94 protein-coding genes and 2 riboswitches are annotated in these 109,040 nt (G+C 68.9%); of the genes, 39 read left to right on the top strand and 55 right to left on the bottom strand.

Features of this window, described 5'->3' with window-relative positions:
- The 3 genes from BHQ18_RS16205 to BHQ18_RS16195 all read left to right on the top strand — a co-directional run.
- Positions 1 to 4,336 (top strand): beta strand repeat-containing protein (locus BHQ18_RS16205; protein ID WP_069414653.1); only part of this gene is annotated, 4,336 nt, incomplete at its 5' end.
- Positions 4,337 to 4,379: 43 nt separating this feature from the next.
- Positions 4,380 to 5,060, top strand: a complete 681-nt coding sequence (locus BHQ18_RS16200; RefSeq protein ID WP_069414652.1) for a TetR family transcriptional regulator — start codon at positions 4,380 to 4,382, stop codon at positions 5,058 to 5,060.
- Between the two features lie 25 nt (positions 5,061 to 5,085).
- On the top strand, positions 5,086 to 5,874 hold the full coding sequence (locus BHQ18_RS16195) for an enoyl-CoA hydratase/isomerase family protein (protein WP_069414651.1): 789 nt from the start codon (positions 5,086 to 5,088) through the stop codon (positions 5,872 to 5,874).
- On the opposite strand, the gene BHQ18_RS16190 is transcribed toward BHQ18_RS16195, so the two are convergent.
- Positions 5,840 to 6,610, bottom strand: a complete 771-nt coding sequence (locus BHQ18_RS16190; RefSeq protein ID WP_069414650.1) for an SDR family NAD(P)-dependent oxidoreductase — start codon at positions 6,608 to 6,610, stop codon at positions 5,840 to 5,842. The two genes, BHQ18_RS16195 and BHQ18_RS16190, sit on opposite strands and share 35 nt — an antisense overlap.
- 28 nt (positions 6,611 to 6,638) lie before the next feature.
- The gene (locus BHQ18_RS30140; protein ID WP_084294108.1) at positions 6,639 to 6,962 is read right to left on the bottom strand and encodes an RNA-binding protein; all 324 of its coding nucleotides are present in this window, start codon (positions 6,960 to 6,962) and stop codon (positions 6,639 to 6,641) included.
- A 553-nt stretch (positions 6,963 to 7,515) separates the two neighbouring features.
- On the opposite strand from BHQ18_RS30140, the gene BHQ18_RS16185 reads away from it, so the two are divergent.
- The 3 genes from BHQ18_RS16185 to BHQ18_RS16175 all read left to right on the top strand — a co-directional run bounded on the left by BHQ18_RS16185 (position 7,516) and on the right by BHQ18_RS16175 (position 15,109).
- Complete coding sequence (locus BHQ18_RS16185) at positions 7,516 to 9,480, top strand: glycoside hydrolase family 2 protein (RefSeq protein WP_084294107.1); 1,965 nt, start codon at positions 7,516 to 7,518, stop codon at positions 9,478 to 9,480.
- Positions 9,481 to 9,819: 339 nt separating this feature from the next.
- Complete coding sequence (locus tag BHQ18_RS16180) at positions 9,820 to 14,049, top strand: cadherin-like domain-containing protein (protein WP_131815697.1); 4,230 nt, start codon at positions 9,820 to 9,822, stop codon at positions 14,047 to 14,049.
- Between the two features lie 208 nt (positions 14,050 to 14,257).
- Positions 14,258 to 15,109, top strand: a complete 852-nt coding sequence (locus BHQ18_RS16175; protein ID WP_069414648.1) for a DUF8017 domain-containing protein — start codon at positions 14,258 to 14,260, stop codon at positions 15,107 to 15,109.
- 1 nt (position 15,110) lies between these two features.
- Here BHQ18_RS16175 and BHQ18_RS16170 read toward each other — a convergent pair whose 3' ends face one another.
- The 3 genes from BHQ18_RS16170 to BHQ18_RS16160 are packed head-to-tail and all read right to left on the bottom strand — an operon-like array spanning position 15,111 to position 19,183.
- A complete protein-coding gene (locus BHQ18_RS16170) occupies positions 15,111 to 15,974 on the bottom strand; it encodes a pseudouridine synthase (protein ID WP_069414647.1) in 864 nt (287 codons plus the stop codon).
- On the bottom strand, positions 15,971 to 17,710 hold the full coding sequence (locus BHQ18_RS16165) for a glycerol-3-phosphate dehydrogenase/oxidase (protein ID WP_069414646.1): 1,740 nt from the start codon (positions 17,708 to 17,710) through the stop codon (positions 15,971 to 15,973). The genes BHQ18_RS16170 and BHQ18_RS16165 overlap by 4 nt, the downstream gene beginning before the upstream one ends.
- Positions 17,711 to 17,767: 57 nt before the next feature.
- The gene (locus BHQ18_RS16160) at positions 17,768 to 19,183 is read right to left on the bottom strand and encodes an NAD(P)H-quinone dehydrogenase (RefSeq protein ID WP_069414645.1); all 1,416 of its coding nucleotides are present in this window, start codon (positions 19,181 to 19,183) and stop codon (positions 17,768 to 17,770) included.
- A 101-nt stretch (positions 19,184 to 19,284) separates the two neighbouring features.
- Here BHQ18_RS16160 and BHQ18_RS16155 point away from each other — a divergent pair, with 101 nt between their 5' ends.
- Positions 19,285 to 19,764, top strand: a complete 480-nt coding sequence (locus tag BHQ18_RS16155; protein ID WP_069414644.1) for a gamma-glutamylcyclotransferase family protein — start codon at positions 19,285 to 19,287, stop codon at positions 19,762 to 19,764.
- Positions 19,765 to 19,843: 79 nt separating this feature from the next.
- Here the strand turns inward: BHQ18_RS16155 and BHQ18_RS16150 are convergent, their stop codons facing one another.
- Entirely contained in the window at positions 19,844 to 21,016 is a 1,173-nt protein-coding gene (locus BHQ18_RS16150; protein WP_069414643.1) for an amidohydrolase, read from the bottom strand.
- Positions 21,013 to 22,194 carry a M20 family metallopeptidase gene (locus BHQ18_RS16145; RefSeq protein ID WP_069414642.1) on the bottom strand — a complete coding sequence of 394 codons (1,182 nt, stop codon included), beginning with the start codon at positions 22,192 to 22,194 and terminating at the stop codon, positions 21,013 to 21,015. Before BHQ18_RS16145 ends, BHQ18_RS16150 begins: the two co-directional genes overlap by 4 nt.
- Positions 22,195 to 22,250: 56 nt before the next feature.
- On the opposite strand from BHQ18_RS16145, the gene BHQ18_RS16140 reads away from it, so the two are divergent.
- Positions 22,251 to 23,039, top strand: a complete 789-nt coding sequence (locus tag BHQ18_RS16140; RefSeq protein ID WP_069414641.1) for a purine-nucleoside phosphorylase — start codon at positions 22,251 to 22,253, stop codon at positions 23,037 to 23,039.
- Here the strand turns inward: BHQ18_RS16140 and BHQ18_RS16135 are convergent.
- Positions 22,985 to 24,091 (bottom strand): AbrB family protein, encoded by a 1,107-nt coding sequence (locus tag BHQ18_RS16135; RefSeq protein ID WP_084294106.1) that lies wholly within the window; start codon positions 24,089 to 24,091, stop codon positions 22,985 to 22,987. The two genes, BHQ18_RS16140 and BHQ18_RS16135, sit on opposite strands and share 55 nt — an antisense overlap.
- A gap of 90 nt (positions 24,092 to 24,181) precedes the next feature.
- Between BHQ18_RS16135 and BHQ18_RS16130 the strand changes: the two genes are divergently transcribed.
- Together BHQ18_RS16130 and BHQ18_RS16125 are read left to right on the top strand one after the other, a co-directional pair.
- Positions 24,182 to 24,643, top strand: coding sequence for a MarR family winged helix-turn-helix transcriptional regulator (locus BHQ18_RS16130; protein ID WP_069414640.1), 462 nt, complete (start codon positions 24,182 to 24,184; stop codon positions 24,641 to 24,643).
- Entirely contained in the window at positions 24,640 to 26,265 is a 1,626-nt protein-coding gene (locus tag BHQ18_RS16125) for a phospho-sugar mutase (RefSeq protein ID WP_069414639.1), read from the top strand. The genes BHQ18_RS16130 and BHQ18_RS16125 overlap by 4 nt, the downstream gene beginning before the upstream one ends.
- 1 nt (position 26,266) lies before the next feature.
- Here BHQ18_RS16125 and upp read toward each other — a convergent pair whose 3' ends face one another.
- Positions 26,267 to 26,890: a uracil phosphoribosyltransferase gene (gene upp, locus BHQ18_RS16120; RefSeq protein ID WP_069414638.1), complete on the bottom strand. Its 624-nt coding sequence runs from the start codon at positions 26,888 to 26,890 to the stop codon at positions 26,267 to 26,269.
- Between the two features lie 23 nt (positions 26,891 to 26,913).
- Between upp and BHQ18_RS16115 the strand changes: the two genes are divergently transcribed.
- From BHQ18_RS16115 to satS, 3 genes are read left to right on the top strand one after another with little or no spacing between them, the layout of a single operon-like run.
- Positions 26,914 to 27,231 (top strand): type VII secretion target, encoded by a 318-nt coding sequence (locus BHQ18_RS16115; RefSeq protein ID WP_131815696.1) that lies wholly within the window; start codon positions 26,914 to 26,916, stop codon positions 27,229 to 27,231.
- Between the two features lie 2 nt (positions 27,232 to 27,233).
- Entirely contained in the window at positions 27,234 to 28,343 is a 1,110-nt protein-coding gene (locus tag BHQ18_RS16110; RefSeq protein WP_069414636.1) for a C40 family peptidase, read from the top strand.
- 56 nt (positions 28,344 to 28,399) lie between these two features.
- Positions 28,400 to 29,668 (top strand): protein export chaperone SatS, encoded by a 1,269-nt coding sequence (satS, locus tag BHQ18_RS16105; RefSeq protein ID WP_069414635.1) that lies wholly within the window; start codon positions 28,400 to 28,402, stop codon positions 29,666 to 29,668.
- A gap of 85 nt (positions 29,669 to 29,753) precedes the next feature.
- Here satS and BHQ18_RS16100 read toward each other — a convergent pair whose 3' ends face one another.
- From BHQ18_RS16100 to BHQ18_RS16090, 3 genes are read right to left on the bottom strand one after another with little or no spacing between them, the layout of a single operon-like run.
- Positions 29,754 to 30,842 (bottom strand): adenosine deaminase, encoded by a 1,089-nt coding sequence (locus BHQ18_RS16100; RefSeq protein WP_069414634.1) that lies wholly within the window; start codon positions 30,840 to 30,842, stop codon positions 29,754 to 29,756.
- A 16-nt stretch (positions 30,843 to 30,858) separates the two neighbouring features.
- Positions 30,859 to 32,160: a thymidine phosphorylase gene (locus tag BHQ18_RS16095; protein ID WP_069414633.1), complete on the bottom strand. Its 1,302-nt coding sequence runs from the start codon at positions 32,158 to 32,160 to the stop codon at positions 30,859 to 30,861.
- Positions 32,157 to 32,567 carry a cytidine deaminase gene (locus BHQ18_RS16090; protein WP_069414632.1) on the bottom strand — a complete coding sequence of 137 codons (411 nt, stop codon included), beginning with the start codon at positions 32,565 to 32,567 and terminating at the stop codon, positions 32,157 to 32,159. The genes BHQ18_RS16095 and BHQ18_RS16090 overlap by 4 nt, the downstream gene beginning before the upstream one ends.
- 261 nt (positions 32,568 to 32,828) lie before the next feature.
- Between BHQ18_RS16090 and sdhC the strand changes: the two genes are divergently transcribed.
- From sdhC to BHQ18_RS16070, 4 genes are all read left to right on the top strand, one after another.
- A complete protein-coding gene (sdhC, locus tag BHQ18_RS16085; protein WP_084294105.1) occupies positions 32,829 to 33,257 on the top strand; it encodes a succinate dehydrogenase, cytochrome b556 subunit in 429 nt (142 codons plus the stop codon).
- 68 nt (positions 33,258 to 33,325) lie between these two features.
- Positions 33,326 to 33,745 carry a succinate dehydrogenase hydrophobic membrane anchor subunit gene (locus BHQ18_RS16080; RefSeq protein WP_069414731.1) on the top strand — a complete coding sequence of 140 codons (420 nt, stop codon included), beginning with the start codon at positions 33,326 to 33,328 and terminating at the stop codon, positions 33,743 to 33,745.
- A 10-nt stretch (positions 33,746 to 33,755) separates the two neighbouring features.
- Positions 33,756 to 35,510 (top strand): succinate dehydrogenase flavoprotein subunit, encoded by a 1,755-nt coding sequence (gene sdhA / locus BHQ18_RS16075; protein ID WP_069414630.1) that lies wholly within the window; start codon positions 33,756 to 33,758, stop codon positions 35,508 to 35,510.
- Complete coding sequence (locus tag BHQ18_RS16070) at positions 35,510 to 36,289, top strand: succinate dehydrogenase iron-sulfur subunit (protein WP_069414629.1); 780 nt, start codon at positions 35,510 to 35,512, stop codon at positions 36,287 to 36,289. The genes sdhA and BHQ18_RS16070 overlap by 1 nt, the downstream gene beginning before the upstream one ends.
- A gap of 21 nt (positions 36,290 to 36,310) precedes the next feature.
- Here BHQ18_RS16070 and BHQ18_RS16065 read toward each other — a convergent pair whose 3' ends face one another.
- Genes BHQ18_RS16065 through BHQ18_RS16050 form a run of 4 tightly spaced genes read right to left on the bottom strand, consistent with a single transcriptional unit; the run spans position 36,311 to position 39,266 of the window.
- Positions 36,311 to 36,733, bottom strand: a complete 423-nt coding sequence (locus BHQ18_RS16065) for a PIN domain-containing protein (RefSeq protein WP_069414628.1) — start codon at positions 36,731 to 36,733, stop codon at positions 36,311 to 36,313.
- On the bottom strand, positions 36,724 to 36,930 hold the full coding sequence (locus BHQ18_RS16060; protein WP_069414627.1) for a hypothetical protein: 207 nt from the start codon (positions 36,928 to 36,930) through the stop codon (positions 36,724 to 36,726). Before BHQ18_RS16060 ends, BHQ18_RS16065 begins: the two co-directional genes overlap by 10 nt.
- Before the next feature lie 20 nt (positions 36,931 to 36,950).
- Complete coding sequence (locus BHQ18_RS30535; RefSeq protein ID WP_234794200.1) at positions 36,951 to 38,030, bottom strand: hypothetical protein; 1,080 nt, start codon at positions 38,028 to 38,030, stop codon at positions 36,951 to 36,953.
- Between the two features lie 27 nt (positions 38,031 to 38,057).
- Positions 38,058 to 39,266 (bottom strand): hypothetical protein, encoded by a 1,209-nt coding sequence (locus tag BHQ18_RS16050; protein WP_069414626.1) that lies wholly within the window; start codon positions 39,264 to 39,266, stop codon positions 38,058 to 38,060.
- Positions 39,267 to 39,771: 505 nt separating this feature from the next.
- Between BHQ18_RS16050 and BHQ18_RS16045 the strand changes: the two genes are divergently transcribed.
- A complete protein-coding gene (locus BHQ18_RS16045) occupies positions 39,772 to 40,368 on the top strand; it encodes a carboxymuconolactone decarboxylase family protein (RefSeq protein ID WP_069414625.1) in 597 nt (198 codons plus the stop codon).
- Here the strand turns inward: BHQ18_RS16045 and BHQ18_RS16040 are convergent.
- Genes BHQ18_RS16040 through BHQ18_RS16030 form a run of 3 tightly spaced genes read right to left on the bottom strand, consistent with a single transcriptional unit; the run spans position 40,349 to position 44,125 of the window.
- Complete coding sequence (locus BHQ18_RS16040) at positions 40,349 to 40,834, bottom strand: hypothetical protein (RefSeq protein WP_069414624.1); 486 nt, start codon at positions 40,832 to 40,834, stop codon at positions 40,349 to 40,351. The genes BHQ18_RS16045 and BHQ18_RS16040 overlap by 20 nt on opposite strands.
- 16 nt (positions 40,835 to 40,850) lie before the next feature.
- A complete protein-coding gene (locus tag BHQ18_RS16035) occupies positions 40,851 to 43,664 on the bottom strand; it encodes an MMPL/RND family transporter (RefSeq protein WP_205866122.1) in 2,814 nt (937 codons plus the stop codon).
- Positions 43,661 to 44,125: an MmpS family transport accessory protein gene (locus tag BHQ18_RS16030; RefSeq protein ID WP_069414622.1), complete on the bottom strand. Its 465-nt coding sequence runs from the start codon at positions 44,123 to 44,125 to the stop codon at positions 43,661 to 43,663. Before BHQ18_RS16030 ends, BHQ18_RS16035 begins: the two co-directional genes overlap by 4 nt.
- Before the next feature lie 180 nt (positions 44,126 to 44,305).
- Here BHQ18_RS16030 and BHQ18_RS16025 point away from each other — a divergent pair, with 180 nt between their 5' ends.
- Positions 44,306 to 44,794: a MarR family winged helix-turn-helix transcriptional regulator gene (locus BHQ18_RS16025; protein ID WP_069414621.1), complete on the top strand. Its 489-nt coding sequence runs from the start codon at positions 44,306 to 44,308 to the stop codon at positions 44,792 to 44,794.
- Here BHQ18_RS16025 and BHQ18_RS16020 read toward each other — a convergent pair.
- Both BHQ18_RS16020 and BHQ18_RS16015 read right to left on the bottom strand, forming a co-directional pair.
- Positions 44,757 to 45,671 carry a sigma-70 family RNA polymerase sigma factor gene (locus BHQ18_RS16020; RefSeq protein ID WP_069414620.1) on the bottom strand — a complete coding sequence of 305 codons (915 nt, stop codon included), beginning with the start codon at positions 45,669 to 45,671 and terminating at the stop codon, positions 44,757 to 44,759. The genes BHQ18_RS16025 and BHQ18_RS16020 overlap by 38 nt on opposite strands.
- 116 nt (positions 45,672 to 45,787) lie before the next feature.
- Entirely contained in the window at positions 45,788 to 47,284 is a 1,497-nt protein-coding gene (locus BHQ18_RS16015; RefSeq protein ID WP_069414619.1) for a gamma-aminobutyraldehyde dehydrogenase, read from the bottom strand.
- Between the two features lie 122 nt (positions 47,285 to 47,406).
- Between BHQ18_RS16015 and BHQ18_RS16010 the strand changes: the two genes are divergently transcribed.
- From BHQ18_RS16010 to BHQ18_RS15995, 4 genes are all read left to right on the top strand, one after another.
- Positions 47,407 to 47,931, top strand: coding sequence for an Lrp/AsnC family transcriptional regulator (locus BHQ18_RS16010; protein ID WP_069414618.1), 525 nt, complete (start codon positions 47,407 to 47,409; stop codon positions 47,929 to 47,931).
- Positions 47,928 to 49,313, top strand: a complete 1,386-nt coding sequence (locus BHQ18_RS16005) for an aspartate aminotransferase family protein (protein WP_069414617.1) — start codon at positions 47,928 to 47,930, stop codon at positions 49,311 to 49,313. The genes BHQ18_RS16010 and BHQ18_RS16005 overlap by 4 nt, the downstream gene beginning before the upstream one ends.
- A gap of 33 nt (positions 49,314 to 49,346) precedes the next feature.
- The gene (locus tag BHQ18_RS16000; protein WP_069414616.1) at positions 49,347 to 50,360 is read left to right on the top strand and encodes an SMP-30/gluconolactonase/LRE family protein; all 1,014 of its coding nucleotides are present in this window, start codon (positions 49,347 to 49,349) and stop codon (positions 50,358 to 50,360) included.
- 87 nt (positions 50,361 to 50,447) lie between these two features.
- Positions 50,448 to 51,671: a D-alanyl-D-alanine carboxypeptidase family protein gene (locus BHQ18_RS15995; protein ID WP_069414615.1), complete on the top strand. Its 1,224-nt coding sequence runs from the start codon at positions 50,448 to 50,450 to the stop codon at positions 51,669 to 51,671.
- On the opposite strand, the gene BHQ18_RS15990 is transcribed toward BHQ18_RS15995, so the two are convergent.
- Positions 51,668 to 52,621 carry an NAD(P)H-dependent flavin oxidoreductase gene (locus tag BHQ18_RS15990; protein ID WP_069414614.1) on the bottom strand — a complete coding sequence of 318 codons (954 nt, stop codon included), beginning with the start codon at positions 52,619 to 52,621 and terminating at the stop codon, positions 51,668 to 51,670. The two genes, BHQ18_RS15995 and BHQ18_RS15990, sit on opposite strands and share 4 nt — an antisense overlap.
- Positions 52,622 to 52,656: 35 nt before the next feature.
- A riboswitch (guanidine-III (ykkC-III) riboswitch) is annotated at positions 52,657 to 52,725 on the top strand.
- An 11-nt stretch (positions 52,726 to 52,736) separates the two neighbouring features.
- Here BHQ18_RS15990 and BHQ18_RS15985 point away from each other — a divergent pair.
- On the top strand, positions 52,737 to 53,051 hold the full coding sequence (locus BHQ18_RS15985; protein ID WP_069414613.1) for a DMT family transporter: 315 nt from the start codon (positions 52,737 to 52,739) through the stop codon (positions 53,049 to 53,051).
- On the opposite strand, the gene yhjD is transcribed toward BHQ18_RS15985, so the two are convergent.
- Genes yhjD through BHQ18_RS15970 form a run of 3 tightly spaced genes read right to left on the bottom strand, consistent with a single transcriptional unit; the run spans position 53,048 to position 56,009 of the window.
- The gene (gene yhjD / locus BHQ18_RS15980) at positions 53,048 to 54,076 is read right to left on the bottom strand and encodes an inner membrane protein YhjD (RefSeq protein WP_069414612.1); all 1,029 of its coding nucleotides are present in this window, start codon (positions 54,074 to 54,076) and stop codon (positions 53,048 to 53,050) included. The two genes, BHQ18_RS15985 and yhjD, sit on opposite strands and share 4 nt — an antisense overlap.
- 16 nt (positions 54,077 to 54,092) lie before the next feature.
- Complete coding sequence (gene trpS / locus BHQ18_RS15975) at positions 54,093 to 55,121, bottom strand: tryptophan--tRNA ligase (protein ID WP_069414611.1); 1,029 nt, start codon at positions 55,119 to 55,121, stop codon at positions 54,093 to 54,095.
- 15 nt (positions 55,122 to 55,136) lie between these two features.
- Entirely contained in the window at positions 55,137 to 56,009 is an 873-nt protein-coding gene (locus BHQ18_RS15970; RefSeq protein ID WP_084294112.1) for an exodeoxyribonuclease III, read from the bottom strand.
- Between BHQ18_RS15970 and BHQ18_RS15965 the strand changes: the two genes are divergently transcribed.
- Entirely contained in the window at positions 56,008 to 56,850 is an 843-nt protein-coding gene (locus BHQ18_RS15965) for an epoxide hydrolase EphH (protein WP_205866121.1), read from the top strand. The two genes, BHQ18_RS15970 and BHQ18_RS15965, sit on opposite strands and share 2 nt — an antisense overlap.
- Positions 56,851 to 56,860: 10 nt before the next feature.
- Here BHQ18_RS15965 and BHQ18_RS15960 read toward each other — a convergent pair whose 3' ends face one another.
- On the bottom strand, positions 56,861 to 59,116 hold the full coding sequence (locus BHQ18_RS15960; RefSeq protein ID WP_069414609.1) for an NADP-dependent isocitrate dehydrogenase: 2,256 nt from the start codon (positions 59,114 to 59,116) through the stop codon (positions 56,861 to 56,863).
- A 214-nt stretch (positions 59,117 to 59,330) separates the two neighbouring features.
- Positions 59,331 to 59,452: riboswitch (SAM riboswitch) on the top strand.
- Positions 59,453 to 59,497: 45 nt separating this feature from the next.
- Between BHQ18_RS15960 and BHQ18_RS15955 the strand changes: the two genes are divergently transcribed.
- The 4 genes from BHQ18_RS15955 to erm all read left to right on the top strand — a co-directional run bounded on the left by BHQ18_RS15955 (position 59,498) and on the right by erm (position 63,733).
- Entirely contained in the window at positions 59,498 to 60,844 is a 1,347-nt protein-coding gene (locus BHQ18_RS15955) for a bifunctional o-acetylhomoserine/o-acetylserine sulfhydrylase (protein WP_069414728.1), read from the top strand.
- On the top strand, positions 60,844 to 61,977 hold the full coding sequence (metX, locus tag BHQ18_RS15950) for a homoserine O-acetyltransferase MetX (RefSeq protein ID WP_069414608.1): 1,134 nt from the start codon (positions 60,844 to 60,846) through the stop codon (positions 61,975 to 61,977). Before BHQ18_RS15955 ends, metX begins: the two co-directional genes overlap by 1 nt.
- 7 nt (positions 61,978 to 61,984) lie before the next feature.
- Positions 61,985 to 62,716 carry a class I SAM-dependent methyltransferase gene (locus BHQ18_RS15945; protein WP_069414607.1) on the top strand — a complete coding sequence of 244 codons (732 nt, stop codon included), beginning with the start codon at positions 61,985 to 61,987 and terminating at the stop codon, positions 62,714 to 62,716.
- Positions 62,717 to 62,932: 216 nt separating this feature from the next.
- Positions 62,933 to 63,733, top strand: coding sequence for a 23S ribosomal RNA methyltransferase Erm (gene erm / locus BHQ18_RS15940; RefSeq protein WP_069414606.1), 801 nt, complete (start codon positions 62,933 to 62,935; stop codon positions 63,731 to 63,733).
- Here erm and BHQ18_RS15935 read toward each other — a convergent pair.
- The 3 genes from BHQ18_RS15935 to BHQ18_RS15925 form a co-directional block, all read right to left on the bottom strand.
- Positions 63,668 to 65,203 carry an MFS transporter gene (locus tag BHQ18_RS15935; RefSeq protein WP_069414727.1) on the bottom strand — a complete coding sequence of 512 codons (1,536 nt, stop codon included), beginning with the start codon at positions 65,201 to 65,203 and terminating at the stop codon, positions 63,668 to 63,670. The genes erm and BHQ18_RS15935 overlap by 66 nt on opposite strands.
- 120 nt (positions 65,204 to 65,323) lie before the next feature.
- On the bottom strand, positions 65,324 to 65,617 hold the full coding sequence (locus BHQ18_RS15930) for a DUF3017 domain-containing protein (RefSeq protein ID WP_069414605.1): 294 nt from the start codon (positions 65,615 to 65,617) through the stop codon (positions 65,324 to 65,326).
- Complete coding sequence (locus BHQ18_RS15925) at positions 65,614 to 66,471, bottom strand: bifunctional methylenetetrahydrofolate dehydrogenase/methenyltetrahydrofolate cyclohydrolase (RefSeq protein ID WP_205866120.1); 858 nt, start codon at positions 66,469 to 66,471, stop codon at positions 65,614 to 65,616. Before BHQ18_RS15925 ends, BHQ18_RS15930 begins: the two co-directional genes overlap by 4 nt.
- A gap of 27 nt (positions 66,472 to 66,498) precedes the next feature.
- On the opposite strand from BHQ18_RS15925, the gene BHQ18_RS15920 reads away from it, so the two are divergent.
- The gene (locus BHQ18_RS15920) at positions 66,499 to 67,749 is read left to right on the top strand and encodes an NADH:flavin oxidoreductase (protein WP_069414604.1); all 1,251 of its coding nucleotides are present in this window, start codon (positions 66,499 to 66,501) and stop codon (positions 67,747 to 67,749) included.
- Here the strand turns inward: BHQ18_RS15920 and BHQ18_RS15915 are convergent.
- Positions 67,722 to 68,135, bottom strand: coding sequence for a hypothetical protein (locus BHQ18_RS15915; RefSeq protein ID WP_131815695.1), 414 nt, complete (start codon positions 68,133 to 68,135; stop codon positions 67,722 to 67,724). The two genes, BHQ18_RS15920 and BHQ18_RS15915, sit on opposite strands and share 28 nt — an antisense overlap.
- A gap of 173 nt (positions 68,136 to 68,308) precedes the next feature.
- Between BHQ18_RS15915 and BHQ18_RS15910 the strand changes: the two genes are divergently transcribed.
- Positions 68,309 to 70,963 carry an FHA domain-containing protein gene (locus tag BHQ18_RS15910; protein ID WP_069414602.1) on the top strand — a complete coding sequence of 885 codons (2,655 nt, stop codon included), beginning with the start codon at positions 68,309 to 68,311 and terminating at the stop codon, positions 70,961 to 70,963.
- Positions 70,964 to 71,102: 139 nt separating this feature from the next.
- A complete protein-coding gene (locus BHQ18_RS15905) occupies positions 71,103 to 71,435 on the top strand; it encodes a hemophore-related protein (RefSeq protein WP_069414601.1) in 333 nt (110 codons plus the stop codon).
- Between the two features lie 56 nt (positions 71,436 to 71,491).
- On the opposite strand, the gene BHQ18_RS15900 is transcribed toward BHQ18_RS15905, so the two are convergent.
- From BHQ18_RS15900 to BHQ18_RS15865, 8 genes are all read right to left on the bottom strand, one after another.
- The gene (locus BHQ18_RS15900; RefSeq protein WP_069414600.1) at positions 71,492 to 72,718 is read right to left on the bottom strand and encodes a globin domain-containing protein; all 1,227 of its coding nucleotides are present in this window, start codon (positions 72,716 to 72,718) and stop codon (positions 71,492 to 71,494) included.
- On the bottom strand, positions 72,715 to 73,203 hold the full coding sequence (locus BHQ18_RS15895) for an RrF2 family transcriptional regulator (RefSeq protein WP_069414599.1): 489 nt from the start codon (positions 73,201 to 73,203) through the stop codon (positions 72,715 to 72,717). Before BHQ18_RS15895 ends, BHQ18_RS15900 begins: the two co-directional genes overlap by 4 nt.
- A 105-nt stretch (positions 73,204 to 73,308) precedes the next feature.
- Positions 73,309 to 73,872 (bottom strand): pentapeptide repeat-containing protein, encoded by a 564-nt coding sequence (locus BHQ18_RS15890; protein WP_069414598.1) that lies wholly within the window; start codon positions 73,870 to 73,872, stop codon positions 73,309 to 73,311.
- A gap of 4 nt (positions 73,873 to 73,876) precedes the next feature.
- The gene (locus tag BHQ18_RS15885; RefSeq protein WP_084294104.1) at positions 73,877 to 74,485 is read right to left on the bottom strand and encodes a GTP-binding protein; all 609 of its coding nucleotides are present in this window, start codon (positions 74,483 to 74,485) and stop codon (positions 73,877 to 73,879) included.
- Positions 74,466 to 74,873, bottom strand: coding sequence for a DUF742 domain-containing protein (locus BHQ18_RS15880; RefSeq protein ID WP_084294103.1), 408 nt, complete (start codon positions 74,871 to 74,873; stop codon positions 74,466 to 74,468). The genes BHQ18_RS15885 and BHQ18_RS15880 overlap by 20 nt, the downstream gene beginning before the upstream one ends.
- A 7-nt stretch (positions 74,874 to 74,880) precedes the next feature.
- Positions 74,881 to 75,324 carry a roadblock/LC7 domain-containing protein gene (locus BHQ18_RS15875; RefSeq protein WP_069414597.1) on the bottom strand — a complete coding sequence of 148 codons (444 nt, stop codon included), beginning with the start codon at positions 75,322 to 75,324 and terminating at the stop codon, positions 74,881 to 74,883.
- Positions 75,321 to 78,176 (bottom strand): HAMP domain-containing sensor histidine kinase, encoded by a 2,856-nt coding sequence (locus BHQ18_RS15870; RefSeq protein ID WP_069414596.1) that lies wholly within the window; start codon positions 78,174 to 78,176, stop codon positions 75,321 to 75,323. Before BHQ18_RS15870 ends, BHQ18_RS15875 begins: the two co-directional genes overlap by 4 nt.
- 265 nt (positions 78,177 to 78,441) lie before the next feature.
- On the bottom strand, positions 78,442 to 79,047 hold the full coding sequence (locus BHQ18_RS15865; RefSeq protein WP_069414595.1) for a class I SAM-dependent methyltransferase: 606 nt from the start codon (positions 79,045 to 79,047) through the stop codon (positions 78,442 to 78,444).
- A gap of 42 nt (positions 79,048 to 79,089) precedes the next feature.
- Here BHQ18_RS15865 and BHQ18_RS15860 point away from each other — a divergent pair, with 42 nt between their 5' ends.
- On the top strand, positions 79,090 to 79,554 hold the full coding sequence (locus BHQ18_RS15860) for a tRNA (cytidine(34)-2'-O)-methyltransferase (protein WP_069414723.1): 465 nt from the start codon (positions 79,090 to 79,092) through the stop codon (positions 79,552 to 79,554).
- Positions 79,555 to 79,557: 3 nt separating this feature from the next.
- Here BHQ18_RS15860 and BHQ18_RS15855 read toward each other — a convergent pair whose 3' ends face one another.
- Both BHQ18_RS15855 and BHQ18_RS15850 read right to left on the bottom strand, forming a co-directional pair.
- Positions 79,558 to 80,199, bottom strand: a complete 642-nt coding sequence (locus tag BHQ18_RS15855) for a nitroreductase family protein (protein WP_069414594.1) — start codon at positions 80,197 to 80,199, stop codon at positions 79,558 to 79,560.
- A complete protein-coding gene (locus tag BHQ18_RS15850; protein ID WP_069414593.1) occupies positions 80,196 to 81,359 on the bottom strand; it encodes an MFS transporter in 1,164 nt (387 codons plus the stop codon). Before BHQ18_RS15850 ends, BHQ18_RS15855 begins: the two co-directional genes overlap by 4 nt.
- A 637-nt stretch (positions 81,360 to 81,996) precedes the next feature.
- Here BHQ18_RS15850 and BHQ18_RS15845 point away from each other — a divergent pair.
- Positions 81,997 to 84,030, top strand: coding sequence for a cellulase family glycosylhydrolase (locus tag BHQ18_RS15845; RefSeq protein ID WP_084294102.1), 2,034 nt, complete (start codon positions 81,997 to 81,999; stop codon positions 84,028 to 84,030).
- On the opposite strand, the gene BHQ18_RS15840 is transcribed toward BHQ18_RS15845, so the two are convergent.
- From BHQ18_RS15840 to BHQ18_RS15830, 3 genes are all read right to left on the bottom strand, one after another.
- Positions 84,027 to 87,347 (bottom strand): error-prone DNA polymerase, encoded by a 3,321-nt coding sequence (locus BHQ18_RS15840; protein ID WP_069414591.1) that lies wholly within the window; start codon positions 87,345 to 87,347, stop codon positions 84,027 to 84,029. The two genes, BHQ18_RS15845 and BHQ18_RS15840, sit on opposite strands and share 4 nt — an antisense overlap.
- Before the next feature lie 223 nt (positions 87,348 to 87,570).
- A complete protein-coding gene (locus tag BHQ18_RS15835) occupies positions 87,571 to 88,458 on the bottom strand; it encodes a universal stress protein (protein WP_069414590.1) in 888 nt (295 codons plus the stop codon).
- A 57-nt stretch (positions 88,459 to 88,515) separates the two neighbouring features.
- Positions 88,516 to 89,385, bottom strand: coding sequence for a MaoC family dehydratase (locus BHQ18_RS15830; protein ID WP_069414589.1), 870 nt, complete (start codon positions 89,383 to 89,385; stop codon positions 88,516 to 88,518).
- A 67-nt stretch (positions 89,386 to 89,452) separates the two neighbouring features.
- Between BHQ18_RS15830 and BHQ18_RS15825 the strand changes: the two genes are divergently transcribed.
- The gene (locus BHQ18_RS15825; RefSeq protein WP_205866119.1) at positions 89,453 to 91,450 is read left to right on the top strand and encodes an SDR family oxidoreductase; all 1,998 of its coding nucleotides are present in this window, start codon (positions 89,453 to 89,455) and stop codon (positions 91,448 to 91,450) included.
- A gap of 24 nt (positions 91,451 to 91,474) precedes the next feature.
- The gene (locus BHQ18_RS15820) at positions 91,475 to 92,509 is read left to right on the top strand and encodes a nucleoside hydrolase (RefSeq protein WP_084294101.1); all 1,035 of its coding nucleotides are present in this window, start codon (positions 91,475 to 91,477) and stop codon (positions 92,507 to 92,509) included.
- Here BHQ18_RS15820 and BHQ18_RS15815 read toward each other — a convergent pair.
- The 5 genes from BHQ18_RS15815 to BHQ18_RS15795 form a co-directional block, all read right to left on the bottom strand.
- Positions 92,506 to 92,745 carry a DUF6480 family protein gene (locus tag BHQ18_RS15815; protein WP_069414587.1) on the bottom strand — a complete coding sequence of 80 codons (240 nt, stop codon included), beginning with the start codon at positions 92,743 to 92,745 and terminating at the stop codon, positions 92,506 to 92,508. The two genes, BHQ18_RS15820 and BHQ18_RS15815, sit on opposite strands and share 4 nt — an antisense overlap.
- 29 nt (positions 92,746 to 92,774) lie before the next feature.
- Positions 92,775 to 94,361 carry a DNA polymerase Y family protein gene (locus tag BHQ18_RS15810; RefSeq protein WP_069414586.1) on the bottom strand — a complete coding sequence of 529 codons (1,587 nt, stop codon included), beginning with the start codon at positions 94,359 to 94,361 and terminating at the stop codon, positions 92,775 to 92,777.
- The gene (locus BHQ18_RS15805) at positions 94,358 to 95,041 is read right to left on the bottom strand and encodes a DnaE2-dependent mutagenesis accessory factor ImuA' (RefSeq protein WP_069414585.1); all 684 of its coding nucleotides are present in this window, start codon (positions 95,039 to 95,041) and stop codon (positions 94,358 to 94,360) included. The genes BHQ18_RS15810 and BHQ18_RS15805 overlap by 4 nt, the downstream gene beginning before the upstream one ends.
- Before the next feature lie 176 nt (positions 95,042 to 95,217).
- Complete coding sequence (gene guaA, locus BHQ18_RS15800) at positions 95,218 to 96,780, bottom strand: glutamine-hydrolyzing GMP synthase (RefSeq protein ID WP_069414584.1); 1,563 nt, start codon at positions 96,778 to 96,780, stop codon at positions 95,218 to 95,220.
- A 63-nt stretch (positions 96,781 to 96,843) separates the two neighbouring features.
- On the bottom strand, positions 96,844 to 97,164 hold the full coding sequence (locus BHQ18_RS15795; RefSeq protein WP_069414583.1) for a CD225/dispanin family protein: 321 nt from the start codon (positions 97,162 to 97,164) through the stop codon (positions 96,844 to 96,846).
- A 265-nt stretch (positions 97,165 to 97,429) separates the two neighbouring features.
- Between BHQ18_RS15795 and BHQ18_RS15790 the strand changes: the two genes are divergently transcribed.
- Both BHQ18_RS15790 and BHQ18_RS15785 read left to right on the top strand, forming a co-directional pair.
- Complete coding sequence (locus BHQ18_RS15790; RefSeq protein WP_084294100.1) at positions 97,430 to 98,194, top strand: beta-phosphoglucomutase family hydrolase; 765 nt, start codon at positions 97,430 to 97,432, stop codon at positions 98,192 to 98,194.
- A complete protein-coding gene (locus tag BHQ18_RS15785) occupies positions 98,191 to 100,545 on the top strand; it encodes a glycoside hydrolase family 65 protein (RefSeq protein ID WP_069414582.1) in 2,355 nt (784 codons plus the stop codon). Before BHQ18_RS15790 ends, BHQ18_RS15785 begins: the two co-directional genes overlap by 4 nt.
- Positions 100,546 to 100,561: 16 nt before the next feature.
- Here the strand turns inward: BHQ18_RS15785 and phoU are convergent, their stop codons facing one another.
- The 4 genes from phoU to guaB all read right to left on the bottom strand — a co-directional run bounded on the left by phoU (position 100,562) and on the right by guaB (position 105,843).
- The gene (gene phoU / locus BHQ18_RS15780; protein WP_069414581.1) at positions 100,562 to 101,221 is read right to left on the bottom strand and encodes a phosphate signaling complex protein PhoU; all 660 of its coding nucleotides are present in this window, start codon (positions 101,219 to 101,221) and stop codon (positions 100,562 to 100,564) included.
- A gap of 68 nt (positions 101,222 to 101,289) precedes the next feature.
- The gene (locus BHQ18_RS15775; protein ID WP_069414580.1) at positions 101,290 to 103,026 is read right to left on the bottom strand and encodes a GMC oxidoreductase; all 1,737 of its coding nucleotides are present in this window, start codon (positions 103,024 to 103,026) and stop codon (positions 101,290 to 101,292) included.
- A 152-nt stretch (positions 103,027 to 103,178) separates the two neighbouring features.
- Positions 103,179 to 104,306: a GuaB3 family IMP dehydrogenase-related protein gene (locus BHQ18_RS15770; protein ID WP_109789310.1), complete on the bottom strand. Its 1,128-nt coding sequence runs from the start codon at positions 104,304 to 104,306 to the stop codon at positions 103,179 to 103,181.
- A gap of 58 nt (positions 104,307 to 104,364) precedes the next feature.
- Entirely contained in the window at positions 104,365 to 105,843 is a 1,479-nt protein-coding gene (guaB, locus tag BHQ18_RS15765) for an IMP dehydrogenase (protein ID WP_234794199.1), read from the bottom strand.
- A gap of 301 nt (positions 105,844 to 106,144) precedes the next feature.
- Here guaB and BHQ18_RS15760 point away from each other — a divergent pair, with 301 nt between their 5' ends.
- Positions 106,145 to 106,549: a DUF5319 domain-containing protein gene (locus BHQ18_RS15760; RefSeq protein WP_067226169.1), complete on the top strand. Its 405-nt coding sequence runs from the start codon at positions 106,145 to 106,147 to the stop codon at positions 106,547 to 106,549.
- A gap of 11 nt (positions 106,550 to 106,560) precedes the next feature.
- Here the strand turns inward: BHQ18_RS15760 and BHQ18_RS15755 are convergent, their stop codons facing one another.
- The 3 genes from BHQ18_RS15755 to BHQ18_RS15745 form a co-directional block, all read right to left on the bottom strand.
- Positions 106,561 to 107,700, bottom strand: coding sequence for an anti-sigma-D factor RsdA (locus BHQ18_RS15755; RefSeq protein ID WP_069414719.1), 1,140 nt, complete (start codon positions 107,698 to 107,700; stop codon positions 106,561 to 106,563).
- Entirely contained in the window at positions 107,693 to 108,271 is a 579-nt protein-coding gene (locus tag BHQ18_RS15750; protein ID WP_069414578.1) for a sigma-70 family RNA polymerase sigma factor, read from the bottom strand. The genes BHQ18_RS15755 and BHQ18_RS15750 overlap by 8 nt, the downstream gene beginning before the upstream one ends.
- A gap of 87 nt (positions 108,272 to 108,358) precedes the next feature.
- Positions 108,359 to 109,040, bottom strand: a 682-nt coding sequence (locus tag BHQ18_RS15745) for a hypothetical protein (protein ID WP_069414577.1), incomplete at its 5' end; no start/stop codon positions are given.

Below are 109,040 nucleotides of genomic sequence, written 5' to 3'. Positions count from 1 at the left end.
CGAAGGCGACCCCCTCGAAGCCATCCTCGTCAGCGGCCCGGCCAACGGCACCCTGACACTGAACGACGACGGCTCGTTCACCTACACCCCGGACGAAAACTTCAACGGCACCGACACGTTCACCTACAAGGTCAACGACGGCACCGAGGACTCCGACACCGCGACCGTCACCATCACCGTCAACGCGGTCAACGACGCACCGACCACCACCGACACCGCGGTCACCGTCGACGAAGACGACACCTACAACGGCGCCGTCCCGATCTCCGACATCGACGAAAACGACACCGCCACCGTCACATTGGGCCAGAACGTCACCAACGGCACCCTCGTCCTCAACACCGACGGCACCTACACCTACACCCCCACCACCGACTTCAACGGCACCGACAGCTTCACCTACACCGTCACCGACAGCCAAGGCGCCACCACCACCGGCACTGTCACCATCACCGTCAACGCAGTCAACGACGCACCGGTCACCAACGACACCGCGGTCACCGTCGACGAAGACAACACCTACAACGGCGCAGTCCCGATCAGCGACATCGACGAAAACGACACCGCCACCGTCACATTGGGTCAGAACGTCACCAACGGCACCCTGGTACTCAACCCGAACGGCACCTACACCTACACCCCCACCACCGACTTCAACGGCACCGACAGCTTCACCTACACCGTCACCGACAGCCAAGGCGCCACCACCACCGGCACCGCCACCATCACCGTCAACGCAGTCAACGACGCACCGGTCACCAACGACACCGCGGTGGAGGTCGACGAGGACAGTCCCTACAACGGATCGATTCCCGTCTCCGACGTCGACGGCGACACCACCACCGTCACCGTCGACCAGAACGTCACCAACGGCACCCTGGTACTCAACCCGAACGGCACCTACACCTACACCCCGAACGCCGACTTCAACGGCACCGACTCGTTCACCTACACCGTCACCGACGGCAACGGCGGCACCGCTACTGGCACCGTCACCATCACCGTCGCCGACATCAACGACCCACCGGTCGCCAATGACGATGCGGTCGAAACCGACGAGGACCAGGAATACGTCGGTACCCTGCCCGTCTCGGACACCGAAGACGACACCTTGACCACCAACGTGGTGACCGGCCCGAGTAACGGGCAACTTGTCGTGCGCCCCGACGGGACCTACACCTACACCCCGAACGCGGACTTCAACGGCACCGACAGCTTCACCTACACCGTCACCGACAGCGACGGCGCCACCAGCGGCGAAGCCACCATCACGATCACGGTTGAAGCCCAAAACGATGCACCGATCGCCGGCGATGACACGTTCACCATCGACGAAGACCACCGGATCGACGCCGACGTTCCGGTGAGCGACGTGGACGATGATCCGCTGACGGTCGAGCTGGTCGACGGCCCGGCGAACGGCACGTTGACACTCAACCCCGACGGCACGTTCACCTACACGCCGAACGCCAACTTCAACGGCACCGACAGCTTCACCTACACCGTCAACGACGGCACGGTGACGAGCGAAATCGCCACCATCACAATCGAAATCAATGAGGTCAACGACCCGCCGATCGCGACCAACGACAGCTACTCCGTCGGCGAGGACGGTCAGCTGACGGGCAACGTCCTGGACAACGACACCGACGTCGACCGCGACCCTGTCACGGCCACTCTCGTCTCCGGCCCGGCCAACGGCACGTTGACCCTCAATCCGGACGGCAGCTTCACTTACACGCCGAACGCCAACTTCACCGGGACCGACAGCTTCACATACCGGACGTCCGATGGCGAGCTCGACAGCAACACCGCGCTGGTCACGATCGCGGTGACCGAGGTGAACGACCCGCCGGTGGCCAACGACGACTCGTTCACCACCGATGAGGACAGGCAGCTGACCGGTAACGTCCTGGATAACGACACCGACGTCGACGGCAATCCGCTGGGCGCCGTGGTGGTTTCCGGACCGAGCAACGGCACGCTGACACTCAACGCCGACGGCACGTTCACCTACACCCCGAACGCGAACTTCAGCGGAACCGACACCTTTACCTACGCCGCGAGCGACGGCAGCCTCAGTGACACCGCGCTGGTGACCATCTCCGTCACCGCCGTCAACGATCCCCCGGTCGCGACCAACGACAGCTTCACCGGCACCGAGGACAACCCGGTCAGCGGCAACGTATTGACCAACGATGTCGATGCTGACAACGACACACTCACCGCCGCAGTGGTTTCCGGACCCAGCCGTGGGACGTTGAACTTCAACCCTGACGGCACGTTCACCTACACGCCCAACGCGAACTACAGCGGGACCGACAGCTTCACCTACTCGGTCAGTGACGGTCAGGGCGGCACGGCAACCGGCACTGTCACCATTACCGTCAGCGCGGTCAACGACGCCCCGGTGGCCAACAATGACTCGTTCGTTACCGATGAGGACTCGCCGTTGGCGGGCAATGTCCTGGACAACGACACCGATATCGAGGGCAATACCTTGACCGCCGCAGTGGTTTCCGGACCCAGCCGCGGGACGCTGAACTTCAACGCGGACGGCAGCTTCACCTACACGCCCAACGCGAACTACAGCGGGACCGACAGCTTCACCTACTCGGTCAGTGACGGTCAGGGCGGCATCGCGACCGGCACCGTCACCCTCACCGTCACCGCGGTCAACGATCCGCCGGTCGCCAACCACGACAGCTACACCGTCGCCGAAGACGGTGAGCTACAGGGCAATGTCCTGGACAACGACAGCGATGTCGACGGCGACGAGCTCAAGGCCGTCCTGGTGTCCGGACCCAGCAGCGGCTCACTGACCCTCAACGAAGACGGCACGTTCACCTACCGGCCGAACGCCAACTTCAGCGGCACCGACACGTTCTTCTATCGCGTCAACGACGGCACGGTCAACAGCAGCACCAGGAGCGTGACCATCTCCGTCACGGCGGTGAACGACCCGCCGGTGGCCGGCAACGACTCCGTGACCACCAACGAGGACACCGCCTACAGCGGCAACGTGCTGAGCAACGACAGCGACGTCGACGGAAACCCGCTCACCGCGACACTGCGCACCCAGGCGACCAACGGGAGCGTGACGCTGAACTCCAACGGCACTTTCACCTATACGCCGCACGAGAACTGGAGCGGCGCGGACAGCTTCACCTACACCGTCTCCGACGGGCAGGGCGGTACCGCGATCGGCACCGTCAGCATCACGGTCACTCCGGTCAACGACCGCCCGGTTGCCGGCAACGACGGCTTCTCTGTCGACGAGGACGGTGTGCTGACAGGCAATGTGCTGACAAACGACACCGATGTCGACGGCACCATCCAGTCCGCCAGCGTCGTCACCGGGCCGACGCGCGGAACGCTGGAATTCAACAGCACCACCGGCGCCTTCACCTACCGGCCGAACGCCAACTACAGCGGGACCGACAGCTTCACCTACACCGTCACCGACGGATCACTGACGAGTGAGGTTGCGACGGTGACGATTACGGTGACGGCGGTCAACGACGCGCCGGTGGCCAACAACGCATCGCACACGATCAACCAGGCCACCAACGGTCAGCCGACCGTGTTCAACGGCACCCTGTCGGGATCCGACGTGGACAGCTCGTCGCTGACCTACACCATCACCAACCCGCCGCAGAACGGCACGATCTCGAACTTCAACCCCTCGACCGGAACGTTCACGTTCACGCCGAGCGGCCCCGGGACCGCCAGCTTCACCTACACCGTCAGCGACGGCAGCGCCACCAGCAACACCGCCACCGTGAGCTTCACGATCGTCGACAACGTCGCGCCGACGCCGGTGACGGTGCAGGCCACCAACGGCAGCGGCGGTACGGTGAGCAGGCTGGACCAGGGCGACACGATCGTCTACACGTTCAGTGAACCGATCGACCCGAACACCATCATGGCCGGTTGGAATGGCAGCGCGACCACCGTGACGGTCAGGGCATACGAAGGCGATCTTGTCCTCGGCCTCCTCGCCCCCGACTCTCTGCAGGTCTACAACGCAGCCAACAACCAGGAACTGAACCTGGGCACGGTCAGCCTGGGACGCACCGACTACGTCAACTCTCTTCTGGGTGTGCTGCTCGGCAACCACCTGCGCTTCAGCAATTCCACGATGGTCATGACCGGCAACACCATCACGGTCACAATTGGCGCGGACTACACGCCCGTCGGTGTAATCAGCCGAGGCACGGCCGGCGGCACCGGGACGCTGACCTGGACGCCGTCGTCGGGCGTGACGGATTCCGCAGGCAACCCCCTCGCCTCCGGACCGGTCACCGAATCCGGCCCGGCGGACCGGGACTTCTGAGCGGGCGCATAACGCGTGAGTGAACGCTTGTACGCTGGATGACGTGGAAAGTCGACCAAGCTCGCGGTCGAGCCGCTCCCGCTCCGGCCGGTCCAAAGCCGCCCGCGACACGCTGACCCGCGAGCAGCGCAAAGAGGCCACCCGCCAGGCCATCATCTCGGCCGGGCTGAAGCTTCTCGAGGACCGCAGCTTCTCGGCGCTGAGCCTGCGGGAGGTCACGCGTGAGGCCGGCATCGTCCCCGCCGCGTTCTACCGCCACTTCGAGAGCATGGAAGCACTCGGCCTCGTTCTGATCGACGAGTCCTTCCGCAGCCTGCGCGACATGCTGCGCGGTGCGCGGGCCGGCAAGCTCGACCCCAAGCGCGTCATCGAGTCCAGCGTCGACATCCTCATCGACGGCGTCAACGAGCGCCGCGAACACTGGCGCTTCATCGGCCGCGAACGCAACAGCGGAGTCTCGGTGCTGCGCTACGCGATCCGCACCGAGATCCGCTTGATCACCTCAGAACTCGCCATCGACCTGGCCCGCTTCCCCGGCCTGAACACCTGGAGCGGCGAGGACCTCAATATCCTGGCCACCCTGTTCGTCAACGCGATGATCGTGATCGCCGAAGCCATCGAGGATGCCCACGACCAGGCCGCCCTCGACGAGATCAAGCGCGTCGCCGTCAAACAGCTGCGGATGATCGCCGTCGGCGTCTCGGGATGGCGCAGCACCATCTGAAACCCCGCGGCGCTAACGTGTGCCCATGTCCGACCTGGAACTGCACTACCCGCGCCCCGACATCGCCGTGCTGACGCTCAATCGGCCCGCCAAACTCAACGCGCTGTCGTATGAGTTGGTCTGCGATCTGCACACCACGCTGGACCAGATCCGCGCGAACAACGACTGCCGGGTCGTCGTGCTCACCGGCGCCGGCCGCGGTTTCTGCTCGGGGCTCGACCTCACCGATCCGAACCCCAATAAGGCGAGCGAGGGCATCGACTTCCCTCGCTCCGGCATGCGCTGGCAGGAACTGATCGCCGAACTGACCGCCAAGCTGCAGCGGCTCCGCCAGCCGGTCATCGCCGCGGTCAACGGTGTCGCCTACGGCGGCGGCCTGGGCATCGCAGCGGCCTGCGACATCCGCGTCGCCGCCGAGTCCGCCCGGTTCTGTACACAATTCATCAAGCTCGGCCTCGGCGGATGCGACATCGGGGTCAGCTACACGCTGCCGCGGATCGTCGGCGCCGGCCCCGCCTTCGACCTCATCCTGACCGCCCGCACCATCGATGCGCAGGAAGCCCTGCGGATCGGTCTGGTCTCCCGGATCTCCGCCGACGGCACCGTCGTCGACGATGCCCTGCAGATCGCCGAAACCCTCTGCAGCTACGGCAAGTTCGGTGTCGAATCCACCAAGCAGGTGTTGTGGGCCAACCTCGAGGCGCCCAGCTTGGAGGCCGCGCTGCAGGTCGAGAACCGCAGCCAGATCCTGGCGTCGACCAGCGGAGAGATGCGCGAGGCTAGCGAGGCGTTCCGCCGCCGTCGACGATCATGACCGTCCCGGTGATGTAGCTGCCGGCATCCGACGCCAACAACAGTGCCGTGCCGACAATCTCGTCCGGTGACGCCAACCGCTTCAGCAGCGTGCTGTTGGCCATCGCGTCGATCGCCTCCTGCGGGTTGTTGCGCATCATGTCGGTGTCGACAGGTCCGGGCGCAATCGCGTTGACGCGGATCCCTGACGGTGCGAATTCGGCGGCCATCGACCGGGTGAACGACAGCAGCGCCGCCTTGTTCGACGAATAGATCGCGGTGAACGGCGCGAAGTTGAACGCGCCGACCGAGATCATGTTGATCACCGCTGCATTCGCGCTCTCCTTGAGGTACGGCAACGCGGCCTGCACCAGGAACACCGGTCCGCGCAGGTTCACCTCGTAGGACTTGGTCAGCGCCTCGGCCGTCATCTGACCGAGCGGTTGCGCCAACGCGTTGGCCGCATTGTTGACCACGACGTCGACCCCGCCGAACTCGTCGGCGGTCCGCTGCACCAGCGCCTCCAACGCATCCACCTCGCCCAGGTGCGTCGGCACCCCGAGGGCCTGCCCGCCCAGATCTCGTAGATGCTGCGCAGTCTGCTCACATGCGTCACGCTTGCGGCTTGCCACCACCACCCGCGCTCCCGCGAGCGCGAAACCCTCGGCCATCGCGAGGCCGATACCCCGGGTGCCGCCCGTGACGATCACGGTGCGGTCCGTCATGTCGAAGAGCTTGTCGAACGAAGCGCGGTCCACGGTTGTCAGTCAAGCAGATTGACCGGATTCAGATGCACCCGCTCACGCTGACCCGCCGTCCCACGCTGGCGCACACGTTCACGTTGGGCGCCGGCGGCACGTACACCGGCGGAGGTGGTGGTGGCGGAGGCGGCGGTGGAGGCGCCTCACCGGGCGGCGGCGGAGGTGGAGGTGGGGGCGGTGGCGGGGTCAGGGCGTCGTTGAGGTAGGACAACGGATCTGCGCACCCGGTGACGTCGACGTGCCTGCCCCCGACCGACCCGCACAGCGTCGCCTCGGCGGTCGGCGGGGTCAGGTTCACCAGCCCACCCGCGATCGCGGCCGTCGCCGCGCACAGCACGATCTTGCGCACGTTCCCTCCTTCGCGCCCGCCGCGTTGACGGATTGGTCAATTGTGTCAGCCGCCTGCTTCCGGCGGGCCGTAACGAACCCGGACACCGGGTCGATGTGTTGGGCGATGCCTTTCTCCGCACCCCTTCCCCCGAACGGCTCCGACCGCCGACCGCAGGCTTCGTCGATATAGTGAGCCGGTTTAGATTTAATTTGCTCGTCGACTTGACCGACACCGTGCTGCGCGGCAGCTACGAACCCGCACGAGAGCAACGGAAACCGCACGGCGCGCCCCGCCCCTCGTGGCGTACGGCGTAGCGAGATGTTAGGCTCGCCACGCACTCAATCTTCGCATCAGCGCAGTAATACCGGTGATGACACCCGCAGGAAGCGACGTCTGCCGACGTCGCTTCTGATTCGCCAGTGGTGGACCACAGACGGCCGCCGCAGCCAAGACACCGAAGTGTAGGGAAATGCCGGATTCCTTTGTGGACCGCTGCTGCCTAAGTTTGCTGCGAAGACCGAGTGCGCCGCGCACCATCACTACTCGAAGTTTCCAGCAGGGGGGACTGAACATGGCCGAAGTCACGCCGAGAGCCCGTCGACGGTGGTCGGCGCTGACGCGAGCGGCCGTCGCCGCGGTGGCTGTGGTCGCCGCACTGGCAACCGTCCAGGTGCCGGCGCACGCCGCGGAGGCGTGGCAACGGCAGAGCGCGCCGCTGTCGACGCCGTGGACCCATCTGGTCGGGCCGAACAACGCGCTGCCGGAGTACCCGCGCCCGCAGATGGCGCGGGCGCGGTGGCTGAACCTCAACGGCGTGTGGGCCTACACCGGTCGGTCCGGCGAGGACGCGTCGGCCGCGGCACCGTCGGTGCGCGAGTACGACGAGCGCATCCTGGTGCCCTACCCCACCGAGTCGGCGCTGTCGGGCATCAAGCGGCACGACGATCAGATGTGGTACCGCAAGGTCTTTGAACTGCCGGGCACCTGGCGCGGCCAACGGGTCCTGCTGCACTTCGGCGCCGTCGACCAGACCGCCACCGTCTGGGTCAACAACAAGAAGGTCGCCCACCACGAGGGTGGGTACACCGCGTTCAGCGCCGACATCACCGACGCGCTGCGCTGGTCCGGTTCACAGGAGATCGTGGTGCGCGCCGAGGACCGCAACGAGGACAACCCGTTCGCCGTCGGCAAGCAGCGCAACGAACCCGAGGGCCTGTTCTACACCGGCGCCTCGGGAATCTGGCAGACCGTCTGGATGGAACCGGTGCGCGCGACGCACATCGACAAGCTCGACATCGCCTCGGATCTCACCGGTTTCACGGTCACCCCGCGGGTCACCGGTGTCACCGACGAGCGCGCCGAGGTGATCGTGTCGACGCCCGACGGCAAGACGCTCGCACGTTCCTCGGGCGAGCCCGGCAAGCCGGTCCGCGTGAAGGTGCCCGAGCCGCGGTTGTGGACACCCGAGGACCCGTACCTGTACGACCTCGAGGTCAAGCTGGTCAGCCCGGAGGGCAAGGTGGTCGACGAGGTCGCCAGCTACGGCGGGCTGCGCACCATCAGCACCGTGCCCGATCCGCAGGGCCGGCCGCGAATCGCGTTGAACAACAAGATCACTTTCCTGCACGGGCCGCTGGACCAGGGCTACTGGCCCGACGGCATCTACACCGCGCCCACCGATGACGCGCTGCGCTTCGACCTCGAACGCACCAAGGCGCTCGGCATGAATTTCGTGCGCAAGCACGCCAAGGTGGAACCGGCGCGCTGGTATCACTGGGCCGACAAGCTGGGGCTGCTGGTGTGGCAGGACATGCCGTCGCTGGACGTCTCGCTCGACATCCCGGTCGGTCCCGCACCGGATCCGTCACCAGCCGCCAAGGTCAACTTCGAACGCGAACTCGTCGCGATGGTCGACCAGTTGCGCAGCGTCACCTCGATCGTCGGATGGGTGCCGTTCAACGAGGGGTGGGGTGAGTTCGACACCGCCAGGATCGCCGGCGTCACCAAACGCGCCGACCCGACCCGCATGGTGAACGCCAACAGCGGCGTGAACTGCTGCAAGTCGCGGCCCGACACCCGCGCCGGCGACATCTACGACGACCACACCTACGTCGGGCCGGGGCGTCCGGTGCTGCACGACAATCCGACGACTCCGCGCGACGAGCGGCTGAACCTCGGCGATCGGCCGGTACCGCTCGAGCACCGCGTGGTGGTCGACGGCGAGTACGGCGGCCTCGGGTTGGTCCCGCACGGCAACCGCTGGCCGGGCAAACCGCAGGCCTACGAAATGACCGACAGCCGAGCGCGTTTGACCGAGCGCTACGTCGAGGTCAGCCGCGATCTCGAAGACGCGGTGCGCCGCGGCGGCCTGTCGGGGGCCATCTACACCCAGACCACCGACGTCGAGAACGAGGTCAACGGTTACATGACGTATGACCGGTGGTTGGTCAAGATGTCGCTACGCACGGTCGCCGAACGCAACCGTGCGGTGATCGCGGCCGGTTCGGTGGTCGACCCGCCCGAGCGGCGCCGGTAATTCGCTGGAACTGTATCCGCCCGTCGACGATGATTGGCGGCCCGGTTACACCGGTCCGCACGGCCGAGAACAACTTCATCGCTCGTCGAGCCGCGGTTCTGCGAGGACCCGCCAGAGGCGTATCAGAGCAAATTGCTATATGTCGAAATAGAGCGGTAGAGCGAGTTCAGCAAAACTGTCGACATCGGGCCGTGGTCGCGGGCAAACGAGACGGCACCCTCGCCTAGGTTTTGACGGAAATGTAGGGAAACCCCCGATTCCTCGACGGACTCCTTGGCCATATGTTTGCTGAACCCGCAACGTGCGGTGTGTCAGGTCAACGACCGGGGGGAATCCGCCATGATCGCTCAGCCCAATCGTTCCGTCGGTACCGCCGGTCGCCGCCAGCGACGGCGTCTGCGTGGCGACGCCGGTCGGCCCGGCGAGTTGATCCGCGTCGGGCACGTCGGAACAGGCGGTGCGGGATACGGGCGCTACGTCGGCCGGGTCGGAGCTCTGGCAGTGGCGCTCGGTGTCGGGCTTGCCGTGGCGACCACCGGACCCAGCATCGGCCTCGGGACCGCACACGCCGAAGACGGTGAATCGGACACCTCGCAGAACACCCCCGACACAACGCCCAACAACGAAGAACCCACCCACGTCGAGCCCCCGGCGGCCGGTGGCGACGGTCCCGGTCAGCCCGGCGGTGATCCCGGTGACAACGGTGCCCCGGAGATGAAGGTCAGCGTCAGCGGTGGAGCGCAGCTCAGCGGCCAGCCCGAGGAGGGCGAGGAGCAGAATGAGGGCGGTGAGCAGGAGCCGCCGGCCACGGACGAGACTCCGGCCACCACGACACCGGCTCCCGAAGTGACCGCGACACCCCCGCCGGCAGATCCGCCGGTTCAGGCTGCACCGCCACAAACGAAAACTGTTGCACGGCAGTCCGCTCCGACTGTCAAGCCGCAGACGTTCGCGCCCGTCCTGTCAACACAGTCCCTGGCGCCGGCCGGGGCCGACAAGAACGCCGGTGCTCTGGCCGGAGGTATCACCCAGGGCGGGCAGCTTGCCACGTTCTCGCTGACGAACGACTCCGAGCAGGAGCTACAGTCCCTGGTCACCACCTCTGCGCCCGGAACACCGTCACCCGCTCCGGTGGTCCGGCAGCCGTCGAACCCCATCGAAGCGCTGATCGGCGCTCCCGTCGCGCTGGTGAACATCGCGGTCACCGCGGTGACGTCGTTCTTCTCAGGAATCCTGGCGCCGGGACCGGACACCCCGGCTCCGCCGATGATGCTGTTCGCCGTCCTCGGCTGGGTGCAGCGCGAACTGCAGCGCACGTTCTTCAACCAGAACCCGACGGCCGTGGCCGACGCGATCACCACGTCCGAAGACACCGACGTGGATATCACCGTGTTGGACAACGACATTGATGCCGACCGGCCTGCAGGTGACGTGCTGACGGTCACCGACTACACCCAGCCCACCAACGGCTCGGTGGTGCTCAACGACGACGGCACCTTCACCTACACCCCGAACGAGAATTTCACCGGTGAGGATTCGTTCTCCTACACCGTCTCTGACGAGGCGAGCCCGTGGCATCTGCACGGTCTAGGAGGGTTCTTCGGCGGCGGTGGGCACAGCTCGACGACGACGGTCACCGTCACGGTGGGCGCGGTCAACGATGCTCCGGAGGCACTTGACGACAACTTCACCACCAATGAGGACACCGCAGTCGAAGGCGCGCTGCCGGACGGCATCGACGTCGACGGTGACAGCTTGACCTACGAGATCACTCGGCCGCCCGAGCACGGCACCATCACCGCGTTCGACCCGGTTACCGGCTCGTACACCTACGTGCCCGACGCGGACGACCTCGCCGAGGGCGAAACCCGCGAGGACTCCTTCGATTACGTCGTCAACGACGGCGACGTCGACAGCAACACCGCCACCGTGTCCATCGTCATCACCGGCGTCAACGACGCACCGGTCGCGGCCGACGACGAGTTCACCGTCGACGAAGACTCCACGCTGACTTTCACGCTGGACGACCTGCTGGAAAACGACAGCGACGCGGAGGACGACCCGCTGACGCCGTTCGTCAACACGGTGCTGACGCCGCCGAGTCACGGGACCTTGACGGTGGTGGGCAATACGTTCACCTACGTTCCCGATGCCCAATCCCTCGACGACGGTGAAGAAGTCACCGATACGTTCACGTACCTGGTGACCGACGGCAACACCGGTATGAGTTCGGTTGCCACCGTGTCGATCACCGTCACAGGCGTCAACGACGCACCGGAGGCTCTGGACGACTCGTTCACCACCGACGAGGACACCCCGGTCGACGGTGTGCTGCCCCCGGGCACCGATGTCGACGGTGATGAGTTGACCTACACCATCATCGACGGACCGATCAACGGAGTCATCACCGACTTCGATCCCGCTACCGGCGCCTACACCTACACCCCGCTTCACGGCACCGTCGTCGGCGCTGACGGCGGAACGATCACGCTCGACGATCCCGCGCAAGTCACCCAGGGGACCGCCTCGGGCCCCGCGGCTTACTGGGGCGCTTTTTACGGACCACATACCTACGTCGCGACTACCTTCGTACCTGCCAGCACTCGGACCTACGAGTTCAGCCAGCCCGAGATTCCCATCGACACGGTGCTGCACGTCTACCAAGGCGAATTCGACCCCAGCGACCCCGGCGCCAACCGGATCGCCTACGACGACGACTCGGGCGGCGATCTTCGGCCCCGGCTGTCCGTTCCCCTCACTGCGGGACAGCAGTACACCATCGTCATCTCGAACTACTACGCGCCAGCTGATCTCGGTCTACCCCTCACCGTGTACACCGACGGCCCAGGCGTTTTCCAGGCTGTGAACGCCGACGCACTGGACGACGGCGAAGAACTCACCGACAGCTTCACCTACGTCGTCAACGACGGGGACGTCGACAGCGCCCCTGCCACGGTCTCGATCACCATCACCGGAGTCAACGACGCCCCCGAGGCGGCTGACGCGTCCTTCACCACCGACGAGGACGCCGCTGTCAACGGTGTCCTGCCCCCGGGCACCGACGTCGACGGCGAGACGCTTACCTACGAGATCGTCGACCAACCAGGCAGCGGCACCATCACCAACTTCAACCCCGCCACCGGCTCCTACACCTACACACCCGACGCCCAAGACCTCGGCGCGGGCGAAACCCGCACCGACAGCTTCACCTACGTCGTCAACGACGGCGATGTCGACAGCGCACAAGCTACGGTTTCGATCACGATCACCGGCGTCAACGACGCGCCGGTGGCGGTCGGCGAGGGCCCCTTCGACACCACCCAGGGTTCGTCGCTTCCGCTGTCTGTGGCCGACCTGCTGGCCAACGACACGGATGCCGATGGTGACACGTTGACCATCACCGGTGCCAGCGCCGCGAACGGCACCGTCACCGGTGTCGGCACCGGCACGTTGACCTACACGCCAAACGCCACCTTCAGCGGCGTGGACACCCTCACCTACACCGTGTCCGACGGCAATGGCGGCAGCGATACCGCCACGGTGAGTGTCAATGTCGCCTCCACCAACACCATCCTCAACGTCGGCGACTCACCCACAGACATGGTGGTGATCGGCAACCGGCTGTATGTGACCAACTACAACAGCGGCACCGTGACCGTCGTGGACATCGACACCAACACGATGATCGACACCGATCCGAACACATCCGGAGTGCAGGCAATAACAGTCGGCACCCACCCAATCAAGCTGCGGCTGGTCGGAAATCGCCTCTACGTCAGCAACTATGGTGACGGCAGCGTCTCTGTAATTGACACCACGGCGAATACGCTCATCGATACCGATCCCATCCTCGCGGGCGTCCAGTCGATTGACACGGGCAGCTCAGCGGGGCACCTGGCGCTCTACCTGAACAAGCTTTTCGTCACGAATGCACTCGACAACACCGTGTGGGTGATCGACACAAACACGAACACGGTGATCGACGCCAATCCGGCCATAGCCGGCGTGCAGCCGATAAGCGTCGGGCAGGACGGCCCGTTCGCCGCATTCGTCAGCGGCAACCTCCTCGTCGTCGCGAACCATTACGACAACACGCTCGTTCAGATCCGGACTGTCTCGCTCGAGCTTCACGACATCGATCCCGCGCCCGGCGTCCAGGCCACGATCGACGATCTCAGCTTGTCCGGTGCCCGCGGTATCGCTTTCGCGGTCGTCAACACTCACCTTCACGTCTACACCGCGAACGCAAACGGGACAGTGACGGTGGTCGACTTCGCAAACAACTACGCCGAGGTCGACGCGGATTCGTCAACCCCAGGCGTACAACCCATCAACGTCGGCGGCGGGCTCCTTGCCAATATGGTTATCAGCGGTAACCGGTTGTACGTCGCCAACTACGGCTACAACCGAGTTGAGGTCATCGACATCACTACGAATACGGTGGTCGACACCATCGCGGTCGGTGACGAACCATGGGGTGTTCTCGTCGACAACAACCGGCTGTTCGTCGCCAACCGTGGAGACGGCACCGTCACGGTCGTCGACATCACGCCGCCGAACGCGGTCTGACGCCCACATCGACGAGGACGCCGCAGACCAAACGAACCCGGCCCCGAGGTCCCGCAGCTCAGTGTGAGTGGCGGGGCTTCGGCTCTGAAGCAAACCGCCCCATCGGCACCGACGGCGCACTAGGCTGCCGAAAGTTGGACTCACGGGGGCTGCAGCGGTCGAACGACGCACCCTCACCACCGCCGCATGATCAATCACGGAGCGACTTTTGAGCTACCCCACCCCCGGGCCGATCCCGCCGGGACATGACTACCCCGGCTACCACCCCGGCCGGCAGCGACGCACGCCGTGGTTGTGGATCGCGCTGGCGGTCGCCGTCGTGATCATCGTGGTGCTCTCGGCGGTGTTGATCGCCCAGAACAGCGGCGACGAACCCGCCACCGCGACACCGGCGGCACCCGCACCCTCGTCGGCGATCCAGCCCGGCCCGTCGGATTCCATCCAGCCGCCACAGAGCACCAACGCCGGTCCGTCGATGACGTGCGACGGCTACACCGCCTCGGTCGACGAGACGTCGCAGCCTGGTTGGAACGCCACCATCAACCGGTACGGCCTGGCGTACGCCGCCCCGCCGGACTGGACCATCGCGGCGTGCGGTGTGCGCACCGGGTGGGCGCAGCCTTGCCCCGAAGGGCAGTGCGTCATCCGCGAACTCGGCGCGGTGGCAACGGTTCCGAACCCCGCCTGCACCAAGCAGAACCTCGCGATCGCCGGCGTCACCGGGTCGAAGAACCCCGACATCCGGGCCGCACTCGACGAGGAGATGCAGACGGTGGCGCCGATCTACACCCGCGACCGGAAGACGCCGAACATCGAGTACGCGCCGATCCGGGAGTTCAGCATCGGCCCGCACCCCGCCGTGCAGACCGTCGCCACCGTCACCGGCATCGCCACCAGCGAGTGCACCGGGCCGTCGGCGTTCCACAGCATCGTCGTCACGACGGTCCCCAAAGTCGAGGGTTCGGTCGTGTTCGTCATCTCGCTGCGCGAGGGCTCCACCGCCAGCCCCAATTCGAACGTCATCAACGAGATGGTCGACACCCTGCGCAGCCCGGCCTGACCTACAACGAGCGGGCGCTGACGAATACCCGCGGCCGGCCGCTCAGCGGATCCTCGAACTCCAACCGCTGCGCCAACAGCTGCAGCGGGCGCGAGAAGTCACCGGGCGCGACGTCGAGAACCTCCGGGTACAGCGGGTCTCCGTAGATCGGCAAGCCCAGCGAGTTCATGTGGACCCGCAGCTGATGGGTGCGTCCGGTCGTCGGTGTCAGCCGGTACAACCCGGCCCCCAAGCTCGCCACCACGGTCTCGGCGTTGGGCGGCCCGCAGGTTTCGACCGCCTGTAATGAGCCGCGCCGCTTGACGATCCGGCTCCACACCACCTGTGGGAAACGCAGCGTCTCGTCGACGCGGGCCCGCGCGAGATACGTCTTGGTCACCTCGCCGCGCGCGAACAGCGTCTGATACGCGCCCCGCACCTCGCGCCGCGCCGTGAACACCAGCACCCCGGCGGTCAACCGGTCCAGCCGGTGCGCCGGCGACAGCTCGGGAAGATCCAGCGCGCGCCGCAACCGCACCAGCGCGGTCTGCGCGACGTGTCCGCCCCGCGGCATCGTCGCCAGAAAATGCGGCTTGTCCACCACGACGATGTCGTCGTCGCGATACAGCACCGGGATGTCGAACGGCACCGGCACCTCGTCGCGCAGTTCCCGGTACATGTACACGAATGCCCCCGGCGGCAGCACCGTGCCGGGCGTCACCGGTGTCCCGTCGGCGCAAACCACCTCGCCGGCAAACACTTTCGCCGCAGCCGCCTCACCGAACCGCGACGCCAGCTCGACCAGCACGGCACCGCCGCGCAGCCGCACCCTGGCGGGCCCCAGACCGTCGCGCACCGGCAGCGGCGCCGGTCGGGACCGTCTCAATTCAACGGCACCGGCTCGAGGATCTCGGCGCGCGCCTCCGGCGCGGCCACGCGCAGCGCGTCGGCCGACTCGTCGTCGGGTTCCTGCTGCGACCGGATCTCGGCATCCACCCTGGCCAGGTAGGTGTTGACTTCGCGGTCGACGTCCTCGGCGCTCCAACCCAGCACCGGCGCAACGGTTTCGGCGACCTCGCGCGCACAGTCCACCCCGCGGTGCGGGTACTCGATCGAGATCCGCATCCGCCGGGCCAGAATGTCCTCGAGATGCAGCGCGCCCTCGGCGGCCGCCGCGTACCACGCCTCGACCTTCAGATACACCGGCGCCTCGGTGATCGGGGTCAGCAGCTCGGGACGACCCTCGGCCATCTCGAGCACCTCACCGATCAGAGAGCCGTACCGGTCCAGTAGATGCCGTACCCGGTACGGGTGCAGGTCGTAATGCTTTCCCACACTTTGGGTCTGGTTGATCAGCGCGAAGTAGCCGTCGGCGCCGAGCAGCGGCACCTTCTCGGTGATCGACGGCGCCACCCGGGCGGGCACGAACTCAGCGGCGGCGTCGATCGCGTCCTCCCCCATCACCCGGTACGTCGTGTACTTGCCGCCGGCGATCGCCACCAGGCCCGGCGCGGGCACCGCGACGGCGTGCTCACGCGACAGCTTCGAGGTCTCCTCGCTCTCGCCGGCCAGCAGCGGGCGCAGGCCGGCGTACACGCCGTCGATGTCGTCGTGCGTCAACGGGGTCGCGAGCACGGTGTTGACCCGTTCGAGGATGTAGTCGATGTCGGCCTTGGTGGCCGCCGGATGCGCCAGGTCCAGGTTCCAGTCGGTGTCGGTGGTGCCGATGATCCAGTGCGTACCCCACGGGATGACGAACAGCACCGACTTCTCGGTGCGCAGGATGATCGCCACCTCGCTGACGATCCGGTCGCGCGGCACCACGATGTGCACCCCCTTGGAGGCGCGCACCCGGAACCGGCCGCGCTGCTTGGACAGCGCCTGGATCTCGTCGGTCCACACGCCGGTGGCGTTGACCACGACGTGGCCACGCACCTCGGTGACCGAGCCGTCCTCGGAGTCGCGCACCTGCACGCCGATCACCCGGTCACCTTCGCGCAGCAGCGCCACCACCTGGGTGGAGGTGCGCACCACCGCGCCGTAGTGCGCCGCGGTGCGGGCGACGGTCATGGTGTGGCGGGCGTCGTCGACGACGGTGTCGTAATACCGGATCCCGCCGATCAGCGAGGACCGCTTCAACCCCGGCGCCAGACGCAGCGCACCGGACTTGGTCAGATGTTTCTGCGCGGGAACGGATTTCGCGCCGCCGAGCTGGTCGTAGAGGAAGATGCCCGCCGCCACGTAGGGCCGCTCCCACCACCGGTTGGTCAGCGGGAACAGGAACGGCAGCGGTTTGACCAGATGCGGCGCCAGCGTCGTCAACGACAGCTCGCGCTCGTACAGCGCTTCGCGCACCAACCCGAACTCCAGCTGCTCGAGATAGCGCAGCCCACCGTGGAACATCTTCGACGACCGGCTCGACGTGCCGGACGCGAAATCTCGGGCCTCGACCAGCGCGACCTTCAGACCGCGCGTCGCCGCGTCCAGCGCCGCGCCCGCGCCGACCACACCCCCGCCGATCACCACCACGTCGAACTGCTCGCTGCCCAACCGCTTCCAGGCATCAGCCCGCTGTTGGGGGCCCAGCAGGGTGTGTCCGCTGGCGGGAATCGGCTCACTCACCGGGATGGACTCCTCGTCACTCGTCGCTACCCTGCCAATTCCCCACGCTACGGGCAATCAATCCAGATCGTCGCGCGCCATCAACTGCCGGCCCGCCTCGGTGATCGACCCCGACAGCGACGGATACACCGAGAACGTCTGCGCCAGGTCCTCGACGTCGTTGCCGTTCTGCACCGCCAGCGCGATCGGCATGATGAGTTCCGAGGCGATCGGCGCGACCACCACCCCGCCGATCACCACGCCGGTGGCCGGGCGGCAGAAGATCTTCACGAAGCCGCGCCGCAGACCCGACATCTTGGCCCTGGCGTTGGTGTTGAGCGGCAGCGTGACGGTGCGCGCGGCGACCGACCCGTCGTCGATCTTCGACTGCGGCACCCCGACCGCGGCGATCTCGGGCCTCGTGAACACCGCGGCGGCCACCGTCCGCAACCGGATCGGTTCCAGGCCTTCGCCGAGGACGTGGTACATCGCGATCCGCCCCTGCATCGCCGCGACCGAGGCCAGCAGCATCAGCCCGGTGCAGTCACCGGCGGCGTAGATCCCGGGCACCGCCGTCCGCGACACCCGGTCGACCTTGAGGTAGGCGCCCGGCTCCAGGTCGATGCCGACCCGCTCGAGGCCCAGCCCGCTGGTGTTGGGCACCGACCCGACCGTCATCAGCGCGTGGCTGCCCTCGACCGTGCGCCCGTCGGTCATCGTGACCAGCACCCCGTCGCCGTCGCGAGTGACGGATTTCGCGCGGGCGGTCTTGACCAGCGTCACCCCGCGCGAGGCCAGCGCCTCCTCCAGCACCGCCGCGGCGTCGGAGTCCTCGTGCGGCAGGATCTGGTCGCGGCTGGCCACCACCGTCACCTTGACCCCGAGCTCGGTGTAGGCGTTGACGAACTCCGCACCCGTCACGCCGGAACCGACGACCACCAGATGTTCGGGCAGTGTGTCGAGGTCGTAGAGCTGGCGCCAGTTCAGGATGCGCTCACCGTCGGGCTCGGCGCCGGGCAGCACCCGCGGGCTGGCGCCGGTCGCGATCAGCACCACGTCGGCGCGCAGCGTGGTGGTGCTGCCGTCGTGGCAGGTCACCTTGACGCTGTGGGCGGCCAGCCCCGGCTGGTCGTCGACCAGCTCCCCGCGCCCGGCGATCAGCGTCACGCCCTCTTTACGCAGCCGCTCGGCGATGTCGGCCGACTGCGCCGCCGCGAGCTTCTTGACGCGCTCGTTGATCTTGGACAGCGAGATCTCGGCGTCGGAGAACTCCAGGCGGTAGCCGAGGTCGGGGGCGCGACGCAGTTCGGTGCGCACACCGGTGGAGGCGATGAACGTCTTGGACGGGACACAGTCCCACAGCACACAGGCCCCGCCGATACCGTCGGCGTCGACGACGGTGACCTCGGCGACTTCCGGTCCGCGAGCCGCGGCGACCAGCGCCGCCTCATAGCCGGCGGGCCCGCCGCCGATGATCACGATGCGGGTTGCCACGCCCCCAACCTAACGAAACCGGGGCGCGCCCGCGCAGCCTGTGGCCGGCATGACGGTCACACCGCTGCCACCCCGGCGGCGCGAGGCCTTAGTCTTTCCTCGTGCCGCTCTACGCCGCGTACGGCTCCAACATGCATCCGGAGCAGATGCTGCAGCGCGCTCCCCACTCGCCGATGGCGGGCACCGGGTGGCTGCACGGCTGGCGGCTGACGTTCGGCGGGGAGGACATCGGCTGGGAGGGCGCGCTGGCCACCGTCGTCGAGGATCCGACCTCGCGCGTGTTCGTGGTGCTGTACGACGTGACCCGCGAAGACGAGGAGAACCTCGACCGGTGGGAGGGCTCGGAGCTGGGCTTCCACAAGAAGATCCGCTGCCGGGTGCACCGCACCGCGTCCGACACCGACTTCGAGCCCGTGCTGGCGTGGCTGTATGTGGTCGACGCGTGGGAGGGCGGCCTGCCGTCGGCGCGCTACCTGGGCGTGGTCGCCGAGGCCGCCGAGATCGCCGGGGCGCCACCCGAATACGTCCACCATCTGCGGACCCGCCCGGCCCGCAACATCGGCCCGGGCACCAGCGACTGAGCCCGGCCGCCGGCGAATCTGAGCTTCTGTTCGACGAGCCGGCGATTTCTCGCACACAACTTCAGTTTCGGCGAGAGAGCTAGATGTTGGCGGCCTGGTCGATGATGTTGACCAGCACCCGCACCCCGACCGCCAGCGCCCGCTCGTCGAGGTCGAACGTCGGCTGGTGCAGATCGAGCTGCGGGCCGCGCCCGGTCCACACCCCCAACCGCGCCATCGCACCCGGCACCTCCTCGAGGTACCACGAAAAGTCCTCGCCGCCACCGGATTGGCGGGTGTCGGCCAGCACGTCGGGGCCGATGCTCTCGATGGCGTGGGTCAGGATGCGGGTCGAGATCTCCTCGTTGACCACCGGCGGCACCCCGCGGCGGTACTGCACGGTGTGCTCGATGCTCAGCGGCGCCAGCAGCGACGAAATGATCTCGCGCATGATCGATTCCAGCGTCACCCAGGTGTCGCGGCTGGCGGTGCGGATGGTCCCGGCCAGGGTGCCGGTCTGCGGGATCGCGTTGGCCGCGACGCCGGCGTTGACCGCACCCCACACCATCACGGTGCTGTTGCGCGGGTCGATGCGGCGCGACAGCACGCCGGGCACACCGGTGATCAACGTGCCCAGCCCGTAGACCAGGTCGCCGGTCAGGTGCGGTCGCGACGTGTGCCCGCCCGGCGAGTGCAGCGTCACCTCGAGCTGATCGGCCGCCGAGGTGATCGGTCCGGCCCGCACCGCGACCTTGCCGACGGCCAGCCGCGGGTCGCAGTGCAGCGCGAAGATCCGCGACACTCCGGTCAGCGCGCCGGCGGCGATCGCGTCGATCGCGCCGCCGGGCATCAGCTCCTCGGCGGCCTGGAAGATCAGCCGCACCCCGACCGGCAGTTCGGGCACCGACGCCAGCGCCAGCGCGGTGCCCAGCAGGATCGCGGTGTGCGCGTCGTGCCCGCAGGCGTGCGCGACGTTGGGCACCAGCGACGCGTACGGCGCGCCGCTGCGGTCGTCCATCGGCAACGCGTCCATGTCGGCCCGCAGCGCGATCCGCGGAGCGTGCTCGGGCCCGAAGTCGCAGGTCAAACCGGTGCCGCCGGCCAGCACCTTCGGGTTCAGGCCCGCGTCGGCCAACCGCGACGCCACGAACTGGGTGGTGGCGAACTCCTGGCGGCCGAGCTCGGGGTGCCGGTGGATGTGGCGGCGCCACTCGACGAGGTCGTCGTAGTGGGCGGCCAGCCAGCGCGCGGCGGCGTGCGGCAGCACGCTCATGACGCCCGCCTCTGCTGCAGCTCGAGCACCCGGTCGCGTTCGGCCGGGGTCTGCGCCAACCGCACCACCGTGCGGGCCAGCATGACCGCGCCCTCGACGACGGCCCGGTCGGCGCTGGGGCCGGCGGCCGCCTCGGCGAACGCCGGCTGGTGCACCGACGCGCCGCCGGCGTCGATACCGACGATCGGGTGGATGCCGGGCATCTTCTGGGTGACGTTGCCCATGTCGGTGCTGCCCAGCGGCAGCGCGGCCTCCAGATCGGCGCCGACCGGCTCGCGGCCCATGCGCCGCATCTCGTCGCGGAACGTGTCGGCCATCCAGCGGTCGGGGGTCAGTTCGTGGTAACTCGGTTCGGTCTCGGACACGTCGTGCCCGCAGCCGGTGGCCACCGCCCCGGCCAGGAAGCAGTCGGCCATCCGCGCCTCGAGTTCGCGCAGCGAGGCCGCGTCGTTGGCGCGCATCGTGTACTGCATCTCGGCGCGCGCCGGGATCACGTTGGTGGCCTGCCCGCCGTCGGTGACGATGCCGTGGGCCATCTGCCCGGGCGCCATCTGCTGGCGCAGCAACCCGATCGCCACCTGCGCCACCGTGATCGCGTCGACGGCGTTCACACCGAGGAACGGCGCGACGGCCGCGTGCGCCTCGCGGCCCTCGTAGCGCACCGCCACCTGCGACAGCGCCAGCGACCGCGCGGCGGCGATGTCGAGCGGGCCGGGATGCAGCATCACCGACACCGTGATGTCGTCGAACACCCCGGCGTCGAGCATCAGCACCTTCCCGCCGCCGGCCTCCTCGGCCGGAGTGCCCAGCAGCACGACGGTCAGCCCCAGCTCGTCGGCGACGTCGGCCAACGCCAGCGCCGCGCCGACCGCGGAGGCGGCGATGATGTTGTGCCCGCACGCATGGCCCAGTCCGGGCAGCGCGTCGTACTCGGCGCACACCCCGACGACCAGCGGGCCGCTGCCGTAGACCGCGCGGAACGCGGTGTCCAGGCCACCGGGCGCGGCGGCGACCTCGAACCCGTACTCGGCGGCCAGCGCCTGGGTCTTGGCGCAGCTGCGGTGCTCGGCGAAGGCCAGTTCGGGTTCGGCGTGAATGGAATGCGACAGCTCGACCAGGTCACCGCGACGGTGGTGCACGGCGGCCTCGACGGCCTCCGGCGCGGTGAGCGTGGGCATGTCCGCAGTATCTCACTGGAGTCGGGTCCCGGTTGCGGCCGCTAGGCTCGCGCACTGTGACCGCTCCGGAGACGCTCGCCGCCGCGACCGCCATCGCCGAGCGCACCGGCAGTGACCGGCACGACGTCGCGGTGGTGCTCGGATCGGGATGGGCGCCTGCCGTCGAGCGGCTCGGCGAGCCGGTCGCGGTGGTCCCGGTCGCCGAGCTGCCCGGCTTCACCCCGCCGGCCGCGCAGGGCCACGGCGGCCAGCTGATCTCGATGCGCATCGGCGCGCACCGGGTGCTGGTGTTCGTCGGCCGCATCCACGCCTACGAGGGACACGACCTGAGCCACGTCGTGCACCCGGTCCGCGCGGCCTGCGCCGCCGGCGTGCACACCGTGGTGCTGACCAACGCCGCCGGCGGTCTGCGCGAGGACCACGCGGTCGGCCAGCCGGTGCTGATCAGCGATCACCTCAACCTGACGGGCCGGTCCCCGCTGGTCGGCGCCCGCTTCGTCGACATGGTCGACGCGTACTCGCCGCGGCTGCGCGACCTCGCCCGCGAGATCGACCCGGCGCTGGCCGACGGGGTCTACGCGGGCCTGCCGGGGCCGCAGTACGAGACGCCCGCCGAGATCAGGATGCTGCGCACCCTGGGCGCCGACCTGGTCGGCATGTCGACCGTGCACGAGACCATCGCCGCGCGTGAGGCCGGCGCGCAGGTGCTGGGGGTCTCGCTGGTGACCAACCTGGCAGCGGGGATGACGGGCCAGCCGCTGAACCACGAGGAAGTGCTCGAGGCCGGACGTCAGTCGGCGACGCGGATGGGTTCGCTGCTCGCCGACGTCGTCGCGCGGCTCTGACGGCGTCGGCCGAACCGGATCATCACGCGGGCCAGCAGCGGCGCGGCGAACAGCATCAGCAGGATGCGCACCACCTGCGCGGCGATGATGAACGTGACGTTGGAGCCGGTCTCCACTGCGGTGGCCAGCACCGCGTACACCCCGCCGGGACTGGTCGCCAGGTAGCCCTCGAGCGGGGTCAGCCCCGCCACGCGCGCGAGCACGACACCCAGCCCGGCGGTCACCACACCGAGGACGATGATCAGCGCGATCGCCGTCGGCAGCGTCCGGCCGACCGCACGCAGCGAGGCGCGGGTGAACGCGAGCCCGGCCTGCCAGCCGATCACCGCGTAGCCGAGCTGCACCAGCACCGCGGGCACCGTCAGGCCGAACGACATCCCGGTCAGCTCGAGCACCACGGTCAGCGCCAGCGGACCCAGCAGGCCCGCGCCGGGCAACCGGACCAGCCGGCCGACCGCGGAGCCGGCCACCACCAGCGCGATCAGCATGCCGACGCTGAGATACCAAGGCGCCGAATCTGTTTGGGGAGCCGCCGTCGGGCGGGAGCGGTCGGCGTGGTAGACGAGCGTGACCACCACGGGCATCGAGGCCGTCACCAGCGCCACCCGCAGGTACTGCACGACCGACACCACCCGGTCGTCGCCGCCGAGTTCGCGGGCGATCGCGACCAGACCCGAGGCGCCGCCGGCCACCAGCGCCAGCGATCCGGTCAGCGGGGTGACGTCGCGGTGCATCGCGAGCACCGCCCCGCACCCGATGCTCAGCAGCAGCGTCGCCACCGCGACCGCGATGACGATCGGCCAGTGCGGGCCCAGCGCGTCGGCGGCATCCTGGTGCACCATCGTGCCGATGTAGACGCCCAGCACCCCCTGCGCGCCCAGCCCGGCCGGTCGCCACACCGGACCGGGCGACCATGGCGACAACGCGAACGCGATGCCGACGACGAGCGCGGCGAACAGCGCCGCCGACGGGACGCCGACGATGTCGAGCGGGACGGTCACGGCCACCGTCACCGCCGTCAGCACGAGCCATTTCAGCGTTCTGCGCATCATCTCGACCCCAAGAATGCCCTTGCCACACCATGATCGCAACCAGGTGTTTCACAGGTGACAGCCGGTCAATTGCCAAGGTATAACTTGGTTATGGAACCAGCGAGCCGGCCACGGTCCGCCGCGACCGAACTGCGGGAATCGATGATGGCGGTGACCCGCCAGATGCGCAGGCACCGACCCGACCACGGGCTGACGCTGAGCCAGCTCGAACTGCTCGGCGAGATCAGCCGCACCGGCACCACGACACCCGCCGAACTCGGCGCGCGCCTGCAGGTGCGGGTGCAGTCGCTGACCGACGGCATCAACGGGCTGCTCGGCCGCGGGCTGATCGTGCGCAGACCCGACGAGGCCGACCGGCGCCGCCAGCTCATCGAACTCACCCCCGCCGGCGCCGAACTGCTCGAAGCGGACCGCGCCGAACGCGACGCGTGGCTGCACGCGACCATGCGCGACAACCTGTCCCAGCTCGAGTTCGACCTGCTCATGCTCGTCGCGCCGGTGTTGCGCAAGCTCGCTTATGCCGAGACGAAAGTGGGCACACTACCGGCATGACTGTGTCGCGATCGACAACGACTGCACAGGAGTGGATCTCACACGATCCCGATCCCAAAACCGCCGCCGAGCTGCTCGAGTGTGACGACGAGGAGCTCGAGCGGCGGTTCTCTGCGCCGCTGACGTTCGGCACCGCGGGCCTGCGGGGGCCGCTGCGCGCCGGGCCCAGCGGGATGAACCTGGCCGTGGTGCTGCGGGCCACCTGGGCAGTCGCCAAGGTGCTCAAGGACCGCGGCCTCGACGGCCAGGACGTCGTGGTCGGGCGCGACGCCCGCCACGGGTCCGACGAGTTCGCCCTGGCCGCAGCCGAAGTGCTTGCCGCGCAGGGGTTTCCGGTGACACTGTTCTTCACCGCCGTGCCCACCCCCGTCGTCGCGTTCGCGGTGCGCAGCATCCCGGCCGCCGCGGGCATCCAGATCACCGCCTCACACAATCCGCCGTCGGACAACGGTTTCAAGGTGTACTTCGGCGGCGGCCTGCCGATCGTGTCACCCACCGACCGCGAGATCGAGCAGGCGATGGCCGACGCGCCGCCGGCCGACGAGATTCCGCGGCACCCGGTGCAACCGGCGGGTGTCGGCGAGATTCAGCGCTACGTGGAACGCGCGGCCACCGTGCGTCACAGCCACGGCGCGGTGCGGGTGGCCATGACTCCCCTGCACGGCGTCGGCGGTGAGTTCGCCCTCGACGCGCTGGTGCGCGCCGGCTTCACCGACGTGCACGTGGTCGAGGACCAGTTCGCGCCGAACCCCGACTTCCCCACCGTCGAGTCACCGAACCCCGAGGACCCCGCCGCAGTCGAGGCGGTGCTCAAGCTGGCGGCCGACGTCGACGCCGAGGTCGCGATCGCGCTCGATCCCGACGCCGACCGGTGCGCGGTCGGCATCCCCACCCCCGACGGGTGGCGCATGCTGACCGGCGACGAAACCGGTTGGCTGCTCGGCGATTACATCCTCTCGCAGCTGGAGCCCGGGCCGGTCACCGAAGCGACCGTGGTGGCCAGCTCGCTGGTGTCGTCGCGGATGCTGGCCGCGATCGCCGCCGAGCACGGGGCACGGCACGTCGAAACCCCAACCGGCTTCAAGTGGCTCGTGCGCGCGGACGAAGACCTACCCGGGTGCACGCTGGTGTACGCGTACGAGGAGGCGATCGGTCACTGTGTCGACCCGTCGGCGGTGCGGGACAAGGACGCGATCAGCGCCGCGGTGCTGGTGTGCGATCTGATCGCGGCGCTGCGCGACCGCGGGCACACGCTGGTCGACGCGCTCGACGACCTGGCCCGCCGCCACGGTGTGCACGACACGGCGGTGGTGTCGCGCACCGTGGACTACGCCCACGAGGCGGGCGCGGTGATGGCGCGGCTGCGCGAGACCCCGCCGGACACGTTGGCCGGATACCAGGTGACCGCGACCGACCTGTCCGAGAAGGGCACCGACGCGGTGGTGCTCAGCGGCAGCGGGGACGGTGTGTCGGTGCGCGTCGTCGTGCGGCCGTCGGGCACCGAGCCGAAAGTGAAGTCCTACATCGAGGTTCACTGCGCCGACGTCACCGACCTGGACGCCGCGCGAACCCGGGCGCGCGAACTGCGCACGGAACTGGCGGACGTCGCCGCGCGCTGGTAGTTCAGCGCGGGCCGAACTGGCGATCCCCGGCGTCGCCGAGACCCGGCACGATGTAGGCGTCCTCGTTGAGGTGCGAGTCGATGGTCGCGGTGATGAGCCGGATGTCGGGTGCGACCTTCTCCAGCGCCGCGAGTCCTTCGGGGGCCACCACGACGCAGATCGCGGTGATGTCAACGGCGTTGCGGCAGTGCAGCAGTTCGATGGTGTGCGCCATCGACCCGCCGGTGGCCAGCATCGGGTCGAGCACGATGACCGGCTGGGTGCTCAGATCGTCGGGCAGCGATTCCAGGTACGGGGTGGGCTGGTGGGTCTCCTCGTTGCGGGCCACCCCGACGAACCCGACGCGGGCCTCGGGGATCAGCGCGTGCGCCTGGTCGACCATGCCGAGCCCGGCGCGCAGCACCGGAACCAGCAGCGGCGGGCGGGCCAGCCGGCAGCCGTCGGTCACGGCCAGCGGGGTCTGCACCGGCACCGTCTCGATGGCCGCGTCGCGGGTGGCCTCGTAGACCAGCATCAGCGTGAGATCGCGCAGCGCGGCGCGGAAGCCGGCGTTGTCGGTGCTCTCGGCGCGCAGCGTGGTCAGTCGTGCGGCCGCGAGCGGGTGGTCGACGACGCGCACATCCATGCGCCCGACCTTAACGGGAACCGGTGGGCGTCGCGCCGCGTCCTACCGACATGCACGCCGACACCGAAGCGATCCGAACCCTGGCGGCGGCGAACGCCGCGCACGCCGACGAGCTGTCTGCCATCGTCTCGCGGCTGTCCGAGATGCCGACCGCCGCGGCGTCGTTCGGACCCGTCGGGGACGCGTTCGTCGCCGCCCTGGTGGTCGCCCTCGGGCGGGAGGCCGAGGCCGCGGCCGCACTGCGCGACCGGGCCGCGCACACCGAAACCGTCGCCGCGCGGGCGGCGCACGCCTACGACGACGCCGATGCCCGCGCGGGCGCCCGGGTCGGCGACCTCTGAGCATGCCCGGGAGTCTGGCGGCCGCGCTGGCGGCGCCGCTGCGCGAGATCCAGGCGCTGGTCGGTCCCGGCCCGGGCGGCGAGTTGGGGGCGTCGCTGCTCGGTGTGCGCGCCGCGCTGCACGAGGTGACGGCGTCGGCGGACCGCGCGTGGCGGCACACCGCCGAGCGCTGGTCCGGTGCGGGCTCCGAGGCGGCCGCCCAGTTCGTCGCCGCGACGGTCACCGACGCCGAAGGCCTCGCCGAGCGGGTGGGCCGCCTCGGCAACACGGCCGACGCGGCGGGCTCGGCGGTGGCCCGCGCGCATCGCCGGCTGCGTGACATCGTCGACGGCTTCGAGACCCGCGCGGCCGCGCTGGAGCCGTACCTGGATTCGCCGGAGGTGGTCGAGGAGTTGGTCGCCGACGCCCGGCGCTCGCTGGCCGAGGCGGCCGCGGTGCTCGACGAGTTGCGCGCCGAACTCGATGCCCATGCCGCCGAGGTCACTGCGACGTCGGGTCCCGCGCCGGCGTCGGCCCCGGCGGCCACCACCACACCGGCGGCGGCGTCGCTGCCGTTCGGCGGCGGGTCGGGAGGCGGGCTGGGCAGCGCGGGGGCCGGCAGCCCGGGCGGGTTCGGCAGCCCGGGCGGCCTGGGCAGTACGGGCGGGCTGGGCACCCTCGTCAGCGACCTCGCCGAGTCCGCGCGGCCCGAGACACCGGACGCGGCGACGTTCGGCGACGGGGTGGCGGTGCGGCTGCCCGACGGCAGCACCGCGACAGCGCCGAACGCGGTGGCCGCCGATGCGGTGCGCCACGCGCTGACCCAGCTCGGGGTGCCGTACCGCTGGGGCGGCACCACCCCGGGGGTCGGCCTGGACTGCAGCGGGCTGACCCAGTGGGCGTACTCGGAAGCCGGGCTGGGGCTGCCGCGGCTGGCGCAGGAGCAGGACGTCGGCGCGCCGGTCGGCGCCGGCGATCTGCGCCCGGGTGATCTGGCCGTGTGGGACGGCCACGTGGCGATGATCGTGGGCAACGGGCAGATGATCGAGGCCGGCGATCCGGTCAAACTGTCGGCGATCCGGACCAGCAACGCCGGTCAGGGGTTCCAGGGGTTCTGGCGGCCCACGGCCTGACGCCACACCGCCCTGTGCCAGCTTGACCGTGCGGCGCGGTGGTTAGGCTGTGCGCCATGGCTGCTGACCTCGTGCCGATCCGGCTCGGCTTGACCAAGGGCGACCTGTACACGTTGTGGGCTCCACGCTGGCGCGATGGCGGCGACGAGTGGGAGGCGCTGCTCGGCAAGGACGAGGACCTCTACGTCTTCGAGTCGGTTGCCGACCTGGCCGCGTTCGTCCGGACCAACACCGACAACGACCTCGTCGACCACCCGGCGTGGGAGAAGCTGACGCAGGCCAACGCGCACCGCCTGGATCCAGCCGAGGAGAACCTCTACGACGTCGTCGGCGTGCCCGAGATCGTCGCCGAGAAGGCCACCGAGGAGCGGGTCACGCAGGTGCACCGCACGCTGGCGATCGTCTCGTCGATCGGCTCGGTCTGCGAGCTGCCCGCCGTCACGCGGTTCTTCAACGGCAACCCGGTGCTCGGCACGCTCGGCGGCGGGATCGACGTGTTCTCCGGCCGCCGGGGCCGTAAGCGCTGGGCCGAGATCGAGGCGATCATCGCCCGGGCGTGGGATTCGGTCGTCGACGCGCTCGACGAGGTGGTGACCACTCCCGACGTCGACGCCGCCGCGGCCAACAAGGCCGACGCCGAGCTGGCCGAACCGGCACCCGAGCCCGAGCCCGAAGAAGACGAGGTCGTGGTCTCCGAGGAGGAGACCGACAGCGACGACGAGGAGGAGGTCGATGACACCCTCGTCGCGCAGGCGCAGAGCCGGGTGCTCGGCAGCGACGAGGACTTCTGGCTCAAGGTCGGCATCGACCCGGTCCGCATGATGACCAGCGCGGGCACCTACTTCACGCTGCGCTGCTACCTCGACGACCAACCGGTCTTCCTCGGCCGCAACGGCCGCATCAGCGTGTTCGGCTCCGAACGGGCGCTGGCGCGGTATCTGGCCGACGAGCACGACCACGACCTGTCCGACCTGGCCACCTACGACGACATCCGCACCGCCGCCACCGACGGCTCACTCGAGGTGACGGTGACCGAGGACAACGTCTACGTGCTCACCGGCATCGTCGACGACCTGGCCGACGGGCCCGACGCGCTCGACCACGACCAGCTCGAGCTCGCCGTCGAGCTGCTGCGCGACATCGGCGACTACTCCGAGGACACCACCGTCGACAAGGCCCTCGCCGCCGACGAGCCGCTGGGCCGGCTCATCGCGTCCGTGCTCGAGCCCGGCAAGGTGAACCCGCCGAGCCCGCCGTATGCCGAGGCGGTTCAGCAGTGGGAGGCGCTGGAGGCGTTCGTCGAATCCCGCCTGCGCCCCGAGTAGGCCAAGTTTCCCACCGAGAGCAGACGCAAAGTGCCCTGAGAACCCGCATTTCCAGGGCACTTTGCGTCTGCTCGGCGGAAAAACGTCAGCCGATCAGCACGGCGTAGCGCGGTTTGATCACGTCGTCGATGATCGACAGCCGCTCGTCGAACGAGATGAACGCCGACTTCATCGCGTTGATGGTGAACCGCTGCAGATCGCTCCACCCGTAGCCGAAAGTCTCGACCAGCTTCAGCATCTCGTGACTCATCGAGGTGTCGCTCATCAGCCGGTTGTCGGTGTTGACGGTGACCCGAAACCGTAACCGCGCCAACAGGTCGAACGGATGCTCGGCGATGCTGGGCACCGCGCCGGTCTGCACGTTCGACGACGGGCACATCTCGAACGGGACCCGCTTGTCGCGCAGCAACGCCGCCAACCGGCCCAGCTGCGCGGTGCCGTCGGGGGCGACGGTGATGTCGTCGACGATGCGCACCCCGTGCCCGAGCCGGTCGGCTCCGCAGTAGGCGATCGCCTCGTGAATCGACGGCAGGCCGAACGCCTCGCCGGCGTGAATGGTGAAGCGCGCGTTGTTACCTCGCATGTACTCGAACGCGTCGAGGTGCCGGGTCGGGGGGTAACCGGCCTCGGCGCCCGCGATGTCGAAGCCGACGACGCCCTTGTCGCGGAACCGGATCGCCAGCTCGGCGATCTCGCGTGAGCGCGCCGCGTGCCGCATCGCGGTGACCAGGCAGCGCACCGTGATCGACCGACCCTCGGCGCTGGCGGCCTTCTCGCCGTCGGCGAACCCGGCCAGCACCGCGTCGACGACCGCGTCCAGCGACAGGCCCGCGTCGATGTGCAGCTCTGGGGCGAACCGGATCTCGGCGTAGACGACGTTGTCGGCGGCCAGGTCCTCGACGCACTCGTAGGCCACCCGGTGCAGCGCGTCGGCGGACTGCATCACCCCGACGGTGTGCGCGAACGGCTCGAGGTAGCGCACCAGCGACCCGCTGTGCGCGGCGGTGCGGAAGAACGTCGCGAGTTCGTCGACGTCAGAGGCGGGCAGGTCGTCGTATCCGCCTGCTTCGGCCAGTTCGAGGACGGTCGACGGGCGAAGCCCCCCGTCGAGGTGGTCGTGCAGCAGCGCCTTGGGCGCTTGTCTGATCGAGTCCAGCGTCAGCGGCGTCGTCATGTCTCGCTCTCCGGTTCTAGTCTCCACTCGTGATTCGGTCGATGATCAACGGACGCGGTGTGGGTGCGGTGTCGCCGACGGCCCAGCCGCCGTCAAGTTCGGCGAGCGCGGGCCCGAACCGCTCGGGCGTCTCGGTGTACAACGTGAACAACGGCTCTCCGGCGCTGACCGATTCCCCGACCCGCCGGTGGATGTAGATCCCGGCGCCCGACTGCACCCGCTCACCCGGACGTGAGCGGCCCGCTCCCAGCCGCCACACCGCCAGACCCACCGCCATCGCGTCGATACTCTCCATCGTGCCATCGCGCGGCGCGGAGATGGTTTCGCTGTGCGGACCGGCAGGCAACGCGCCGGTGATCTCCCCGCCCTGGGCCGCCACCAATTCGCGGAACGCGTCCATCGCCGAGCCGTCGCGCAGCGTCTGCGCGGGGTCGACGCCGTCGAGGCCCGCGGCGTCGAGCATCTCGGCGGCCAGCGCCAGCGTCAGCTCCACCACGTCGGCCGGCCCTCCCCCGGCCAGCACCTCCAGCGACTCGGCCACCTCGACCGCGTTGCCGACCGCACGGCCCAGCGGCGTGGACATGTCGGTCAGCAGCGCCCGGGTGGCCAGTCCGTGCGCGGCGCCGAGATCGACCATCGTGCGGGCCAACTCACGCGACTCCTCTTCGGTCTTGAGGAACGCGCCCGAGCCGACCTTGGTGTCGAGCACCAGCGCCCCGGCGCCCTCGGCGATCTTCTTGCTCATCACCGAGCTCGCGATCAGGGGCAGAGATTCAGTGGTCGCGGTCACATCGCGCAGCGCGTAGATCTTGCGGTCGGCGGGGGCCAGCTCGCCGGCCGCGAAGATCGCCGCTCCGATGTCGCAAAGCTGTTGGCGGATCCGTTCTTTGGAGATCTCGGCGGTGAACCCGGGGATCGACTCGAGCTTGTCGAGGGTGCCGCCGGTGTGACCGAGGCCACGACCGGCGGCCTGCGGCACCGCACCGCCGCAGGCCATCACCACCGGGACCAGCGGGATCGTGATCTTGTCGCCCACCCCGCCGGTGGAGTGCTTGTCCACCAACGCCAGTGGCTTACCGTGCCGGCGCAGGTCGGTGAAGTTTAGGCGTTCCCCGGAGTCGACCATCGCGGCCGTCCACCGGGCGATCTCCGGTGTCGTCATCCCCCGCAGGAAGATTGCCATCAGCAGCGCCGACATCTGCTCGTCGGCCACCTCGCCGCGGGTGTAGGCGTCGATCACCCAGTCGATCGCGGCGTCCGGGAGCACCCCTCCGTCGCGCTTGATCCGGATCACCGTCGGGGCGTCGAAGGCGCTCACGGCATCGGCCCGCCGCCACGGGCCAGATCCTGCGGCCCGAACGCGTCGGGCAGCAGTTCGCCGAGGGGTCGGGGGCCGGCCGGATGGTCGATCAGCAGCTGCGGTCCGCCGTGCTCCAGCAACACCTGCCGGCACCGCCCGCACGGCATCAGAACCTGCCCCGCACCGTCCACACACGCCAGCGCGAGCAACCGTCCGCCACCGCCGGCGATCAGGTTGCCGGCCACTACACACTCGGCGCAGAGACCAAGGCCATATGAGACATTTTCCACATTGCAACCGGTGACCACGCGGCCGTCGTCGACCAGCGCCGCGGCCCCCACCGGAAACCCCGAATATGGGGCATAAGCCCGCGCGGACACCTCAATCGCCTTGTCTCGCAGCAACTTCCAGTCGATATCGGACATCGCCTCACCCTCACCAGGCCGATTCTGAATCCATTCTGAAGCCAGCCGTACCGCGGCGAAATCCCCGATAAGGCAACCCTAACTTCGGCGTTTTTGCAGACACCGATGGGTCGACCGTAGTTCGTTTAGCAGTACAACTGGGATTAGAGTCGCCCCGAGGTTTGGGTGAAGTGCGCGAACCGGATCGAAGGCCAGGCAGCCAACCTGCCGACCGGTGCTAGCCCGACACCCCAAACGTCCACCGAAGGCGTTGGAGGCCAGATGAGTACTCAAGTATCCGAGGGGCCGGCGGTGCCGGCACCTCGATCCGGACCGGCGCGCAGACGGACGCTGTATCGCGGCGATCCCGGCATGTGGTCGTGGGTGCTGCACCGCATCACCGGTGCGACGATCTTCTTCTTCCTGTTCGTCCACGTACTCGACACCGCGCTGGTGCGCGTCAGCCCGCAGGCCTACAACGAGATCATCGAGACCTACAAAACGCCGATCATCGGGCTGATGGAGATCGGCCTGGTGGTCGCCGTGCTCTATCACGCGCTCAACGGCATCCGCATCATCCTGATCGACTTCTGGCAGCACGGCGCCCGCCACCAGCGAACGATGCTGTGGATCGTGATCGGGGTGTTCTTGGCAATCTTCATACCGTCGCTGGGAGTGATCGGCATGCACATGGCGGAGCGGTTCCTGTGAGCGCGCCCGAGAACGCGCCCGCCGGGGCCTGGACCCCGCACCACCGTGAGGGCCGCGTCGCCCCGGTGATGCAGCGCGAACACGACCGTCCGGCCGGCCTGGACCATCCGCGCGCCCCACGCCGCCCGCGCGGCATCCCGTACTTCGAGAAGTACGCCTGGCTGTTCATGCGCTTCTCCGGTGTCGCGCTGGTGTTCCTCGCGCTCGGGCACCTGTTCGTGATGCTGATGTGGGAGGACGGCGTCTACCGCATCGACTTCAACTTCGTCGCCGAACGCTGGGCGTCGCCGTTCTGGCAGATCTGGGACATGGCGCTGCTGTGGCTGGCGATGCTGCACGGCGGCAACGGCCTGCGCATCATCATCGGTGACTACGCCCGCAAGGACACCACGAAGTTCTGGCTGAACTCGGTGCTGCTGCTGGCCACCGGCTTCACCCTGGTGCTGGGCAGCTACGTGCTGGTCACCTTCGACGCGAACATCTCATAGAGGATCGACAATGATTCAGGAACATCGCTACGACGTCGTGATCGTCGGCGCAGGCGGCGCCGGGATGCGCGCCGCGGTCGAGGCCGGCCCCCGCGCCCGCACCGCCGTGCTGACCAAGCTGTACCCGACCCGCAGCCACACCGGCGCGGCCCAGGGCGGCATGTGCGCCGCGCTGGCCAACGTCGAAGAGGACAACTGGGAGTGGCACACCTTCGACACCGTCAAGGGCGGCGACTACCTCGCCGACCAGGACGCCGTCGAGATCATGTGCAAGGAAGCCATCGACGCGGTGCTCGACCTCGAGAAGATGGGGATGCCGTTCAACCGCACCCCCGAGGGCCGCATCGACCAGCGCCGCTTCGGCGGGCACACCCGCGACCACGGCAAGGCGCCGGTGCGCCGGGCCTGTTACGCCGCCGACCGCACCGGCCACATGATCCTGCAGACGCTGTACCAGAACTGCGTCAAGCACGACGTCGAGTTCTTCAACGAGTTCTACGCGCTGGACATCTCGATCACCGAGACCCAGTCCGGCCCGGTGGCCACCGGCGTCATCGCCTACGAACTGGCCACAGGCGACATCCACGTCTTCCACGCCAAGGCCATCGTGTTCGCCACCGGCGGGTCGGGCCGGATGTACAAGACGACCTCCAACGCCCACACCCTGACCGGCGACGGGCTGGGCATCGTGTTCCGCAAGGGACTTCCCCTGGAGGACATGGAGTTCCACCAGTTCCACCCGACCGGCCTGGCCGGCCTGGGCATCCTGATCTCCGAGGCCGTGCGCGGTGAGGGCGGTCGCCTGCTCAACGGCGAGGGTGAGCGCTTCATGGAGCGCTACGCGCCGACGATCGTGGACCTGGCCCCGCGTGACATCGTCGCGCGGTCGATGGTGCTCGAGGTGCTCGAAGGCCGCGGCGCCGGACCGAACAAGGACTACGTCTACATCGACGTGCGCCACCTCGGCGAGGACGTGCTCGAGGCCAAACTGCCCGACATCACCGAGTTCGCCCGCACCTACCTCGGGGTGGACCCGGTCAAGGAACTGGTGCCGGTCTACCCGACGTGTCACTACGTGATGGGCGGCATCCCGACCAACGTCCACGGTCAGGTGTTGCGCGACAACACGACTCCGCTGCCGGGCCTGTACGCCGCCGGCGAGTGCGCGTGCGTCTCGGTGCACGGCGCCAACCGGTTGGGCACCAACTCGCTGCTGGACATCAACGTGTTCGGCCGTCGCGCGGGTATCGCCGCCGCGAACTACGCGCTGGGCCACGACTTCGTCGAGTTGCCGCAGAACCCGGCGGGCATGGTGGTCGAATGGGTCGGCGACATCTTGAGCGAGCACGGCAACGAGCGCGTCGCCGACATCCGCGGCGCCCTGCAGCAGTCGATGGACAACAACGCCGCGGTGTTCCGCACCGAGGAGACGCTCAAGCAGGCGCTGACCGACATCCACGCGCTCAAGGAGCGCTACGCCCGGATCACGGTGCAGGACAAGGGTAAACGCTACAACAGCGATCTACTCGAGGCCATCGAGCTGGGCTTCCTGCTCGAGCTGGCCGAGGTCACCGTGGTCGGCGCGCTCAACCGCAAGGAGTCGCGCGGCGGGCACGCCCGCGAGGACTACCCCAACCGCGACGACACCAACTACATGCGCCACACCATGGCCTACAAGGAAGGCTCGGATCTTCTGTCCGACATCCGGCTGGACTACAAGCCCGTGGTCCAGACGCGCTATGAGCCGATGGAACGGAAGTACTGATGACAATCGCGCCTGAGGTAGAGACCAAGGATCCCGAACTGCCGCCCGTGCCCGAGGGCGCGGTGATGGTGACGCTGAAGATCGCCCGGTTCAACCCGGAGGATCCCGACGCCGCCGGCTGGCAGAGCTTCCGCGTTCCGTGCCTGCCCAGCGACCGGCTGCTGAACCTGCTGCACTACGTGAAGTGGTATCTCGACGGCACGCTGACGTTCCGTCGGTCGTGTGCGCACGGCGTGTGCGGCTCGGATGCCATGCGCATCAACGGCGTCAACCGGTTGGCCTGCAAGGTGCTGATGCGCGACATGCTGCCGAAGAACCCGAAGAAGCAGCTCACCATCACGATCGAGCCGATCCGCGGGCTGCCCGTGGAGAAGGACCTCGTCGTCGACATGGAGCCGTTCTTCGACGCTTACCGCGCGATCAAGCCGTACCTGGTCACCACCGGCAATCAGCCGACCCGCGAACGCATTCAGAGCCAGACCGACCGCGCCCGCTACGACGACACCACCAAGTGCATCCTGTGCGCCTGCTGCACGACCAGCTGCCCGATCTACTGGAGCGAGGGTTCGTACTTCGGGCCGGCGGCGATCGTCAACGCGCACCGGTTCATCTTCGACAGCCGTGACGAGGCCGCCGCCGAGCGGCTCGACATCCTCAACGAGGTCGACGGTGTGTGGCGCTGCCGCACGACGTTCAACTGCACCGAGTCCTGCCCGCGCGGTATCCAGGTCACCCAGGCGATCCAGGAGGTCAAGCGCGCGTTGATGTTCGCGCGCTGACGTCCCACTGTCGGTCTCGCTTCACAGCGAGCCAGGTGCCGCGACCCAGCGATGCGGGAAGTCCACCACGCTGCTCGCCGTCTCGAAGTCGGAGTCGTAGTGCAGGACGGTCAAGCCGTGCGTGCGCGCCAGCACCGCGGTCAACAGGTCAGCGACGCCGACAGACCGGTGTCGACCGGTCCGCGCCAGCTGAAACTGCGCCTCGATGGCGTCCTGCCAATCCTCGTCGTCGATGGGCAGGTACTCGTATGCCGCACGGCGGTCAACCCGCAATTGCGCGAACTCGTCCGGAGTACGAGCGCTGTAGAAAGCCTCAGCATCCAATACTGCGCTGGTCGCCACGAGACCCGATTCGATGAGGGGTGCAAGCACCGCGGCCACAGTGCCGTGGCGCATGCGGGCCGCCGCGCTCGTATCAACCAGATACCGCGCCGTCAGCGCCATATCTGGGCCCGTGCATCGCTGTCATGCAAATCGGCCATCCCGCCGCTCATCAACCACTCCACCTGCCGCACCCGGGCCGACCGGGCCGCCGCCAGCCGCAATGCCGAGCGCACCGTATCCGCGATACCTGCCGTGTTGAGTTCGTCTCTGGCGGCGGCCAGTAGTTCATCGTCGATCTCGATCAGACGCTTGGTCATCAACCCACCTCATATATATGTCAGGCTGACCTAGTATATGTCGACCGCAGCGAGGCACACGCCGTCTCGAAGGTCGCCCACTCACCCGGATCGGGACGCTGGCTCCAGACCATCCCCAGATCCCGTTCGCCCCGGTAGCGGTCGCCAATCCACCTTTGCGCCACATCAATTCCCCCGGCCAGGTCCAGTTCCGGCAATGACAGCGATCCGTGGCACCGGGTGAGCTGCTCCTCGTATCGGTCATCCCAGCGCTGCACCTGCCAGCCAGGCCATAGCTCTGGCAACATTTCGAACAGCAGCCCGACCTCAGAAGTCACCCACGCTCCGATACGCCGCGTCGGGACGTCCACGTGCACTCCGCTTTCGGGAATCATCCCGAGCTTCAGCCTCCGGATCCCCTGGCCAGGCAGCCTGTCGACCAGCTCGGGTCCATGCCATGCCGCGCTGGATCCCCACCACAACGGCCAGAAACGCACCTCGCCGTCCGCGCCCGCAACCGAGACGAGGTGGCAGAGCGATCTCGGCTTCTGCGCCAACTTCAGCTCGGGCGGGGTACGACCTCGTTTCCATGGCCGCTGAGCTCCCACGTAGGCTGCCAATTCCTCCGTGCCGCCGTAGGCCCACCCGACCGCGAAGTCGGGCCACGTCAATGCCAGCACGTCGAGGATCGCTCGGCGGATGAACATCTCGCACATGAGTTCCTCGCCGAAAAACAACATCCGGCGTCTGTCGAGGTCAAGGACGACGCCCCCGTCGGCCCAGATCGGACTAGTCCATTCCATGGGGCCACATTCGCGGAAGCTCCTGAGGAACCGCAGCGCGGGCACCGGACCGCAGACGAGGGCATCGAGCGTGCGGCAGCCCACCCAGTGCGAGTAGTACAGGCTCCATTGGCCGTCCTCGAGTATCACCAGATTGGCGCGGTTGCCCATGTCAGTCCCTTCCGTCAGGAATGGAACGATCGTCGGCGGCCACACCGACAGCCACTGCCGCCGAGGCCCGCAAGCGTGCCCACTTATCCACAACGGCGGATTCATCCACACCTTGGCCACCAGCGCTGACACCCCACAGATTTCGGCGTAGTTGGCGGCGCTGAGCACCACCAACTACGCCGAAATCGCGTGGTGTCAGTCGTCGCCCGACTCGTCACCACCCGCAGCGTCGCCGCCCGACTCGTCGCCGCCCGCAGTGTCGTCAGCCGCAGTGTCGTCGGCCACCGTGTCGACGGTCGTGGTGTCATCGACCGCGGCGTCGTCGTCGGAGTCGACGGCTTCACCGTCGTTCACCGGACTCGCGCTGCCCGGCTTGAACGCCAGCCCGGTGCGCACCTTCTCGCGCTCGGCGGGCTCCTCGTCGTCGCCCTCGGAATCGACTGCTGCATCGACCTTTTCGACGTCCGACTCGACCTCCGATTCGACCGTGGTCGAGACGGTCTGCACGTCGGTGTCCGGCGCGCTGCGCTGCACGGTGACGTCGGGCTCGACGTCCTCGGGCTCCACGTCGAGCATCAGCGACGACGCACCGGGATCGGGCAGTCCGGCCGGAGCGCCGGTCGGCAGCCCCGGCGGCGGATCGATGTCGGCCAGCACCTTGGCGATCATCCGGCTGGCTCCGATCCACCCCTGCAGCGGGGCGGCCGCCAGACCCAGCGCGGTCGCGGGGATCACGGCCAGACCGGTCAGCAGCGCGTTGACCGTGCGGTCGAAGTCGAGCGCCTTCATGCCCTGCCAGACGTCGTCGACGGTGCCGGCGACCGACATGATGTAGGTGCTGGCTGCGGTCATGATCGCATCCACCATCGGGCTGATCACCGCGGGCAGCGCCGCGAACAGCCCGATCGCGCGGTCGATCGGGCGCACCAGGATCGGGAAGGCCTCGCGGGCCAGCCACGCCGTCAGCTCGGCCGGGTACCGCACCGTGGCGACCAGCTTGTCCAGGGCCGCGTTGACGTTGCCGGCCTGCAGATCCGCGAGCAGCTCGAGGGCGTCGGCGGGCAGGTTCCAGGCCGCGGTGCCGAGCGAGGCCACATACGTCGTGCCCAGCCCCGCCAACTCGGAGATGCTGCGGGTCTGGTTGTTCGCGATCTGGGTGAGAATCGGCGCCGGGTTGGACAGGTAGTCCTCGACGAGCGCCTGCAGGCTCCCGAGTGCCTGCTGGGTGATCGCCTCCCACAGCGGGAACGGGTTGTCGATCGCGGTGAGCTGGACCGCCGGGGCGGCGGCGGTGACCCGTTCGGCGATGTCGGGCTGCGAAACCGTCACCGGGGACATGGCGATCGCGGCGGCGCCGGCCAGCGCGATCCCGGTGGCGAGCTTCGGTCGTGAAAGTACGTGCATTTCTTCCTTGTCTTTCTGGTAGCTGATGGATCAATGGCGATGTGTCGGTCGCGAGGCTCTGGCTACATCCGCCTCCGATCCGGCCCACAGGGCGGGTCCCCCCGATCGGACGTCACGCCGCACACCGCAAACTCGTCGGCTACATCAGGGCGTGCAGCCGTTGCGCGCGGCGGCGGCGGGAAGATGGTCCCTGTTCGGCGCCCGGGGCGCCTGACGGCACCGTGCGTGAATCGTTGGCCGGACCCGTTCTCACGGTTGCATCCCGCATCAATCGCGCGTTCATCCAACGAATTCGAGTTGTGATCGATAAAAACCCCCGCTGCCGACACACTGCCTCCCACCCCTCAGTCAGACACTGACGATAGCGTTAATAATGTGCTTGCGAATGCAAATACGCAAATTTTCTCCGCGGCGTGGCAAACATTGGTTCGAGGAGTCTGCGGATGTCCCCGCGTCCTCAGTCCGAGCGCTGTCACACATCGCGAGGCTGTCTCGTCTGACAGGTATGACCGCTACCCAGAAGACCCGCATCGATCCCCTGCCCCCGCAGCGCGCCTCGCTGCTGACCAAGGTGCTCTACCGCGTCGCCCGGCGCCGGTTCGGCGAGGTGCCCGAACCCTTCGCGGTGGCCGCACACCATCCGCGGCTGATGCTCGCCAACGTCGTGCACGAGGGCATGCTGCAGTCGGCGTCGAAGAAGCTGCCCAAGAATGTCCTCGAGATCGCGGTGTTCTGGACCGCGCGCACGGTCGGTTGCTCCTGGTGCGTGGACTTCGGTTCGATGCTGCAGCGCCTCGACGGCCTCGACGTCGACCGGCTCAAGCACATCGACGACTACGCGAGCTCACCGTTGTTCTCCGACGACGAGCGCGCCGCGATCAGGTTCGCCGACGCGATGACCACCGATCCGCACAACATCACCGACGAACAGGTCGACGACCTCAAGCGCCGTTTCGGCGACGACGGTGTCATCGAGCTGAGCTACCAGATCGGTATCGAGAACATGCGCGCGCGGATGTATTCGGCGCTGGGAATCACCGAGCAGGGCTTCAGTTCCGGTGACGCGTGCCGGGTTCCGTGGGCTACTGCCGAGCCGAGCTGACGCCGGTTGCGCCACCATCGGCTAGGTCGTCCGGCGGGTCCGTGGGTTCCATGCCGCGGGCCCGCCGCTTGAGCCGCGCGCTGCGCAGGACCTGCAGGCCCATGTTGGTCGCGGTGATCATCGGGAACACGCCGAGGAACGTGCGTTCGGACGGCGTCCGCCCGTGCAGTTCCTCGAGACTGCCGAACACATAGAAGCAGCCGAGGAAGAACAGCGTGGCCGGAATCGCGAGTGCCAGAAGACTGCCGCGGTCGTTGAGAACCTGACGGGCCAGATGGAGCTCGTCGGCGGTCATCGGTGCGCGCTTGCCCACCCTCCGCACCGCGGCGGTCGCGACACCGATCCCGAGCGTCGCGGTGACGTGTGCGCGCCGCCGGACCCGAGTGGTGAAGGCGAACGCCGCGGCGGCGGCCACCCAGATCAGGGAGAACGAGACGATCGCGAGGATGCCGTACAGCGGTGTCATGTGATCCCCTGCCATGTCATGCCCGCCTGCGCGGGCGCTGCGGGATGAAGGTGGGCCACCAGAACCAGGAGCCGAGCAGGCGCAGCAGACACGGCACCACCAGCGAACGGACGACCATGGTGTCGAGGAGCAGGCCGATACACACCGTCGTGCCCAACTGGCCGATCGTGCGCAGATCGCTCACGAGCATCGACAGCATGGTGAATGCGAACACCAGACCGGCCGAGGTCACCACGGCGCCCGTACTTCCCAACGCGCGGATCAGGCCGGTGTTGAGCCCGGCTCCGGTCTCCTCCTTCACGCGGGAGATCAACAGCAGGTTGTAGTCGGACCCGACGGCGACGAGGATGATGAAGCTCAACGGCAATATCAACCAGTGCAACGGCAGCCCGATCAGGTGCTGCCACAACAACACTGACAGGCCGAACGCGCCGGCGAAGGAGAACGCGACGGTACCGGGGATGACCAAGGCAGCCACCAGGCTTCGGGTCAGATACAACATGATCAGGAAGATCAACACGAACGCCGCGATCGCCACGATGAGCAAATCCGATGCGGCATAGGTCTTGATGTCCAGGTTGTTCGACGCCGCGCCGCCGATGTAGATCTTGGCGCCGGCCAGCGAGGTCTCCTTGAGCGCCTTCTTGATCGCGTCGGGGAACTGCTCGACGTGCTCGATGCCTTCCGGAGCCATGGCGTTGCCCTCGTGGGTGATGATGAAGCGGGCGGCCTTGCCGTCCGGTGACATCAGCAGCGTCATTCCCGTCTTGACATCGTCGTTGTCGAACGCCTCGTGCGGAATGTAGAAGAAGTCGTCGCTGCGCGCCGCGTCGAAGTCGTTGCCGACATTGATCTGGTCGTAGTAGGTCTGATCGGTCTGGGTGGATTGCAGATGCGCGGGACCGTAGTTGTTGGTGATGACGCCCAGCAGGGCCTGGCTGTCGGCGATCATCCGCTCCAACTGCGAAATCATCTGTGGCAGCAGGCGATCGATGGCTTCGAACGAGACGACGGCATTGCCGATCTGCTCATCGAGTCTGTCGATGCCGTCGAGTGAGTCGAACAACGAACGCATGGCGAAGCACACTGGAATGTTGAAACAGTGCGGCTCCCAGTAGAAGTAGTTCTTGAGCGGACGAAGGAAATCATCGAGGTTGGAGATCCCCTCGTTCACGTCGTCCGTCACCTGCTTGAGGTTCTCGATCGTCACAGTGGTCGCGTGCAGTTCGGCCGACATCTGCTGGGTGATCGTGATCACCTCCTGCAGCACCTCGACCGACCGGGCCTGGATCTCGGCTTGTTTGTCGGTGTTCTCGTTCTGCTGCTCGGAGAACGGCAACTGCTGGCCGCTGTTGCTGCCCAGGGTGGTGAACAGATAGGGAATGGTCGCGTGCTCCAGGGGCCGGCCCAGCGGTCTGGTGATGCCCTGCACCATGGCGACGCCGGGCAACTCGATCAGGGCCTTGGCCGCGCGGTCCAGCGAGATGAAGTCCGCCGAGTTGCGCATGTCGTGGTCGGATTCGATCATCAGCATCTCGGAGAACAGCTTGCTCTGGCTGAAATGCCGGTCGGCGGCCTGGAAACCGAGATTGGCAGACGCATCGTCGGGTTGGTATGCGCGGTCGTCGTAGTTGACCCGGTACGTCGGGACGAACACTGCACCCGCCATGACGATCGCCGTGCTCGCGACGAAGACGGGTTTCGGCCAGCGCACCACGCTCGTGGCGATGCGCCGATACAGCCGTCCACTATTCGGGCGGGTCGGGTCGAACAGTGCCAGCAGGCTGCCCAGGGTGAGCAGGGCGGGGGCAAGCGTCAACGCCGCCGCGATGGTGAACAGCATGCTGATGGCCACGGCCGGGCCCATGGTGTGGAAGTAGTCCAGACGCGCAAAGCTCAGACAGAAGCAGGCGCCCGCGATGGTGAGCCCCGATCCGATGATGATCGGGGCCACGCTGCGGTAGGCGGTGAAGTACGCGTCCTCGCGGGATTCGCCGGCCTGGCGCGCCTCGTGGTAACGGCCGAGCAGGAAGATGCCGTAATCCGTTCCGGCGCCTAAGGTCAGCGCGACCACCACGTTCACCGCGAATGACGACAGCGGGACGAAGCCGAAGTGCCCGAGGGTCGCGATGACGCCCTTGGCGACGAGCATCTCGATGAGCACCGCCGGTAGCGGAACCAACAGGCACGATACCGACCGGTAGACCAGCAGCAACATCACGACGATGAGGATGATCGTGAAGATCGTGATGTTGTTGAGGCTGGAGTTCGCGACCGAGAGCGTGTCCGAGGTCAGTGGCGCTGCCCCGCTGACGTAGACGCTCAGGCCTGGAGGCGGCGCGGTGGCGGCGACAATGTCGCGGGCCGCGTCGACGGACTCGTTGGCCTCGAGCTGACCGATGTTGCCCGCGAGACGCAGGAGCACGAATGAGGCTTTGCCGTCGACACTTTGGGCGCCGGCAGCCGTGATGGGCTCACCCCACAGGTTCATCACGTACTGCACATGCTCGGTGTCGGCCTGCAATCGGCGGATCAGATCGTCGTAATACCGGTGGTCGCCCTCGTCGAGTGGACGGTCGGCCTCGAGGACCAGCATGGTCAGATTGGTCGAATCGGACTCCTGGAACTTTTCCCCGATATGCAGCAGTGCGACCTGGGATGGGGCGTAAGTCGGGATCATCGGGCCGGCGAGTTCGTCGGCGACACGCTCGACCTGCGGGATGAAGGTGTTGGTCGCGACCGCGAGCAGGGCCCAGAACACCACGATCGGCACCGCCAGCACGCGGACGGCACGCGCGACGAACGGCCTGCCTGCGCGGTGCGAGCTCATGCGGACTTGACTCGGCACGTGACGTCGGCGTTGGCGTGCGTCGACGAACGCTCGTCGCGGACAACGTCGTTCACGAGAATCCGACAGCCGACCTCGCCGCCCTGGACCTGGGCGGAGATGCTGCCGGACACCACGGTCAGTGTCGTGGTCTCGGTGTGCGACCAGGGAAGTTCACTGATGTCGACACGATGCGGGTTGCCGTCGAGGTCGATGTAGGTCAGCATCCCGCCGTCGCCGGGTGACCCGAACAACTCGTACGTCATGGTTTTCGGCGTGAACTGTTCCGGCGCCTGTGCGGGCAGCACCGACGGCACCGGTCCTGGTGCCGACATCTCGTGCACCTTCCACACCGCCACGGACCCGACGGCCAATACGATGACGGTGACGGCCGGCAGCCAGCCTTTTCGCAGCGCTGTGGGCACGACGGTTCTCGCGGGTGGTTTCCCGGCCACGGGAGTCATATGTATATCACCTATGTGATTCGATGCTGCGCGGATCGATTGCCTCGCAGTGTCTGAACTGCCGCTCGCCGCGGGATTATTCCCGCATTGACCGCTATTTGAGATTGACATGCGTCAACTGTCGCTGGGTCGATATCTCCGCATCGGCGGTATGCATCCCATAGGTGATATGAATGGCCGGTGAGCGTAGTGGTCGACCCCCGCGATGTGGAAGCTATTTCGGAGATGATCGTGACGAGCGCGGACCTGCTCTGGCGCCACCTCGTCGACCGTGCCGACTTGAGCGCCAGCGCGACCCTTGTGCTCAACCGGCTCGATCGTCAGGGTCCGATGCGGCTGACGGCACTGGCCGAAGCCGAGGGGGCGAGCCAATCGGGCATGACGCAGCTGGTTCAGCGGTTGGAGCAGCAGGGACTGCTGGAACGCTGCAGTGATCCGAGGGACGGCCGCGCCCGGCTGGTGGCGATCAGCGAGGCGGGGCGTAAACAATGGGACATCCGCGCGGGAATCCGTCGGCAACGCATCGCCGAACTCATCGCGCCGCTGCCGTCCGCCGATCAGGTGGCGCTGGCGCTGGCCGCTCAGGTCGGGGCAAGGCTGCTCGCCCAGATGCGCGATGCCGCCGACGGCGCTACCGCTGCGCCAGGCAGCGCAGCGGCGAGCCGGTGAACTTGTCCGGGTTGGCGATGTCCCAGATCGCGCAGACCTTGCCGTCGCGCACGGCCATCGCCGTCACCCGGGGCATCATCTCCGGATAGCTTTCGCGGGCGGGCGTTCCCGGCGTCCAGCTGCCGAACTGACCGTTGATGAGCGCCGGCACCCCGGCTTCCAGCCAACCCGGCCCGTAGCGGCGGGCCAGGCCGAACAAAAACCGGGCCACCTTCTCCGGTCCGTGGATCACGCGCGGGGCGGTCGGCGCCTTCCGGTTCGAGTCGCCGGTGAATGTGACGTCCGGATGCAGCAGGCGCACAACGGCTTCCATGTCTCCTGCGGCCAGCGCCATCATCAGCGCACCGGCCACCTCGTTGTGGACATCGTCGGGCACCGGAGGCGGCGCCGACGCCACCGCCCGCCGTGCCCGCGACGCCAGCTGCCGCGCCGAGGCCGCGCTGACGCCCAACACATCGGCGACCTCGGAGAACGGGACCGAGAACCCGTCGTGCAGAACGAATGCCACCCGCTGGTCGGGGGTGAGCGTCTCGAGCACCACCATCGCCGCGAACCGGGCGTCCTCACCGGCCACCACCGCCGCGAGCGGGTCATCGGCGTCCACCGGGGTCACGACGGGCTCCGGAAGCCATTCGCCCACATAGGTTTCGCGCCGGCGCGCGGCCGAGCGCAGCCGGTCCAGGCCGAGCCGGCTGACCACCGTCGTCAGCCAGGCGCGCAGATCGACGATCGAATCATGTTCGGCCGCGCTCCACCGCAGCCACGCGTCCTGCACGATGTCCTCGGCGTCGGCCACCGTCCCGGTCAGCCGGTAAGCCACCGACATCAGATGCGGGCGCAGCTCCTCGAACTCGTCGACACGCGCGCTGGCGACCATCGCCTCAGTCTAGTTCCCGCCCCGACCACCAAACCATCACAGGCGCGAACGTGGGTTACCCGCACGCCATTCGCGCGTTTGGCGTGACACGAGCCCACACTCGGCACAAGAGACAGCTACCGCTTCGCGAACACCGTCCGGTGCCACTGCTTGTCGGCCACCCCGGTGATGTCGCTCATCACGTGCTTGACGGTCAGGTACTCCTCGAGCGAGTAGTCGCTCATGTCCTTGCCGAACCCCGACGCGCCGACCCCGCCGTGCGGCATCTCGCTGATGATCGGGATGTGGTCGTTGATCCACACGCAGCCGGCCTTGATCTCACGCGACGCCCGCTGCGCGCGGTACACATCGCGGGTCCACGCCGAGGCGGCCAACCCGTAGTCGGTGTCGTTGGCCTGCCGCAGCGCGTCGTCGTCGTCGGTGAACGAGCGCACGGTCAGCACCGGGCCGAATATCTCGTCGCGGTAGACCTCCGACTGTTCGGCCACGTCGGCGATGACCGTCGGCAGATAGAACGACCCCGGCCGGTCGGGCGCCGCGCCGCCGCACACGATCCGCGCGCCCTGCCCCGGCGCCCGCTCGACCATCCCGGCCACCTTGGCCCGGTGCGCCATCGAGATCAACGGGCCCAGGTCGGTTTCCGGGTCGTCCGGATCGCCGACGACGACCTTGCCGAACACCTCGCCGACGCCGGCGACGAAGTCGTCGTAGAGCTCGCGGGCGACGATCGCGCGGGTGGCCGCCGTGCAGTCCTGGCCGGTGTTGATCAGCGCACCGGCGGCCGCACCCTGGATCGCGGCGTCCAGGTCGGCGTCGTCGAACACCACGAACGGCGCCTTGCCGCCGAGTTCGAGTTGCACGCGGTGACCGTGCACCGCCGCGGCGGCCATCACCTTGCGGCCCACGGGTGTGGAACCGGTGAACGTCACCACGTCGACGTCGCGGTGCCCGGCCAGCGCCGTGCCGACGTCGGCCCCCAGCCCGGTGACCACGTTGAGCACACCGTCGGGCAGACCCGCCTCCTTGGCCAGCCGTGCCAGCGTCAGCGTCGTCAACGGCGTGAGCTCACACGGCTTGATCACCACCGAACAGCCGGCGGCCAACGCGGGCAACACTTTCCACACCGCCATCTGCAGCGGATAGTTCCACGGCGTGATCGTCGCGACCACGCCGACGGCCTCGCGACGGATGCTCGACGTGTGATCGCCGGAGTACTCGGCGCTGGCCTTGCCCTCCAGGTGACGGGCGGCGCCGGCGAAGAAGTCGATGTTGTCGACGCTGCCGGGCACGTCGAACTCGGCGGCCAGCCGCACCGGCTTACCGGTCTGACTGACCTCCTCGGCGACCAGGGCGTCGGTGCTCGCACCGGCCAGCTGCGCCAGCTTGAACAGCACCGCCGAGCGCTCGGCCGGCGTGGCGCCCGACCACTCGGGCAGCGCGCCGCGAGCCGCCGTCACCGCGACGTCGACGTCGGCCGGTGTGGCCGCCGCGTAGTCGGCCACCGCCGCACCGGTCGCGGGGTTGACGACCTTCAAAGCCGCCCCGGCGGTGGTCACCGGCGCGCCGCCGATCCAGCTGCCTGCCACGCTGGTGGACACAGATGTCGCAGTCATGGCCCAAACTTAACGGACATCGCCCGCTACAGCTACGCATTACCGCTGCCAGAGCCCCGCCAAACGAGGGATTTCATGGCGATAGTTGCCTGTGACGACGGATTCCGTGCACAATCATCGACATGCCGCCTACCCCGGGTGCTGCGCACAGCATCGGGTCCCTGTCATTCCGCGTCAACCAGTCCCGACCTGGCGCGGCATTTCAGCTGGACGACCTGAGCAAGCAGATCATCGAGAAGCTGCAGCAGGACGGCCGCCGCTCCTATGCGGGAATCGGCAAGGCCGTCGGCCTGTCCGAGGCCGCCGTCCGCCAGCGCGTGCAGCGCATGGTCGACGCCGGGGTCATGCAGATCGTCGCCGTGACCGATCCGATGCAGCTGGGCTTCGCCCGCCAGGCCATGATCGGCATCCGCTGCACCGGCGACACCACCAAGGTCGCCGAGAAGTTGGCCGAACTCGACTCGGTGGACTACGTCGTGCTCACCGCGGGTTCGTTCGACGCGATCGTCGAGGTCGTCTGCGAGGACGACGACAGCCTGCTCGAACTGCTCAACACCCAGATCCGCGCACTACCGGGAGTGATATCCACAGAAACCCTGGTTTACCTGAAACTTGTTAAACAGCAATACAATTGGGGTACACGATGACTACTACCGATAGCGCTCCCAGTCTCACCTCCGACCTCGAAGCCAAAGCCAACCGCCACCTGTGGGGTCACTTCGCCCGGCACGGCGCCGGCATCACGCCGCCGATCATCACCCGCGGCGAGGGCGTCACGATCTGGGACAGCAAGGGCAAGAGCTACATCGACGGCCTGTCCGGGCTGTTCGTCGTTCAGGTCGGCCACGGCCGGCAGGAACTGGCCGAAGCGGCCGCCAAGCAGGCCGAGCAGCTGGCGTTCTTCCCGCTGTGGTCCTACGCCACCCCGACGGCCATCGAACTGGCCGAACGGGTCGCGAACTACGCGCCGGGTGATCTGAACCGGGTGTTCTTCACCACCGGCGGCGGCGAGGCCGTCGAGTCGGCGTGGAAGCTGGCCAAGAACTACTTCAAGCTGACCGGCAAACCCGGTAAGCACAAAGTGGTTTCGCGCGCGATCGCCTACCACGGCACCCCGCAGGGCGCGCTGGCGATCACCGGCCTTCCGGTGTTCAAGGCCCCGTTCGAACCGCTGACTCCCGGCGGCTTCCGGGTACCCAACACGAACTTCTACCGCGCCCCCGAACCGTATGCGCACGACGAGAAGGCGTTCGGCGAATACTGCGCCAACCGCATCGCCGAGGCCATCGAGTTCGAGGGCCCGGACACGGTGTGCGCGGTCTTCCTGGAACCCGTACAGAACGCCGGCGGCTGCTTCCCGCCTCCGCCAGGGTATTTCGAGCGGGTCCGCGAGATCTGCGACGAGTACGACGTGCTGCTGGTCTCCGACGAGGTGATCTGCGCCTACGGCCGGATCGGCTCGATGTTCGCCTGCGACGACTTCAACTACGTGCCCGACATCATCACCTGCGCAAAGGGGTTGACGTCCGGTTACTCGCCAATCGGCGCGATGGTGGCCAGCGACCGGCTGTTCGAGCCGTTCGACGACGGCAAGACCACGTTCGCCCACGGCTACACGTTCGGCGGGCATCCGGTGTCGTCGGCGGTGGCGCTGGCCAACCTCGACATCTTCGAACGCGAGGGCCTCAACGACCACGTCAAGGAGAACGCGCCGAAGTTCCGCGCCACCCTCGAACAGCTCTACGATCTGCCGATCGTCGGCGACGTGCGCGGCGAGGGCTACTTCTACGGCATCGAGTTGGTCAAGGACAAGACCACCAAGGAGACCTTCGACGACGACGAGTCCGAGCGGCTGCTGCGCGGCTTCCTCACGCCCGCCCTCTTCGAGGCCGGGCTGTACTGCCGCGCCGACGACCGCGGCGACCCGGTCGTGCAGCTCGCGCCTCCGTTGATCAGTGGCGAGAAGGAGTTCGACGCGATCTACCAGATCATGCGCGGCGTGCTCGAGGAGGCCTGCCGCCGGCTCTAGGCACACGACTGCGGTGTGGGTGAGACTGGGGGCGTGCCCACCACGACACGCACGCCCAAACCGCCGATCGATCCCGTCCGCTGGCAGCCGCCCCCGGTCGACCCGCTGCCGGATCTGCCGCCGGCCGAGCTGACCGTCGTGCCGCTGCCCGGCGACGCCCCCGAGGACGTGGTGGTCGACGCCAACGGGCAGCTCTGGACGGGTCTGGTCGACGGGCGCATCGTGCGCCTCTCCCCCGACAGTGACGCGCACGTGGTCGCCACCACCGAGGGTCGTCCGCTCGGATTGCACGTCGCCCACGACGGCCGGATCCTGGTGTGCACCAGCCCCGGCGGGCTGTTCGCCGTCAACCCCGACAGCGGGCAGCTGGAGACGCTCGTCGCCGAGGTCGACGACCGACAGCTGAAGTTCTGCTCGAATGTCACCCAATCACCGGACGGCACAATCTATTTCACCGAGTCGACGAGCGCCTTCAGCTACGACCACTACAAGGGCGCGGCGTTCGAGGCGCGACCGCGCGGCAGCCTGTTCCGCCGCGACGCCGACGGCTCCGTGCTGACCGTGGTGGCCGGCCTGTACTTCGCGAACGGCGTCACCCCGACGGCCGACGGTTCGGCGCTGGTGTTCGCCGAGACGCTGGGCCGCCGGCTGTCGAAGTACTGGCTGACCGGCGAGCGCGCGGGTTCGGTGACGCGGTTGTGCGAGAACCTGCCCGGGATGCCCGACAACCTGTCGACCGGCGCCGACGGGCGCATCTGGTGTGCGATGGTGTCCCCGCCGAGCGCCGCCGCCGAGTGGCTCGCCCCGCGTGCGCCGGTGCTGCGCAAGCTGCTGTGGAAGCTGCCCGACCGGTTCCAGCCCCAACTCGAACCCGAGGTGTGGGCGGTCGCGTTCGACCCGGACAGCGGCGACGTCGTCGCGGGCGTCCGCACCAGACACCCGCAGTTCGGGCTGGTGACCGGACTGGTCGAGGCCCACGGCCGGCTCTGGATGGGCAGCATCGGCTTCCCGGCGATCGCGCACTGCGCGATCCCCGAGCCCCTCTGACCGCAAGTCACAAAAGAAACTCAAGTCACACGCGTAACAGCGCGCCTCCGCGGCTACCCCGCTCGGGAGGCCTAATCTTCGGTCACCATGGCGAAGATTCGAGTGTCGTGCCGGCGGGGCGCCGCGCTGGTGGCGGCGTTGTTCGTGATGGCCGGACCGGCGGTGGCAAGTGCTCAGCCGCCGGCCGCGCCCGAGGCCACCGCCTGCCCGTACCGCGAAGTGACCCCGCCCGCGGTCGACGCCTCCGAGGAACCCAAACCCGGCGAGGCCCCGCCCGCGCCGCTGCCGGTTCCCGCCAAGCCGATGGGCGGCGACGCGCTCAGCGGCTGCGGGGTGATCACCGCGCCGGGCACGCCGCCCGTTCCCGGTGACGTGTCGGCCGAGGCCTGGCTGGTCGCCGACCTCGACAGCGGCGACGTCATCGCGGCCAAGGACCCGCACGGCAGGCACCGCCCGGCCAGCATCATCAAGGTGCTCACCGCGATGCAGGCGATCAAGGAGCTGCCGATCCACAAGGTCGTACCCGGCACCGCCGACGACGCCGCGCAGGAGGGCACCAAGGTCGGCGTCGGCGAGGGCGGCCACTACTCGGTCAACGACCTGCTGCACGGGCTGCTGATGTACTCGGGCAACGACGCCGCGTTCGCGCTGGCCCGCCAGCTCGGCGGCTGGGACGCGACGCTGACCAAACTCAACGACCTGGCCCGCAAGCTCGGCGGCCTCGACACCCGCGTCGCCACGCCGTCCGGGCTGGACGGGCCCGGCATGAGCACGTCGGCCTACGACATGGCGCTGTTCTACCGCTACGCCTGGCAGAACCCGATCTTCACCGACATCGTGTCGACCAGGTCGTTCGACTTCCCGGGCCGCGGCGACGTCGGCTACCCGATCGAGAACGACAACAAGCTGCTGCTGAACTACCCCGGCGCGATGGGCGGCAAGACCGGTTACACCGACGACGCCGGCCAGACGTTCGTCGGCGCCGCCGAACGCGACGGCCGCCGCCTGGTCGCGGTGCTGCTCAAGGGCACCCGCCAGCCGATCGCGCCGTGGGAGCAGGCCGCGCGGCTGCTCGACTACGGGTTCGCCACCCCGCCGGGCACCAAGGTCGGCACGCTGACCGAACCGGACCCGACGCTGTTGGGCCAGAAGCCGACCACCGACGGCACCAGCCCCGCCGTCAACGCCGCGCCGATCCTGTCGGACGCCGACGCGATGCCGGTGCGGGTGGGGGTCGCGGTGATCGGCAGCGTGATCGTGTTCGCGTTGATCATGGGTGCCCGCTCGCTGAACCGGCGCGCGGTCCCCTAGGGCGCCCACCGCCGCAGCAGGTGCGCGGCGCCGGTGCACAGGGTGTCGATAACCTCTGCCGCCGACCGTGATTCGCGGACCATCCCGACGCCCTGCCCGGCGTTGACCGGGGCGATGCGGTAGTCGGCGGCGGCCACCGCGCCGGACAGCGCTGCGCGGGCGTCGGCGTCGATGGTCTGCTCGCGGCCGTCGAACCGGTCGACGAACTCGTTGCGCAGTACCCGCTCGGGAAGCGTTGCGGGCCACGGGTACTGCAGGGCCACGTCGAACGCGCGCGTGGTCGTCGTCGCGTCGCCGGGGGCGGCCAGCAGCGCGGCGCGCGCCCCGGGGGCCGTCGTCGCCTCCGGGCACACGGCGAACGCGGTGCCCACCCACGCCCCCGCTGCCCCGGCGGCCAGCACCGCGGCCAGCCCGCGCGCCGACGCGACACCGCCGGCGGCCAGCACCGGAAGATCGACCTCGTCGAGCACCTCGGCCAGCAGCGGCAGCGTGCCGACCCGCGGTTGACCGTGGCCGCCGCCCTCGGCGCCGCGCGCCACCACCACGTCCACCCCCGCGTCGGCCGCCGCCAGCGCCCCGGCGAGGTCGCCCACCTGCGCGGCGACCGGCACCCCGGCGTCGTGGGCGCGGCGCACCCACGACCAGTCGTCGCCGAAGCTGACCGACAGCAGCGCGGGCCCGGCGGACAGGGCGAGCTCGAACAGGTCGGGCTGGTTCACCGCGACCCAGTGCACGAGACCGATGCCGAACGGCCGCTCGAGCCCGGCCACGTGCGCCAATTCGGCCTCCAGCGCCGCGGCCGTGGCCGAACTGCCCATCCCGATCATGCCGAGACCACCCGCCCGCGACACCGCCGCGGCCAGCATCCCGCCGGCCGCACCTCCCATGGGCGCGTTGACGATCGGCGCGGACAGACCCAGCCGCCGCGACCAGGGTGTGGACAGGGGCACAGAGCGCGACGTTACGCCTTTGTTAACGTGGACGGCGATCGCCTGGCGTCCCGGCGATCCGGACGAGGCGCACCGTACCCGGCCAGCGACAAGACGGTAGCGAGGAAGGCCTCTGATGGCATGGCTGATCCTTTTCATCTCCGGAGCATTCGAAGCGGTCTGGGCGGTCGCGCTGAGCAAGTCCGAGGGTTTCACCCGGCCGATCCCGATCGTGGTGTTCCTGCTGGCCGCCGTGATCTCGATGGGTGGCCTCGGCATCGCGCTGCGTGATCTGCCGGTCGGCACCGGCTACGCGGTCTGGGTGGGCATCGGCGCGGTGCTGACCGTGTTCTACTCGTTGGCCAGCGGCGAGGAGGCCGTCTCGCTGATCAAGGTCCTGCTGATGCTGGGCATCATCGGCTGCGTGGCCGGCCTCCAGGTCATCAGCTAACGGCGCCGCAGGCGCGAAAGTCCCAGCGCGCCAACGGCTCCGGCGGCCGCGGCGGTCAGAGCGCCGGCGACGCCGAGTCCCTCGCGGACCTCGACGCGCGGGGTGATCGTCGCCGCGTTCGGCGGCAACACCGGCGCGGCCTCCATGTTCTCGGTCGACATCGCCGCCCACGCCGTGGCGAACAGGATCAGCCGCGCGGTGATGTAGGCGAACACCATCAGGCCCAGTACCGGACCGAACGTCGCCCCGGCCGGGCCGGTCACCACCGACCGCAGATAGATCGACGCGACCTGCTTGAACACCTCGAACGCCACCGCTGCGAGCAACCCGGCCCGCAGCGCCGAACGCAGGCTGATCGACTCGCGGGGCAGGCGCGCGATTATCCAGGTGAACAGCACCCACGACACCAGCACCGACATCGTCAGCGAGATCACCCGCAACACGATGCTGATGCCCGGGACATCGCCGAGGCCCACCCACTGCACCAGGCTGCGGGCCAGCCCGGAGCTGCTCACCACGGTCAGCGCGATGGTCACGGCGATCGCCAGGAACAACCCGACGATCGCGGCCAGGTCCGACAGCTTGGTGCGCAGGAAGCCCGGCGACTCGCGTCGCTGCAGACCCCACATCTGGCTCAGCGCCTCACGCAGGTTGGCCATCCAGCCCAGCCCGGCCCACGCCGCGGTCGCCAGCCCGATGACGCCGACCGAGGTGCGCGACTCTATCGCCGAGTCCATCAGCTCGACCAGCTGGCTGGCCGACTCGCCGGACACCGCCGACCGGATCCGCTCCTGCAGTTCGGCGAGCAGCTCCGGCTGGCTGGCCAGCACGAAACCGGCCGCCGCGAAACCGACCATCAGCAGCGGGAACAACGCGAAGATCGTGAAGTAGGTGATGCCCGCGGCGTAGAAGTCGCCCTTGCTGTCGTTGTAGCGCCCCTGCGCGCGCATCACGTGGTCGATCCAGCCGTAGCGCGCCCGCAGGCGGTCGAGTAACCCGGGTTTGTCCGGCTCGGCCGACGTCATCAAAGCCTCCCGAGGGTCAGCTGCGCGGCGGCAGGAAGCCCATGCGCTCATATACCCGCTTGAGCGTGCCGGCAGACACGTCGCGGGCGCGTTCGGCGCCGATCGCCAGCACCGACTCCAACTCGGCCGAGTCGGCGAGCAGTTCGTCGACCCGCGTCTTGATCGGGGTGACGAACTCGACGACGGCGTCGGCGGTGTCGGACTTCAGGTCGCCGTACCCGCGCCCGGCGTAACCCTCGACGAGCGTGTCGATCGGCGTGCCGGTGACCGCCGACTGGATGCTCAGCAGGTTGGACACCCCGGGTTTGGCGTCGCGGTCGTAGCGCACCTCGCGCTCGCTGTCGGTGACCGCCGAGCGGATCTTCTTGGCCGTCACCTTCGGATCGTCGAGCAGGCTGATCAGCCCGGCCTCGGTGGCCGCGGACTTGCTCATCTTCGCCGTCGGGTCCTGCAGGTCGTAGATCTTCGCGGTGACCTTGGGGATCATCGGCTCGGGCACGACGAAGGTGTCGGGGAAGCGCGAGTTCACCCGCTGGGCCACGTCGCGCGCCAACTCCAGGTGCTGGCGCTGGTCCTCCCCGACCGGCACCACGTCGGTGTCGTAGAGCAGCACGTCGGCGGCCATCAGCACGGGGTAGGTGAACAGCCCGACCGTGGTGGCCTCGGCGCCCTCCTTCTGCGACTTGTCCTTGAACTGCGTCATCCGCGACGCCTGGCCGAAACCGGTGAAACAGCCCAGCACCCAAGCCAGTTCGGCGTGCTGGGGCACGTGGCTCTGCACGAAGATGGTGGCCCGGCCCGGGTCGATACCCAGCGCCAGGTACTGCGCGGCGGTGACCAGCGTGCGACGCCGCAACTGTTCGGGGTCCTGCGGGATCGTGATCGCGTGCAGGTCGACGACGCAGAAGAACGTCTCGTAGTCGTCCTGCAGACCGACCCACTGGCTGATCGCGCCCAGCGCGTTGCCGAGGTGCAGGGAATCGGAAGTGGGCTGGACGCCGGAGAACACGGTCCTTCCGTGCGCGGCCGCGCGGTCGTTGCTCATGATCGACCGATCATGTCACGACCGGTATTCCACGGTGACCGGTGCATGGTCGGACCAGCGCAGCGCATAGGCCGCCGCCCGCTCCACCCGGGCGCTGACCGCGCGCCGCGCCAGACCGGCGGTCGCCAACTGGTAGTCGATGCGCCAGCCGGCGTCGTTGTCGAAGGCCCGGCCGCGCCACGACCACCACGCGTACGGGCCCGCGACGTCGGGATGCAGTTCGCGCACGACGTCCACCCAGCCGGAGGCGAGAAGCTCGGTGAGCCACTGCCGTTCGGCGGGCAGGAAGCCGGACTTCTTGATGTTGCCCTTCCAGTTCTTGATGTCGTTCTCGGTGTGCGCGATGTTCCAGTCCCCGCAGACGACGGCGTCGCGGCCGCCGGCGCGCAGCACCGCCATCCGCCCGGCCAGTGCGGCCATGAACCGTTCCTTCTCCAACTGGAACGGGGTGTCGGCCTCGCCGGTCGGGACGTACACGCTGGCGACGGTGACCCCGGCGGTGTCGACCTCCAGGTAGCGGCCGTGCTCACCGAACTCCTCGGAGTCCAGCAGCCGGGTCGCCTCGATCGGATGCCGCGACAACACCGCCACCCCGCTGCGGCCCTTGACGTGGGGTTCGGCCGACGCGACCAGCCAGCCTTCGGCGACGGCCGGGGCCAGCGCCTTGGCCACCTGTTCGTCGTCGGCCCTGGTCTCCTGCAGGCACACCACATCGGCGGTGGTGTCGGCCAGCCAGGGCAGCAGCCCGAGGTTCTCGGCGGACCGCTGCCGGACCGCGGCGCGGATCCCGTTGACGTTGATGGTGCTGACGACGAGCGAGCTCACAGCGGCAGACCATACCGACCCACTTGACGGTACCGGCGGTATCACCTTACTGTCGGGCAGCATGGCTGGAACGTCTCCGCGCGACCCGATCCACCTCGGCTCCGGACAGCCGATGCTGTTGCTGCACCCGTTCATGATGTCGCAGAACGTGTGGAAACAGGTCGCGCCACTGATTGCTGACACCGGTAGGTACGAGGTGCTGGCGCCGACGCTGCCCGGCCACAACGGCGGGGTCAAGGGCCGGTTCTTCCTGGACACCGCCGAACTGGCCGACGACATGGAGCGCCGGATGGACGCGCTCGGCTGGGACACCGCCCACATCGTCGGCAACTCGCTCGGCGGCTGGGTGGCCTTCGAACTCGAGCGCCGCGGCCGCGCCCGCACGCTGACCGGGATCGCACCGGCGGGCGGATGGCACCACTACAGCCCGGTCAAGTTCGAGATCGTCGCGAAATTCGTTGCGGGCCTGCCGATCTGGCTTGTCGCCAAGCTGCTCGGGCAGCGCTCGCTGCGGCTGCCGTATGTCCGCCAGCTCGGATACGTCCCGATCAGCGCCAGCGCCGACCGGCTCACCGACGAGCACTGGCACGACATCATCGACGACGTCACCCACTGCCCGGCGTACTACCAGCTGCTGCTCAAGTCGCTGCTGCTGCCGGGCCTGCTCGAACTCACCGAGGCCGCGACACCCACGCACCTGGTGATCTGCGAGAAGGACCGGGTGCTGCCGCATCCGCGGTTCACCCGCCACTTCACCGACCACCTGCCCTCGGACACCCGGGTCACCCACCTCGACGGGGTCGGGCACATCCCGATGTACGAAGCGCCGCAACAGGTCGCGGACCTGATCGTCGAGTTCGTCGACGGGTACGCGGCGCCGCCGCGCGAGGCGCTCGGCGGCTGATTGCGCCCGGCTATCCCTGGGTGACCGGGGCCTCGGTCGCGCCCTCGAGCACCGAGTTCAGCGTCTTGCTGGGCCGCATCACCGCGGTGGTCTTCTCCGCGTCCGGGTAGTAGTAGCCGCCGATGTCGACGCTGTCGCCCTGCACCTCGGCGAGCTCGTTGACGATGGCGTCCTCGTTGTCGCCCAGCGCCTTGGCCAGCTCCGCGAAGTGGCCGGCCAGCTCGCTGTCCTCGCTCTGGCCCGCCAGTTCCTGCGCCCAGTACATCGCCAGGTAGAACTGGCTGCCGCGGTTGTCCAGCTCACCGGTCTTGCGTGACGGACTCTTGTTGTTGTCCAACAGCTTTCCGATCGCCGAGTCCAGCGTCGTGCCAAGCAGCTCGGCGCGCTTGTTGCCGGTCTTGCGGCCGATGTCCTCGAAACACGCACCCAGCGCCAGGAACTCGCCGAGCGAATCCCACCGCAGGTGGTTCTCCTCGACCAGCTGGTGCACGTGCTTGGGCGCCGAACCACCGGCCCCGGTCTCGTACATGCCGCCGCCGGCCATCAGCGGGACGATCGAGAGCATCTTCGCGCTGGTGCCCAGCTCGAGGATCGGGAACAGGTCGGTCAGGTAGTCGCGCAGGATGTTTCCGGTCGCGGCGATGGTGTCCTGGCCGCGGATCAGCCGCTCCAACGTGTAGCGCATGGCCCACACCTGCGGCATCACCTGGATGTGCAGGCCCTCGGTGTCGTGGTCGGCCAGGTAGGCCTTGACCTTCTTGCGCAGCTCCACCTCGTGCGGGCGCTCGGTGTCCAACCAGAACAGCACGGTCATGCCCGACGCGCGGCCGCGGTCGACGGCCAGCTTCACCCAGTCGCGGATCGCGGCGTCCTTGACGATCGGCATCCGCCAGATGTCGCCCTCTTCGACGTTCTGGGTCAGCAGCACCTCGCCGGTCTCGTTGTCGACGATGTCGGCGACGCCGTCCTCGGGAATCTCGAAAGTCTTGTCGTGGCTGCCGTATTCCTCGGCCTTCTGCGCCATCAGGCCGACGTTGGGCACGGTGCCCATCGTGGTCGGGTCGAACTGGCCGTGGGTCTTACAGAAGTTGATCATCTCCTGGTAGATCCGCGAGAACGTCGACTCCGGGTTGACGGCCTTGGTGTCCTTGGTGCGCCCGTCTGCGCCGTACATCTTGCCGCCGAGGCGGATCATCGCCGGCATCGACGCGTCGACGATCACGTCCGAGGGCGAGTGGAAGTTGGTGATGCCGCGCGCCGAATCGACCATCGCCAGCTCCGGGCGGTGCTCGTGCACGGCGTGGATGTCCTGGATGATCTCCTCGCGCTGCGAGGCGGGCAACGTCTGGATCTTGTCGTACAGATCCGACATGCCGTTGTTGACGTTGACGCCGAGTTCCTCGAGCACCTTCTGGTGCTTGGCGAACGCCTCCTTGTAGAACACCTTGACCGCGTGGCCGAACACGATCGGGTGGCTGACCTTCATCATGGTCGCCTTGACGTGCAGCGAGAACATCACGCCGGTCTTGTAGGCGTCCTCGATCTGCTCCTCGTAGAACGCGATCAGAGCCTTCTTGCTCATGAACATGCTGTCGATGATGTCGCCCTCGTCGAGCTTGACCTCGGGCTTGAGGACGACGGTCTCACCGCTTTTGGTCTTGAGCTCCATCCGGACGCTGCGGTTCTTGTCCAGCGTCAGCGACTTCTCGCCGTGGTAGAAGTCACCGCCCTTCATGGTCGCGACGTGGGTGCGCGACGCCTGCGACCACTCGCCCATGCTGTGCGGGTGCTTACGCGCGAACTCCTTGACCGCCTTGGGGGCACGACGGTCCGAGTTCCCTTCGCGCAGAACCGGGTTCACCGCGCTGCCGAGAATCTTGCCGTACCGTTCCTTGATCGTCTTCTCTTCGTCGTTCTTCGGCTCGCCCGGATAGTCCGGCAGGTCGTAGCCCTTACCGCGCAGCTCCTTGATCGCGGCCAGCAGCTGCGGCACCGAGGCGCTGATGTTGGGCAGCTTGATGATGTTGGTGTCCGGGTCCTGGGTCAGCTCACCGAGGCGGGCCAGGTTGTCGGGCACGCGCTGCTCCTCGGTCAGCCGGTCGGAGAACTCGGCGAGGATGCGGGCGGCCACCGAGATGTCGCTGGTCTCGACGTTGATCCCGGCGGGTTCGGTGAACGTGCGGATGATCGGCAGGAACGCGTACGTCGCCAGCAGCGGCGCCTCGTCGGTCAGCGTGTAGATGATGGTCGGCTGCTCGGCAGTCATTCAGTGTTCTCCCGGCTCGTCGTCGGTCAGGCCTAGACAGGTCTCAGTCAGGTTTCGGTGGTATCAGTCGCCTACCAGTATTGCTCCGCACCCGACGCTAGGTGTGAGCCAGGGGGTCCGGCCCCGCCGCTGTGATCTGGCTACTGACCAGTAGCTTCCGCTGCGGCAAGCACGCGCTGGCCCGCTGTCGGGAAGGTGCGCTAGGCTTCTTATCGGTCATGAGCGCCAGCGACAAGCCCCGGCTTGCTGGCCGGCAACCCTCCAACCGCGGTGGGGTGCCCCGGGTGATGACCAGGTTGAGTGACCGTTAACGACGGTCGCCGGCAAGCGCGGGTCCGTTGTGACGGACCCCCCGAGAGCCAGATGGAGGTCCGTTTCCGCATGAGCACGCCACAAGACCCGACTGCCAACTGGGCGTTCGAGACCAAACAGGTCCACGCCGGGCAAACCCCCGACGTCGCCACCAACGCGCGGGCGCTGCCGATCTACCAGACGACGTCGTACGTGTTCGACAGCACCGACCACGCGGCGGCGCTGTTCGGTCTGGCCGAGACCGGCAACATCTACACCCGGATCATGAACCCGACGCAGGACGCCGTCGAGCAGCGCATCGCGGCGCTCGAGGGCGGGGTGGCCGCGCTGTTCCTGGCTTCCGGTCAGGCTGCCGAGCATCTCGCGATCCTCAACATCGCCAACGCCGGCGACCACATCGTGTCCAGCCCGCGGCTCTACGGCGGCACCTACAACCTGTTCCACTACACGTTCCCCAAGATCGGCATCGAGGTCAGCTTCGTGGAGGACCCCGATGACCTCGACTCGTGGCGGGCGGCGGTGCGGCCGAACACCAAGGCGTTCTTCGCCGAATCGATCTCCAACCCGAAGATCGACATCCTCGACATCCCCAACGTCGCGGCGGTCGCCCACGACGCCGGTGTGCCGCTGATCGTCGACAACACCATCGCCACCCCGTACCTGATCCAGCCGCTGGCCCACGGCGCCGACATCGTCGTGCACTCGGCCACCAAGTACCTCGGCGGGCACGGCACCGCGATCGCCGGGGTGATCGTCGACGGCGGCACGTTCGACTGGACCAGCGGGCGGTTCCCCGGCTTCACCGAGCCCGACCCGAGCTACCACGGTGTGGTGTTCGCCGAGCTCGGCCCGCCGGCGTACGCGCTCAAGGCGCGGGTGCAGCTGCTGCGCGACCTGGGTTCGGCGGCGTCGCCGTTCAACGCGTTCCTGGTCGCCCAAGGCATCGAGACGCTGAGCCTGCGCGTCGAGCGCCACGTCGCCAACGCGCAGAAGGTCGCCGAGTTCCTCGACGGGCACGACGACGTGCTGTCGGTCAACTACGCGGGTCTGCCGTCGTCGCCGTGGTACGAGCTGGGAAAGAAGCTGGCGCCCAGGGGCACCGGGGCGGTGCTGGCGTTCGAGCTGGCCGGCGGCGTCGACGCGGGCAAGGCGTTCGTCAATGCGCTGACCCTGCACAGCCACGTCGCCAACATCGGCGACGTGCGCTCGCTGGTGATCCACCCGGCGTCGACCACGCATGCGCAGCTGTCGGCCGAGGAGCAGTTGGCCAGCGGTGTCACCCCCGGCCTGGTCCGGCTGGCGGTCGGCATCGAGGGCATCGACGACATCCTGGCCGACCTCGAGCGGGGTTTCGCCGCGGCCAAACCGTTCAGCGGGTCGGGCGCCGCGGACCCCAACACCACGGCAGCGTTCTGATGACGCTCTCTGACCTGGAAGTCGAGGTGCCCCTTCTGAACCTGCCCGCGGAAGGCGAGATCGGCGTGGTCGACATCGGCCCGCTGACGCTGGAGAACGGTGCGGTCATCGATGACGTGTCGATCGCCGTGCAGCGCTGGGGCGAACTGTCGCCGCAACGCGACAACGTGGTCGTCGTGCTGCACGCGTTGACCGGCGACTCCCACATCACCGGTCCGGCCGGCCCCGACCACCCGACCGCCGGCTGGTGGGACGGCGTCGCGGGGCCCGGCGCCCCGATCGACACCGACCGCTGGTGTGCGGTGGCCACCAACGTGCTCGGCGGCTGCCGCGGCTCGACCGGCCCCAGCAGCCCGCATCCGGACGGCCGGGCGTGGGGTTCGCGGTTTCCCGCCGTGTCCATCCGCGACCAGGTGACCGCCGACATCGCCGCGCTCGAGGCGCTCGGCATCACCGAGGTCGCCGCGGTCGTCGGCGGTTCGATGGGCGGCGCGCGGGCGCTGGAGTGGATGATCGGACACCCGGACCGGGTGCGCGCCGGGCTGGTGCTGGCTGTCGGCGCGCGCGCCACGGCCGACCAGATCGGCACCCAGAGCTCGCAGGTCGCGGCGATCAAGGCCGACCCGAACTGGTGCGGCGGCGACTACTACGACACCGGGCGCACGCCCGAACTCGGGATGGAGATCGCCCGCCGGTTCGCCCACCTGACCTACCGCGGCGAGCTCGAACTGGACAACCGGTTCGCCAACGACGCCCAGACCGGTGAGGACCCGGCGCTCGGCGGCCGCTACGCGGTGCAGAGCTACCTCGAACACCAGGGCCGCAAGCTGGTCTCCCGGTTCGACGCGGGAACCTATGTGACGCTGACCGATTCGCTGTCCAGCCACGACGTCGGCCGCGGCCGCGGCGGGGTGGAGGCCGCGCTGCGCGGCTGCCCGGTGCCCGCGGTGGTCGGCGGCATCATCTCCGACCGGCTGTATCCGATCCGGCTGCAGCAGGAGCTGGCCGATCTGCTGCCCGGCTGCGACGGCCTCAGCATCGTCGACTCGATCTACGGGCACGACGGGTTCCTGGTCGAGACCGACGCGGTGTACAAGCTGATCCGCCAGACGCTGGAGCTGGCCTCGAAATGAGCCCGCGGTGAGCCGGCCGGAGCAGGACCGCTCGCTGTCCTTCGGTGCGGAAGCCGCGGCCTACGAGCGCGGCAGGCCGTCGTATCCCCCCGAGGCCATCGACTGGCTGCTGCCGCCGGACGCGCGCAAGGTGCTCGATCTGGGTGCGGGCACGGGCAAGCTGACCACCCGGCTCGTCGAACGGGGGCTCGACGTCATCGCCGTCGACCCCATCCCGGAAATGCTTGAGCTGCTGAGTAATTCGCTGCCCGAGACGCCCGCGCTGCTGGGGACCGCCGAGGAGATCCCGCTGGCCGACGACAGCGTCGACACCGTGCTGGTGGCCCAGGCGTGGCACTGGTTCGACCTGGAACGCGCGGTCAAGGAGGTGAGCCGGGTGCTGCGGCCCGGCGGGCGCCTGGGCCTGGTGTGGAACACCCGCGACGAACGGATGGGCTGGGTCAAGGACCTGGGCGACGTCATCGGCCACGAAGACGACCCGCTCAGCCACGCGGTGACGCTGCCCGAACCGTTCACCGGGGTCGAGCGCCACCAGGTCGAGTGGACCAGTTACCTGACCCCGCAGGCGCTCATCGACCTGGTGGCCTCGCGCAGCTACTGCATCACCTCGCCGGAGAAGGTGCGTACCCGCACGCTGGACCGCGTCCGCGACCTGCTCGCCACGCACCCGGCGCTGGCCAACTCGACGGGGCTTGCGCTGCCGTATGTGACGGTCTGCATCCGCGCGACGCTGGCCTGACTTCGCCGAGTGGCCACTTATTCGACACAAATGGGCTTGCAACGCGGCATAACTGGCCGCTCGCGTGCTGAATAATCGGTTGAGCCCGCCGCCGGAGTCACCTAGCGTCGAGTCCATGTCAGCGTCGATGAGGTTGCGCACCGCCTAGCGGCGGACGTCGACCTGCTCTCTCGTCCGCCGCCGCAGCGACATTGTCCCGGCGTCCGCGGAGCCTTCGTGCCTTCTCCTCATCATGGCCGACATGAGTTCGGCCAGAACTTCATTCGTGACCGACGCGTCATCAACACCATCGTCGACCTCGTCGCGCAGACCACCGGGCCGATCATCGAGATCGGCGCCGGCGACGGCGCGCTGACGCTTCCGCTGCAGCGGCTACGGCGGCCGTTGACCGCGATCGAGGTCGACGCGCGTCGTGCGGTGCGACTCGATACTCGAACCGCGGCGACGACGAATGTGGTGACAGCCGATTTCCTGACCTACCGGCTGCCCGCCACACCGCACGTCGTCGTGGGCAACCTGCCGTTTCACCAGACGACCGCCATGCTGCGCCGACTGCTGCACTCCCCCGGCTGGACCGACGCTGTCCTGCTGGTGCAGTGGGAGGTGGCACGGCGCCGGGCGGGTGTCGGCGGCGCGACGATGATGACCGCGCAGTGGTGGCCCTGGTTCGAATTCGCTCTTGCGCAACGTGTCCCGGCCGCCGCGTTCACCCCGCGCCCGGGTGTCGACGGCGGCCTGATCACGGTCCGGCGGCGGGCCGACCCGCTCGTCGACCACCACGACAGGCACCGGTATCAGCGGCTCGTGCACCGGGTGTTCACCGGGCGCGGACGCGGTATCGCGCAGATCGTCGGCGGCGTGGCGCCCCGCGACGTCACCCGACGGTGGCTGCGGGACAACCGGATCCGCGTCGACGCGCTGCCGCGTGACCTGTCGGCCCCGCAGTGGGCGTCACTGTTGGATCTGTCCGACGGGCCGCGTGATCGAGGCGATCGCGGCCACCGCCAGCGCCGCTGAGGCCGACAGCACCGCCAGCACCGCGGTCGAGGAGTGCAGCCCGCTCAGGAAGGCCTGCTGGGACGCCTCGAGGATCGGCAGCCCGCCCGGGCCCATCGACTCCGCGATCGCCACCGCCTTACCGAAACCGTCGGCGACCTGCTGTCCGAGCGGCGGCGGCAGATCCGCCAGCGCGGTGCTCACCTTGGAGGTGTAGCGGTCGGCCAGCACCGAACCCGCGACGGCCATCCCGACCGCGGCCCCCAGTTCGCGGGTGGTGTCGTTGATCGCCGACGCGACGCCCTGCTCCTCGTCGCGCAGCGCCAGCATGATCGTCGAAGTCGCCGGCGCGGTGGCCAGACCGATGCCCGCGCCGATGATCACCGACGACACCAGCAGATGCAGGTATGACGAATCCTGTTGCAGCGACAGCATCGAGGCGAAGCCGACCGCGATCACCGCCAACCCCGCCGCCGACAGCCGGCCGGCCCCCCAGCGGGGCACGAACCGGTGCGAGAGCACCGACAGCGCGACCACCGGAACCGCGAACGGCGCGAACGCACCCGCCGCGGTCAACGCCGAGTAGCCGAGCACCAGCTGCGCGTACTGCATGCCGAGGTAGAAGAACCCGAACGTCGCGGCGAACAGCGCGGTGATCGTCACCGCGCTCGCGGCGAGCGGGCGGTCGGTGAACAACCGCGGATCCAGCAGCGGCGCCCGCATCCGCAGTTCGGCGAGCACGAACAGGCCCGCGGCGAGCGCACCGCCGACCAGGCAGCCGACGGTCCGCCAGTCCGTCCAGCCGCGCGACGGCGCCTCGAGAAGCCCGTACACCACCAGCGCGACCGCGACCGCGATCAGCACCGAGCCCAGCCAGTCGACACCGCGCTGCACCCCGTCGGCGTCAGCCGAAAGCGCCAGCGCCGCAAGCAGAACCACGACGCCGGCGACGGCAAGCGCCCAGCAGATCGCCTGCCACTGCCCGTAGGCGAGCACCAGCCCGGAGCCCAGCAGGCCCAGCACGCCGGCGCATCCGGCCACCGCCGCCCAGATGCCGATGACCTTGGAGCGCTGCTCGGTCGGATATGCCCGCGACAGCAGCGACAGCCCGGCAGGCATCACGAATGCGGCGCCGGCACCGGCGACCATCCGCGCCGCGATGATCTGCGTCGGCGCGTCGAAGAACACCGGCGCGGCCGAGGCGACCGAGAACACCGTCAACCCGGCGAGCAGCGCGGTCCGGCGGCCGTAGCGATCGCCGATCGCACCGGCCGGCAGCAGCAGACAGGCCAGCACCAGGGTGTAACCGTCGACGATCCAGTTCAGCTGCGTCTGGGTGGCCGAGGTGGCGGCCGCGACGTCGCCGAGCGCGGTGTTGAACGCCACCATCGAGCCGACCACCACCGCGACGCTGAGGCACCCGACGACCAGCGGCAGCACCCGGGACGTCGGTGGACCCTCGACTCTCGGCGCCGGCGATACCTGCGTCATCCCCACTCCTTTGCACCCGGCGACCGCGACTCGTCAGGGATTCGACGCAGAAGCGATGCGGGATGGGTGCCCGGCGAGGGTTTTCCGAAACGCGCGGCAGTCTCGGCGCGGAAGGCGGGGTCAGCTGGTGCCCAGCGGGTCGATCGTCCACGCGATGTAGAGCATCGCCGCGCTCACCACCGCCGTGGTGACGACGTCGATCGTGCGGGAGCGCACCGCGAGCAGGCCGGCGCGCTCGTCGCTGAGCAGCAGCCGCAGCCCCGCCGCCACCCCGACCGCGATCGCCATCACCAGCGCGCCGCGCCGCCAGTAGCCGGTCACCACCAGACCGAACGCGGCGGCCATGCCCAGACCGACCAGCCAGAACGGCCACTGGCCGGTGAAGACCTTGTGCGCGAACTCCTTCGGGGTCACCTCGCCGCGAGCGCCTCCGCCCGCTCGACGACGTTCGTCAACAGGAACGCCCGGGTGAGCGGCCCGACGCCGCCGGGGTTGGGCGACACATGGCCTGCCACGTCCCACACGTCGGGGTGCACGTCGCCGACGAGCTTGCCGTTCTCGTCGCGACTGACCCCGACGTCGACGACGGCCGCGCCCGGTCGCACCATCTCCGCGGTCACCATGTGCGGCACCCCGGCCGCGGCGATGATGATGTCGGCCTCGCGGGCCAGTTCGGGCAGGTGCCGGGTCGCGGTGTGGCACAACGTGACTGTCGCGTTCTCCGAGCGGCGGGTCAGCAGCAGCCCCAGCGGCCGCCCGACCGTCACGCCGCGGCCGATGACCACCACGTGGGCGCCGGCGATCTCGACCTCGTAGCGGCGCAGCAGGTGCACGATGCCGCGCGGGGTGCACGGCAGCGGCGCCGGCTCGTTGAGCACCAGTCGGCCCAGGTTCGTCGGGTGCAGGCCGTCGGCGTCCTTGCCCGGGTCGACACGCTCGAGCGCGGCGTTCTCGTTGAGGTGCTTGGGCAGCGGCAACTGCACGATGTAGCCGGTGCACTCGGGGTTGGCGTTGAGCTCGTCGAGGGTGGCGTCGAGTTCGGCCTGGCCGATGTCGGCGGGCAGGTCGCGGCGGATCGAGTTGATGCCGACCTTCGCGCAGTCGGCGTGCTTACCGCGGACGTAGGCCTGCGAACCGGGGTCGTCGCCGACGAGCACCGTGCCCAGCCCGGGTGTCCGCCCGGCCTCGGTCAGCTTCGCGACCCGCTCCTTGAGGTCGATGAAGATTTCGTCGCGCGTGGCCTTGCCGTCCAATGTGATCGCACCCACGGGTGACAGTCTGGCATGCTCCTGAGCATGGACACGGCGATGAGCCTCTCGGGTGAAGAGCAGAGCAATCAGCCCAATGTGTTCTCCCCGGCCAAGCTCGGCCCGGTGACGCTGCGCAACCGCATCATCAAGGCGGCGACGTTCGAGGCGTCGACGCCGGACGCGCTCGTCACTGACGAGCTGATCAACTACCACCGGCTGCCCGCCGCCGGCGGGGTCGGCATGACGACGGTGGCGTACTGCGCAGTCGCCCCCGGCGGGCGCACCGACGGCTGGCAGATCTGGATGCGCCCCGAGGCGGTGCCGGGACTGAAGCGGCTCACCGAGGCGGTCCACGCCGAGGGCGCGGCGATCAGCGCGCAGATCGGCCACGCCGGCCCGGTGGCGAATGCCCGGACCAACAAGGCCGGGGCGCTGGCGCCGATCCGCTTCTTCAACCCGCTGTCGATGCGGTTCGCCAAGAAGGCCACCCGCGACGACATCCGCGAGGTCACCGAGGCGCACGCCAACGCCGCACGGCTGGCGATCGAGTCGGGATTCGACGCGGTGGAGATCCACCTGGGCCACAACTACCTGGCCAGTTCGTTCCTCAGCCCGCTGCTCAACCGCCGGTCCGACGAGTTCGGCGGCTCGCTGGAGAACCGCGCCAAGGTCGCGCGCGGCGTCGTGATGGCGGTGCGCCGGGCCGTCGAGAAGGAGGGCACCCCGATCGCGGTGACCGCCAAGCTCACCATGTCGGACGGGGTGCGCGGCGGCATCAGCGTCGAGGAGTCGCTGCAGACCGCGAAGTGGCTCGAGGAGGACGGCGGGCTGGACGCGATCGAGCTGACCGCGGGCAGTTCGCTGGTCAACCCGATGTACCTGTTCCACGGCGCCGTCCCGCTCAAGGAGTTCGCGAACGCGTTCAAACCGCCGATCCGCTGGGGCATCCGGATGACCGGCAAGAAGTTCCTGCGCGAGTACCCCTACCGCGAGGCGTTCCTGCTCCGCCACGCCCGGCAGTTCCGCGCCGAGCTCAAGATGCCGCTGATCCTGTTGGGCGGCATCACCAACCGCGAGACGATGGACCTGGCGATGGCCGAGGGGTTCGAGTTCGTCGCGATGGGCCGCGCGCTGCTGGCCGAGCCCGACCTGCTCAACCGGATCCAGGCCGACAGCACGGTGAAGTCGATCTGCGATCACTGCAACAAATGCATGCCGACGATCTACAGCCACACCCACTGTGTGCTGACCGGGGCGCCGGACAACTATCAGCCCGTCGGCCGCGGCTCCACGTAGGCCACCATCGGCTCGGTGACGAGCACCCGATCCCCCTCGGTCACAACGAGTTCCTTCGCCGAGAAGGTGTAGGCCACACCGTCGTTGCGCGCGCTGTAGACGCCGGAGCCGACGCGGTCGGCCGCCACGGTGAGCAGCGCATCGTCCCGTAACCGCAGCCCGCGGTACTCGTAGCCGTCGCTGTCCTTGCAGATCACCACCAGCGCGCTGGCGGTGCGGCCGAACGCCACGCCCGCCGACGGTGTCGCGCAGCGGGCCTGGGTGCCGACGAAACCACGGTCGTCGATGGCGACGGGACCACCCTGCGCGTCGACCGTCGGCGCCAGCACCGCGGCGGCCACGCAGAGCCCGGCTACGCCGAGGAACAGCAGGGGTGTTCGAGACACCATGCCCAATGGTGACCACGTTCCGGCCCGGAATCCGCGCGACTCGCCGGGCGATCGGCAAACTTTCGCTGCGCGGTCAGCGCGACCGCGCGCGCCGCCACGGTCTGCCGCGCCGCTGACCACCACTCGCACCTCCGCCGTCGGCGGCACTGCTGCGGTTAGAGTTGGGCCCGATGAGCCGACCCGCTGCACCTGCGCTGACCGTTCGGTACGACGGATCGACCCGGACCTTCGCGGCCGGAAACGATGTCGTCGTCGGCCGTGACCTTCGCGCCGACGTCCGTATCGCCCACCCGTTGATCAGCCGCGCGCACCTGGTGCTGCGGTTCGACCAGGGCCGGTGGGTGGCGATCGACAACGGCAGCCTCAACGGGATGTTCGTCAACAACCGCCGGGTGCCCGCGGTCGACATCTCCGACGGCCAGACCGTCAACATCGGCAATCCCGACGGCCCGCGGCTCACGTTCGAGGTCGGCCGCCATCAGGGCGCCGCCGGGCGGACCCCGACGACCGCGGTGCCGATCGCCGGTCAGCAGCGGCCCGCCCACCCGACGTATCCGCCGCCGCCCGCCGCGGGTCCGCCGCCGGGCCGGCCGTACGGACCGCCGCCGGGCTCGCGTCCGCACACCTACCCGACCGCGCCGCCACCCCCGGCCGCACCGCCGCGCTACCCCACCGCGCCGCAGCCGCACACCGGGGCAGCGTCCGGCTATCCGCCGCCGCCGGTCACCGCCCCGCCGCTGCCGCGCCAGACGCCGCCGATCTCGTCGCCGGAGCTGGAGTCGGCGACGATGATGGGCCCCACGGCGGCGCCGCGCTCCAGCGACGGCAACCTCGCGACGAGCATGCTCAAGATTCTGCGGCCGGGCAGCCGACCCGCGGACAACGTCCCGGGTGCCATCAAGATCGGCCGGGCCACCGACAACGACATCGTCGTGCCCGACGTGCTGGCCTCGCGCCACCACGCCACCCTGGTGCCCACCCCGAGCGGGACCGAGATCCAGGACAACCGCAGCATCAACGGCACGTTCGTCAACGGCGCGCGGGTGGAGTCGGCGCTGCTGCGCGACGGCGACACCGTCACGATCGGCAACATCGACCTGGTCTTCACCGGCGGAACGCTGGTGCGCCGCACCGAGAGTGAGGCCGCGACCCGCACCGGCGGCCTGGAGGTGCACGGCGTCACCTGGACCATCGAGAACAACAAGACGCTGCTGGACAACATCTCGATCGCGGCCAGGCCCGGCACGCTGACCGCGGTGATCGGGCCGTCGGGGGCCGGCAAGTCGACGTTCGCGCGGCTGGTCGCCGGTTACACGCACCCGACCACCGGCACGGTCACCTTCGAGGGGCACAACGTGCACGCCGAGTACGCCTCGCTGCGCTCCCGGATCGGGATGGTGCCCCAGGACGACGTGGTGCACGGTCAGCTGACCGTCCGCCAGGCGCTGATGTACGCCGCCGAACTGCGGCTGCCGCCGGACACCACCAAGGCCGACCGCGAGCAGGTCGTCATGCAGGTGCTCGAGGAACTCGAGATGACCAAGCACCTCGAGACCCGCGTCGACAAGCTCTCCGGTGGCCAACGCAAACGCGCGTCGGTGGCGCTCGAACTGCTGACCGGCCCGTCGCTGCTGATCCTCGACGAGCCGACCTCGGGTCTGGACCCGGCGCTGGACCGCCAGGTCATGACGATGCTGCGGCAACTGGCCGACGCGGGCCGCGTCGTGCTGGTCGTCACGCACTCGCTGACCTATCTGGACGTCTGCGACCAGGTGCTGCTGCTGGCGCCCGGCGGCAAGACCGCGTTCTACGGGCCGCCCAGCCAGATCGGCCCGTCGATGGGCACCACCAACTGGGCCGACATCTTCAGCTCGGTCGCCGGCGACCCGGATGCGGCCGCGCAGCGCTTCCTGGCCCAGCACGGCCCGCCGCCGCCTCCGCCCCCGACCGAGGAGCCCTCCGATCTGGGCAGCCCGACCAGCACCAGCGTGCGACGGCAGTTCTCCACGATCGCGCGGCGCCAGGTCCGGCTGGTGATCTCGGACCGCGGCTACTTCGCGTTCCTGATGCTGCTGCCGTTCATCATGGGGGTGTTGTCGCTGTCGGTGCCCGGCGACGTCGGCTTCGGCGTGCCGGTCCCCGCGATCGAGGGCGGGCCCGCTCCCAACGAGCCGGGACAGATCCTGGTGATGCTCAACGTCGGCGCGATCTTCATGGGCACCGCGTTGACGATCCGCGCGCTGATCGGTGAGCGGGCGATCTTCCGTCGCGAACAGGCGGTCGGTCTGTCGACGACCGCGTACCTGTTGGCGAAGGTCTTCGTGTTCACGGTGTTCGCGGTCGTGCAGTCGGCGATCGTGACCGCGATCGCGATCATCGGCAAGGGCTGGGGGCCCGGCGCGGTGGAGTCGGGTTCGGTGCTGGGCAACCGCAGCATCGAGTTGTTCGTCGACATCGCGGTGACGACGGTGGCCGCGGCCATGGTGGGGCTGGCGCTGTCGGCGCTGGCCAGGTCCAACGAGCAGATCATGCCGCTGCTGGTGGTGGCGATCATGAGCCAGTTGGTGTTCTCCGGCGGCATGATCCCGGTGACCGACCGCATCGTGCTCGACCAGATGTCGTGGTTCACCCCGGCGCGGTGGGGTTTCGCCGCGTCGGCCTCCACCATCGACTTGATCCGGCTGGTGCCCGGCCCGCTGACCCCCGATGACCGGCACTGGGAGCACAGTTCGGGAACGTGGCTGTTCGACATGGCGATGCTGGCCGCCATCTCTGTCGGCTACACCGCGTTCGTGCGCTGGCGGATCCGGCTGTCGAGCAGCTGACCTGCATGTAACACGATCCGTCCGGTGCGCGACATACCCTGCGCGGGCGGCGTTCGCCGCCGGCGGAAATCAGCGAGCACCCGCACGGGGGTGTTAGCGTGGTCTGATCGTGACCAAAGTGGCGGAAGGTATACAACACATGCGCACGACGACGAAACTGGCTGTCGCCTCGGGAGGTCTGGCTGTTCTGCTGACCGCGGGGGCCGGCGTCGCCTCCGCCCAGCCCGTTGACGACGTGATCGTGAACTCCACCTGCACCTACCCGCAGACCATCGCGGCGCTGCAGGCGCAGGACCCGAAGCTCGCCCAGCAGCTTCAGGAGGTGCCTGCGGCCAACGGTTGGCTCAAGAGCCTGATCGCCGCCTCGCCGGACCAGCGTCGGGCGATGGTCGCGCAGGCCCGGTCGTTCCCGGGTGTGCAGCCGTACATCCCGGTGATCACCGCGGTCGCCAGCACCTGCCAGAACTTCTGACAGCCGCGCGCCCTGCCGACCTGGTCGGCAGGGGCGCGCTGCTGCGTGATGTCGTGTTACGACAGCAGCCAGTCGTTGGGCGAGAACAGCTCGCTGTGCACCCGCGCACCCGGCACGTCCCGCGCCATCAGCTGCGCCCGGACCGCCTGGACGAAACCGTTGTTGCCGCAGAGGTAGATCTCGGCGGTCGCAGGGAACTCCAGGCCGTCGAGCGTCAGTAACCCGGGATGCACACCGGCCTGTCCGCCGGTCAACCCGTCCTCGTACCAGATGTCCAGAGAACCGTTGGGCAACTGCGCAACCAATTCATGCTGACGCTCCCGCAGCGGATGGCACAGGTCGCCCCGATCGGCGTGCAGCACGTGCACCGAACTCTGCGGCGCCTCGGCCACCAGGAACTCGAGAATGCCGATCATCGGGGTGATCCCGATGCCCGCCGAGATGAGCACCAGGGGCTGCCCGCCGGTCGGCGCCGGCAGGTCGCCGAACGGCACGGTGACGTCGAGCAGGTCGCCGACGCAGACGTTGGCGGCGATCCAGGTCGACACCTCGCCCGCCGGCTGGCCCTCGGTGGCGCCGACCGGTTTGACCGCGAACGTCAGCTCCTCGGTGCCGGGCGCGTTGACCAGACTGTACTGGCGCAGCTGCCGCGCCCCGTCCGGCATCGTGACACCCACCGAAACATACTGTCCCGGGCGGAATTTCGGGAAGTCGCCGACGACCGATCGCACGGTCAACAGCACCGCACCCGACGGGTCGTCGACCCGGGAGACCACGCGCGCGCGACGGTACACATCACCGTCGGCGACACCGGCGCAGGCGTACAGATCGCGTTCGATGTCGATCAGGGTCTGCGCCATCATCCAGTAGACCCGGTCCCACGCCGCGGCCACCTCGCCGGTCACCGTATCGGCGCCCAGCACCGCGACGATCGCGGCGAACAGGTGCTCGTGCACGACCGGGTACTGGTCAGCGGTCACGCCCAGCGACGCGTGCTTGTGGCCGATGCGGGAAAGCAGTTCGGCCGGATGCGGAAGGGCCGGGTCGACGAGATGGGTGGCGAAGGTCGCGATCGATGCGGCGAGCGCCCGTTGCTGCGCGCCCTGGGCCTGATTGCCGCGGTTGAACAGATTGCGCAGCAGTTCGGGATGGTTGTCGAACATGCGGCGGTAGAACTCGGTGGTGATGTCGTCGATACGGGCGCCGATCAGCGGAAGAGTCGCCGACACGATCGCGGCGTGCTGGGGTTCGAGTTCGGCGGGGGCGGCGGCAACGGCGGTCATCGGAAGGTCCTTTCGGCGGGTCTTTCGGCGGGAGAGTTCGGTTGTTCGACGGCCGACGGCGGCCCGTGGATCATCAAAAGCCCGGCGCCCCTGGACAAATCCGCGATGGTATAGCGGTCGAGTTCGCGGTAGAACGCCTCCTTGGCATCGGCCAGCGCCCGACGCAGCCGGCAGGCCGACAGCAGCGGACACGGATCGCTGCCCGCGCATTCGATGACTTCGCGGTCGCCTTCGAGACGCCGGATGAGCCAGCCCAGCGACGCCTCGCGCCCGGCCTCGGTGAGCGTGAGCCCGCCGGCCCGGCCGCGTTGGGTGTGCACCATGCCGAGGTCCGCCAACCGAGCGACGGCCTTGGCCACATGGTTCTCCGAGGCGTGAGCGCCGACGGCGATGGATCGGGTGGTGACCCGTCGGTCTTCTGCTTCGCCCGCGGCGAGCAGCATCATGGTCCGGAGACCGATGTCGGTGAACCGAGTGAGCTGCATACGACTGAACGTAGTAATTCGGTATCGCGGATGCGACTTTTACCGCTGTGTGCTTAAACACCACGTGACGTGCGGTTTTTTGATCAGCGTCTTTGGGACGACGGGTCAGTCGCCGTGGATGTCCAGGCCGTGCGCGACGGCGTAGGCCAACGCCTGGTCGACGTCGATCTTGGCGCCGCGCACCTTCGCGGTGGTCCACAGGGTGGGATCGACCCGGGCGCCGCGCAGGTCGGCTTCCTCGAAGCGGGCGTTGTTCACCCGCGCCCCGGACAGATCGGCGCCGCGCAGCACCGCCTTGCGCAGATCGGCGTCGACGAGGCCGGCTTCGCGCAACCGGCACCCGCTCAGGTCGACGCCGCGCAGATCGCAGCCGCCGAGAACGGCCAGTGTCAGGTCCACCTCGTTGAACGTCACCGGCCGCAACCGCGTCTCGGTCAACGTCGAGCCGAGCATGCTGCACTGACGGAAACTGCTGTGCTGCAACGTCGCCCGCTCGAAGCGGCAGTTGCGGAACGCCGAGCCGGTGTGCTCGGACTCGGTGAGGTCGACGCCGCGGAAGTCGCATCCGTCGAACACCGCCCGCTCGGTGCGCAACCGGCTCAGATCCTCGTCCCGGAAGTCGTGAGCGGTGAACTCCCGTTCGGTCCAGACGGTTTCGTCGGTGGGCACTGCCTCAGCCCGGCAGCGCGGAAAGGCTGGTCAGTGCGTACTCGGTGACCGCGATCAGCGCCGCCTTGGCCGACTGGCGGTCGCGGGCGTCGACGGTGATGACCGGGATGTGCTCGGCCAGCGCCAGCGCCTTGCGCACGGCAGCCACCGGATGTCGTGGCGCGTCGTCGAACTGGTTGACCGCGATCAGGAACGGAAGCCGACGGGCCTCGAAGAAGTCGACCGCGGCGAAGCTGTCCTGCAGGCGCCGCACGTCGACCAGGACGATCGCCCCGATCGCGCCGCGCACCAGGTCGTCCCACATGAACCAGAACCGGCGCTGCCCGGGCGTGCCGAACAGATACAGCACCAGATCCTCGTCGAGGGTGATTCGCCCGAAGTCCATGGCCACGGTGGTGGTGTTCTTGTCCGGGGTGGCGTCGAGCCCGTCGAGTCCGGCCGAGGCGTTGGTCACCAGCGCCTCGGTGCGCAGCGGCATGATCTCGGAGACCGCGCCGACGAACGTCGTCTTGCCGGCGCCGAAGCCGCCGGAGACGATGATCTTCGTAGCGGACGAGCGCCCGCGCGAAGACCATGAGCCAGCGGAGCTCTCCTCAAAGTGCCCTGAGGCCACGCAGTGTCCTTCCTATCAACTCACGTCGTTCGTCGAGCGTGCTCGACTCGGTCAAGGTGCCGCGCACCGCGACATAACCCTGCAGCACCAGATCCCCGATCAGCACGCGCGCCACGCCGAGCGGCAGCGATAACTTCGCGGCGATCTCGGCGACCGACGGGTGCTCGACGCACAGCGCGACGATCTGCCCGCGTACGTCGCTACCGGGCCACCGCGGCGGTTCCGCCGAGTCGAGGGTCTCGATCGGCGCCTCGAACGGCAGGTCGATGCGGGGGGTGGTGCGCCCCGCGGTCAGGATGTACGGCCGGACCAGGCTCGGCTGGTCGCCGACATCGCGTTCCCACAGCGGGTGCCCGGCCGCCTCGTCCCAACCCACCGGTTCATCCATGGGCCGCTCACGAGTGCTGCGGCGCGCGGCGTCGTGACGACTGGACGACAGTGCCCACCCGTTCGACCAATATGGCCATCTCGTAACCGATCTGGCCGATGTCGCAGTTGCGGGTGGCCAGCGTGGCGAGGTTCGACCCGTCGCCGACCCGCATCAGCAGCAGATAGCCGTGCTCCATCTCGACCACCGACTGCAGCACGTGACCGCCGTCGAACAGCTGTGCGGCGCCGGTGGACAGGCTGGCCAGCCCGGAGGCCACCGCGGCGAGCTGGTCGGCACGTTCGGTCGGGATGTGCTCGCTGGCCGCCATCAGAAGCCCGTCGGCCGACACGAGGACGGCGTGGGCCACCCCGGCGACCTCGCGAGCGAACCGCGACACCAGCCAGTCGAGCGAATCACGCTGCGTGGGGCGCGTATTCGCCCCGGCGGCCGAACTCGACGGGTAGCTCATTCGGTATCTGTTCCTCCGGTCTCTCTGGCGTGCGAGCGGCCGGCGCGCACCCCGCCGAAGTGGCTGGTGATGCTCGCGCGGACCGCCTCGGGATCACGCCGCGGAGAGGCTTGCGCGGCGGGCGCGGATCCCTGCTCGGCACCGTACTCAGCCGCCGATGCTACCTGCTCGCCGCGGTGGGCACCGCCGCTGCGCTGGGGACCGTCGCTGCCCTGGTGACCGTCGCCGAACATCCGGTCGGCCAGATCCGCTGCGCCCGGGACCAGTCGGGCGCCGGGCTCGCGCACCGGCAGGCCCTCTTCGGTGACCTCGGCGACCGGCGCCTCGTCGGCGGCGGCCGCGGCCGACCAACCACGGTCCCAGACCGTCTCCCAGTTCAGGTCCTCGCTGTTGGCGATCTCGGTCGGGTCGACCAGCCATTCGGAGAGCATCTTCTGATAGATCGCGTCCTCGGAGCCGTCGTCTTCCGCGTGGTGCGTGACCGGCGCCGGTTCGCGCGGCTCGACCGCGGGTGTGTCGTCGACAGGCGGCTCATCGACGGCCTGGGCCCGCGCGGCGAAGAACCCCGAGGTGTCGGTGGGCCGATGGGTCACCGGCTCGGGAGCCGCAGGCGGCTGCGGAGTCTGGGCGGGCATGGAGTCGGCGGGCCACTCTTCCCGGTACACCTGCGGCTCCCGGCTCGGCGGGGTCAGCGACGCCGGGATGTCGGAGATTCCGCTGGCGCCCGGATCGCGTTGAGGCAGCAGCGAAATCGGCACGTCGATGTGGCTGTTGAGTTCGGCGTCGTATCGGCCGTTCTGATCGGCGTACGGGTCGAGTTCCTCGGCGGTCTCGGCGGTGTCGTGGTTGGCGGTGTCGTGGTCTTCGTCGAGCGCCAGCGCCGTCGCGATCCCGGCGTGCGCATCGGCGGGCATGGCGTAGTCGGGTGCGCTGTACTGGTCCGGCTGCCCGCCGCGGGTCAGCAGTTCGGCTGGGACGTACACCCCGGCGGTGGTGCCGGAGTTCGGTTCACCGTTGACGGTGCTGCGCAGCCGCACCACCAGCCCGTGCGCGGCGGCCAGCCGGCCGACCACGAACAGGCCCATGTGCCGGGCGGTGTACGGGTTGACCTCGCCGCCGGACTGCAGGCGGGTGTTGGCCACCCGCAGGTCGGATTCGGTCATCCCGAGGCCGATGTCGCTGACCTCGATGACGAGTCCGCCGTTGGCGGTGTGCACGGCCGACACCCGCACCTGCGAGATCGGCGGCGAGTAGCGCAGCGCGTTGTCGAGCAGTTCGGCCAGCAGGTGGACCAGATCGCCGGCCACGGATCCGTTGACGTCGCTGTCGGGCACGGTCGCGGTCACCACCCGGGTGTACTCCTCGACCTCGGAGGCCGCCGCGTTGATCACCGCCGACACGGGCACCGGTTCGGCCTGCTCGCGCGGCACCTTCGACCCGGACAGCACCAGCAGGTTGGCGCCGTTGCGGCGCATGCGGGCGGCCAGGTGGTCGAGCCGGAACAGGCTCTCCAACCGGTCGGGGTCCTCTTCGTCGCGTTCCAGCCGGTCGATCAGCGCCAGCTGCTGGTCGACCAGCGAGCGGCTGCGCCGCGACAGGGTCTCGAACATGTCGCCGATCTGCAGCTGCAGCCGTGACTGCTCGGCGGCCAGGAACACGGCCTGCTCGTGCAGTTCGTCGACGGCGTGCGCCACCTGACCGACCTCTTCGGAGGTGTGCACGGGGATCGGTTCGATCGCGGTGGCGTCCCCGCCGGCCCGAACCTGTTCGATCTCGCGGGTCAGGTCGTCGTGGGCGACCTTGAGCGCGCTGTCGCGCAGCCGGCGCAGCGGGCGGACCAGCGAGCGCGCGACCAGCGCGACGATGATCAGCGCGATCAGCAGCGCAGCGCCGACGATGACGGCGTCGCGGATCAGCGTGGCGCGCTGGTCGGCGGCCTTCTGTTCGACGGCCGAGATGATCGAGCCGGTGGTCCGGTCGATGATCGAGCGGGCGATCTGGTCGGTGGCGTCCACCGACGCCAGCAGTTCGGGGTTGTTGACCAGCGGCACCGCCGGATTCGTCATCAGCGCCATCCGCTTGACGAACTCGGCCTGCAGCTTCTGCGCGTCCGGCGAGCCCACGCCGAGCACCTGGCTCATCCCGAACAGCGTCGACGGTTCGGTGCCGGCCAGCGCGGTGACCGCGGTGCGCAGCTCGGGTTCGGGCAGTTCGGCGCCGCGGGTCAGCGCCAGGCGCTGCATCATCATCTGCCCGCGCGCACCGATCGCCCGGGAGACGCCGACCGTCTCGGCGCGGATGCGTTCGTCGTCGACGCGCACCGACGCCGTCACCATGTCCTCGGCGGGCAACAACAGCAGCGCGTACGCCTGGACGCTGTCACGCAACCCGATGCTGTTGGCGGTGACCTTGTCCATCAGCGCCTGGCCGTCGTCGATCAGCGTCGTCACGCCCTCGCGGACATCGGGAGCGACGTCGGTGCCTGCGAGCCGGCTCTGGAGTTCCCGGCGGCTGCTGTCGAACTCGCTGAGCGCGGCCTGGGGATCCCCACCGGTCGGGGCGGCCAGCATCGCGTTCTCGAGCGAGGCCATGTAATTCTCGATGGCGGGCACCATTTCGGCGCGATCGGCGGCGCGACGCAAATCCGTCTCCGCGGTGGCGCTTCCGTAGATTCGCAGCCCGCCGAATGTTCCGGCCAAAATGAGCGGCACCAATACGATCGCCAAGACTTTCCACCGGACGGGCCAATTGGACAGCGCCCACCGCGGCGGCCGCTGCACCGGCGGCGCCTTCTCCCGGTCGAAATCGACCAACGTGCCGTCGGCCTGTTTGAGCTGGGAGAACGCACTCATCGACGGGAACCTGCGCTACCGGCCTGCGATCCGAATTTCTGTATTGGCGCGTCGTTCATCTGACTTCCTGCTGATTTCAGCTTCTCCAGTTGCTATTGCCCTCCCCGGCGGGCACGCTCGGCCCCTGGCAATTGATCGAGTATGCCAGCGTTGCGATGCGGGTTCCACAATTCTTACTGAACAGACAGAGAGCGAACGCGCAGTTCGGAGGCAGTTGTTCGCAATCGAGCAAATACCGGAACGCGATCGTGATGCGCGCGCGACGTCAGGCCGGCCGCAGGAGCGCGACCAGGAAATCCGAATCGTCGCCGAACGGCCGCACATCCCAGGTCGACAGCAGCAGATCGGGCGCCAGGCCGGCGGCGTCCGCATCGTCGAGGAAGTCGCCGAACGGGTAACCGCGTCCAGCGCCGAACCCGATCACCGCGCGACCGTCGTCGCGCAGATGGGCACGGAGGCGCTGCAGGACCAGACCGCGCGTGCTGGGCGCCAGGAACGTCATCACGTTGCCCGCGGACACGATCACGTCGAACGGGTCGGCGATGCCACGGGCGGGCAGGTCCAGTTCGGCCAGATCGCCGACGAGCCACCGCGGCCCGGGATAGTCCTCTTCGGCGGCTTCGATGAGCGCCGGGTCGACGTCGACACCGACGACGCGGTGTCCTGCGCCCGCCAGATACCCGCCCACCCGGCCGGGCCCGCAGCCCGCGTCGAGGATGTGGGCGTCGCGGGGCGCGATCGCGTCGATGAAGCGGGCCTCGCCGGTCAGGTCCTCGCCGGCGCGCGCCATCGCCCGGAACCGCTCGATGTACCACGACGAGTGCGCGGGATCGGCCGCGACTTTCTGCATCCAAAGGCTCTGCGCGACCATGCCACCATTATTGCGATGCCCGGGCGCTCGATCGGAGGTGTGGTGTTTCGGCTGCTGTTCTACTCGCCGCGAATCGCGCCGAACACCGGTAACGCGATCCGCATGGTGGCCGGCACCGGATGTGAACTGCATCTGGTGGAACCGCTGGGCTTCGACCTGTCCGAGCCCAAACTGCGCCGCGCCGGCCTCGACTACCACGACCTGGCGTCGGTGACCGTGCATCCCGACCTGCCCAGTGCCTGGCGGGCGCTGGCTCCGCAGCGGGTGTTCGCGTTCACAGCCCACGCGACGACGTCGTTCGCCGACGTCGCCTACCGGCCCGACGACGTGCTGATGTTCGGGCCTGAGCCCACCGGTCTGGACGACGCGACGCTGGCCGACCCGCACATCACCGACCAACTGCGGATCCCGATGCTGCCGGGCCGGCGTTCGCTGAACCTGTCGAACGCCGCCGCGGTCGCGGTCTACGAGGCGTGGCGCCAGCACGGGTTCAGCGGCGGGCTCTGAGCGTCACCAGGCGTTGAAGTGGGCGAACTGCTCGGCGGGCAGTCGCTTGGCGCGCCGGAAGTCGGTGCCCTTGGTGTAGGCGATCGGGAAGAGCCCGCCCTGGCTGTACTGCTCGTACGGGATGCCGAGGACCTCGGCGGCCAGCTTCTCCCCCTTGCCGATCAGATGCAGCGTCGTCCACGCCGACCCGAGTCCGCGGGCGCGCAGGGCGAGCATGTAGCTCCAGACCGCGGGCAGCAGTGAACCCCAGAATCCGGCGCTCTGACCGGCGGGCACTCCGTCGGGACGTCCTTCCAGGCACGGGATCAGCATCACCGGGACCTCGTGCAGGTGGTCGTTGAGGTACTTCGCCGACTCGGTCACCAGGGGCCGCTGCTCGTCTCGGGCGTCACCGAACTCGGGCTTGGGCGCGTCGAGGTACGGCGTCGCGTTGTGCCGGTAGATGTCGGCCAGCGCCTTCTTCTTGTCCGGATCGTCGACGAACACCCACTGCCAGCCCTGCGCATTGGATCCCGTCGGCGCCTGCAGCGCGATGTCGAGGCATTCGAGCAGAATCTCGCGCGGCACCGGCTTTTCCAGATCGAGCCGCTTGCGCACCGACCGGGTGGTGGTCAGGACTTCGTCGACAGACAGGTTCAAAGTCATTTCTCGACACTACATTCGCGGTCGGGGGCCGTCGCCGGCGAGCGCGCGGGTTGCACGGCGGCCGCGCACAGCCCGATCACGGCGATCACCACGAATGCGGTTCTGCCACCGGTCGCGTCGACCAGCGCACCGGCCGCGGGTGCGCCCAGGGCCTGTCCGGCGGCGATCGTGAAGAAACTCAGCCCGACGCCGAACGACGTGCTGTCCGGATACAGCCGCGCGCTCCACAGCAACGCGAGCCCGGTCAAGGCGATGTAGGCCGCGCCGAACAACGTTGACGCCACGATGATCACCGCGAGGTTGGACGGGGCGGCGGCCAGCAACAACGACGCCGACGCCATCGTCGCGGTGGCGATGACCCACGCGCGGTGCAGGCCGATCCGCTGCGCGGCGTCCCCGGCCAACGCGCCGGCGATGCCGGCCGCACCGATCACGATCCACATCAGCGACGAACGGGGCGCGTCGGCTCCGCCCACCGTGGTGATCAGATCGCGGCCGAACGTCCAGACCGCGACGCTGCCGAAACCGGTCAGCAGCGAGGCCAGCAGCAGGGTCAACGTCCCTGCGCGCCAGGGCCTGTCGACGACCAGCGAGGAACGCTGATGTGTCGACGGCGGGATGGCGCGAAGGACCCACACCGTCACGATCGCCGTGATCACGGCGAAGATCACCCAGGCGCCGCGCCAGTGACTCAGCAGCAACAGCGCGATCGGCGCCGAGAGCAACACGCCGATCCCGGTGCCGCCGTTGACCACAGTCTGCGCGCGGTCGGCGGACTCTTCAGGCACGTGCTGGGCCACGGCCGCGGCCAACGGCGGTGACACGATCCCTGTGCTGCAGCCCGCGATCAGCACACCGGCCGCCAGCACCCAGGCCGTCGGCGCCATCGCGATGATCGAGATACCCACTGTCGCAACCACTCCGGCAGACACCGCGACCACTCGGGGTCCCAGGCGGTCGGTCAGCAGCAGGCTCACGGCGATCGCCAGGCAGTACCCGACATAGCTTCCGGCGCCGATCGCGCCGGTGATCGTGGCGTTCAGGCCGAAATTCTCGGCGAACACCGGGCCGAACAGGCCGTAGGAGAACCGACCGAAACCGTAGCAACACGCGATGAGCGCGGTGCCCGCGCCGATGAGAAGGAAGCCGGGTCGCCGCACCGTTCAACGGTAACGATCCGCGGCCGCGCGGTCACTTCGGGTTGCCGCCGGACCGGCCTCACGCGTTTGCTGGACGGTAGAACGGCGGCGCCGGCCCGGCACCCCGTCAAGGGCGCTGCCGAGGTCGATTCCGCGCCCGTGAGGCGGTCACGGAGCACGGCCGCGACAGCGGTCCGGCGCCAGGCCGCCCGGCACGCACCGCCCCGGCGGTCGCCGTCCGCAAGCCCGAGAGGTGACGGCGTCGCGAACCGTCACGATTCGATCGTGAATTTGACAACAATCGATGTCTGCAGTTGCTGCAGCACAGCGACGTCCTTTGCTGAATTTGCACCGCGAGGTTGCAGAGCAGTCGCCCAGCACCCGCTTCCGACGTACGTAATTCGTCTTATATAAGCAGCTAGACGCCGTTATGCGAAGTAAACCTGCGCAACTGGACAGGTATCGGCGCCAGCGGCCAGCATTGCTGAATTCGCTAATTTGCGCACACTGTGGAGCGCCAGCGAAGTTAACCAAGAGAATCTCGACAAGATCAATTACCGCATCCGTCAAAAATGGGGGAAGGTGGTCTCACGTTCGGCTAACTTGAATGGCATAAGTCAACATATGCCTCGCTGGACCAGACTCGAGGGGAGCACACATGAGGTTATGGACTCCGTTGCGGCGGCGCTGGAGCTCGGTGCTGACGGTGGTCATGATGATCCCGATGGCGTCCATGCTCATGGTGGCGGGGGATTTGCTCAGCGAGAAGCGCGTGCGGGTCTCGATGCCCTACGTCCTGACCGCGGCCATCGAGGAGTCGGGTTCCACGGTCGGGATCGCGGACTCGCACATCTGGGAGCTGACCACGCCGACCGGCGCGCCGGACTTCGCCGCGATGGACGAGCACCTCGACGCGATGCAGCAGTTGGGTGTCAACACCGTCCGCGTGATCATCCCCTGGCGCGGCAACGAGCCGTTCGGCCCGCCGGGAACGATGCCCTCCCCGATCGAGCAGTCGTACTGGGCGCGTTCGGACTACATCATCAACCGCGCCGCCGAGCGGGGCATGGCAGTGCTCGGCGTGCTCAACCACGCTCCCGAGTGGGGTGGCAACTTCCCCGAGCCGTGGGCGACCATCGGGTTGGAAGAGGCCCCCGATCCCGACCTCTACGCGCAGTATGCGGCCCGGGTCGTGCAGCGCTACGGCGACAAGGTCGGCGCCTACGAGATCTGGAACGAGCCGAACTCGGTGACCGGTTGGGCGCCGAACGTCGACGCGGCCCTCTACACCGAGGTCCTCAAAGCCGCCTACACCGCGATCAAGAACGTCAACGGCGAGGACCCCAACGACCCGCTGGTCGTCGCGGGTGTGCTGGGAGCGGTTGTCACCAGCCCCTTCACGCTCGATCCGCGGACGTTCGTGGCCACGATGTACCAGAACGGTGCGCAGGGATTCTTCGACGCGCTGTCGTTCCACCCCTATCACTACAGCCTGCCGTTCTCCGAGGGTGAGGTCACCAACAGCGAGCCGTGGAAGGCGAATTCGCCGCTCGAGCAGGTGCTGGCGATCCGGCAGATGATGATCGACAACGGTGATGCGGACCTTCGAATCTGGGCGACGGAGTACGGGCTGCCGACCTTCGGTGTCAACGGGGTCACCGAGGAGCAGCAGCAGCGCTACATCCAGGACTTCCTCACCGCCTGGGCGGAACTCGAGGACGAGGACGGCACCAAGTTCACGGGTCCGGCGTTCCTCTACACGTTGCGCGATGCCTACATCAGCGGAGAGCTGACCGAGGCGACGTCGCTGGGCCTGTTCAAGTACGACCTCCTCACCGGCGAGTGGGTGGCCAAGGAAGCGGCCAAGTGGCTCAAGGACTTCCTGGCGGATCCGACGAACCCGACCGATCCCCCTCCGACGAACGGCGGTCCGGGCAATCTGGGTGAGGCCATCGCCCAGGCGCTGCAGGCGTTCATCAATCAGATCCAGGCGACTGTGGCTCTGTTGCAGCAGCAGGTCGAGGGCCTGATCAACTCGGTGAATGCGGCGTTGACCGCCGTCGTGCAGGCGATCGCCGCGATTTTCAACCCGGGCAGCGCCGTGGCTCCGGCCGTGGCGCCCGAGGTCCAGTCGGCCGTCGCCGAGGGTGCCAGGTCGGCGGCGTCGGCGTTGGCCACCGAGAATGTCACCGAAGACGTCACCGAAGATGTCACCGGGGATGTTGTTGCGGCGCGGCCGATTTCGGACGAGACGGTCGAGCCCGAGGGAACTGTCGAGGAGTCGCTCGAGGCCGAGGAGCCGACCGAGTCGGTCACGGTCGAGCCGACCGAGACGCCCGAGAGCGAACCCGAGGGTGAAGAGGAGACGGGTGCCGTCGAGGGGTCGGCTGCCGAGGGCGAGTCGACCGACGAGGCGAAGGAGGAAGAGGAGTCCCAGGAGGAGCAGTCCGGCGGTGCAACAGATCCGGCGGTGGTATCGGACGACGACGCCGATCTCGCTGAGGAGACGGTGACGAAGTCACGCACGCCCGACGTGCGAGTCGGCATCGTGGCCCGGCCCGCGAAGGCCGGCGGCACCGACACCACCGATGACTCCACCGACGACTCGGACGACACCGATGCGCCATCGGCCGAGAATGACGGGGACGACGACTCGGCGGGTGCGTCCGGGGCCGAATCGGGTGAGGGCTAACGGAAGTCGCGGGATCGAGAGCTGACCGCCATCGTGAGCTGTCCCAGACGCTCGGCGACGACGGTCACCGCTCCGGTCGCGTTCTGAACCCGACCCCGGACGAGTAGGGCCGCCGCCGTCTGCGCCAGCTTGCGGTGGCGGGCCCATACTCCGCGCGAGCACACGACGTTGACCATCCCGGTTTCGTCCTCGAGGTTGAGGAACGTGACGCCCTGCGCGGTCGCGGGCCGCTGGCGGTGGGTCACGGCCCCGGCGACCAGCACCCGGGAACCGTCGGGCACGCTGAGCAACCGGTCCGCCGGAACCACCCCGAGAGCCTCGAGATCCTCGCGCAGGAACTGCGTCGGGAAGCTGTCGGGCGAGACGCCGGTGGCCCAGACGTCGGCGGCCGCCAACTCCAGTTCGGTCATCCCGGGCAGGGACGGAACATGCGATGACGCGCCCACTCCGGGCAGCCGATCGGGTCGTTGGCTCGCCGCCGCGCCCGCCGCCCACAGCCCCTCGCGCCGGGTGATCCCGAAGCAGCCCAGCGCTCCCGCGGTGGCCAGCGCCTCGGTCTGCGGTACCGACAACTGCACCCGCTGGGTCAGGTCCAGCAGGGAGCCGAACGCGCCGTGGGTCTTTCGTTCCTCGACGATCAGCTCGGCCAGTTCGTCGCCGATGTGGCGGACATTGCCCAGCCCCAACCGCACCTCAGAGCCTGCGTTTTCCAAGGTGGCGTGGGCGAGGCTGGCGTTGACGTCGGGCCCGTGGACGGCGACACCGTGCCTGCGCGCATCGGCCACCAGGGTCTGCGGCGAGTAGAACCCCATCGGCTGGGCCCGCAGCAGCGCGGCGCAGAACGCGGCGGGATGGTGCAGCTTGAACCACGACGAGTAGAACACCAGCGAAGCGAAGCTCAGCGAATGGCTTTCGGGGAACCCGAAGTTCGCGAACGCCTCCAGCTTCTCGTAGATGCGGTCGGCCACCTCGCCGGTGATGCCGTGCCGCTGACGCATCCCGTCGTAGAACCGGCCCCGCAACCGGCGCATCCGTTCGGTGGACCGCTTGGAGCCCATCGCGCGGCGCAACTGGTCGGCCTCGGCGGCGGTGAACCCCGCGCAGTCCACCGCCAGCTGCATGAGCTGTTCCTGGAACAGCGGCACCCCCAGCGTCTTGTGCAGTGCCGGTTCCATCGACGGATGCTCGTAGGTGACCGCCTCTTCCCCGTTGCGCCGCTTGATGTACGGATGCACCGAACCACCCTGGATCGGGCCGGGACGGATCAGCGCCACCTCGACCACCAGGTCGTAGAACACCCGCGGTTTCAGCCGGGGCAGGGTGGCCATCTGCGCGCGCGACTCCACCTGGAACACCCCGACGGAGTCGGCTCTCTGCAGCATCTCGTACACCGCGGGTTCGGACAGATCCAGTTGGGCGAGGTCGACGTCGATGCCCTTGTGCTCACGCACCAGGTCGATGCAGTAGTGCAGCGCCGAGAGCATGCCCAGGCCCAGCATGTCGAACTTGACCAGTCCGATCGCCGCGCAGTCGTCCTTGTCCCACTGCAGCACGCTGCGGTTCTCCATCCGGGCCCACTCGACCGGGCACACGTCGGCGATCGGACGGTCACAGATCACCATGCCGCCGGAGTGAATCCCCATGTGCCGCGGCAGGTTCGACACCTGTTTGGCCAGTTCGATCACCTGGTCGGGGATGTCCTCGGTATGGGGTGCGTCGGCCAGGTTGCCCCACTGGCCGAGCTGTTTGCTCCACGCGTCCTGCTGCCCCTGGGAGAACCCCAGCGCGCGGGCCATGTCGCGCACCGCGCTGCGACCCCGGTAGGTGATCACGTTGGCCACCTGCGCGGCGTAGTCGCGTCCGTAGCGCTGGTAGACGTACTGGATCGCGTTCTCGCGCAGGTCGGATTCGATGTCGATGTCGATGTCGGGTGGGCCGTCGCGGGCGGGCGACAGGAACCGCTCGAACAGCAACTCGTTGGCCACCGGGTCGACGTTGGTGACCCCGAGCGCATAGCAGACCGCCGAGTTGGCCGCCGATCCCCTGCCCTGAGCCAGAATGGAGTTCTCCCTGCAGAACCGGGTGATGTCGTGGACCACCAGGAAATAGCCGGGGAAGTTCAGCTGCTCGATGACCCGCAGCTCGTGTTCGATCTGCGCGTACGCCCGCGGTGCGCGCGCAGGCGGACCGTAGCGCCGGCGCGCCCCCTCCATCACCAGGTGCCGCAGCCAGCTGTTCTCGGTGTGCCCGGCGGGCACGTCGAACGGTGGCAGCCGCGGCGCGATCAGCGCGAGTTCGAATGCGCACTGCTCACCCAGGTCGGCCGCCGCGGTCACCACTTCGGGTCGGTCGGCGAACAGCTGGGCCATCTCGGCACCCGACCGCAGATGCGAACCACCCAGCGGTGCAAGGTATCCGGCGGCCTCATCCATCGAGTTGCGGGCCCGGATCGCGCCCATCGCCATCGCCAGCCGGCCCCGTGACGGCTCGGCGAAGTGCGCCGCGGTGGTGGCCACCACGCCGAGACCGAACCGCGGCGCCAGGTCGGCCAGCAGCGCATTGCGTTCGTCGTCGCACGGGTGCCCGTGGTGGGTGAGCTCGACACTGACCCGGTCGCGGCCGAACCGGTCCACCAGGTCGGCCAGCGCGGCGGCGGCGGCCTCCGGGCCGCCCTCTGAAAGTGCCTGTCGGACATGGCCTTTACGGCAGCCGGTGAGGATGTGCCAGTGCCCGCCCGCCGCCTCGGTCAGCGCGTCGTAGTCGTAGCGCAGGACGCCTTTCTGCCCGCCCGCCAGGTGCGCCTTGGCGAGTTCGCGCGACAACCGCCGGTAGCCCTCCGGGCCGCGCGCCAGCACCAGCAGATGCGGGCCCGGCGGATCGGGGTCCTCGGTGCGGTCGCCGCCGCTCAGCGACAGCTCGGCGCCGAACACCGTCGACATCTGCAGTTCCTTGGCGGCCTCGGCGAACCGCACCACGCCGTAGAGGCCGTCGTGGTCGGTCAGCGCGATCGCGCGCAGGTCGAGCCGGACGGCTTCCTCGACGAGTTCCTCCGGCGTGCTGGCGCCGTCGAGGAAGCTGTACGCCGAGTGGGCGTGCAGTTCGGCGTACGGGGTCGCCGAGGCCGGCCGCTGCACGTCGAGCGGCTGGTACTCCCCCCGTTTGCGTGACCAGGCCGGGCTGTCACCGCCGTCGCCGATCTGCTCGTCGATGGGCCAGCCGGCGCGGCGCGGCTTTCCACCCTCGGCGGGCCGAGGCAAACGGCCTGAGAGGACACGCTCCATCTCCGACCAGCTCGGCGGCCCGGTATGCCAACCCATGCCGACAGTCTATCGAACATGCGTTCGATCTTGATTCGCTAGTGTCGTGAGTCGTTAAATCGGGTGCAGTACATCGTCATGGGTCATCTGGGCCGCGAAAATCTGCATGAGGGTCGTTACCAGCGCGGTTTCACAGCCCTCGTGCAGATCTCGAAGAACGTCGAGACCATGTGGCCGGTCCGAATCCAGACCACTGCTGTGTCTGAACTTTCGACTCACGACACTAGGGCAGGTCGTCGGGGCCGAGCGGGTCGCGCGGCACCACCACCATCGGGACGTCGAGCACCCGCAGCATCTTGGCCGCCGTCGACCCCAGAAACAGCCGCCGCGGCGCGCTGAGCCGGCTGGACCCGACCATGATCAGGTCCCCGTCGCGCCAGTCGAGCTTGCCGACCGCGTCCTCGACCGTCGAGCCCTCGACGATGGTCGAGGTCACCGGGAAGCCCTCAGGCAACTCGGCCTTGGCCGATTCGAGTACTGAGCGCGCGTGCGCCCTCGCCCGTTCGCGCACCGCGTCACCGTCCCCACGCAGCGCACCGAACGTCGGATCCAGCGCCACCAGCGACACCAGCCGAAGCGGGGTGCCCGCCGCACGGCCATAACGAACCGCGGTGTCCAGCAAGACATCTGCGCCCTCACGCTCACCGATCGCGCAGGTAGCCTCCCGCACGCGGTCGACGGCCGAATTGCGCATCCCGCGCGGCGCCACGGCCACCGGAAGCGGCGCGGAGTGCAGTAGACCGTTGACCACCGAACCCAGCGAGTATCCGCCGGCCAGCCCCCCACCGGCACCGCCGACGATGATCATCTCGGCCTCGGCGCGCGCGGCCTCCTGGATCAACCCGTCGGCGATGGAGTCGTTGATGCGGACGTGTCCGCGGGCGACGATGTCGTCGGGCACCTTCGCCACGGCCGCGGCCAGCCACTCCTCGGCCTGAGCGACGAGGTGGTGCTCGAAATCGCCGACCGGCTTGATCGACGGCAGCACCCGGTCCGGCGGGAGCACCATGCAGAGATCGAGTTCGGCGCCGAGCGTGCGGGCGAATCGGATGCCGAGCGCCAACGCATCGGCACCGCCCGGGGTGGCCAGGTAACCAACGACGAACCTCATAGTGGACCATCCTGTCAATGAGCGGCGGTCGATGCCCGCGGATCGGCCAAATGACGGTCAGTCGTCGTACTCGGCGGCGCCATCCTCGAGCACCAGTCGGGCATTGGCCCCGTCGGGTTCAGCCGCCTCGGTGCGGAACACCGCGCGCCCGTTCCCGGTCCGCCAGATCGACGTCGTCAGCGTCTCCCCCGGGAACACCGGCGAGGTGAACCGCGCGTCGATGGCGCGGACCTTCCTGGCGTCGCCGCCGCCGAGTTCGGCGACCAGCGCGCGGCCCGCCACCCCGTAGGTGCACAGCCCGTGCAGGATCGGTTTGGGGAACCCGGCGAGCTCGCGGGCGAACCACGGGTCGCTGTGCAGCGGGTTGCGGTCCCCGGAGAGCCGGTAGATGAGTGCCTGATCTTCTCTGGTGGGCAACGAGATTCGCGCATCGGGCTCGCGCTCGGGGATCTCCGGTGCGACGGGCCGCTGCCCCGGCTGCCCGCCGAATCCGCCTTCACCGCGCAGGACCGCGGTGGTGAAGGTCTCGGTGACGACGGCCGAGGTGTCCGGATCGGTGCCCGTGGCCTTGAGCATCACGATCGCGTTCTTACCCTCACCCTTGTCCTGCAGGTCGACGACCTCGGCGACGACGCTGAGCCGGCCCGCCGGCTTGAGCGGTTCGTAGAGCCGGATGCCCTGCGAGCCGTGCAGCAGCATCGCGAAGTTGAACGAACCCACCAGCCCGATCGCCGCGAACGGCAGGCAGGCGATCACCGCGTAGGTGGGCAGCACCTGCTGTTCGATGCCGCGGCTGTTCTCGGTGGTGAACGCGAGATCGGCGGTTCCCGCGCCGACGCCGAGGGCGTAGAGCAGCGTGTCCCGGTCGGTCCACTCAAACGGGTACGGGTCGGTCTTGGCGCCGATGGCGTTGGGGTCGAGAGGCATACCGGGACGATAACCGCCGTCACCGCCGGCATTGACGTTTCCCCGTCCGAGGACCACGATGACCCGCATGCGTTATGTCGTTACCGGCGGTACCGGGTTCATTGGCCGGCGAGTGGTGTCCCGGTTGCTGGACCGCGACCCCGACGCCGAGGTGCTGGTCCTGGTCCGACGAGGCTCGCTGTCCCGCTTCGAACGGTTGGCCACCGCCTGGGGTGAACGCGTCAAACCGCTGGTGGGCGACCTGTCCGCACCGGATCTGGGCCTCTCGCCCGACGTGCTCGCCGAGCTCGCTCCCGTCGACCACGTGGTGCACTGCGGCGCCGTGTACGACATCACCGCCTCCGACGCCAAGCAGCGCGCGGCCAACGTCGACGGCACCCGCGCGGTGATCGGGCTGGCGTTGCGGCTGGACGCGACGCTGCATCACGTGTCGTCGATCGCGGTCGCGGGCACCTTCCGCGGCCAGTTCACCGAGGACGACTTCGACATCGGCCAGGACCTCCCCACCCCTTACCACCAGACCAAGTTCGAGGCCGAACAGCTCGTCCGCACCACCGCGGGACTGCGCTACCGGGTGTACCGGCCGGCGGTCGTGGTCGGCGACTCCCGCACCGGCGAGATGGACAAGGTCGACGGCCCGTACTACTTCTTCCCGCTGCTGGCGAAGCTGGCCAAGCTGCCGTCGCTGACGCCGATGGCGCTGCCCGACGTCGGCCGCACCAACCTGGTGCCCGTCGACTACGTCACCGACGCGCTGGTCGCGCTGATGCACGCGCCCGACCGCGACTGGCAGACGTTCCACCTGACCGCACCGAAAGCCATTGGGCTGCCGGGCATCTACCGCGCGGTGGCCAAGACCGCCGGGCTGCCGCCACTGCGGGGGTCCCTGCCGCGGGCCGCGGCGACGCCGTTGCTGACCGTCGGCGGACGCGCCAAGGTGGTGCGCAACATGGCCGTCACCCAGCTCGGGCTGCCCGCCGAGGTCCTCGACGTCGTGGACCTGATGCCGGTGTTCACCGCCGACAACACCGCAGAAGCATTGCGCGGCACCGGGATCACGGTGCCCGAGTTCTCCGACTACGCGCCCGGGCTGTGGCGCTACTGGGCCGAGAACCTCGACCCGGACCGGGCGCGCCGCGACGATCCGGCCGGACCGCTGGTCGGCAGGCACGTCATCATCACCGGCGCGTCGAGCGGGATCGGCCGGGCCGCGGCGATCGCGGTCGCCGAGCGCGGTGGATGCGTGTTCGCGTTGGCGCGCAACGCCGATGCGCTCGACGAGTTGGTCGCCGACATCCGGGCCCGCGGCGGTCAGGCGCACGCGTTCACCTGTGACGTCACCGATTCGACGTCGGTGGACAGCACGGTCAAGGACATCCTCGGCCGGTTCGACCACGTGGACTACCTGGTCAACAACGCCGGGCGGTCGATCCGCCGCTCGGTGAACGCCTCGACGGACCGCCTGCACGACTACGAGCGGGTGATGGCGGTCAACTACTTCGGCGCGGTGCGGATGGTGCTGGCGCTGCTACCGCATTGGCGCGAACGCAGATTCGGCCACGTGGTCAACGTGTCGAGCGCCGGGGTGCAGGCCCGCAATCCGAAGTACAGCTCGTACCTGCCGACCAAGGCCGCGCTCGACGCGTTCGCCGACGTGGTGGCCACCGAGACACTGTCGGACCACATCACGTTCACCAACATTCACATGCCGCTGGTACGCACCCCGATGATCGTGCCGTCGCGCCGACTCAACCCGGTCCCGGCGATCAGCGCCGAACACGCCGCGGCGATGGTGGTGCGGGCGCTCATCGACAAGCCGGCCCGCATCGACACCCCGCTGGGCACGCTCGCCGATTTCGGCCACTACCTGACCCCGAAGCTGTCCCGTCGGTTCCTTCATCAGCTCTACCTCGGCTACCCGGATTCGGCCGCGGCTCGCGGCGTGCCGCCGTCGTCACGTTCCGTCGCGCGCCGCCCCAAACGGCCCGCGCGGGTGTCGCCGGGCCTGCGGGTGCCGCGGCCGATCAAGTCCGCGGTGCGGCTGGTGCCGGGTGTGCACTGGTAGGCACGGTTCCCTATCGTTGGCGGGGTGAGGGTCTTCGCCGACGTCGACACCGGCGTGGACGACGCGATGGCGCTGGCCTACCTGTTCGCCAGCGACGACGCCGACGTGGTCGGTATCGCTTCGACCGCGGGAAACGTTCCGGCACAGCAGGTTTGCCGTAACAACCTCGGGCTGCTCGAGTTGTGCCGGCTGCCCGGCATCCCGGTGTCCCAGGGGGCCGAGGCGCCGCTCAGCACGCCGCTGCGCACCGCGGAGGACACCCACGGCCCCGAAGGCATGGGGTACGCCCGGCTGCCGGCCACCGGTTTGCGGCTCACCGGCCATGACGCCGCCGACGCGTGGGTGCGTGCGGCGCAGGCGCATCCGGGCGAACTGGTCGCGATCGCCGTCGGCCCGCTGACCAACCTGGCGCTGGCCATGCGCAGAGAACCCGCGCTGCCGACCCTGCTGCGCCGGCTGGTGATCATGGGCGGCGCGTTCGACTACCGCGGCAACACCACCCCGGTGGCCGAGTGGAACATCAGCGTCGACCCGGAGGCCGCGGCCGAGGTGTTCGCAGGGTGGGCCTCCGCGTGGGGCGGGCCTGAACCGGCCCATTTGCCGATTGTGTTGGGGCTGAACTTGACCGAGAACATCGCGATGACGCCCGCGCTGCTCAACCGGCTCGCCTCGGCGGCCGGCGTAGAGGGAGACCCGATGAGTGTGCGCGACGACCGCGGCGCCCGGTCGGCGTCGGCCAATCCGCTGATCGCGGTGCTCGAGGACGCGATGCGGTTCTACTTCGAGTTCCACTTCGACCAGGGCGAGGGGTATCTGGCGCATCTGCACGACCCGCTGGCCGCCGCGGTGGCGCTGGACCCGGACCTGGTCGAGTGCCGCGCCACCACAGTCGACGTCGAACTGACCGGAACGTTGACGCGCGGGATGACGATCGCCGACTGGAGCCACCGGTGGGGTCGCGAGCCCAACGCGCTGGTCGGCGTCGGGGTGGACCCGGGCGTGTTCTTCGACCGGTTCATCGACCGGGTCGGGGCGTTCGCCCGGCGGGTGCCTGTTTAGAGTCCGCCGGTCAGCATCCACACCACCACGGACAGGAACAGCAGCACGAAGAGCGCGATCGCGACGACGCTGAGGACCGCGGTCGGGGTCCAGCGACTGCGTCCGGGTGGGGATTCGACGGCGCCCACTCCCGAGGTCTGGTCGGAGTCCGGCGGCGTCGACCCGGGCGGCACTCCGCCGCCGGGTTCGAGGTCGGGGACGTCGGCTGGGTCGGGATCCGGAGGTATGGCGGTCATCGCTGTGCGGATACCCCTTCACGCGGACGTCACTCATAAATCCCTTCGACGTACCAGCGTCGCTGCCGGTAGCACAGCAGCAGGGCCTGACCGGGCCGGCCGTCGCGGTCCAGCAGCACCTGCGCGCGGGCGGTGCGGCCGGCCCTGGCTTGGTCGGGATCCCACCACCGTTCGTCGACCGGCCACGGCCCGGCCCACCAGGCCAGCCGGCCCGCCTTGACCGCCTTGCCGGGGGCGGCCAGCCGCCACGGGTCGGCGGAGAACAACCCGCGCGCGGTGACCCGCACCGGGCGGTCGTCGGCGTCGAACAGTTCGACCGGGTCGTCGAGCAGCACCGTCGGCGAGGGCTCGGGCAGCTGACCGGGCCACGGCTGCGCGGGGTCGGCCCGCGGCACCAGTTCGTCGCCGAGCGGGGTGAGCGTGATGCGTTCGGCCGGTCCGCGGCCGCCGGACAGCACCGGAACCCGCACCGCCTCCGGACCGAGCAGCCCCTGCACGCGCACCAGCGCGCGTCGCGCCCGCAGCCGGTCCTCTTCGCCGACCCCACCCCACAGCGGCAGCTGCAGCGCCTCGGCCGACACCACCTCCACCGGCCGCAGCCGCAGCACGGTGATCGGCGCAGCGGGCCGGTCGGATGAATCGCGCCGGTTCAGCCACCCGTCGAGCTGCCAGCGCACCCGGTCGGCGGTGGCGTCCTCGGTCAGCGGTTCGGCGCACCGCCAAACCCGTTCCAGCTCTTTGCCGTCGGCGGTGCCGGCGCGGATGGCCAGCCGGGTGCAGCCCACCCCCGCGGCCGCCAGCATGCGGTGCAGATCGGCGGCCAGCGACCGGCCGGCGAAGGCCGCGGCGTCCACCCGGTCGATCGGCGGGTCGCAGTCCATGACCGCGTCGAGTTCGGGTTCGGGTTCACGTCCCGACGGACCCCGCGTCGGCTCCCCCCGGGCGAGCTGGTGCGCGGCCACCGCGTCGGCGCCGAATCGCGACGCCACATCACTGCGGGACAGCGCGGCAAACTGCCCGATGGTGCGGATTCCCATGCGCCACAACAGGTCGACGAGGTCCTCGCGACCGGCCTCGGCCAGGCTGGGCTCGGTGGCCAACTGGCGGATCGACAGCCCCGACAGGAACTGCGCGTCCTGACCGGGCTCGACGATCTGCCCCGCGCGCGCGGCGAAGACCGCGGTGGGCAACTGGTCGGCGATCCCGACCTGACATTCCGCGCCCGCCGCGGCGACCGTGTCGATCAGGCGTTCGGCCGCGTCCTGCTCGGAGCCGAAGTAGCGGGCCGCCCCGCGCACCGGCAGCACCAGCAGCCCCGGCCGCAGCACCTCGGCCCGCGGCACCAGGTCGTCCACGGCGAGTGTGACCTGCTCGAAGTGCCGCGCGTCGCGGGCCGGGTCGGCGGCGACCACATGCAGTTCCGGACAGCGGGCCTGCGCTTCGCGGCGCCGCAGCCCCCGCCGCACCCCGACCGAGCGGGCCGCCGCCGAACACGCGATGACCCGGTTGGCAAGGGTCACCGCGACCGGGGTGGTCGACGGCAGGTCGGCCGCGGCCGCCGCGGCGACGGCCGGCCAGTCCATGCACCAGACGGCCAGCACCCGCGAAGCGCTCATCCGCCGACCGCACGAGCGGGGCCGATCGACCGTCCCACAGCGCGCATGGCGAGCCGGACCCGGTTGATACGGCCGAACCCGGGACGTCCGTGACCGGCGATCTCATAGCCGCTCACCCGGGCCTCCAGTCGGGTCGCCGCGCCCTGCCAGTCCCCATCGGTGACCAGCAGGGTGCAGCCCTTCTGCCGGGCCCGCGCCACCACCGCCCGCGCGCGGGTGGGCGGCACCGCCCGCCCGCCCAGCCCGAGCAGGACAATGTCCATCCCGTCCATCAACACGCCAGCCACCTCGACCGGATCGGCGCCGGGTTCGGGGATGACCGCGATCCGGCTCAGATCGGCGCCCATCTCCACGGCCGCCAGCAGCCCGACGTCGGGTTGGCCCACGATCGCCGCGTGCCCGCCCTCCTTCGTCACCGCCGCGATCATGCTCAACGGCAGCGACCGGGCTCCCGCGACCACTGCCACCGTCCCGCGCGGCAACGGCTTGGGAAGCAGTTCGGCCAGCGTTTCGGGCACCGGCAGCAAAGTTTCCGAGTCCGGAAGTTGATCAACCGCCGAGGCCACGCCGCGCCGGGCCGCGCCCACCTTGCCGGAGACCTCCGCCATCTTGCGGCGCAGGTGTTCGACCTGTTCAGCGCGGGTAAGCGGACGTTGATCCAGGCTTGCCGCAGTTGTCACAGCAGCACCTCCCGCATCATCAGAATCACCCGTTGTTCGAATGTATGTTCGATACGCCGAGTAAACACCTACCCACCGACACCGTCAAGCGGCCTCAGGGGCGCGAGCAGACACAGAATCGCGTTCGCGCGACCCGTTTCATGCGAGTTTGCGTCTGCTCGCCAGGGAAAGAGGGGCTACTCCCACTCGATGGTGCCGGGCGGCTTGCTCGTCACATCGAGCACAACCCGGTTGACGTCGGCCACCTCGTTGGTGATGCGCGTGGAGATGCGTTCGAGCACCTCGTAGGGCACCCGCGTCCAGTCCGCGGTCATCGCGTCCTCGCTGGACACCGGCCGCAGCACGATCGGATGCCCGTAGGTCCTGCCGTCGCCCTGCACGCCGACCGAACGGACATCGGCGAGCAGCACCACCGGGCACTGCCAGATCTGGTTGTCCAGACCGGCCGCGGTCAGTTCCTCGCGGGCGATCGCATCGGCGCGCCGCAGCGTCTCCAGCCGGGCCGCGGTGACCTCACCGACGATCCGGATGCCCAGGCCCGGGCCCGGAAATGGTTGGCGCGCAACGATTTCCTCTGGCAGGCCCAGTTCGCGGCCGACCGCGCGCACTTCGTCTTTGAACAGCAGCCGCAGGGGTTCGACGAGCTTGAACTTCAGATCGTCGGGCAGGCCGCCGACGTTGTGGTGGCTCTTGATGTTCGCGGTGCCCGCCCCGCCGCCGGACTCCACCACGTCCGGATACAGCGTGCCCTGCACCAGGAAGTCGACGTCAGGACCGCCGCCCTCGACGAGGCCCCGCACCGCCCCTTCGAACGCCCGGATGAACTCCCGTCCGATGATCTTGCGTTTGCCCTCGGGGTTGGTCACCCCCGACAGCGCCTCGAGGAACCGGTCGGCGACGTCGACGGTGACCAGGTTGGCATGGGTGGCGGCGACGAAATCGCGCTGCACCTGGGCCCGCTCCCCCGCCCTGAGCAGCCCGTGGTCGACGAACACACAGGTCAGCCGGTCTCCGATGGCGCGTTGGACCAGCGCGGCCGCGACCGCCGAGTCCACGCCGCCGGACAGCCCGCAGATCGCCCGCCCGTCGCCGATCTGTGAGCGGACCTGCTCGACGAGCGCGTCGGCGATGTTGGCCGGCGTCCAGGTCGAGTCGATGCCGGCGAACTCGTGCAGGAACCGGCTGAGCACCTGTTGCCCGTGCGGGGTGTGCATCACCTCGGGGTGGTACTGCACACCGGCCAGCCGCCGGCCCCGGTGCTCGAACGCCGCGACCGGCGCCCCCGCACTGACCGCGACCACCTCGAACCCGTCCGGCGCCGCGGTCACCGCGTCGCCGTGGCTCATCCACACCGGCTGCTTCTCGGGCAGATCCGAATGCAGTTCTCCGCCAGTGACATTCAATTCGGTGCGGCCGTACTCGCGGGTGCCGGTCTGAGCCACGGTGCCGCCGAGCGTCTGGGCCATCGCCTGGAAGCCGTAGCAGATGCCGAACACCGGCACGTCCAGGTCGAACAGTTCGGGGTTCAGTTGCGGCGCCCCGTCCTCGTACACGCTGGCGGGGCCGCCGGAGAGCACGATGGCCTGCGGGTCGCGCGCCTTGATCTCCTCGACGCTGGCGGTGTGCGGGATCACCTCGGAGTACACGCGCGCCTCCCGCACTCGGCGGGCGATCAGTTGCGCGTATTGCGCGCCGAAGTCGATCACCAGGACGGGACGCGGGGCGGCTCCAGATGTCACCGGGTCAGTCTAGTTGGCCGCGACGGGCTCACCTCTGCAGCGCGGTGAGCGAACGCACGGTCGTCACATGTATGCGAGCCCACCCCCGGCGAGCCCGACGACGCCGTAGATGACGATGACGACGACGCCGGCGATGGCACCCCAGATCGCCCATTTCTTGGCGTCGTCGGCGGCCTTCTGCGCCTGCGCGTACTGCCCCTGCCCCCACAGCCCGGACACCTTCGCCGCGTTGATGATCGAGACGATGCCAAATGGCAGGCAGCACAACACCGTGACCAGAATGCCCCACACCAGATTGCTGTCGGGTTGCTGCGGGGGAACACCCGGCGGCGGCCCGTACCCGTACCCCTGCGGCGGCGGTGGTGGCGGTGGCGGATACGTCATCGGTGTCCCCTTGTCTCGAGGTGCCTGAGCCCGCTCAATATAAGCCACCGGTTTGCTGTGCGCGCGGATTTCGCTCATCGTCGGCGGGCGTTACCGCAGCCCAGACATGACCAGCCGGAATGTGGAAGAAATTCGCTGACATCGAGGCTCGAAATGCGTTGTCCCGCAGCACCTGTTTCAAGAGTGCAGCTATTCGGCAAACCGCGGCAGGTATGTTCGTCGAAGCGCAAGTATGCCCGCGCACCATAACGGGAATGGGTGAGATGTGCCTGCAGACGATGAACCAAACCGCCGACTCGGTCTACCCGAGCAGATTCGCGCCACCCTGTTCGATCTCGACGGCGTGCTGACCGACACGGCCAGCGTGCACAAGAAGGCGTGGAAGACCATGTTCGACGAATTCCTGCGACGACGCGCCGAACGCACCGGCGAGGCGTTCACCGAATTCGACATCGACGCCGACTACCTGACCTATGTCGACGGCAAGAAGCGCGAGGACGGGGTGCGGTCGTTTCTGACCAGCCGCGGCATCGACCTGCCGGAGGGCGGCCCGGACGACGACCCGCAGACCGAAAGCGTCCACGGTCTGGGCAACCGCAAGAACAGGCTGTTCACCGACGTCCTGCACAGCGACGGCGTCGACGTGTTCGAGGGGTCGCGGCGTTATCTGGAAGCTGTGGCGGCCGCCGGCCTCGGCGTCGCGGTGGTGTCCTCGAGCGCCAACACCCGCGAGGTCCTCGAGCTGACCGGCCTCGACCACTTCGTGGCGCACCGCGTCGACGGCGTCGTGCTGCGCGAGGAGAACATCGCAGGCAAGCCCGCCCCCGATTCGTTCCTACGCGCCGCCGAGCTGCTCGGCGTGCCGCCCGCCCAGGGCGCGGTGTTCGAGGACGCGCTGTCGGGGGTGGCCGCGGGACGGGCAGGCGATTTCGGCCTGGTCGTCGGCGTCGACCGGGCCGGCCACGCGGATGCGTTGCGGGACAACGGCGCTGACATCGTCGTAACCGACCTGGCGGAGCTGCTCCGATGATCGACGACACCGTGTTCCCGATCGAACCGTGGCGGCTGCGGGAAGCGTCGCTGAACCTGGACATCCTCGCGCAATCGGAATCGTTGTTCGCGCAATCCAACGGCCACATCGGGTTTCGCGGAAACCTCGACGAAGGCGAACCGCACGGCCAGCCGGGCACCTACCTCAACTCCTTCTACGAAGTGCGTCCGCTGCCGTACGCCGAAGCGGGATACGGCTACCCCGAGGACGGGCAGACCGTCGTCAACGTCACCAACGGCAAGCTGATGCGCCTGCTGGTCGACGACGAACCCTTCGACGTCCGTTACGGTTCGCTACACGAGCACGAGCGCGTCCTCGACTTCCGCTCCGGCACGCTCAAACGCACCGCGCTGTGGGAGTCGCCGGCGGGCAAGCGGATCAAAGTCATCTCCACCCGACTGGTCTCGCTCACCCAGCGCAGCGTCGCGGCCATCGAGTATGTCGTCGAGGCGCAGGACGAGTTCGTCCGGGTGACCGTGCAGTCCGAACTGGTCGCCAACGAGCAACTGCCGCAGTCGTCGAACGACCCGCGGGTGGCCGCGGTGCTCGACAAGCCACTGGATCCGGTGCAGCACGAGAACTCCGACCGCGGAGCGATCCTGCTGCACCGCACCAGGGCAAGCAACCTGATGATGGCCGCGGCGATGGACCACGACGTCGAGGTGCCCGGCCGCGTCGAGGTGACCACCGGTTCCGGAATGGACTGGGCCACCACCACCGTGATCTGCGGGCTGCGTCCCGGTCAGCGGCTGCGGATCGTCAAGTACCTCGCCTACGGCTGGTCGAGCCTGCGGTCGCGGCCGGCGCTGCGCGATCAGGCCGCCGCCGCGCTCAGCAGCGCCCGTTACACGGGGTGGCAGGGCCTGCTCGACGCCCAGCGCGAATACCTCGACGACTTCTGGGACGGCGCCGACGTCGAAGTGGAGGGCGACAACGCCATTCAGCAGGCGGTGCGGTTCGCCCTGTTCCAGGTGCTGCAGGCCAGCGCGCGCGCCGAACGCCGGGCCATCCCGGGCAAGGGGCTGACCGGAACCGGCTACGACGGCCACACCTTCTGGGACACCGAGGGTTTCGTGCTGCCGCTACTGACCTACACCGAACCGGCCGCGGCCGCCGACGCGCTGCGATGGCGCGCCTCGATCCTGCCGATGGCCAAAGAGCGTGCCGCGCAACTCGACCTGAAGGGCGCGGCATTTCCGTGGCGCACGATCCGCGGTGAGGAGTGCTCGGCGTACTGGCCGGCGGGGACCGCCGCGTTCCACGTGAACGCCGACATCGCCATGGCTTTCGAGCGGTACCGCATCGTGACCGGCGACGACTCACTGGACGCCGAATGCGGGCTGCGGGTCCTCGTCGAAACCGCCCGGTTGTGGCTGTCGCTGGGCCAGCACGACCGGCACGGCGTGTGGCACATCGACGGCGTGACCGGACCCGACGAGTACACGGCCGTGGTGCGCGACAACGTGTTCACCAACCTGATGGCAGCGGCCAATCTGCGCGCGGCCGCGAACGCGTGCGGCCGGCACGTCGACGCCGCGGCGGCGATGGGCGTCACCAGCGAGGAGATGGCCGCCTGGCGCGACGCCGCCGACGCCGCGCACATCCCGTTCGACGAGGAACTGGGTGTGCACCCGCAGTCCGAGGGGTTCACCACGCTGCGCGAGTGGGACTTCGTCGACAACACCGTCTACCCGCTGCTGCTGAACGAACCCTATGTCCGGCTCTATCCCGCGCAGGTGGTCAAACAGGCCGACCTGGTGTTGGCGATGCACTGGCAGGGCCACGCGTTCACCGCCGAGCAGAAGGCCCGCAACGTCGACTACTACGAGCGGCGCACCACGCGGGACTCGTCGCTGTCGGCGTGCACGCAGGCCGTGATGTGCGCGGAGGTGGGCCATCTCGAACTGGCCCACGAATACACCTACGAGGCCGCGATGATCGATCTGCGCGACCTGCACCACAACACCCGCGACGGGCTGCACATGGCTTCGCTGGCCGGCGCGTGGGCAGCGCTGGTGGCCGGTTTCGGCGGGCTGCGCGACGACGAGGGGGTGCTCAAGCTCAACCCCAGCCTGCCCAGCGGTATCTCCCGGTTGCGGTTCCGGTTGCGCTGGCGCAACTTCCGGTTGACGGTCGACGTCAACCACGACGACGTCACCTACACGCTGCGTGACGGTCCCGACGCGTGCCTGATGATCCGGCACGGCGACGAGGAGCTCGAACTGAACTCGCGGCAGCCCACGACGGTTCCGGTGAACCGGTGCGAACCGCTGCTGGCGCCGCCGCCGCAGCCGCCGTGCCGGGAACCGCTGGGGCGACGGCGGATGTGAGGTCGGCGCGTCGGTCTCAGACCATCTGCTTGTGCAGCGGGAGGCCGCCGGTGGCCTCGAAGATCACCCGCTTGCCGATCTCGACGGCGTGGTCGGCGAACCGTTCGTAGTAGCGGCTCAGCAGCGCCACGTCGACCGCCGAGCACACCCCGGTCTGCCATTTGTGGTCGATCAGCAGCGTGAACAGGTGCCGGTGCTCGGCGTCGACGGCGTCGTCCTCCTCGCGCAGCCGCGCCGCCTTGTCCGGGTCTCGGGTCAGCAGCACCTCGCGCGCCGTCGCCGCCAGCTGCACCGCGCGGGCGCCCATCTCGGCGAAACTGGCGCGCACGTCGGCGGGCAGTGCGCAGTCCGGGTGCCGCAGCCGCGAGATGCCGGCGACGTGCACGGCCAGCGCGCCCATCCGGTCGATGTCGGCGGCGATGTGGATCGAGCCGACGACCGTGCGCAGGTCAGTGGCCACGGGTTGCTGTAACGCGAGGATGCGCAACGCGTGCTGCTCGACCTGCCGGTTCAGCGCGACGATGTACTCGTGGTCGGCGATGACCTGCTCGGCCAGCGTCAGATCCGCGTCGAGAAGCGCGCGCGTCGCACGCTCCATGGCGACCACCGCCAACCCGCACATCTCTCCCAGCCGGTCAGACAACTCCGACAGCTGTTCCTGATACGCGGTGCGCATACCGCTCCTCCTCTGCTCGACGACACGGGCGGTCCGAGCGCAGGTGGGGGTACCCGCATGAGCGCGTTTCAACCGGCGGTGCTGACCGGTTCGATCGGCAACCGGCGCAGCGCGGCAGGCGCGTCGGCGGGTACCACCGGGTGCTCGGGCGCCACCGGCGCCAAGCGGCGGTACGCCTCGCCCTGCGCGGGCCGCAGGTCCTGCTCGCCCTTGTTCGGCCACAGCGATGTCGCCCGCTCGGCCTGGGCGGTGATCGAAAGCGACGGGTTCACACCGAGATTGGCCGAGATCGCGGCGCCGTCGTGCACCGACAGCGTCGGGTACCCGTAGACGCGGTGGTACGGGTCGATGACGCCGTGCTCGGGGCTGTCGCCGATCGCGGCGCCGCCGAGGAAGTGCGCGGTGAGCGGGATGTTGAACAGTTCGCCCCAGGTGCCGCCGGCGACGCCGTCGATCTTCTTGGCGATGCGGCGGGTCACCTCGTTGCCGACCGGGATCCAGGTGGGGTTCGGCGCGCCGTGGCCCTGCCTGCTGGAGAACCGCCGGATGCCCAACCGGTTGCGGCGGGTGAACGTGGTGATCGAGTTGTCGAGGTGCTGCATCACCAGCGCGATCAGCGTGCGTTCGCTCCACCGCCGCACGTTGAGCAGCCGCAGGGTGCCGCGCGGATCGTGGCGAGCGTTGACGAACAGCTGTTTCCAGCGCGGAATCCCGGCGCCCTCGGGTCCGTCGCCGTCGGTCATCAGCGTCTGCAGCAGCCCCATCGCGTTGGAGCCCTTGCCGTAACGCACGGGTTCGATGTGGGTGTCCGGTGTCGGGTGGATCGACGACGTGATCGCCACGCCGTGCGTCAGGTCGAGGTCGTCGGACACCTCGAAACGCCCTGCCCCGACGATGGATTCGGAGTTGGTGCGGGTCAGCACGCCGAGTTTGTCGGACAGCTTGGACAGCTTGCCCGCATCGCGCATGTTGAACAGCAGACGCTGGGTGCCCCAGGTTCCGGCCGCCAGCACCACGTGGCTGGCGGTGAACGTCCGGCGCCGACGCCGCACCCACGCGCCGGTTTTCGCGGTGCGGACCTCCCACAGCCCGTCGGCGCGCTGCTCGAAGCTGGTCACGGTGGTCATCGGAATCACCTCGGCGCCATGGCGTTCGGCCAGTCCGAGGTAGTTCTTGAGAAGGGTGTTCTTGGCGCCGTAGCGGCAGCCGGTCATGCACGCCCCGCATTCGATGCATCCGGTGCGTTCGGGCCCGGCACCGCCGAAGTACGGGTCGGGCACGGTCTTTCCGGGGGCCTTGGTGCCGTCGGGCCCGAAGAACACGCCGACCGGTGTGGGCACGAACGTGTCACCGACACCCATCTCGTCGGCGACCTCCTTGACGACGCGGTCGGCGTCGGTGAACGTCGGGTTGGTGACGACGCCGAGCATGCGCTGCGCCTGGTCGTAGTGCGGCATCAACTCGCCGCGCCAGTCGGTGATGTCTTTCCACTGCGGGTCGTTGAAGAACGGGTCCGGTGGTACGTAGAGGGTGTTGGCGTAGTTCAGCGATCCGCCGCCCACACCGGCGCCGGCCAGGATCATCACGTTGCGCAGCAGGTGGATTCGCTGAATCCCGAACATCCCGAGGCGTGGCGCCCACAGGAACTTGCGCAGGTTCCAGGAGGTCTTGGCGAAGTCCTCGTCGTCGAACCGCCGCCCGGCCTCGAGCACGCCGACGCGGTAGCCCTTCTCGGTGAGCCGCAGCGCGCTGACGCTGCCGCCGAACCCCGAACCGATCACGAGAACGTCGTAGTCAGGCTTCATGGCCCCCAGTATGGCGTTACCCGGCGGTAACTTCTAGACAGGGCCGCCTAACTTGTAAAGCGCCTGGTGTGCGGTTTTCATCGCGAGCAGACGCAGAGTCGCACGGAAATCGCCCCGACAGCGCGATTCTGCGTCTGCTCGCGGAAGGACTCTCAGCTTCCGACGGTCAGCCCGACCTTCTGGAACTCCTTGAGGTCGCAGTAGCCGGCCTTGGCCATCGAGCGGCGCAGCCCGCCGACCAGGTTCAGCGACCCGTACGGGTCGTCGGACGGCCCGTCGAGCACCTGCTGCAGCGACGGCCGCTCACCGAACGCCACCTGCAGGAACGCGCCGCGCGGCAGCGACGGATGCGCCGCGGCGGCCGGCCAGAACCAGCCGTTGCCCAGCGCCTCGGCCGAGGTGGCCAGCGGCGTGCCCAGCACCACCGCGTCGGCGCCGCAGGCGATGGCCTTGGCCAGATCGCCGGAGGTGTGCATGTCGCCGTCGGCCAGCACGTGCACGTAGCGCCCGCCGGTCTCGTCGAGGTATTCGCGCCGGGCGGCGGCGGCGTCGGCGATCGCGGTGGCCATCGGCACGCTGATGCCGAGCACCTCGTCGGACGTCGTCACCCCGGACGTGGAGCCGTAGCCGACGATGACGCCGGCGGCGCCGGTGCGCATCAGGTGCAGCGCGGTGCGGTGGTCGAGCACGCCGCCCGCGACGACCGGGATGTCGAGTTCGGAGATGAACGTCTTGAGGTTCAGCGGCTCACCGTCGTTCGCGACGCGTTCGGCGGAGATGATCGTGCCCTGGATGACCAGCAGGTCGATGCCGGCGGCGAGCAGGGTCGGCGTCAACGCCTGCGCGTTCTGCGGGCTGACCCGCACGGCGGTGGTGACCCCGGCCTCGCGGATCCGGGCGACGGCCGCGCCGAGCAGATCCGGATCCAGTGGCGCGGCGTGCAACTGCTGCAGCAGACGGGTGGCCGCCGCGGACTCGGGTTCCTTCTCCGCGGTCTCGATCACCTGGGCGATTTTGGCCTCGACGTCGGCGTGCCTGCCGATCAGGCCTTCACCGTTGAGCACGCCGAGCCCGCCCAGCTTGCCCATCTCGATCGCGAACTCCGGCGAGACCAGCGCGTCGGTCGGGTGTGCGACGACCGGGATCTCGAAGCGGTACGCGTCGAGTTGCCACGCGGTCGAGACGTCCTTCGACGACCGGGTGCGGCGCGACGGCACGATGTTGATGTCGTCGAGTTCGTATGTGCGGCGGGCGGTTCTGCCCATGCCGATCTCAACCATGTCTCGCACGGCCCGTTTATCTCCTCTTTGAGCAGGCGCTCACCGGCACAGCACCCGGTCAGCGGGTGGTGTAGTTCGGTGCCTCGACGGTCATCGTGATGTCGTGCGGATGGCTTTCCTTGAGACCGGCCGCGGTGATCTGGACGAACTGCGCTTGTTGCAACTGCTCGATGGTCGCCGACCCGGTGTAGCCCATGGCCGCGCGCAGACCGCCGGTGAGCTGGTGGATGACCGTCGCGAGCGGACCGCGGTACGGCACCCGCCCCTCGATGCCTTCGGGCACGAGCTTGTCCTCGCTGAGCACGTCGTCCTGGAAGTAGCGGTCCTTGGAGTAGGAACCGCGCACCGCGCCGGCTGCGTTGCGGCCCTGCATCGCGCCCAGCGACCCCATGCCGCGGTAGCTCTTGAACTGCTTGCCGTTGACCAGGATCAGCTCGCCCGGCGACTCGGCGGTGCCGGCCAGCAGCGAGCCCAGCATCGCGGTCGAGGCGCCGGCGGCCAGCGCCTTGGCGATGTCACCGGAGTACTGCAGACCGCCGTCGGCGATCACCGGGACACCCGAGGGAGCGCACGCGGCGACGGCCTCGAGGATCGCGGTGATCTGCGGTGCGCCGACACCGGCGACCACCCGGGTGGTGCAGATCGAGCCCGGCCCGACGCCGACCTTCACCGCGTCCGCGCCGGCCTGCACGAGCGCGGCGGCCGCGGCGCGCGTCGCGATGTTGCCGCCGATCACCTCGACGCGCTCGCCGACGGCGGCTTTCACGCGGCTCACCATGTCCAGCACGCCGCGGTTGTGCGCGTGCGCGGTGTCGACGACGAGCACGTCGACGCCCGCATCGACCAGCGTCATGGCGCGGGTCCAGGCGTCGTCGCCGACCCCGACCGCCGCGCCGACCAGCAGACGGCCGTCGGAGTCCTTGGTGGACAGCGGGAACTGCTCGGTCTTGACGAAGTCCTTGACGGTGATCAGCCCGGTGAGCTTGCCGTGGCCGTCGACGATCGGCAGCTTCTCGATCTTGTGGCGCCGCAGCAGGCCCAGCGCGGCCTCGGCGGAGACCCCTTCGCGCGCGGTGATCAGCGGGGCCTTGGTCATCACCTCGGAGACCGGCTTGGACTGGTCGACCTCGAAACGCATGTCGCGGTTGGTGATGATGCCGACCAGTTCTCCGGTGTCGTCGACGACCGGCAGGCCCGAGATGCGGAACCGCGCGCACATCGCGTCGACCTCGGCCAGCGTGTTGTCCGGCGAGCAGGTGACCGGATCGGTGACCATCCCGGCTTCTGAGCGTTTGACGGTCTCCACCTGACCGGCCTGCTCGGCCACCGGCAGGTTGCGGTGCAGTACGCCCATCCCGCCGGCGCGGGCCATGGCGATCGCCATGCGGGCCTCGGTGACGGTGTCCATCGCGGAGCTGACGAGCGGCACCTTGAGCCGGATCCTGCGGGTCAGCTGGCTCGAGGTGTCGGCGGTCGCGGGCACGACGTCGGACGCGGCCGGCAGCAGCAGCACATCGTCGAAGGTGAGGCCGAGCATGGCGACCTTCGTCGGATCGTCGCCGCCGGTCGGCACCGGCACCGTGAACGTGATGTTGTTTTCGCCGGTCGACGTGGGTGTCGATGTGGGTATCGACAAGGCGGGCCTCCAGTAACAAACGCAGCCGAACACAGGCGTCGAGCTAGGAACTCATCCTATCGGCTGCGGCCTTGCCGGCCGGTGTCACGGGCCATGACGCTGCTAACTATTCGGTGGCGCGTTTTGCCGCCGGGGCGACACGGCCCGCCGGTGGCGACTAACGGCTAGCGCGATCCCAGCCCCGCTGCGTAGGGTGGGACCCGTGCGAGATCACCTGCCGCCGGGTTTGCCACCCGACCCGTTCGCCGATGACCCGTGCGACCCTTCGGCCGCGCTGGACGCGCTCGAGCCCGGCCAGCCGCTGGACCCGCAGGAGCGGACCGCGGTCGAGGCCGATCTCGCCGATCTCGCGGTGTACGAGGCGCTGCTGGCCCACAAGGGCATCCGGGGCCTGGTGGTCTGCTGTGACGAATGCCAGCAGGACCACTACCACGACTGGGACATGCTGCGCGCCAACCTGCTACAGCTGCTGGTCGACGGCACGGTTCGTCCGCACGAGCCGGCTTACGACCCGGAACCCGACGCCTATGTGACGTGGGATTACTGCCGCGGATACGCCGACGCCTCACTGAATGAGGCGACGTCGGAGACCGACGGCTACCGCTGACTCACTGATTCTCAGCTGGGCTCGTCGTCGGGCTCGGGCACCACGACCGTCGTGGTGACCGGCGCCTGCTGAACGGGCCGTTCTGACGTGGGCGCCTGCACCGGCGCCTCACTTTCCTGCTGCACCACTGACGCCGTGGTTGTCGGCGTCGGCAGCGGTGTGGTGGCCGTCGTCCGCGGAATGCTGGTCGGGCTCGGCAGCGGTGCGCTGGCCGACGGCGTCGGCGCGGCCGTGGTCGGCAAAAGCGTCGGCGCTTGCGAGGTCGACCGCGTCGGCGTCGGTATCTGAGACGGGGTCGGAATCTGGGACGGCGTCGGTATCTGGGACGGGGTCGGTATCTGAGACGGGGTCGGTATCTGAGACGGCGACGGCGACGGTTCACTCGGTGGTGTCGTCTCCGAGGGCGGCGTGGTCTCCGACGGTGACGTCGTCTCGCTCGGCGGTGTTGTCTCAGACGGCGGCGTCGTCGTCGTCAGATCCGACGGCGGCGTCTGGAGCACGGTCACCGGGATGTCCGGGAACGTCGGCAGCGGGGCGCCCGGCGGCACGGTCGCCGCGGGATCCTGCGCCTCGACCTTGACCGTCAACTCCTGCCACTGCGTGACGAGTTCTTCCTTGCGATCGGTGTCGCCGACGGTGGCAACCGTGGTGGTCAGCGTCTCGAGCTTGTCCTGGGCCGCCTGCCACTGCCCCTGGTCGATCAGCTGCTGCACCTCGGCCATCTGGGTCTGGGCGGCGAGGACGACGGCGTCGTCGCGGGCGTTGTTCTGCTCACCGAACAGCATCGTGCGCAGCCCGTAGAGGGCGTCGCCCGGTCCGGAACCGGCGACCACCGCGCCGACGCCGCCGAGACACAGCACCGCCGCGGCGGTCGAGCCGACCACCGCCAACGTGAAGCGGTTGCGCCGACGCGACGCTGCGGCGCGGTCCAGTGCCAGCACCGCGTCGCGCGGTGTCACCGTCGCGGTCAGCGGCGCTTCGCGGACCTCGTCGCGCCACCCGGCCAGCAGGTACGCCAGTTCAGCCTCGCCGGGATCGGTCGAATACACCGGCTGCTGGTAGGCCAGCGAGTCGAGGAACCGGTCGGTGCGGTTGATCTCGTTGAGCGACGGGTCGCCGCCGTTGGAAGTCCAGCGTCCGAAGTCAGGCATGGTCACGCCCCGTCGCCACGATCTCGGACTTGAGCCGCGCCAACGCACGGTGCTGGGCGACCCGCACGGCGCCGGCGGTGCTGCCGACCGCCTCGGCGGTCTCTTCGGCGCTCATGCCGACCACCACGCGCAGGATCAGGATCTCGCGCTGTTTCTCGGGCAGCACGGCGAGCAGCTTCTTCATCCGCGCCGAGGCCTCCGAGTCGAGGGCCATCTGCTCAGGACCGGCGTCCAGCGAAAACCGCTCCGGCACGACGTCGGTCGGGTCGGATCGGTTCCTGGCCGCTGCGCGATGCGCGTCAGCAACCTTGTGAGCGGCAATGCCGTACACGAAGGCCAGGAACGGTCGTCCCTGATCCTTATACCGCGGCAGCGCCGTGATGGCGGCCAAGCAAACCTCCTGCGCAACGTCGTCTGCTGAAAGCCCACTTCGTTCAGCCGAACCGACCCGTGCCCGGCAGTACCGAACAACGATCGGCCGGATGGTCTCCAGCACCTCCCGGAGCGCGTCCCGGTTTCCTGCCACTGCCTCAGCAACGACAGCATCGAGACGTTCTCCCGAAATTGTCATCGTGGGCGATCTCTCCAACGTTACGAACGACGCGTCCCGGAACGGACGGCCAGCTAAACAATATCTTTCAGAACGGCGTTGACCCGCTCACCGCACCGACCACACGCCGCCCCGTCGACGCACCGTCTCGGCGCAGTCATCGCGCAGCGCCGCCGTGGCATGCGTCGAATGGTGGGCGCTGCCGATGTCGGTCAGCAAGCAGGCTAACGCCCACTGCAGCGGAACCATTCCGAGCCGCTGCGTGTCATCGAGGGCCGCATCGGCGACCGCGCGGGCACCGTCGAGGTCGCCGGCGCTGCACCGCGCGGCGGCCAGCACCACCGCGGACTTGACCGAGTGGCGCGCCGATCCGTAGGCCGTGGCGTGCTCGACGGCCTGCTCCGCGTGGCCGACCGCGGCGCTCCCCTGCCCGCGCGCCATCGCCAGTTCGGCGGTCACCCACGACTGACGCACCCTCAGCCGGAGCTCGCCGGCATCGTCGACCCGACCGGCTGCCCGCGCCAGCGCCCTGGCCGACGCGGCGAAGCGGCCCACCCCGAGGGCGTCGGCGGCGAGCCCGATCAACGCGTCGGCGGACGCCTCCGGATCGGGCCCGGCGAGCGCGAGCGCGCGTCCGTCCCACGGCCGGGCCGCTTCATGCCAGCCGAGTTGACGCAGAAAGGAGGCCTGGGTGCTGCATGCCAGCGAGCCGTCGCGGCCCGCGCGGCGGTAGAGGGGCGCGAGTTCGGCGCGGGCGCTCGCGTAGCGCCCCTGGCCGCCCGCGGCGACA

Source organism: Mycolicibacterium flavescens (assembly GCF_001722335.1).
GTDB lineage: Bacteria > Actinomycetota > Actinomycetes > Mycobacteriales > Mycobacteriaceae > Mycobacterium > Mycobacterium flavescens.
Note: the sequence above shows the minus strand (reverse complement) of the source record. Positions and strands in the feature narration are given on the sequence as shown.

Bases quoted from the DNA above. Each gene is read 5' to 3' on its own strand.
- BHQ18_RS16195 (WP_069414651.1), top strand. From the start codon at position 5,086: ATGTCCGACCTGGAACTGCACTACCCGCGCCCCGACATCGCCGTGCTG.
- BHQ18_RS16185 (WP_084294107.1), top strand. From the start codon at position 7,516: ATGGCCGAAGTCACGCCGAGAGCCCGTCGACGGTGGTCGGCGCTGACG.
- BHQ18_RS16180 (WP_131815697.1), top strand. From the start codon at position 9,820: ATGATCGCTCAGCCCAATCGTTCCGTCGGTACCGCCGGTCGCCGCCAG.
- BHQ18_RS16150 (WP_069414643.1), bottom strand. From the start codon at position 21,016: ATGAGCGTGCTGCCGCACGCCGCCGCGCGCTGGCTGGCCGCCCACTAC.
- BHQ18_RS16145 (WP_069414642.1), bottom strand. From the start codon at position 22,194: ATGCCCACGCTCACCGCGCCGGAGGCCGTCGAGGCCGCCGTGCACCAC.
- BHQ18_RS16135 (WP_084294106.1), bottom strand. From the start codon at position 24,091: ATGATGCGCAGAACGCTGAAATGGCTCGTGCTGACGGCGGTGACGGTG.
- BHQ18_RS16130 (WP_069414640.1), top strand. From the start codon at position 24,182: ATGGAACCAGCGAGCCGGCCACGGTCCGCCGCGACCGAACTGCGGGAA.
- BHQ18_RS16125 (WP_069414639.1), top strand. From the start codon at position 24,640: ATGACTGTGTCGCGATCGACAACGACTGCACAGGAGTGGATCTCACAC.
- upp (WP_069414638.1), bottom strand. From the start codon at position 26,890: ATGGATGTGCGCGTCGTCGACCACCCGCTCGCGGCCGCACGACTGACC.
- BHQ18_RS16110 (WP_069414636.1), top strand. From the start codon at position 27,234: ATGCCCGGGAGTCTGGCGGCCGCGCTGGCGGCGCCGCTGCGCGAGATC.
- satS (WP_069414635.1), top strand. From the start codon at position 28,400: ATGGCTGCTGACCTCGTGCCGATCCGGCTCGGCTTGACCAAGGGCGAC.
- BHQ18_RS16100 (WP_069414634.1), bottom strand. From the start codon at position 30,842: ATGACGACGCCGCTGACGCTGGACTCGATCAGACAAGCGCCCAAGGCG.
- BHQ18_RS16090 (WP_069414632.1), bottom strand. From the start codon at position 32,567: ATGTCCGATATCGACTGGAAGTTGCTGCGAGACAAGGCGATTGAGGTG.
- sdhC (WP_084294105.1), top strand. From the start codon at position 32,829: ATGAGTACTCAAGTATCCGAGGGGCCGGCGGTGCCGGCACCTCGATCC.
- BHQ18_RS16080 (WP_069414731.1), top strand. From the start codon at position 33,326: ATGCAGCGCGAACACGACCGTCCGGCCGGCCTGGACCATCCGCGCGCC.
- sdhA (WP_069414630.1), top strand. From the start codon at position 33,756: ATGATTCAGGAACATCGCTACGACGTCGTGATCGTCGGCGCAGGCGGC.
- BHQ18_RS16070 (WP_069414629.1), top strand. From the start codon at position 35,510: ATGACAATCGCGCCTGAGGTAGAGACCAAGGATCCCGAACTGCCGCCC.
- BHQ18_RS16065 (WP_069414628.1), bottom strand. From the start codon at position 36,733: ATGGCGCTGACGGCGCGGTATCTGGTTGATACGAGCGCGGCGGCCCGC.
- BHQ18_RS16060 (WP_069414627.1), bottom strand. From the start codon at position 36,930: ATGACCAAGCGTCTGATCGAGATCGACGATGAACTACTGGCCGCCGCC.
- BHQ18_RS16050 (WP_069414626.1), bottom strand. From the start codon at position 39,266: ATGCACGTACTTTCACGACCGAAGCTCGCCACCGGGATCGCGCTGGCC.
- BHQ18_RS16045 (WP_069414625.1), top strand. From the start codon at position 39,772: ATGACCGCTACCCAGAAGACCCGCATCGATCCCCTGCCCCCGCAGCGC.
- BHQ18_RS16040 (WP_069414624.1), bottom strand. From the start codon at position 40,834: ATGACACCGCTGTACGGCATCCTCGCGATCGTCTCGTTCTCCCTGATC.
- BHQ18_RS16035 (WP_205866122.1), bottom strand. From the start codon at position 43,664: ATGAGCTCGCACCGCGCAGGCAGGCCGTTCGTCGCGCGTGCCGTCCGC.
- BHQ18_RS16030 (WP_069414622.1), bottom strand. From the start codon at position 44,125: ATGACTCCCGTGGCCGGGAAACCACCCGCGAGAACCGTCGTGCCCACA.
- BHQ18_RS16020 (WP_069414620.1), bottom strand. From the start codon at position 45,671: ATGGTCGCCAGCGCGCGTGTCGACGAGTTCGAGGAGCTGCGCCCGCAT.
- BHQ18_RS16015 (WP_069414619.1), bottom strand. From the start codon at position 47,284: ATGACTGCGACATCTGTGTCCACCAGCGTGGCAGGCAGCTGGATCGGC.
- BHQ18_RS16010 (WP_069414618.1), top strand. From the start codon at position 47,407: ATGCCGCCTACCCCGGGTGCTGCGCACAGCATCGGGTCCCTGTCATTC.
- BHQ18_RS16005 (WP_069414617.1), top strand. From the start codon at position 47,928: ATGACTACTACCGATAGCGCTCCCAGTCTCACCTCCGACCTCGAAGCC.
- BHQ18_RS15995 (WP_069414615.1), top strand. From the start codon at position 50,448: ATGGCGAAGATTCGAGTGTCGTGCCGGCGGGGCGCCGCGCTGGTGGCG.
- BHQ18_RS15985 (WP_069414613.1), top strand. From the start codon at position 52,737: ATGGCATGGCTGATCCTTTTCATCTCCGGAGCATTCGAAGCGGTCTGG.
- yhjD (WP_069414612.1), bottom strand. From the start codon at position 54,076: ATGACGTCGGCCGAGCCGGACAAACCCGGGTTACTCGACCGCCTGCGG.
- trpS (WP_069414611.1), bottom strand. From the start codon at position 55,121: ATGAGCAACGACCGCGCGGCCGCGCACGGAAGGACCGTGTTCTCCGGC.
- BHQ18_RS15965 (WP_205866121.1), top strand. From the start codon at position 56,008: ATGGCTGGAACGTCTCCGCGCGACCCGATCCACCTCGGCTCCGGACAG.
- BHQ18_RS15970 (WP_084294112.1), bottom strand. From the start codon at position 56,009: ATGCTGCCCGACAGTAAGGTGATACCGCCGGTACCGTCAAGTGGGTCG.
- BHQ18_RS15960 (WP_069414609.1), bottom strand. From the start codon at position 59,116: ATGACTGCCGAGCAGCCGACCATCATCTACACGCTGACCGACGAGGCG.
- BHQ18_RS15955 (WP_069414728.1), top strand. From the start codon at position 59,498: ATGAGCACGCCACAAGACCCGACTGCCAACTGGGCGTTCGAGACCAAA.
- metX (WP_069414608.1), top strand. From the start codon at position 60,844: ATGACGCTCTCTGACCTGGAAGTCGAGGTGCCCCTTCTGAACCTGCCC.
- BHQ18_RS15935 (WP_069414727.1), bottom strand. From the start codon at position 65,203: ATGACGCAGGTATCGCCGGCGCCGAGAGTCGAGGGTCCACCGACGTCC.
- BHQ18_RS15920 (WP_069414604.1), top strand. From the start codon at position 66,499: ATGGACACGGCGATGAGCCTCTCGGGTGAAGAGCAGAGCAATCAGCCC.
- BHQ18_RS15910 (WP_069414602.1), top strand. From the start codon at position 68,309: ATGAGCCGACCCGCTGCACCTGCGCTGACCGTTCGGTACGACGGATCG.
- BHQ18_RS15905 (WP_069414601.1), top strand. From the start codon at position 71,103: ATGCGCACGACGACGAAACTGGCTGTCGCCTCGGGAGGTCTGGCTGTT.
- BHQ18_RS15900 (WP_069414600.1), bottom strand. From the start codon at position 72,718: ATGACCGCCGTTGCCGCCGCCCCCGCCGAACTCGAACCCCAGCACGCC.
- BHQ18_RS15895 (WP_069414599.1), bottom strand. From the start codon at position 73,203: ATGCAGCTCACTCGGTTCACCGACATCGGTCTCCGGACCATGATGCTG.
- BHQ18_RS15880 (WP_084294103.1), bottom strand. From the start codon at position 74,873: ATGGATGAACCGGTGGGTTGGGACGAGGCGGCCGGGCACCCGCTGTGG.
- BHQ18_RS15875 (WP_069414597.1), bottom strand. From the start codon at position 75,324: ATGAGCTACCCGTCGAGTTCGGCCGCCGGGGCGAATACGCGCCCCACG.
- BHQ18_RS15870 (WP_069414596.1), bottom strand. From the start codon at position 78,176: ATGAGTGCGTTCTCCCAGCTCAAACAGGCCGACGGCACGTTGGTCGAT.
- BHQ18_RS15865 (WP_069414595.1), bottom strand. From the start codon at position 79,047: ATGGTCGCGCAGAGCCTTTGGATGCAGAAAGTCGCGGCCGATCCCGCG.
- BHQ18_RS15855 (WP_069414594.1), bottom strand. From the start codon at position 80,199: ATGACTTTGAACCTGTCTGTCGACGAAGTCCTGACCACCACCCGGTCG.
- BHQ18_RS15845 (WP_084294102.1), top strand. From the start codon at position 81,997: ATGAGGTTATGGACTCCGTTGCGGCGGCGCTGGAGCTCGGTGCTGACG.
- BHQ18_RS15840 (WP_069414591.1), bottom strand. From the start codon at position 87,347: ATGGGTTGGCATACCGGGCCGCCGAGCTGGTCGGAGATGGAGCGTGTC.
- BHQ18_RS15835 (WP_069414590.1), bottom strand. From the start codon at position 88,458: ATGAGGTTCGTCGTTGGTTACCTGGCCACCCCGGGCGGTGCCGATGCG.
- BHQ18_RS15830 (WP_069414589.1), bottom strand. From the start codon at position 89,385: ATGCCTCTCGACCCCAACGCCATCGGCGCCAAGACCGACCCGTACCCG.
- BHQ18_RS15825 (WP_205866119.1), top strand. From the start codon at position 89,453: ATGCGTTATGTCGTTACCGGCGGTACCGGGTTCATTGGCCGGCGAGTG.
- BHQ18_RS15815 (WP_069414587.1), bottom strand. From the start codon at position 92,745: ATGACCGCCATACCTCCGGATCCCGACCCAGCCGACGTCCCCGACCTC.
- BHQ18_RS15810 (WP_069414586.1), bottom strand. From the start codon at position 94,361: ATGAGCGCTTCGCGGGTGCTGGCCGTCTGGTGCATGGACTGGCCGGCC.
- BHQ18_RS15795 (WP_069414583.1), bottom strand. From the start codon at position 97,164: ATGACGTATCCGCCACCGCCACCACCGCCGCCGCAGGGGTACGGGTAC.
- BHQ18_RS15785 (WP_069414582.1), top strand. From the start codon at position 98,191: ATGATCGACGACACCGTGTTCCCGATCGAACCGTGGCGGCTGCGGGAA.
- phoU (WP_069414581.1), bottom strand. From the start codon at position 101,221: ATGCGCACCGCGTATCAGGAACAGCTGTCGGAGTTGTCTGACCGGCTG.
- BHQ18_RS15775 (WP_069414580.1), bottom strand. From the start codon at position 103,026: ATGAAGCCTGACTACGACGTTCTCGTGATCGGTTCGGGGTTCGGCGGC.
- BHQ18_RS15770 (WP_109789310.1), bottom strand. From the start codon at position 104,306: ATGGTTGAGATCGGCATGGGCAGAACCGCCCGCCGCACATACGAACTC.
- guaB (WP_234794199.1), bottom strand. From the start codon at position 105,843: ATGCTCGGCCTCACCTTCGACGATGTGCTGCTGCTGCCGGCCGCGTCC.
- BHQ18_RS15755 (WP_069414719.1), bottom strand. From the start codon at position 107,700: ATGCCTGACTTCGGACGCTGGACTTCCAACGGCGGCGACCCGTCGCTC.
- BHQ18_RS15750 (WP_069414578.1), bottom strand. From the start codon at position 108,271: ATGACAATTTCGGGAGAACGTCTCGATGCTGTCGTTGCTGAGGCAGTG.